The 115,343-nt window shown below is 36.8% G+C and carries 117 protein-coding genes and 2 tRNA genes (2 of these 119 cut by a window edge); 59 read left to right on the top strand and 60 right to left on the bottom strand.

Features of this window, described 5'->3' with window-relative positions; translation table 11 throughout:
- On the top strand, nt 1–1,489 hold the end of the coding sequence (locus GFO_RS16335; protein WP_011711301.1) for a hypothetical protein. Its footprint begins 2,123 nt before the window's first position; 1,489 of the gene's 3,612 nt are visible here — the last part of the coding sequence; the start codon falls outside the window, past its left edge; its stop codon occupies nt 1,487–1,489.
- Nucleotides 1,490–1,562: 73 nt separating this feature from the next.
- Here GFO_RS16335 and GFO_RS16330 read toward each other — a convergent pair whose 3' ends face one another.
- Both GFO_RS16330 and GFO_RS16325 read right to left on the bottom strand, forming a co-directional pair.
- Complete coding sequence (locus GFO_RS16330; RefSeq protein WP_011711300.1) at nt 1,563–2,234, bottom strand: haloacid dehalogenase type II; 672 nt, start codon at nt 2,232–2,234, stop codon at nt 1,563–1,565.
- A gap of 160 nt (nt 2,235–2,394) precedes the next feature.
- On the bottom strand, nt 2,395–2,604 hold the full coding sequence (locus GFO_RS16325) for a hypothetical protein (RefSeq protein WP_011711299.1): 210 nt from the start codon (nt 2,602–2,604) through the stop codon (nt 2,395–2,397).
- Nucleotides 2,605–2,987: 383 nt separating this feature from the next.
- On the opposite strand from GFO_RS16325, the gene GFO_RS16320 reads away from it, so the two are divergent.
- The 4 genes from GFO_RS16320 (at nt 2,988) to GFO_RS16305 (ending at nt 6,418) form a co-directional block, all read left to right on the top strand.
- The gene (locus GFO_RS16320) at nt 2,988–3,728 is read left to right on the top strand and encodes a hypothetical protein (RefSeq protein ID WP_011711298.1); all 741 of its coding nucleotides are present in this window, start codon (nt 2,988–2,990) and stop codon (nt 3,726–3,728) included.
- Nucleotides 3,729–3,915: 187 nt separating this feature from the next.
- Entirely contained in the window at nt 3,916–4,848 is a 933-nt protein-coding gene (locus GFO_RS16315; RefSeq protein ID WP_232501934.1) for a sensor histidine kinase, read from the top strand.
- Nucleotides 4,835–5,617, top strand: coding sequence for a LytR/AlgR family response regulator transcription factor (locus tag GFO_RS16310; RefSeq protein ID WP_011711296.1), 783 nt, complete (start codon nt 4,835–4,837; stop codon nt 5,615–5,617). The genes GFO_RS16315 and GFO_RS16310 overlap by 14 nt, the downstream gene beginning before the upstream one ends.
- Nucleotides 5,618–5,842: 225 nt before the next feature.
- Nucleotides 5,843–6,418 (top strand): phosphatase PAP2 family protein, encoded by a 576-nt coding sequence (locus tag GFO_RS16305; RefSeq protein ID WP_011711295.1) that lies wholly within the window; start codon nt 5,843–5,845, stop codon nt 6,416–6,418.
- A gap of 39 nt (nt 6,419–6,457) precedes the next feature.
- On the opposite strand, the gene GFO_RS16300 is transcribed toward GFO_RS16305, so the two are convergent.
- Nucleotides 6,458–6,529 (bottom strand) — tRNA-Arg (locus tag GFO_RS16300).
- A gap of 107 nt (nt 6,530–6,636) precedes the next feature.
- Between GFO_RS16300 and GFO_RS16295 the strand changes: the two genes are divergently transcribed.
- From GFO_RS16295 to GFO_RS16275, 5 genes are all read left to right on the top strand, one after another.
- Nucleotides 6,637–6,936, top strand: coding sequence for a hypothetical protein (locus GFO_RS16295; RefSeq protein ID WP_011711294.1), 300 nt, complete (start codon nt 6,637–6,639; stop codon nt 6,934–6,936).
- A 66-nt stretch (nt 6,937–7,002) separates the two neighbouring features.
- Nucleotides 7,003–7,692 carry a DUF2490 domain-containing protein gene (locus GFO_RS16290; RefSeq protein ID WP_011711293.1) on the top strand — a complete coding sequence of 230 codons (690 nt, stop codon included), beginning with the start codon at nt 7,003–7,005 and terminating at the stop codon, nt 7,690–7,692.
- A gap of 47 nt (nt 7,693–7,739) precedes the next feature.
- A complete protein-coding gene (locus GFO_RS16285) occupies nt 7,740–8,726 on the top strand; it encodes a DUF1028 domain-containing protein (protein ID WP_011711292.1) in 987 nt (328 codons plus the stop codon).
- 33 nt (nt 8,727–8,759) lie between these two features.
- Entirely contained in the window at nt 8,760–9,125 is a 366-nt protein-coding gene (locus GFO_RS16280) for a hypothetical protein (RefSeq protein WP_011711291.1), read from the top strand.
- A gap of 58 nt (nt 9,126–9,183) precedes the next feature.
- The gene (locus tag GFO_RS16275; protein ID WP_011711290.1) at nt 9,184–10,335 is read left to right on the top strand and encodes a DUF3095 family protein; all 1,152 of its coding nucleotides are present in this window, start codon (nt 9,184–9,186) and stop codon (nt 10,333–10,335) included.
- 14 nt (nt 10,336–10,349) lie between these two features.
- On the opposite strand, the gene GFO_RS16270 is transcribed toward GFO_RS16275, so the two are convergent.
- Both GFO_RS16270 and GFO_RS16265 read right to left on the bottom strand, forming a co-directional pair.
- Nucleotides 10,350–11,903 carry a M20/M25/M40 family metallo-hydrolase gene (locus GFO_RS16270; protein ID WP_011711289.1) on the bottom strand — a complete coding sequence of 518 codons (1,554 nt, stop codon included), beginning with the start codon at nt 11,901–11,903 and terminating at the stop codon, nt 10,350–10,352.
- Nucleotides 11,904–12,174: 271 nt separating this feature from the next.
- Entirely contained in the window at nt 12,175–13,005 is an 831-nt protein-coding gene (locus tag GFO_RS16265) for a DUF5602 domain-containing protein (protein WP_011711288.1), read from the bottom strand.
- A 181-nt stretch (nt 13,006–13,186) separates the two neighbouring features.
- On the opposite strand from GFO_RS16265, the gene GFO_RS16260 reads away from it, so the two are divergent.
- Entirely contained in the window at nt 13,187–15,562 is a 2,376-nt protein-coding gene (locus tag GFO_RS16260; RefSeq protein WP_011711287.1) for a S9 family peptidase, read from the top strand.
- On the top strand, nt 15,559–16,815 hold the full coding sequence (locus GFO_RS16255; RefSeq protein ID WP_011711286.1) for a cysteine desulfurase-like protein: 1,257 nt from the start codon (nt 15,559–15,561) through the stop codon (nt 16,813–16,815). The genes GFO_RS16260 and GFO_RS16255 overlap by 4 nt, the downstream gene beginning before the upstream one ends.
- 28 nt (nt 16,816–16,843) lie before the next feature.
- On the opposite strand, the gene GFO_RS16250 is transcribed toward GFO_RS16255, so the two are convergent.
- Nucleotides 16,844–18,985: a glycoside hydrolase family 97 protein gene (locus GFO_RS16250; protein ID WP_011711285.1), complete on the bottom strand. Its 2,142-nt coding sequence runs from the start codon at nt 18,983–18,985 to the stop codon at nt 16,844–16,846.
- Between the two features lie 166 nt (nt 18,986–19,151).
- Nucleotides 19,152–20,294, bottom strand: a complete 1,143-nt coding sequence (locus GFO_RS16245; protein ID WP_011711284.1) for a cystathionine gamma-synthase — start codon at nt 20,292–20,294, stop codon at nt 19,152–19,154.
- Between the two features lie 138 nt (nt 20,295–20,432).
- On the opposite strand from GFO_RS16245, the gene GFO_RS16240 reads away from it, so the two are divergent.
- The 3 genes from GFO_RS16240 to GFO_RS16230 are packed head-to-tail and all read left to right on the top strand — an operon-like array spanning nt 20,433 to nt 22,520.
- On the top strand, nt 20,433–21,221 hold the full coding sequence (locus GFO_RS16240; RefSeq protein WP_011711283.1) for a DUF3298 and DUF4163 domain-containing protein: 789 nt from the start codon (nt 20,433–20,435) through the stop codon (nt 21,219–21,221).
- 50 nt (nt 21,222–21,271) lie between these two features.
- Nucleotides 21,272–21,625, top strand: coding sequence for an arsenate reductase family protein (locus GFO_RS16235; RefSeq protein WP_011711282.1), 354 nt, complete (start codon nt 21,272–21,274; stop codon nt 21,623–21,625).
- The gene (locus GFO_RS16230; protein WP_011711281.1) at nt 21,618–22,520 is read left to right on the top strand and encodes a DMT family transporter; all 903 of its coding nucleotides are present in this window, start codon (nt 21,618–21,620) and stop codon (nt 22,518–22,520) included. Before GFO_RS16235 ends, GFO_RS16230 begins: the two co-directional genes overlap by 8 nt.
- 12 nt (nt 22,521–22,532) lie before the next feature.
- On the opposite strand, the gene GFO_RS16225 is transcribed toward GFO_RS16230, so the two are convergent.
- The 5 genes from GFO_RS16225 to GFO_RS16205 form a co-directional block, all read right to left on the bottom strand.
- Nucleotides 22,533–22,880, bottom strand: coding sequence for a hypothetical protein (locus GFO_RS16225; RefSeq protein WP_011711280.1), 348 nt, complete (start codon nt 22,878–22,880; stop codon nt 22,533–22,535).
- A gap of 208 nt (nt 22,881–23,088) precedes the next feature.
- Entirely contained in the window at nt 23,089–23,355 is a 267-nt protein-coding gene (locus GFO_RS16220; RefSeq protein WP_011711279.1) for a hypothetical protein, read from the bottom strand.
- 163 nt (nt 23,356–23,518) lie between these two features.
- Nucleotides 23,519–23,968 carry a hypothetical protein gene (locus tag GFO_RS16215; protein ID WP_011711278.1) on the bottom strand — a complete coding sequence of 150 codons (450 nt, stop codon included), beginning with the start codon at nt 23,966–23,968 and terminating at the stop codon, nt 23,519–23,521.
- A 32-nt stretch (nt 23,969–24,000) separates the two neighbouring features.
- Nucleotides 24,001–24,642: a hypothetical protein gene (locus GFO_RS16210; protein WP_011711277.1), complete on the bottom strand. Its 642-nt coding sequence runs from the start codon at nt 24,640–24,642 to the stop codon at nt 24,001–24,003.
- Between the two features lie 6 nt (nt 24,643–24,648).
- The gene (locus tag GFO_RS16205) at nt 24,649–25,146 is read right to left on the bottom strand and encodes an acyl-CoA thioesterase (protein ID WP_041250172.1); all 498 of its coding nucleotides are present in this window, start codon (nt 25,144–25,146) and stop codon (nt 24,649–24,651) included.
- An 84-nt stretch (nt 25,147–25,230) separates the two neighbouring features.
- Here GFO_RS16205 and GFO_RS16200 point away from each other — a divergent pair, with 84 nt between their 5' ends.
- The 4 genes from GFO_RS16200 to nadD all read left to right on the top strand — a co-directional run bounded on the left by GFO_RS16200 (nt 25,231) and on the right by nadD (nt 28,312).
- Nucleotides 25,231–26,193: a YheT family hydrolase gene (locus tag GFO_RS16200; RefSeq protein ID WP_011711275.1), complete on the top strand. Its 963-nt coding sequence runs from the start codon at nt 25,231–25,233 to the stop codon at nt 26,191–26,193.
- Between the two features lie 92 nt (nt 26,194–26,285).
- Nucleotides 26,286–27,143 (top strand): YicC/YloC family endoribonuclease, encoded by an 858-nt coding sequence (locus GFO_RS16195; RefSeq protein WP_011711274.1) that lies wholly within the window; start codon nt 26,286–26,288, stop codon nt 27,141–27,143.
- Nucleotides 27,144–27,731, top strand: coding sequence for a guanylate kinase (gene gmk / locus GFO_RS16190; protein WP_011711273.1), 588 nt, complete (start codon nt 27,144–27,146; stop codon nt 27,729–27,731).
- On the top strand, nt 27,728–28,312 hold the full coding sequence (gene nadD / locus GFO_RS16185) for a nicotinate (nicotinamide) nucleotide adenylyltransferase (RefSeq protein ID WP_011711272.1): 585 nt from the start codon (nt 27,728–27,730) through the stop codon (nt 28,310–28,312). The genes gmk and nadD overlap by 4 nt, the downstream gene beginning before the upstream one ends.
- A 145-nt stretch (nt 28,313–28,457) precedes the next feature.
- On the opposite strand, the gene lysM is transcribed toward nadD, so the two are convergent.
- Complete coding sequence (gene lysM / locus GFO_RS16180) at nt 28,458–28,946, bottom strand: peptidoglycan-binding protein LysM (protein ID WP_011711271.1); 489 nt, start codon at nt 28,944–28,946, stop codon at nt 28,458–28,460.
- 348 nt (nt 28,947–29,294) lie between these two features.
- On the opposite strand from lysM, the gene GFO_RS16175 reads away from it, so the two are divergent.
- From GFO_RS16175 to GFO_RS16165, 3 genes are all read left to right on the top strand, one after another.
- The gene (locus tag GFO_RS16175) at nt 29,295–30,290 is read left to right on the top strand and encodes an NAD(P)H-dependent glycerol-3-phosphate dehydrogenase (protein WP_011711270.1); all 996 of its coding nucleotides are present in this window, start codon (nt 29,295–29,297) and stop codon (nt 30,288–30,290) included.
- 127 nt (nt 30,291–30,417) lie between these two features.
- Complete coding sequence (locus tag GFO_RS16170) at nt 30,418–31,044, top strand: hypothetical protein (protein ID WP_011711269.1); 627 nt, start codon at nt 30,418–30,420, stop codon at nt 31,042–31,044.
- A 183-nt stretch (nt 31,045–31,227) separates the two neighbouring features.
- Nucleotides 31,228–32,880, top strand: a complete 1,653-nt coding sequence (locus tag GFO_RS16165) for an LVIVD repeat-containing protein (RefSeq protein ID WP_011711268.1) — start codon at nt 31,228–31,230, stop codon at nt 32,878–32,880.
- Nucleotides 32,881–32,956: 76 nt separating this feature from the next.
- Here GFO_RS16165 and GFO_RS16160 read toward each other — a convergent pair whose 3' ends face one another.
- From GFO_RS16160 to GFO_RS16145, 4 genes are all read right to left on the bottom strand, one after another.
- The gene (locus tag GFO_RS16160; protein ID WP_011711267.1) at nt 32,957–33,352 is read right to left on the bottom strand and encodes a hypothetical protein; all 396 of its coding nucleotides are present in this window, start codon (nt 33,350–33,352) and stop codon (nt 32,957–32,959) included.
- 172 nt (nt 33,353–33,524) lie between these two features.
- Nucleotides 33,525–34,544: a phenylalanine--tRNA ligase subunit alpha gene (gene pheS, locus GFO_RS16155; RefSeq protein ID WP_011711265.1), complete on the bottom strand. Its 1,020-nt coding sequence runs from the start codon at nt 34,542–34,544 to the stop codon at nt 33,525–33,527.
- A gap of 78 nt (nt 34,545–34,622) precedes the next feature.
- Nucleotides 34,623–35,318 carry a hypothetical protein gene (locus GFO_RS16150; protein WP_011711264.1) on the bottom strand — a complete coding sequence of 232 codons (696 nt, stop codon included), beginning with the start codon at nt 35,316–35,318 and terminating at the stop codon, nt 34,623–34,625.
- Entirely contained in the window at nt 35,319–35,675 is a 357-nt protein-coding gene (locus GFO_RS16145; RefSeq protein WP_011711263.1) for a hypothetical protein, read from the bottom strand. It lies immediately after the preceding gene.
- A gap of 523 nt (nt 35,676–36,198) precedes the next feature.
- Between GFO_RS16145 and GFO_RS16140 the strand changes: the two genes are divergently transcribed.
- Complete coding sequence (locus GFO_RS16140) at nt 36,199–36,729, top strand: CvpA family protein (RefSeq protein ID WP_011711262.1); 531 nt, start codon at nt 36,199–36,201, stop codon at nt 36,727–36,729.
- 77 nt (nt 36,730–36,806) lie between these two features.
- Here the strand turns inward: GFO_RS16140 and GFO_RS16135 are convergent, their stop codons facing one another.
- The 12 genes from GFO_RS16135 to GFO_RS16080 all read right to left on the bottom strand — a co-directional run bounded on the left by GFO_RS16135 (nt 36,807) and on the right by GFO_RS16080 (nt 49,658).
- Nucleotides 36,807–37,430 (bottom strand): carbonic anhydrase family protein, encoded by a 624-nt coding sequence (locus GFO_RS16135; protein WP_011711261.1) that lies wholly within the window; start codon nt 37,428–37,430, stop codon nt 36,807–36,809.
- A gap of 55 nt (nt 37,431–37,485) precedes the next feature.
- A complete protein-coding gene (locus GFO_RS16130) occupies nt 37,486–39,063 on the bottom strand; it encodes a SulP family inorganic anion transporter (protein ID WP_011711260.1) in 1,578 nt (525 codons plus the stop codon).
- A gap of 122 nt (nt 39,064–39,185) precedes the next feature.
- Entirely contained in the window at nt 39,186–39,407 is a 222-nt protein-coding gene (locus tag GFO_RS16125) for a hypothetical protein (protein ID WP_041250171.1), read from the bottom strand.
- Between the two features lie 147 nt (nt 39,408–39,554).
- On the bottom strand, nt 39,555–40,304 hold the full coding sequence (locus tag GFO_RS16120) for an SH3 domain-containing protein (protein WP_011711258.1): 750 nt from the start codon (nt 40,302–40,304) through the stop codon (nt 39,555–39,557).
- A gap of 2 nt (nt 40,305–40,306) precedes the next feature.
- Nucleotides 40,307–42,064, bottom strand: coding sequence for a BatD family protein (locus tag GFO_RS16115; protein WP_011711257.1), 1,758 nt, complete (start codon nt 42,062–42,064; stop codon nt 40,307–40,309).
- 49 nt (nt 42,065–42,113) lie between these two features.
- Nucleotides 42,114–43,007, bottom strand: a complete 894-nt coding sequence (locus GFO_RS16110; RefSeq protein ID WP_011711256.1) for a tetratricopeptide repeat protein — start codon at nt 43,005–43,007, stop codon at nt 42,114–42,116.
- Nucleotides 42,967–44,031 (bottom strand): vWA domain-containing protein, encoded by a 1,065-nt coding sequence (locus GFO_RS16105; protein WP_011711255.1) that lies wholly within the window; start codon nt 44,029–44,031, stop codon nt 42,967–42,969. Before GFO_RS16105 ends, GFO_RS16110 begins: the two co-directional genes overlap by 41 nt.
- A 1-nt stretch (nt 44,032) precedes the next feature.
- The gene (locus GFO_RS16100; RefSeq protein WP_011711254.1) at nt 44,033–45,040 is read right to left on the bottom strand and encodes a vWA domain-containing protein; all 1,008 of its coding nucleotides are present in this window, start codon (nt 45,038–45,040) and stop codon (nt 44,033–44,035) included.
- Nucleotides 45,040–46,689: a BatD family protein gene (locus GFO_RS16095; RefSeq protein ID WP_011711253.1), complete on the bottom strand. Its 1,650-nt coding sequence runs from the start codon at nt 46,687–46,689 to the stop codon at nt 45,040–45,042. The genes GFO_RS16100 and GFO_RS16095 overlap by 1 nt, the downstream gene beginning before the upstream one ends.
- A 7-nt stretch (nt 46,690–46,696) precedes the next feature.
- Nucleotides 46,697–47,563, bottom strand: coding sequence for a DUF58 domain-containing protein (locus GFO_RS16090; RefSeq protein WP_011711252.1), 867 nt, complete (start codon nt 47,561–47,563; stop codon nt 46,697–46,699).
- A 96-nt stretch (nt 47,564–47,659) separates the two neighbouring features.
- The gene (locus GFO_RS16085; RefSeq protein WP_011711251.1) at nt 47,660–48,664 is read right to left on the bottom strand and encodes an AAA family ATPase; all 1,005 of its coding nucleotides are present in this window, start codon (nt 48,662–48,664) and stop codon (nt 47,660–47,662) included.
- A 151-nt stretch (nt 48,665–48,815) separates the two neighbouring features.
- Nucleotides 48,816–49,658: a DUF4382 domain-containing protein gene (locus tag GFO_RS16080; RefSeq protein ID WP_011711250.1), complete on the bottom strand. Its 843-nt coding sequence runs from the start codon at nt 49,656–49,658 to the stop codon at nt 48,816–48,818.
- Between the two features lie 160 nt (nt 49,659–49,818).
- Here GFO_RS16080 and GFO_RS16075 point away from each other — a divergent pair, with 160 nt between their 5' ends.
- The 5 genes from GFO_RS16075 to GFO_RS16055 all read left to right on the top strand — a co-directional run bounded on the left by GFO_RS16075 (nt 49,819) and on the right by GFO_RS16055 (nt 54,266).
- Nucleotides 49,819–50,571, top strand: coding sequence for an SDR family NAD(P)-dependent oxidoreductase (locus GFO_RS16075; RefSeq protein ID WP_011711249.1), 753 nt, complete (start codon nt 49,819–49,821; stop codon nt 50,569–50,571).
- A 26-nt stretch (nt 50,572–50,597) separates the two neighbouring features.
- Nucleotides 50,598–51,734 carry an ATP-binding protein gene (locus GFO_RS16070; protein ID WP_011711248.1) on the top strand — a complete coding sequence of 379 codons (1,137 nt, stop codon included), beginning with the start codon at nt 50,598–50,600 and terminating at the stop codon, nt 51,732–51,734.
- 2 nt (nt 51,735–51,736) lie between these two features.
- On the top strand, nt 51,737–52,465 hold the full coding sequence (locus GFO_RS16065) for a metallophosphoesterase family protein (protein WP_011711247.1): 729 nt from the start codon (nt 51,737–51,739) through the stop codon (nt 52,463–52,465).
- A 174-nt stretch (nt 52,466–52,639) separates the two neighbouring features.
- Nucleotides 52,640–53,644: an acyl-ACP desaturase gene (locus GFO_RS16060; RefSeq protein ID WP_011711245.1), complete on the top strand. Its 1,005-nt coding sequence runs from the start codon at nt 52,640–52,642 to the stop codon at nt 53,642–53,644.
- 67 nt (nt 53,645–53,711) lie between these two features.
- The gene (locus GFO_RS16055; RefSeq protein ID WP_011711244.1) at nt 53,712–54,266 is read left to right on the top strand and encodes an autotransporter outer membrane beta-barrel domain-containing protein; all 555 of its coding nucleotides are present in this window, start codon (nt 53,712–53,714) and stop codon (nt 54,264–54,266) included.
- Nucleotides 54,267–54,339: 73 nt separating this feature from the next.
- Here the strand turns inward: GFO_RS16055 and GFO_RS16050 are convergent, their stop codons facing one another.
- From GFO_RS16050 to GFO_RS16040, 3 genes are all read right to left on the bottom strand, one after another.
- The gene (locus GFO_RS16050) at nt 54,340–54,744 is read right to left on the bottom strand and encodes a YkvA family protein (RefSeq protein WP_011711243.1); all 405 of its coding nucleotides are present in this window, start codon (nt 54,742–54,744) and stop codon (nt 54,340–54,342) included.
- 184 nt (nt 54,745–54,928) lie between these two features.
- The gene (gene amaB / locus GFO_RS16045; RefSeq protein WP_011711242.1) at nt 54,929–56,482 is read right to left on the bottom strand and encodes an L-piperidine-6-carboxylate dehydrogenase; all 1,554 of its coding nucleotides are present in this window, start codon (nt 56,480–56,482) and stop codon (nt 54,929–54,931) included.
- Nucleotides 56,483–56,541: 59 nt separating this feature from the next.
- Nucleotides 56,542–57,084, bottom strand: a complete 543-nt coding sequence (locus GFO_RS16040) for a 3-hydroxyanthranilate 3,4-dioxygenase (RefSeq protein ID WP_011711241.1) — start codon at nt 57,082–57,084, stop codon at nt 56,542–56,544.
- A 124-nt stretch (nt 57,085–57,208) separates the two neighbouring features.
- Here GFO_RS16040 and GFO_RS16035 point away from each other — a divergent pair, with 124 nt between their 5' ends.
- The 7 genes from GFO_RS16035 to trxA all read left to right on the top strand — a co-directional run bounded on the left by GFO_RS16035 (nt 57,209) and on the right by trxA (nt 65,908).
- A complete protein-coding gene (locus tag GFO_RS16035; protein ID WP_041250417.1) occupies nt 57,209–58,273 on the top strand; it encodes an isoaspartyl peptidase/L-asparaginase family protein in 1,065 nt (354 codons plus the stop codon).
- Between the two features lie 146 nt (nt 58,274–58,419).
- A complete protein-coding gene (locus GFO_RS16030; protein WP_011711239.1) occupies nt 58,420–58,902 on the top strand; it encodes a GbsR/MarR family transcriptional regulator in 483 nt (160 codons plus the stop codon).
- 28 nt (nt 58,903–58,930) lie between these two features.
- Nucleotides 58,931–60,061, top strand: a complete 1,131-nt coding sequence (locus GFO_RS16025; RefSeq protein WP_011711238.1) for an efflux RND transporter periplasmic adaptor subunit — start codon at nt 58,931–58,933, stop codon at nt 60,059–60,061.
- A 22-nt stretch (nt 60,062–60,083) separates the two neighbouring features.
- Complete coding sequence (locus GFO_RS16020; RefSeq protein ID WP_011711237.1) at nt 60,084–63,215, top strand: efflux RND transporter permease subunit; 3,132 nt, start codon at nt 60,084–60,086, stop codon at nt 63,213–63,215.
- A 21-nt stretch (nt 63,216–63,236) separates the two neighbouring features.
- Nucleotides 63,237–64,634 carry an efflux transporter outer membrane subunit gene (locus GFO_RS16015; RefSeq protein WP_011711236.1) on the top strand — a complete coding sequence of 466 codons (1,398 nt, stop codon included), beginning with the start codon at nt 63,237–63,239 and terminating at the stop codon, nt 64,632–64,634.
- Between the two features lie 68 nt (nt 64,635–64,702).
- Nucleotides 64,703–65,551, top strand: a complete 849-nt coding sequence (locus GFO_RS16010) for a phosphatase PAP2 family protein (protein WP_011711235.1) — start codon at nt 64,703–64,705, stop codon at nt 65,549–65,551.
- A 60-nt stretch (nt 65,552–65,611) separates the two neighbouring features.
- Nucleotides 65,612–65,908 carry a thioredoxin gene (gene trxA, locus GFO_RS16005; protein ID WP_011711234.1) on the top strand — a complete coding sequence of 99 codons (297 nt, stop codon included), beginning with the start codon at nt 65,612–65,614 and terminating at the stop codon, nt 65,906–65,908.
- On the opposite strand, the gene GFO_RS16000 is transcribed toward trxA, so the two are convergent.
- The 4 genes from GFO_RS16000 to GFO_RS15985 are packed head-to-tail and all read right to left on the bottom strand — an operon-like array spanning nt 65,905 to nt 68,480.
- The gene (locus tag GFO_RS16000; RefSeq protein WP_011711233.1) at nt 65,905–66,834 is read right to left on the bottom strand and encodes a DUF5996 family protein; all 930 of its coding nucleotides are present in this window, start codon (nt 66,832–66,834) and stop codon (nt 65,905–65,907) included. The genes trxA and GFO_RS16000 overlap by 4 nt on opposite strands.
- Nucleotides 66,835–66,838: 4 nt before the next feature.
- Nucleotides 66,839–67,339, bottom strand: coding sequence for a YciI family protein (locus tag GFO_RS15995; RefSeq protein ID WP_011711232.1), 501 nt, complete (start codon nt 67,337–67,339; stop codon nt 66,839–66,841).
- Nucleotides 67,339–67,809 carry a CYTH domain-containing protein gene (locus GFO_RS15990; protein WP_011711231.1) on the bottom strand — a complete coding sequence of 157 codons (471 nt, stop codon included), beginning with the start codon at nt 67,807–67,809 and terminating at the stop codon, nt 67,339–67,341. Before GFO_RS15990 ends, GFO_RS15995 begins: the two co-directional genes overlap by 1 nt.
- Nucleotides 67,810–67,814: 5 nt before the next feature.
- Complete coding sequence (locus GFO_RS15985) at nt 67,815–68,480, bottom strand: NAD(P)H-binding protein (protein ID WP_011711230.1); 666 nt, start codon at nt 68,478–68,480, stop codon at nt 67,815–67,817.
- A gap of 555 nt (nt 68,481–69,035) precedes the next feature.
- Between GFO_RS15985 and dinB the strand changes: the two genes are divergently transcribed.
- Together dinB and GFO_RS15975 are read left to right on the top strand one after the other, a co-directional pair.
- Nucleotides 69,036–70,127 (top strand): DNA polymerase IV, encoded by a 1,092-nt coding sequence (dinB, locus tag GFO_RS15980; protein ID WP_011711229.1) that lies wholly within the window; start codon nt 69,036–69,038, stop codon nt 70,125–70,127.
- A gap of 5 nt (nt 70,128–70,132) precedes the next feature.
- Nucleotides 70,133–70,642 (top strand): lipocalin-like domain-containing protein, encoded by a 510-nt coding sequence (locus GFO_RS15975; protein WP_011711228.1) that lies wholly within the window; start codon nt 70,133–70,135, stop codon nt 70,640–70,642.
- A 57-nt stretch (nt 70,643–70,699) separates the two neighbouring features.
- Here GFO_RS15975 and pyk read toward each other — a convergent pair whose 3' ends face one another.
- The 5 genes from pyk to GFO_RS15950 form a co-directional block, all read right to left on the bottom strand.
- Complete coding sequence (gene pyk, locus GFO_RS15970) at nt 70,700–72,130, bottom strand: pyruvate kinase (protein WP_011711227.1); 1,431 nt, start codon at nt 72,128–72,130, stop codon at nt 70,700–70,702.
- On the bottom strand, nt 72,130–72,615 hold the full coding sequence (locus GFO_RS15965) for an IPExxxVDY family protein (RefSeq protein ID WP_011711226.1): 486 nt from the start codon (nt 72,613–72,615) through the stop codon (nt 72,130–72,132). The genes pyk and GFO_RS15965 overlap by 1 nt, the downstream gene beginning before the upstream one ends.
- Before the next feature lie 114 nt (nt 72,616–72,729).
- On the bottom strand, nt 72,730–73,461 hold the full coding sequence (rnc, locus tag GFO_RS15960; RefSeq protein ID WP_011711225.1) for a ribonuclease III: 732 nt from the start codon (nt 73,459–73,461) through the stop codon (nt 72,730–72,732).
- Nucleotides 73,462–73,464: 3 nt separating this feature from the next.
- The gene (gene fabF, locus GFO_RS15955) at nt 73,465–74,718 is read right to left on the bottom strand and encodes a beta-ketoacyl-ACP synthase II (RefSeq protein ID WP_011711224.1); all 1,254 of its coding nucleotides are present in this window, start codon (nt 74,716–74,718) and stop codon (nt 73,465–73,467) included.
- A 13-nt stretch (nt 74,719–74,731) separates the two neighbouring features.
- Entirely contained in the window at nt 74,732–74,968 is a 237-nt protein-coding gene (locus GFO_RS15950) for an acyl carrier protein (protein WP_011711223.1), read from the bottom strand.
- 147 nt (nt 74,969–75,115) lie between these two features.
- Between GFO_RS15950 and purN the strand changes: the two genes are divergently transcribed.
- The 4 genes from purN to GFO_RS15930 all read left to right on the top strand — a co-directional run bounded on the left by purN (nt 75,116) and on the right by GFO_RS15930 (nt 79,144).
- Entirely contained in the window at nt 75,116–75,712 is a 597-nt protein-coding gene (gene purN / locus GFO_RS15945) for a phosphoribosylglycinamide formyltransferase (protein ID WP_011711222.1), read from the top strand.
- Nucleotides 75,712–76,176: a ribonuclease HI gene (rnhA, locus tag GFO_RS15940; protein WP_011711221.1), complete on the top strand. Its 465-nt coding sequence runs from the start codon at nt 75,712–75,714 to the stop codon at nt 76,174–76,176. The genes purN and rnhA overlap by 1 nt, the downstream gene beginning before the upstream one ends.
- Before the next feature lie 73 nt (nt 76,177–76,249).
- The gene (locus tag GFO_RS15935) at nt 76,250–77,173 is read left to right on the top strand and encodes a PfkB family carbohydrate kinase (protein ID WP_041250170.1); all 924 of its coding nucleotides are present in this window, start codon (nt 76,250–76,252) and stop codon (nt 77,171–77,173) included.
- A 72-nt stretch (nt 77,174–77,245) separates the two neighbouring features.
- Complete coding sequence (locus tag GFO_RS15930; protein WP_011711219.1) at nt 77,246–79,144, top strand: amidophosphoribosyltransferase; 1,899 nt, start codon at nt 77,246–77,248, stop codon at nt 79,142–79,144.
- Nucleotides 79,145–79,809: 665 nt separating this feature from the next.
- Here GFO_RS15930 and GFO_RS15925 read toward each other — a convergent pair.
- Entirely contained in the window at nt 79,810–80,418 is a 609-nt protein-coding gene (locus GFO_RS15925; protein ID WP_011711218.1) for a superoxide dismutase, read from the bottom strand.
- 175 nt (nt 80,419–80,593) lie between these two features.
- Between GFO_RS15925 and GFO_RS15920 the strand changes: the two genes are divergently transcribed.
- The 5 genes from GFO_RS15920 (at nt 80,594) to GFO_RS15900 (ending at nt 90,285) form a co-directional block, all read left to right on the top strand.
- Nucleotides 80,594–83,701 carry a UvrD-helicase domain-containing protein gene (locus GFO_RS15920; RefSeq protein ID WP_011711217.1) on the top strand — a complete coding sequence of 1,036 codons (3,108 nt, stop codon included), beginning with the start codon at nt 80,594–80,596 and terminating at the stop codon, nt 83,699–83,701.
- 84 nt (nt 83,702–83,785) lie between these two features.
- On the top strand, nt 83,786–84,979 hold the full coding sequence (gene kbl, locus GFO_RS15915; protein WP_011711216.1) for a glycine C-acetyltransferase: 1,194 nt from the start codon (nt 83,786–83,788) through the stop codon (nt 84,977–84,979).
- 184 nt (nt 84,980–85,163) lie between these two features.
- Nucleotides 85,164–86,582 carry an OmpA family protein gene (locus GFO_RS15910; protein WP_011711215.1) on the top strand — a complete coding sequence of 473 codons (1,419 nt, stop codon included), beginning with the start codon at nt 85,164–85,166 and terminating at the stop codon, nt 86,580–86,582.
- 63 nt (nt 86,583–86,645) lie between these two features.
- Nucleotides 86,646–89,402, top strand: a complete 2,757-nt coding sequence (locus tag GFO_RS15905) for a PD-(D/E)XK nuclease family protein (RefSeq protein ID WP_041250416.1) — start codon at nt 86,646–86,648, stop codon at nt 89,400–89,402.
- On the top strand, nt 89,389–90,285 hold the full coding sequence (locus GFO_RS15900; RefSeq protein ID WP_011711213.1) for an alpha/beta hydrolase family protein: 897 nt from the start codon (nt 89,389–89,391) through the stop codon (nt 90,283–90,285). The genes GFO_RS15905 and GFO_RS15900 overlap by 14 nt, the downstream gene beginning before the upstream one ends.
- A gap of 37 nt (nt 90,286–90,322) precedes the next feature.
- Here GFO_RS15900 and GFO_RS15895 read toward each other — a convergent pair.
- Nucleotides 90,323–90,396: transfer RNA gene (locus tag GFO_RS15895), tRNA-Ala, on the bottom strand.
- A gap of 61 nt (nt 90,397–90,457) precedes the next feature.
- Here GFO_RS15895 and GFO_RS15890 point away from each other — a divergent pair.
- The 5 genes from GFO_RS15890 (at nt 90,458) to GFO_RS15875 (ending at nt 93,503) form a co-directional block, all read left to right on the top strand.
- Nucleotides 90,458–90,958 (top strand): GNAT family N-acetyltransferase, encoded by a 501-nt coding sequence (locus GFO_RS15890; RefSeq protein WP_011711212.1) that lies wholly within the window; start codon nt 90,458–90,460, stop codon nt 90,956–90,958.
- Between the two features lie 39 nt (nt 90,959–90,997).
- Entirely contained in the window at nt 90,998–92,326 is a 1,329-nt protein-coding gene (locus tag GFO_RS15885) for an MATE family efflux transporter (protein ID WP_011711211.1), read from the top strand.
- Nucleotides 92,327–92,389: 63 nt separating this feature from the next.
- Nucleotides 92,390–93,157: an enoyl-CoA hydratase/isomerase family protein gene (locus GFO_RS15880; RefSeq protein ID WP_011711210.1), complete on the top strand. Its 768-nt coding sequence runs from the start codon at nt 92,390–92,392 to the stop codon at nt 93,155–93,157.
- Nucleotides 93,158–93,180: 23 nt separating this feature from the next.
- Nucleotides 93,181–93,324 carry a hypothetical protein gene (locus tag GFO_RS17785; protein WP_158308634.1) on the top strand — a complete coding sequence of 48 codons (144 nt, stop codon included), beginning with the start codon at nt 93,181–93,183 and terminating at the stop codon, nt 93,322–93,324.
- Entirely contained in the window at nt 93,321–93,503 is a 183-nt protein-coding gene (locus GFO_RS15875; RefSeq protein ID WP_011711208.1) for a hypothetical protein, read from the top strand. Before GFO_RS17785 ends, GFO_RS15875 begins: the two co-directional genes overlap by 4 nt.
- Nucleotides 93,504–93,613: 110 nt before the next feature.
- Here GFO_RS15875 and GFO_RS15870 read toward each other — a convergent pair whose 3' ends face one another.
- On the bottom strand, nt 93,614–94,267 hold the full coding sequence (locus tag GFO_RS15870; protein ID WP_011711206.1) for a 2OG-Fe(II) oxygenase: 654 nt from the start codon (nt 94,265–94,267) through the stop codon (nt 93,614–93,616).
- A 98-nt stretch (nt 94,268–94,365) separates the two neighbouring features.
- On the opposite strand from GFO_RS15870, the gene GFO_RS15865 reads away from it, so the two are divergent.
- Nucleotides 94,366–94,818: a 6-pyruvoyl trahydropterin synthase family protein gene (locus tag GFO_RS15865; RefSeq protein WP_011711205.1), complete on the top strand. Its 453-nt coding sequence runs from the start codon at nt 94,366–94,368 to the stop codon at nt 94,816–94,818.
- 279 nt (nt 94,819–95,097) lie between these two features.
- Nucleotides 95,098–95,850, top strand: a complete 753-nt coding sequence (locus tag GFO_RS15860; RefSeq protein ID WP_011711204.1) for a UDP-2,3-diacylglucosamine diphosphatase — start codon at nt 95,098–95,100, stop codon at nt 95,848–95,850.
- A gap of 28 nt (nt 95,851–95,878) precedes the next feature.
- Here the strand turns inward: GFO_RS15860 and GFO_RS15855 are convergent, their stop codons facing one another.
- From GFO_RS15855 to GFO_RS15830, 7 genes are all read right to left on the bottom strand, one after another.
- Nucleotides 95,879–96,121: a type II toxin-antitoxin system Phd/YefM family antitoxin gene (locus tag GFO_RS15855; RefSeq protein WP_011711203.1), complete on the bottom strand. Its 243-nt coding sequence runs from the start codon at nt 96,119–96,121 to the stop codon at nt 95,879–95,881.
- Between the two features lie 67 nt (nt 96,122–96,188).
- Nucleotides 96,189–96,326, bottom strand: coding sequence for a hypothetical protein (locus GFO_RS17780; RefSeq protein WP_158308633.1), 138 nt, complete (start codon nt 96,324–96,326; stop codon nt 96,189–96,191).
- A gap of 63 nt (nt 96,327–96,389) precedes the next feature.
- Entirely contained in the window at nt 96,390–98,084 is a 1,695-nt protein-coding gene (gene recJ, locus GFO_RS15850; RefSeq protein ID WP_011711201.1) for a single-stranded-DNA-specific exonuclease RecJ, read from the bottom strand.
- Between the two features lie 48 nt (nt 98,085–98,132).
- On the bottom strand, nt 98,133–99,326 hold the full coding sequence (locus GFO_RS15845; protein WP_011711200.1) for an ATP-binding protein: 1,194 nt from the start codon (nt 99,324–99,326) through the stop codon (nt 98,133–98,135).
- Nucleotides 99,327–99,413: 87 nt separating this feature from the next.
- Complete coding sequence (locus GFO_RS15840; RefSeq protein WP_011711199.1) at nt 99,414–99,980, bottom strand: uracil-DNA glycosylase family protein; 567 nt, start codon at nt 99,978–99,980, stop codon at nt 99,414–99,416.
- A gap of 4 nt (nt 99,981–99,984) precedes the next feature.
- Nucleotides 99,985–100,656: a 16S rRNA (cytidine(1402)-2'-O)-methyltransferase gene (rsmI, locus tag GFO_RS15835; RefSeq protein WP_011711198.1), complete on the bottom strand. Its 672-nt coding sequence runs from the start codon at nt 100,654–100,656 to the stop codon at nt 99,985–99,987.
- Nucleotides 100,657–100,669: 13 nt separating this feature from the next.
- Nucleotides 100,670–101,407, bottom strand: a complete 738-nt coding sequence (locus GFO_RS15830; RefSeq protein WP_011711197.1) for a hypothetical protein — start codon at nt 101,405–101,407, stop codon at nt 100,670–100,672.
- 191 nt (nt 101,408–101,598) lie between these two features.
- Here GFO_RS15830 and GFO_RS15825 point away from each other — a divergent pair, with 191 nt between their 5' ends.
- The 6 genes from GFO_RS15825 (at nt 101,599) to GFO_RS15800 (ending at nt 108,307) form a co-directional block, all read left to right on the top strand.
- A complete protein-coding gene (locus GFO_RS15825) occupies nt 101,599–102,246 on the top strand; it encodes a thymidine kinase (protein WP_011711196.1) in 648 nt (215 codons plus the stop codon).
- On the top strand, nt 102,239–103,348 hold the full coding sequence (alr, locus tag GFO_RS15820) for an alanine racemase (RefSeq protein WP_011711195.1): 1,110 nt from the start codon (nt 102,239–102,241) through the stop codon (nt 103,346–103,348). Before GFO_RS15825 ends, alr begins: the two co-directional genes overlap by 8 nt.
- A gap of 52 nt (nt 103,349–103,400) precedes the next feature.
- A complete protein-coding gene (mscL, locus tag GFO_RS15815; protein ID WP_011711194.1) occupies nt 103,401–103,829 on the top strand; it encodes a large conductance mechanosensitive channel protein MscL in 429 nt (142 codons plus the stop codon).
- 191 nt (nt 103,830–104,020) lie between these two features.
- On the top strand, nt 104,021–105,010 hold the full coding sequence (locus GFO_RS15810) for an aspartate-semialdehyde dehydrogenase (protein WP_011711193.1): 990 nt from the start codon (nt 104,021–104,023) through the stop codon (nt 105,008–105,010).
- A gap of 93 nt (nt 105,011–105,103) precedes the next feature.
- Entirely contained in the window at nt 105,104–107,263 is a 2,160-nt protein-coding gene (locus GFO_RS15805) for a prolyl oligopeptidase family serine peptidase (RefSeq protein WP_011711192.1), read from the top strand.
- Between the two features lie 75 nt (nt 107,264–107,338).
- Nucleotides 107,339–108,307 (top strand): ABC transporter ATP-binding protein, encoded by a 969-nt coding sequence (locus GFO_RS15800; protein ID WP_011711191.1) that lies wholly within the window; start codon nt 107,339–107,341, stop codon nt 108,305–108,307.
- On the opposite strand, the gene GFO_RS15795 is transcribed toward GFO_RS15800, so the two are convergent.
- The 9 genes from GFO_RS15795 to pdxA form a co-directional block, all read right to left on the bottom strand.
- Nucleotides 108,300–108,755: a transcription elongation factor gene (locus tag GFO_RS15795; RefSeq protein WP_011711190.1), complete on the bottom strand. Its 456-nt coding sequence runs from the start codon at nt 108,753–108,755 to the stop codon at nt 108,300–108,302. The two genes, GFO_RS15800 and GFO_RS15795, sit on opposite strands and share 8 nt — an antisense overlap.
- Entirely contained in the window at nt 108,755–109,426 is a 672-nt protein-coding gene (gene mtgA / locus GFO_RS15790) for a monofunctional biosynthetic peptidoglycan transglycosylase (protein WP_011711189.1), read from the bottom strand. The genes GFO_RS15795 and mtgA overlap by 1 nt, the downstream gene beginning before the upstream one ends.
- The gene (locus GFO_RS15785; RefSeq protein WP_011711188.1) at nt 109,423–110,544 is read right to left on the bottom strand and encodes an NAD(P)/FAD-dependent oxidoreductase; all 1,122 of its coding nucleotides are present in this window, start codon (nt 110,542–110,544) and stop codon (nt 109,423–109,425) included. The genes mtgA and GFO_RS15785 overlap by 4 nt, the downstream gene beginning before the upstream one ends.
- Nucleotides 110,545–110,633: 89 nt before the next feature.
- Nucleotides 110,634–111,989, bottom strand: coding sequence for an acetyl-CoA carboxylase biotin carboxylase subunit (gene accC / locus GFO_RS15780; protein WP_011711187.1), 1,356 nt, complete (start codon nt 111,987–111,989; stop codon nt 110,634–110,636).
- A gap of 65 nt (nt 111,990–112,054) precedes the next feature.
- Nucleotides 112,055–112,561 carry an acetyl-CoA carboxylase biotin carboxyl carrier protein gene (gene accB, locus GFO_RS15775; protein WP_011711186.1) on the bottom strand — a complete coding sequence of 169 codons (507 nt, stop codon included), beginning with the start codon at nt 112,559–112,561 and terminating at the stop codon, nt 112,055–112,057.
- Between the two features lie 18 nt (nt 112,562–112,579).
- Nucleotides 112,580–113,578, bottom strand: coding sequence for a beta-ketoacyl-ACP synthase III (locus tag GFO_RS15770; RefSeq protein ID WP_011711185.1), 999 nt, complete (start codon nt 113,576–113,578; stop codon nt 112,580–112,582).
- A gap of 179 nt (nt 113,579–113,757) precedes the next feature.
- Nucleotides 113,758–113,955: a 50S ribosomal protein L32 gene (rpmF, locus tag GFO_RS15765; RefSeq protein WP_011711183.1), complete on the bottom strand. Its 198-nt coding sequence runs from the start codon at nt 113,953–113,955 to the stop codon at nt 113,758–113,760.
- Nucleotides 113,956–113,968: 13 nt separating this feature from the next.
- Entirely contained in the window at nt 113,969–114,502 is a 534-nt protein-coding gene (locus GFO_RS15760; RefSeq protein WP_011711182.1) for a YceD family protein, read from the bottom strand.
- A 95-nt stretch (nt 114,503–114,597) separates the two neighbouring features.
- Nucleotides 114,598–115,343, bottom strand: partial view of a 4-hydroxythreonine-4-phosphate dehydrogenase PdxA gene (gene pdxA / locus GFO_RS15755; RefSeq protein ID WP_011711181.1) — the 3' portion only. It continues 301 nt past the right edge of the window; the window shows 746 of its 1,047 coding nt (coding positions 302–1,047); its start codon lies off the right edge, out of view; the stop codon is at nt 114,598–114,600.

The following is a 115,343-nucleotide window of genomic DNA, read 5'->3' as shown; positions in this document are numbered from 1 at the left end:
AGCTCGTAGAGCAAATCTAGATGAGATCGCCAGGGATTATTACCAACATCTCACCGAATTTGATATGTTCACAGGTACTGAGGAGGACGATAAATTTCTTATTACCAGGAAGCCAAATGGGATCACTACTGTTGAATTAAAGAATGAAGACGGAGAGATCACAGCTAAAAAATCTTATGATTCTAAAATGACCAGGGAGGTCTGGATCTATGGTCTTGATGGAGATGATGAATTCCAAATCGTAGGAGAAGGTTCTGGCCTCGTACCATTGAAGATCATTGGAGGAGAAGAAAATGATATTTATGATTTTCAGAATAAAAAACGTGCTAAACTCTACGATTATAGAAGCAAGGAGAATACCATTAAAACTCCCGGAGCACGTAAAATGTTGGTAGACTCTTATGACATTAATAACTATGACCCTAAAAAGAAAAAAATAAGACAATATACATTTTTGCCAAATGCTGATTTTAATTCAGATCAGGGGTTTAGCCTTGGAGTAAATAATACTTACACCACAAACGGACTTGTAAGAAATCCTTTTACCGCTAAGCATAATTTAACTGCTAATTATTTTTTTACTACCAAGGGCTTTGATGTTGGGTACTCCGGGGAGTTCGCCCATATTTTTCATAATTGGAATTTTGGCCTGGATGCTTATTATTCCAGCCCGAACTATGTGATTAACTATTTCGGAACTGGGAATGATACTGAGTATGATCCTGACGATATAGACAAAGATTACAATAGGGTTAAAATTGAACAATGGAGTTTTGCTCCCTCTTTAATTTACAGAAAGAATAAAAAAGTAAGTTTTTATATCAAACCACTCATTGAATCTATGGAAATAGCTTATGATGAAGGTAGGTTTGTAGCAGATACTTTTGATCAAAGCAATGACATATTTGAAAGCCAGATGTATGCCGGTGGTGAATTGAATTATAATTATTTCAATAAAGACAGGGTCGCTTTTCCTTCAAGAGGTATGGAATTAGATGTCACCGCAGGTTATAAAACCAATATCGATGAATACGATAATAGGTTTGCGTACATAAAACCGATGCTATCATTAAACTATCCGCTGCACGAAAGTGGTTTTGCCGCACTTGCAACAAAAATTGGTGGTGAAGCCATCATTGGAGATAATTATGAGTTCTATCATGGTGCTACTTTAGGAGGTGGAAATATGAACAGTCTTCGCGGATATAGAAATGAACGTTTTAATGGGAAATATGCTTTTTACCAGAATATTGATTTAAGAAGTGGTATTACACAATTTAGAACCAATTTTGTCCCGCTTAGACTTGGAGCCAGTTTAGGTTTTGATTATGGTAGAGTTTGGGTTGATGATGACAACAGTAGCGACTGGCACACTAATTATGGTGGATCTATTTTCATAAATGCTTTCAAAGCATTTACAGGAAATATAGGATACTATGTTGGAGATGAAGGAGGTCGAGTTAATTTTACTTTTAATTTCGATTTCTAGGAATCTATCTATAGAGTATAAAAAAACCACGCTGATTATTTACCAGCGTGGTTTTTTAGTTAAAGTAATTCGCTTAACATCCCAATTCCAGGGCTAAAGTTAGAATATCACTGGTTTCTATAGTTGGTTTTTGAGAGAGTGGAAATATAAACTTTCCCGGACGTTGAATAAAAGCGGTTCTTAAGCCTGCCCTCATAGCTCCGGTTATATCCCAACCATGTGCTGCTACCATCATGGAATTTTCTTTTTTAGTACCGGCTTCTTTCAATACAAATTCATAGGTTTCAGGATGTGGTTTATATTTTTTAACCGGATCTACACTTAGAATTTTATCAAAATATTTCGAAAGACCGGCAAATTCCAATTGTTCTTTTAATACAGAAGGTTTTCCGTTACTAAAAGCGATTAATTGGAGGTCAGTTTTCTGTAATTTTTCCAGTCCTTCCACAACATCGGCATAGGCTTCTAATTGACTTATTGGTTTTAAAATGTCTTTTATTTCTTCTTCGGAAAACTCTTTATCATATTTTTTGGCATTCATTTTTAAAATTGCCGCTGCAATCTCGCTAAAATCATGATATGTATTCGTCACACTTTCCACCAAAGAATATTGGAGCAGTTCTGCAAACCAGACATCTGTAGCCTGATTATTTCCTAGTGCTTCATTTATACTAGTCTTTAAGGGATCCAGATCCAATAAGGTTTCATTTACGTCAAAAATCAGAGTTTTAATATTCTTCAGCATATTCTACTAATTTAAAAAATCTGGCAGGAATAGCTCTAAAAAATCTGCTAGCTTCCGAATTATAATAGAGGTGCGGGGGAATAATGGAATTTACACCTCTGATTAAAAGCTAATCTATTTGCACAAGGGTAGTAATACGCAAAAATTCTATACGTATTTTTTAGTAAGGTGCAGGCGGATTGGTTTTTAGCATTTCTGGTAATGATCTTTTATTATCATTGAAAGATGCCGGTGTATACGTTTGAGCCGTGAGAAAAAATACCAGTAACGCAATTCCCGTTATTAAAATGAATTTAAACAGAAGGCTGATAATAGTAGTATCGGCATCTGTCTGTTCGATCAATTTGATTTGGTGCAAAAAAAATCTCATATAGTCTGATTTATCAGTAAAATAATTACTGTAGGTTTCGAATTCAGCTATTATAAGTAGGGTATAGTTGGGGTATTTGCAATTTACGAAGACATTAGCCTTAAATTTTTGAGCACTTTAAATAGTTTTCAACCAAGCTATTAACAATTTTTGAGTGGTAATTTAAATCGATCTATGTTTTCTCATAAAAATTGAAACTTATCAAAGACCAATAAAAGTGAGCGGTCTATTGCAAATAAGAGAGTGCTGTGCTAAAATCGTTTAATCTGTTTTTTCCTTTATTCATTCGATATTTTCCTGCACTCATTACTTCTACTTTGTCGTGTTTTTTTTATAGCGCTAGTATTGCTTCAAATAATTAAACACTCAAAAAAATAAATACAATGAAAAATATCAATCGAGAATTAGTGGTCTTAAGAACGTTTGCAATATGCACAGTAGCAGTTATAACTGCAATGCTATTATTTGCTTTTAAAACGAAAGAAAATCAAAAATTTGGAACTATTGATGTTGAGCGCATCAATATTGTAGAATCTGATGGCACCGTTAAAATGATAATTACTAATGTAGAACAATTTCCAAATGGATCGGCTACAGTAAATGGTAGAGAAGTCACTAAAAACAGAAAAAAGCGCTCTGGAATGCTATATTTTAATGAAGATGGGATTGAATGTGGCGGATTTATATATGATGGTGCTAAGGATGAAAATGGCCATAGCTCCGGGCTTTCATTAACCTATGATCAATATGATGGTGATCAAGTGATGCAACTGAGAAATATTGATTTTAAAAAAGGAGAGGAAAGAATGGTGAGTAGTTCATTAGTTTTTAATGACCGCACGGCCAATTTAACCCAGCAAGAAGTCACTAAAGTCATGGAAGAACTTGAGCTTATCGAAGATAAAAAAATAAGAAGACAAAAATATAAAGAATATGCAGATCAAGGACTTATTGGTGCAACTCCAAGAATAGTCTTAGGAAAAACGGGAAGTCAGAATAATGGATTGTTTCTATTTGGAGAAAATGGGGAGACAAAAGCTATGTTTTATGTTGATAAAGGCAATAATGTAAAGCTGGAAGTATATGATGATGAAGGAAAAGTAACGAATTCATGGCCAGAATAGTTACCCCTTAATTTCAAACTTCCTTGAAACCAGACAACTATGTTTTTAAGGAAGTTTCTTAATTTGCCTCTCCATGAAAAAACTATTGAATTTTTTACAGATTGACAAGTATTTCATACTATTCATCTTTCTCTTAAGCTATGTCCTAGTCGTAAATAATAGAATCGTAGTAGGTCAAAAATTGAAAATGGCATTTCTGCCAGATGGACCCGTTGGACAATTTTTAGCAGCTTTTACTATTTTTATTTTAATCAAAGTTATTGTCAATTATTTAGGCAGAAAGGATACACAAGAAGTAGTCAATCTAAAAACATATTTGAAATACTTTGGCATCGCCTTCGTATTATACCTTTGCGCTTCAAATTTATTGAATATCATAATAGCGCTAATATTCGATACGGTGTCCAGAAATTTCAATACTCAAACCTTATTAAGTGTAAATATGAGTCGAATTGTTGAATTCATATTATTTGGAAGCCTATATCTAGCTTATTTGTATTCAAAAGAGAACAATTCTTATAGAATTGCCATTAATGAATATGATAAAGCAATTGCATCAAGTAAAATTCAGCAACTAAAAGCTCAACTCAATCCACATTTTTTATTTAACAATCTCAATACACTTGACCAACTTATTGAAGAAGATAAAGATAAAGCGAGCAGTTTTCTACATCATTTTTCAGAATTATACCGCTATTCTTTAATTACCTCAGAAAAAAAACTGGTGCCTTTACAGGAAGAAATTGAGTTTACCAGAAATTACTTTAAGCTAATGGAAGAAAAATATTTGGGTTATTATTCTTTAAATTTTAATCAAAAAAATATAAAGCCAAAGACAATGGTTCCGCCTTTTTGTTTACAAATATTAGTAGAAAATGCCATAGAGCATAATTTAGGTACCATCGAAAATCCTGTGCATATTAATGTCTCTATAGGGGAAAACATCCAGGTATCAAATAATAAAATTATAAAGCAACAAAAAAAAATTGATGGTGGAAGGGCACTTAAAAACCTTTCTATTCAGTTTCGTTTATTAGGAAGTACTAATATCGCCATCGAAGAAAACGATACTCACTTTAAAGTGACATTGCCATTTATAAATAAGAATGCAGATGTATAAAATACTTATAATTGAGGATGAGGCCCCCGCCAGAAAAAAACTTCAAAGATATATTGCGCAGGCTTGTAATTCGTTCAAAATTGTGAAGGAAATAGAAACAGTCTCAGATCTAAAAGTGCTTTTATCAAAAACGCAGGATTTTGATCTTATATTTTCAGACATAGAATTAAGAGATGGTAATGTTTTTGAAGTTTATAAAGACGTTATCTTACATTGCCCGATTATTTTTGCTACTGCCTATAATGAGTTCTTCATAAATGCATTTGAAGCTAACGGGATAGCTTATCTTTTAAAGCCATATTCATTCGAACAATTTTCAAACGCCTGGAATAAATTCATTAGGTTAAAAGGCGATTCTGCTCCTAATTACAATGAATTGATTGGCACAATAAACAATTTCATTAAAGAAGGTCAAGAAAACAATGTTGAATATAAAGATCAATTCGCTATAAAATCTGCTAAAGGTATTTATTTCCTAAAGGTGGATTCTATAGTTTGTTTTCAAGCAGATCAAGGAATTATTTTTGCTTTTGATGAAACGAACAAGAGACACACAATGCCTCAAAAAGTATTTAATGAAATAGAACTGCTCTTAGATCCCAAAAAGTTTTTTAAAATCAATCGAAGCGAAATCGTACACCGAAAGTTTATTGATAAGCTTGAAAGATATAACAAGAATATTCTATCTGTATTTTTAAATTCTGATAGAAAAATACTAAAGACAAGTCAAAATAAGACTAGTGATTTTAACTCATGGTTAGGAATATAATCTGAAACCACGAATCCTATTTTGAATATTCTCTCTATAAACGCTAACACTTTAAGGGTGAGTCCTATAATCTATATCGATCTGTTGCTTTCTATCGTGAAAATTAATCTATTATCATAAATATGAAATGTTCCTTTAGATTGATTTCCCTTTTTCATATACATTTATGGCAAACTGCAACGAATATTTAATCAATCATTAGCACAAGATTCAACAGCCTACTATATGCAAAACTTTAAGTCTCCAAAAGTGGCAGCCATTATTGTTTTTTGCCTGCTATTCTTTCAACTTTCAATAGCTCAGGATACAAGTGAAACACTTCCGGAAGTTGGTACCACTCAAAAGATCGGAGATGTTATTCTAATAGCACTCCCTGCTGCAAGCCTTGGAACCAGCTTTATTATCGGGGACTATGACGGCGCCTGGCAATTTACTAAAGGTCTTATACTCACAGGAGCGGTAACCTACGGTTTAAAATTTGGTATAAATAAACAAAGACCAGATATGAGTAATGACAACTCCTTTCCCTCAGGTCACACTTCTACCGTTTTCCATAGTGCAGGATTTGTGCATAGAAGATATGGTTTTAAATATAGTATTCCCGCCTATGCACTTGCTGGTTTTACAGCCGCAAGTAGAATTGATTCTAAAAAACATGATATTCTGGATGTTATTGCAGGAGCTGCAATAGGATTAGGGAGTAACCTGCTTTTTACAACAGAATATCAACAAGAGCATATGCAGCTCACATTCTCCAGTGGAGATGGGAACTACCTATTGGGATATACTTATAGTTTTTAGAACACAGAAATTTCTTTAGTATTGATAAACCCCTAAAAGTAGCCTCACCAGGAATCGAACCTGGATCTAAAGTTTAGGAAACTTCTATTCTATCCATTGAACTATGAGGCCGTTTGCTTAGCAAAAATAAGCGGATTCTATTAAAAAATAAAGAGCTTTCTGAAAACTTCAATTTTTCCAATTTCAAATCAATTATTATATACTTCTAAAGGTTAGCTATGAAATTATTTTACCTGGCAAGTTTTTTATTTTTTCTACTAATACAAACTGGTTGTAGTTCAGGAAATATAGATGACAAATCACTGTATACTGGTATTATCCAATCTACGGATATTACCAGTTATCAATATGGAACTCACAGCCTCGAAACCGAAGATGATTTCTATGCGCTAAAAAGTAACACTATAGATTTAAATAAATATGTAGATCAAAAAGTGAAAATCGAAGCAACTCAAATCCAGGGATACCCGGTTGATGGTGGCCCAATATATCTTCTGGTAACAAAAGTTAATAAATAACCAGTTACGTACTAAAGCTTGTATTTACCGCCGCACGATTTTATATTTGCGGAAAAAATTTAAGTTTTGAAAAAAATATTTAGTCTACTTCTGCTTACGCTATTTTTTAATGTTAACACCAATGCCCAGGTCAATGAAGATCAAACTGGTGGATGGTATATGTATTTCTGGAATACAGAGTTCGGTGAATCAAAATTCGGGCTTCAGGGAGATGTTCAATACCGAAACTGGGATGTAATTGGTGATTTAGAGCAATTGCTGCTAAGGGCCGGAGTAACTTATAGCCCGAATGAAAATGTAAAATTGACTTTGGGGTATGGAAATATAACTTCCGGAACTTTTGGCGATTCAAATGATACCTCTACAGAAAGCAGGATCTATCAGGAAGCCTTACTTCCCCATAAAATTTCTTCAAGAATATATCTAAAACATAGATTTAGATATGAACAAAGATGGGTAGAAGGTCAGGATTTCAGAACCAGATATCGTTATAACCTCTTTTTAAACATTCCGCTAAATCAGGCTACCCTCAACAAAAATGCTCTCTATCTGGCATTTTACAATGAGGTGTTTATTAATGGCCAGAAAGATATAGGAGATGGAAGGCGAGTGGAGATTTTTGACCGCAACCGGCTTTATGGCGCCCTGGGATATGCCATCAAAGATAACCTAAAAGTCCAGGCAGGATATATGGAGCAGACATTAAATAACCATAGTAAAGGCCAGATTCAACTAAGCCTGCATCATAGCTTCTAATATCTTTTGGCTTTTAGTACCTTTAGAAATTAATATATAATCATCTTATGAAAAAGATCATACTTCTGTTTTGCCTGTTTGGCAGTCTTCCTTTAATATCTCAAAACATTGAAGGTGTTACTAAAGATGCCTTTGCACACACCTTTTCAATAGTCGCCAGAGATACAATTACCGGCGAAATGGCTGTAGGAGTTCAAAGTCACTGGTTTTCGGTGGGCTCTATAGTCTCGTGGGGAAAGGCAGGAGTTGGCGTGGTCGCCACCCAGTCTTTTGTAAATCCTGCTTATGGTCCCGAAGGTCTGGAACTTATGGCTAACGGTGTTCCGGCAGAACAAGCTTTGACTGAATTAGTAGAAAAAGATAACGGAAGAGACTTCAGGCAGGTTGCCTTTCTTGACGCAAATGGAAATGTTTCCGCTTTTACAGGAGAGAAATGTGTAGAAGCTGCGGAAGATCTTCAGGGAAGAAACTTTTCAGTACAGGCGAATATGATGCTGAATGACAAAGTGGTTCCCGCTATGGCCGAAGCTTTTGTAAGATATGCAGACTATCCGCTTGCGGAAAGAGTTGTAGAAGCACTTAAGGCCGCTCAGGAAGCCGGTGGTGATATTCGAGGAAAACAATCTGCTGCTTTAGTGGTGGTAGGTCCAGAACGTACTGAAAATGCCTGGGAAGAAAAAAAGATCGATCTAAGAGTGGATGATCACGAAAATCCAATTCAGGAATTATCCAGACTATTGAAAGTAAACCGTGCGTATGACCATATGAATAAAGGAGATCTTGCTGTAGAAGCTGGTAATATGGAAAAAGCCCTGGAAGAATATGGAACCGCAGAAAAAATGTTCCCGGAAAACCTGGAGATGAAATTCTGGAAAGCGGTTGCTCTTGCCAATAGCGGCAGAATAAATGAAGCAAAACCGATATTTCAAGAAGTATTTAAAGCCGATAAAAACTGGAAAGAAATGATCACAAGACTCCCTGCTTCAGGAATTCTAACTATTTCTGAAGCCGAGCTAAAAGAAATTACCGAATAATTTAAATACCTTTATAATATTAAATCACTAGTTATGAAAAGTTTAAAGATTACCTCCCTGATATTGATTTGCTTCCTTTCTGTACTCACATTCTCATGCAAGGACGAAGAAAAAGCAACTGAGAAAGAAGAAGTAACTGCAGAGAACCCTTCTTCAGAAGAAATGAAAGATAATATGGCGAAAAGTGGAGATACCAAATACAATCCTGCACATGGGGTTGAAGGCCATAGATGTGATCTTCCGGTTGGAGCTCCATTAGACAAGGCCAATGCTTCTGCTACTCCTCAAGAGATGACCAACTCTCCGGTAAGATTACAGAGTGCCGCTCCTACGATAAATCCACCTCATGGTGAACCGGGACATGACTGCTCAGTTCCTGTTGGCGGCGAATTGAATTAATGATTGTATTTGTTCTGTATCATAGAAATTCTTACGCTGTTTTCACGACCTAAAGTTTATGAAAAGCACTACTAGTTTCTATTCAGATCTTCCTGTGAACGATTCATCTATAAGCAAGCTTATAGGAGATAAGACCAAATTCTCAAATCTACCGGCAGATTGGCATATTTTGGTTGCCGATATTCGTAATTCTACGGCGGCAGTTCAAAATGGGAATCATAATCACGTTAATCTTGTGGCGACCGGTTGCGTAATTGCCATATTGAATCTGGCTGAAGCTCACGGCATTGCTGTTCCCTTCTTTTTTGGAGGGGACGGTGCCAGTTTTCTTATTCCTGAAAAAATCAGGGAACAATCACTTTCAGTACTTGAAAAACATAATAGAAATACGAAGAAAAACTTTGGTTTTAGTCTCGCCATAGGTTCTGCAAACGTAGCAGATATTTACAATGAAAATATTGAACTGAAGATTGCCAGGGTTAATGTAAATAAAACCCTCAATATCCCTGTAATTCTGGGAAACGGACTTCATTTTGCTGAAAATAAAATTAAAACAGAAAATTCTCCGAAAGAAATAACTCCAGACGATACCCGACTGAACCTAACCGGAATGGAATGCAAATGGGATCGAATTAAACCACCTAAAAAAGATCAGGAAGTAATTAGCCTAATCATCGCTGGTTGTGGAGAAACAGATTTTTCAAAAGTCTATTCAGAAATAATGGGGTCTATAGATAAAATTTTCGGCTCTATTCGACGAAGAAAGCCAGTATCTGTTAGAAGGCTAAAAATAAAAGCAGGCTTACAAAGAATTAAAGATGAGATGAAGATCAAACTTGGTAAGTGGAGCTTTACCCAATTTGTAAAAAGTATTATGGTTGCTAATTTCGGGGAATTCTATCTTCGAAATACAACTTCAGGTAAAAATTATCTTCAAAAACTAGTAGAACTTTCAGATAATCTTACGCTGGATGGCCGCATAAATACAGTGATTACGGGAACCAGTGATCAACGTAAAAGAATCATCGCCTACCTTGATAAACTTGAAAACCTGAACTTAATAAAATATGGGTATCACGTAAGTGAAGAAAGTATTATGTCCTGCTACGTAAAAGATATGAGCACAGACCAGCATATTCATTTTATAGATGGCGGTAATGGTGGATATACAAAGGCAGCTAATCAACTAAAATTGAAATTTCAGGATTAACTGCCTTGTTATATTTAATTTTCTATCATTCCCTTTCTCTCAGCATCCCTTGGTTCTGGCCAGGTCATTTGCTCTCCGCTCCTTCTACTCATTGGTAATTTGATCTTTTCCCTGGAAGTCTTTTCAGAATCTTCACTTGCCATATAAGCCAATACCGCAGTAAGAATTACATTATTTCTTACATCATCAAAAACGATCTTATCGTAGGTATCCCTGTTGGTATGCCAGGTATAATTCCAGTAATCCCAGCTTAATGAACTCAGATTAAATGCCGGAGCTCCTGCAGCTACAAAAGATGCATAATCTGAACCTCCTCTTCCCGGGGTTCCAGGAAAATTAGTTTCAATATGCTCGGTAACATTTTCTGGAACTTCATACAACCAGCTACCCAGGTAATCATAGGCATTCAAGAATCCGTTTCCGGAGATATTCACTACTCTACCGGTACCATTATCCTGGTTGAAAAGCACCTGCATATTTTCAACAATTTCAGGATTATCTTTTACAAAAGCTCGTGAACCATTTAAACCCTGCTCCTCACTTCCCCAATGGCCTACAAGAATTGTTCTTTTTGGATTTGGATAAAGCTTTTTCAGAATTCTCATAGCTTCCATCATTACAATAGTTCCTGTACCATTATCAGTTGCTCCGGTCGCACCATCCCAACTATCAAAATGCGCAGACAGGATTATATATTCTTCAGGCTTTTCACTTCCTTTAATTTCAGCAATTGTATTAAAAGTTGGTACCTCGCCCAATTCTTTAGATTCTGCTACCACTCTTATTTCCGGCTTATCGCCATATTCAGCTAAACGGTATAGTAAACCATAATCTTCAAGAGAAAGATCAAGGGTTGGGATCTCTTCTGTAGATGCTGAAAATACTTTATTTACTCCAAATCCTCTGGACCAGTAAGAACTTATAATACCTTCCGCACCTGCCTCCTCCAGCGCCTTTGGCAATTCTCTTCGAGAAAGTCCGGTTTTACCAATTCGCTCATCCCATAGATCACTAAGAGAGTCACGCTCTGCCTTCATTTTCTCAAATGATTCTTTGGTAGCCCATTCTTCCCAGTTATCATCTGGTCTACCCGTTGGCTGCGGCATGGAGATCATTACGAATTTACCTTTTACCGATTTAATTTTTTCAAGAAAATCAATTGAATCTTTTGCTTCAGGGATAATCACTACCTCAGCAGTTATCGGTTTTTTTCCGGTAGAAGGGCTCCAGGCAAGTTGTCTTCCTTCCAGACTTTGAATTCTGGGAGAAACCATATCTATATGCGTAATTCCTCGTTCCCAGCCTTTCCATTTCCCATACTCTTCATTGCGAGCTGAAATATCCCAGTTTGAGTACTTATTTACCGCCCAATCATGAGCATTTTTCATTTGAGGTGTTCCAACTAATCTGGGGCCAACAACATCAAGAAGCTCATGAGCCAGTTTTTCTAATTGAGAATTGTTCTCAGCTTCCTTGACGATCTTCTCCACCATTTCCTGCTGAGATTGCGCAGAAACCAGTGAAACTGTAAGAAAAAGTAAGCTTAAAAAGGTAAATTTTTTGATCATAGGTTCAATTTTTTTATATCCGTTTTTTGTTTTATAGTTATTTCGTCACCCTGAATTTATTTCGGGATCCCAGGTTATTGCCCGGATTATTTGTTTTCTGATATTCTGAAAAACTTCAGAATGACATCTTTTATCAATTTAGGGCAATTTACGGATACGCGATTTTAATTTTAATTAAAAGCCTAAGATATATTTTTTCAGAATAACTTCTAATCATTAAAAAAGCCACTTTGATAAGAAGTGGCTTGTTTTTTTGATTCCTGAGAAAGGATTATAGTCCGTCTTCCCAGAACATATCGGTCAATTCAACTCTATATTGTTTTTTGACCTCATCATACATAATTTTATAAGAATTAGAATAATATCCCGGTTTTTCATAGGCACCTAAAGGAGTTATCACATAAGAATCTTCAAAATCCTTTGCTTGAAGATATTCGGTGGTAATCATAGGTTCATAGAACGTAAATTGAGAATTATAAGAACCATAAATAAAGGTTTCGTCAAAAGTATCAGAATGAATTTGCTCTTCCGAGATCCAATGCCTGCCCATTTCCGGGATCGTTGCCGGCTCATACTCATAATTAGATGGCCAGGTGGAAGAATGAGGAAGATCCAGTGCTTCACCATCATCCACCATAAAAGGAATACTCAATTTTTCTTCTACACTAATCCAGTAAAAATGAATGTCAAAATGTTCCTGCATAAAAACCGGTCCGGGATGTCCCATTGGATTATACCCAAAATCGATATGATTAACGATAAGTCCCCGAGCTTTAGAATGGAGTTCCAGAGTGAGGTTTAACGCTTCATTCCCCAGATTTTCCAGGGCTTTTTCTGAAAACAGAACGCCTATAGAAACCGGTTCTCCCTCATGGTTAATTGATACATAGCTTCTGGCAACACCATTTCCTATAGGTTGTGCTGATCCATAAAAATCATTGACTTTTTCTACCGGCTTACTTCGTTCAGCTTTTAGGTTTGAAGTGTTGATCTCAAGGTCTTGAGTTGGAATGTTTTCCTGTTCACAGGAAGTGAAGCTAATAATAATAAAAGAAAAGAGTGCGATTTGGAGCGTAACGTGAAAACTTGATTTTTTCATCATAACGCTAATTTTTGGTTTAGCTCAAAATTACAAATTATTACTTAAGTTACTGAATTTCAGTAGGTAATAAATTCCTACATATTAATTTAAGTAAGTTTTAAAAATCCAAAATTTGCCTAACTTGTCAACGTCCGGTAAAAATCGGATTTTTATCACTGATTAATTTCAATTTAAGTCCTTTATGAAATCTAATTTTGCCAATTACCTATTATTTTTTTTCAGTTTAACCCCTCTGTTTATTTCAGCCCAAACTTCCGATCTCAGCATAGAAAAAGTTATGCAAGATCCAGACTGGATGGGAACTTTTCCAAATTCGGTGCGTTGGGGAATACATGGTGAGAATATTTATTTCAATTACAATCCTGAAAAAAATCCAGCCGATTCCCTCTACAGAATTTCTATCAATAATCCGAAAAAGATACTAAAGGTTACGGTAAAAGAACAACAGGAATTAATTCCTGAAAGTGGTAATTTCAATGATTCCAGATCCTTGAAGATCTTTACTGAAAAGGGGGATCTTGTTTTATATGATATGAAATCCAGGAAGAAAAAGGAACTTCTTGATCTGCCTTTTTCTATTAATGACCCCGAATTTCTAAACGATAATGAGCGTATAGCTTTTAAAGCTGAAGACAATGCTTTTATCTATGATCTTGAAAAAGGGAGCATTCAGCAGCTTACCTCTATAAAATCTGGTTTTAAATCGGATAATGCTGATAAAGAATCATCTGATAAGGATGAATGGGTGAAAAATGAGAATCTTGAATTGCTTGAAGTGGTAAAGCAGCGAAAAGAAAAGGAAGACAATTCTAAAGCCTATAGAGAGTCGATTAAGGAAAAGGAAGATTTCATTTTCTACTTAGAAGATCGTGATCTTAGAAATCTTGAGGTTTCCCCAAATGGTAAATATGCCGGTTTCAGCATTATAGACCGGGAAAGTGGAGAGAATACTATTGTTCCCAATTATGTAGATGAGAGTGGGTATACAAAAGACATCTCTACGAGAAGTAAAGTGGGAGAGATGGATTATTCGGCAGAACTGGCGCTCTATAATTTTGAAAAGGACACCGTATTTATAGTAGATGTTTCGGGACTTCCGGGAATCGCTAAACTTCCCGATTATACTTCAGATTATCCAGACAAAGAGTGGAAAGAAGAGCCAAGAGGGGTAATCCCATCGAACATTCATTTTTCAGAAAATGGAGAAAAAGCAGTGGTGAACCTAAGATCTACCGATAATAAGGATAGATGGATCGCACTTCTCGATCTTGAAAAAGGAACCTTGAAATCTATTGAGCACCAACGTGATGAAGCCTGGCTTGCAGGCCCCGGAATTGGATATACCTACTACGGATATGAGGAATTAGGCTGGTTGCCAGATAATAAGCACATTTATTTCCAGAGTGAAGAGACTGGATATTCTCATTTATATATTCTGAATGTTGAAAATGGTAAGAAAAAAGATCTTACTTCAGGAGATTATGAAGTCTTTGATCCTTCACTTTCTAATGATAAAAAACACTGGTATTTCACCTCTTCAAAAATGCATGCAGGAGAGCGGCATTTTTATAAAATGCCGGTAATGGGCGGTAAAATGGAACAGCTTACTTCTATGACGGGTAAAAACGATGTAAAGCATTCTCCAAATGAAGAATATATGGCGATCACTTATTCTTATATGAATAAACCTGAAGAACTATATTTAAAAAAGCCAGGATCAAAATCTGAACCTCAACAGCTCACCAGCGGACAATCTGAAGAATTTTCTTCCTACGACTGGAGAGAACCGGAGTTAATAAAATTTAAAGCCAGCGATGGTGCTATGGTTCCCGCCAGGCTATATGTACCCGAAGAAGCTGCTAAAAATGATGCAGCAGTTGTATTTGTACATGGTGCGGGATATCTTCAGAATGCCCATAAATGGTGGTCCAGTTATTTTAGAGAATACATGTTCCATAATTTGCTAACTGACCTTGGTTATACAGTTATAGATATTGATTACCGAGGCAGCGCAGGTTATGGACGAGACTGGAGAACAGGAATTTATCGCCATATGGGAGGTAAAGACCTCAGCGATCAGGTAGATGGTGTTAAATATCTTCTTGAAAATCATAATATTGATCCTGAAAAAGTTGGTATTTATGGAGGAAGTTATGGAGGTTTTATTACCCTTATGGCTATGTTCACTGAAGCCGATACATTTAAGGCCGGAGCAGCTTTGAGATCTGTTACAGATTGGGCACATTATAACCATGGGTATACTTCCAATATTTTAAATGAACCTTCTAAAGATCCTATCGCTTATCGCAAATCTTCACCAATTTATTTTGCTGAAGGTCTGGAAGGAGATCTTTTGATCGCTCACGGAATGGTAGATGTAAATGTCCATTTTCAGGATGTGGTAAGGTTGTCGCAGCGACTTATAGAATTAGGTAAGGAAGACTGGGAAATGGCTCTTTATCCTGTAGAAGATCATGGTTTTGTGGAGCCAAGTAGCTGGACAGATGAATACAGAAGAATTCTGGAATTATTTAATGAAAGTTTATTAGCTAAATGATAGATATTGAATTTGTAAGAAAACAATTTCCTGCGCTGGAGAGAGATTTTATTTTTATGGATAATGCCGGTGGCTCCCAGGTTTTAAGCAAAGTCGCCGAAAGGATTAGTGGCTATCTACTGCATCACAACGTGCAGTTGGGAGCTTCTTATAAAGTTTCCCAGGAAGCGGGTGAAAAATTGAAATATGCCACCTCCAGAATTGCAGAATTGGTAAATGCTTCCAGAGATGAAGAGGTAATTATAGGTTCTTCTACCACTATGCTTTTGCGAATTCTAAGTTTGAGTATTAGCAAACAATGGAAAAAGGGGGATGAAGTAATCGTAACAGATACAGATCACGAAGCCAATGTCTCTCCCTGGATGGATCTTAAGGAAAAAGGCATAGAAGTAAGAATATGGAAAGTTAATCCTGAAACTTTGGAACTTGATCTTTCAGACCTGAGAAAGCTGATGAATTCCCGTACAAAACTGGTTGCGGTTACTCATGCTTCCAATGTCCTGGGTACGATAAATCCCATAAAAAAGATTGCGAAAGAAGTTCATAAGGCTGGAGCACTTATTTGCGTTGATGGTGTTGCTTACGCACCGCATAGAAAAGTAGATGTACAGGATCTGGACGCCGACTTCTATACTTTTAGCTGGTATAAAACCTACGGACCTCATCTTGCAGTGATGTATGGAAAGCATCAGAAACTGCTGAAACTGGACAGTTTAAACCACTATTTTATAGGAAAGAAAGATGTTCCCTATAAATTACAACCCGGAAACTTCAATTTTGAGCTAACATATAGCACGCTGGGAATTATTGAATATTACGAAGATTTATATAAGCATCATTTTAATGCCAAACCAATTAGTTTTTCTGAAAAACTAACCAAAACCTTTGAGATGATTTCCTCTCATGAGGAAAAGCTCGCAAGGCTTCTACTAAATTATTTAAATGAAGTTTCGGAAATAAAGATTATTGGTAGCACTAAAACTGATGCTTCAGTGCGTGTTCCTACGATCTCTTTTGTCCATTCAAACCTAAAAAGTAATGAAATTATTGAAAAAGTAGATGACCATAGAATTGGGATTCGCTTTGGAGATTTTTACGCTAAGAAACTCATAAAGGTTTTAGATCTGGAGAAAAAGAATGGAGTGGTTAGGGTAAGTCTTGTTCATTATAACACCCTTCAGGAGGTGAACAAACTCATTAGAGTTTTTAAGGAAATTTTTTTAAACAAAAAACCCTTCAAAATTAAATTCTGAAGGGTTCTTCTAAATGTCCTAAAACTGACTATAGTTTTTTCAGATCTTTCATTTCAGATTTCTCAGCTTCCATAATACTGATGGCATAACCACCGCCGGGAACAGACTTCTGTGAAAGTTTAGATTTACTGTTTACTCTGTATTTTTTGATCTCATAAGCCTGAGGATTGGTTTTATAGTGCGCATCTGGAGCATCTGAATAAACTGTCGCTACATAATTTTTCCCTTTCTCAAGGAAATCAAATTCAATTTTAGAAGTTCTGGCCTCATTTCCATTTACATTTCCAACGAACCAGTTACTACTCCCCTTTTCTTTTCTGGCCACCGTAATATAATCTCCCGGTTCTGCTTCCAGATATTTGCTCTCATCCCAGTCTAAAGCTACATCCTTAATAAACTGAAAGGCATCCGGAAATTTCATATAATTCTCTGGAAGATCTGCCGCCATTTGCAACGGACTATACATCGTCACATACAATGCCAACTGATTTGCAATGGTACTATTTACATGAGAATCATTGTCTGGATTCAGTTTACTTATATCCATTTCAAAAATTCCAGGGGTATAATCCATAGGCCCACCTATCAACCTAGTAAAAGGAAGAATTGTCACATGATTTGGTTTGGAACCACCAAACGCCTGGAATTCGGTTCCTCTGGCAGATTCATTCCCTATAAGATTAGGATAGGTTCTTCTTAAGCCTGTAGGACGAACCGCTTCATGTGCATTGACCATTACTTTGTAATCTGCCGCTTTTTTAACGGCAAATAAATAATGATTTATAGCCCATTGCCCATAATGATGTTCTCCCCTCGGAATAATATTTCCAACATAACCACTTTTCACAGCAGGATAATCATACTTATTCATAAACTGATAAGCAGTATCCAAATGACGCTCATAATTTCTGATGGCACCTGAAGTTTCATGATGCATCATCATTTTCACGCCTTTACTCTTCGCATACTCATGAATTCCTTCTACATCAAAATCTGGATACGGAGTTACAAAATCAAATACATAATCTTTAGACTGCCCAAACCAGTCTTCCCAGCCCTGGTTCCAACCTTCCACTAAGACCGCATCAAAACCATGCTCGGCAGCAAAATCTATATACTCTTTTACATGTTCTGTATTTGCTGCATGTTTTCCGTTAGGTTCGGTTTTAGAATAATCTGTTTCTCCTAATTTTATGGAAGCCAGCTCATCTGTATATGCCCATGAACTTTTTCCGGTGATCATTTCCCACCAAACTCCAATGTATTTAACCGGTTTGATCCATGAAGTGTTTTCAATTTTATTCGGTTCATTAAGATTCAGGTTCATATTAGAAGCCAGAATATCACGGGCATCGTCGCTTACCATAATCGTTCTCCATGGAGAAACCGCAGGAGTTTGTAAATACCCCTTATTTTCAACTGCGTCTGGAGTTAACCAGGATTCAAAGATCATATTCTCATCATCCAGGTTTAAATTCATCAATGAATAATCAACTAAAGCTGCTTCATGAAGATTTATATATATACCGTCTTCAGTTTTCATCATCAGGGAAGTTTGCACCCCGGTTTTAGAAAATTGTTCCTGGGAAGCATTGGGTTGAACCGCTCCATCAAATTTTTCCCTAATCTCCGAAAGTTTAGATTCGGTATAATCATATTCCTGTGAATCATAGTCCCCCGGAATCCAGAAAGCAGTATGATCTCCCGTCATAGCAAATTGCGTACGCTCCTCTTCAATCACAAAATAAACCAGATCTTTTTGCTCCGGAAATTCATACCTAAAACCAAGACCTTCATTAAAAAGTCTGAAACGAACGATTAATTTTCTCCCTGTTTCTTTCTGAACCAGGTTTACTTCAAGCTCGTTATAATGGTTTCTTATCTCTTTTGACTCTCCCCAAACCGGAGTCCAGGTATTATCAAAACTGGATTCTTCAGTGCTCTCTACACTGAAATTCGCCAGTAGATCTTCTTCCTCTTTAAGTTGAAGGCCAAGTTTACTGGTTTTCACCACATCGTTTCCTTTAAAGGTGAGATTATAAACCGGGGTTCCATCTTCCTGCAAAGAAAAATTCATTTGCAGATCACCATTTGGTGATTGGAAACTTTGGGCTTTAGAGAAATTTATTCCAGCGAAAAACAGGAGGGAAAAGATTACTATTTTTTTCATAATTGATATTTTATATAGAAGCTATTTTAAATTTGGAAACGTCATCCTGAATTTATCTCAGGATCTCAACTGCTATAAACCAACAAATATAAGTTGATATGAGTTCAGCTTAACACAAAGTATTTTTAAAGGACAACTCCTGAAATTTTTATTACTATTTAATTGACTATCCTATAGCCTGACTAAGATCGGCAATAAGATCTTCTTCATCTTCAATTCCAACACTTAATCTAATTAATGAATCTACCACGCCAGTCTTTTCTCTATCTACTTTTGGAATTGAAGCATGCGTCATACTTGCCGGATGTCCCGCCAAAGATTCAACTCCTCCAAGAGATTCAGCAAGAGTAAATATTTTAAGTTTTTCAACAATTTTAGTGGCGCTCTCTAAGGTGTTTGCTTTTGTCGTAAAAGAGATCATTCCGCCAAAACCAGACATTTGTTTTCTGGCAATATCATGATTTGGATGATCTTCAAATCCTGGCCAGTATACTTTATCTACTTTTGGATTTGATCTAAGAAATTTCGCAACCGCTGCTCCATTTTCACAATGACGTTGCATTCTAATATGAAGGGTTTTAATTCCGCGAAGCACTAGGAAGCTATCCTGTGGCCCACATATAGCACCGCTTGCATTTTGTATAAAATAAAGTTTATCTGCCAGTTCTTTATCATTAACCACCAGGCCTCCCATCACCACATCACTATGGCCTCCAAGGTATTTGGTGGCACTGTGCATAATGATATCGGCTCCTAAACCTAAAGGCTGCTGAAGATAGGGTGTCGCGAACGTATTGTCTACTGCTAACAACAAATCGTGTTTTTTAGCAATTTTTGAAACTTCTGCAATATCTATGATATTCATCATAGGGTTTGTTGGTGTTTCTACCCAGATAAGCTTTGTATTCTCATTGATATACTCTTCTATCCCTTCAGCATCCTGCATTCCTACAAAATGAAACTTGATCCCAAGACCTTCAAAAATTCGGGTGAATAACCTATAAGAACCTCCATAAAGATCGTTCGTAGAAATAATTTCATCTCCGGGTTTAAAAAGCTTCAATACGGCATCTATCGCGGCAAGCCCAGATCCAAACGCAAGACCAAAATTGCCATTTTCAAGACTGGCCAGGGATTTCTCTAAATTTGCCCTTGTTGGATTACCACTTCTGGAATATTCAAATCCTTTATGCCCCCCGGGAGTGCTTTGTGAATATGTAGTAGTTTGATAAATTGGAGGCATTACAGATCCATATGCCGGATCTACATTCTCCTGACCTCCGTGTATCGTCTTCGTGTTAAATTTCATAATAGAAATAAGACTTTTCCATTAGTTGTCCCTTACGAACTTTCCAAATGGAAAAAAGTGAAAAACAAATGTAGTGCGCCTGTTGGGCAATCACAAAATTGCCTTTACCTTTATCCTATTATTTAACACCCAGGTATCGTGAAAAGAATTTTGTTACCGCTGCTAATGGCCTTAGTAGCTATAGGCTGTGCAGATGAGAAAAAAGAATCTCAAAATGAAGTTAAAAAAGGGCTTAGTTTTTCATCAAAAACCATTGAAAAAAGACTTGATAACTGCAAGCCTGAACAAGGGGAGTGTACTTTTATAAGCATGACTTTTCCAGTTGCTGAAAATGGCACGGGAGAATCGCAGAACATCAATAAACATATAGAGCACTTTCTTATAAACACCATAGATTATCAGGATGAAGGCGGAGTAGAAAAACCTGAAGAGCTAGCTGTAAATTTTATTAAGAATTATAAAGAGACTGCCCAGGAATTTCCTGAATATGAATTGCCCTGGGAAGCTACGATCAATGGTAAAGTGGCATATAAAGATGCTAATCTGATTTCGCTGAAATTCAATACAGATATTTTTACCGGTGGGGCTCATGGTTACCGCAGTACAAGATATATGAATTTTAATGCTGAAAATGGGGTCATCCTTGAATCTAAAGACTTATTTACTTCAGAGTTTATGGAGTACGTAGAAAAGGATTTTAGAAAAAAACAGAAAATTGCTATGGCTGAAAATATTAATAGCACCGGAATGTTTTTTGAAAATGATGAATTTCATCTTCCTATAAATATTGGCGTTACAGCAGAGAGTATAATACTGCATTATAATGCCTATGAAATTGCACCTTACTCAGCAGGAAATTTTATCATGACCTACCCAAGGACTGAAATTGAGGAATTTTTAAAATTAAGTAAGAAGCCAAAAGCATAGCGGAATTTTTCGATTGAAAATTGCGTTCTTTACTTCTAAAATATCTGGTTATGAAAAAAGTATATTATTTGTCTACCTGTGATACCTGTAAGAGAATTTTAAATGAACTTGAAGTACCAGATTCATTCATTAAGCAGGACATCAAGTCTGAAAAAATCACTGAAGAACAATTAGATGAGATGGAGCAGCTTTCGGGAAGCTATGAATCTCTTTTCAGTAAAAGAGCGAAGCTTTACAAGGAAAAAGATCTGAAAAACGAAGATCTTGATGAAGGCCGTTTCAAAAACCTCATTCTGGAACATCATACTTTTCTCAAAAGACCGGTAATCATCAATAACGATAAAATATTTATAGGTAATTCTAAAAAAACCGTAGCCGAAGCTAAAGAATCTATTCATGGATAATAGCCGTCTTTTGGCTATTCTGGCCGCCTTTGCCGCAAGTGCTATTTATGGCGTAAACCATACGTTAGCAAAAGGTTTGATGCCACTGTATATTGAGCCCTTCGGGTTTATTTTATTAAGAGTTAGCGGAGCCGCAATTCTATTCTGGATAATAAGTTTGTTTGCTCCCAAAGAAAAGATCGCAACTTCAGACTGGCCCAGAATACTTGGATGTGCAATTTTTGGAATGGTCATCAATATGCTTTTCTTCTTTAAAGGCTTAAGCCTGTCTACCCCAATTAACTCTTCAGTAATAATTACATTATCTCCGGTAATGGTACTTATTCTTGCTTCCATCCTCATTAAAGAAAGAATTACCTTATTAAAAACCTTAGGGATCATCATTGGGATGGCCGGAGCACTGGTTCTGGTACTTTTTAGTTCGGGAGAAAATTTTAATGCCCCCAATGTTCCTTTAGGAAATGTGCTTTTTATTGTGAATGCCTTTTCTTATGGACTTTATCTAATTTTAGTAAAACCACTCACTAAAAAATATCACGCGATCACCCTGATGAAATGGCTATTCTTCATCGCTATTTTCATCAATCTTCCGGTAACTTATAATGAATTCGTTGCAGTTGAATGGGCAAGTTTACCATTTGATGCTATTTGGAAAATGGGATTTGTAGTTCTGGGAACCACTTTTATGACCTATTTACTAAATATTTATGCCCTGAAACAATTATCTGCATCTACCATAAGCGCATTTATATATCTTCAGCCACTAATCGCGATTACCTTTGCAATTTCTGTGGGTGCCGATAAATTAACCTGGACAAAAGGAGTGGCCGCAGCTTTAGTATTTATTGGAGTTTATATGGTAAGTATTAAAAAGACAAAAATAAAGACGAACTAGATCGCAAAAAAATTAAGCCGACCTATAATTTGTAAGCAACCAGGTAAGGAAGACTGCCACGGCAAAACCTATATAAAAATTTCTTGCCAGGCCCCCTTCTTCCGCACCAAGATAAAATGCCAGGCCAACCAAAGCAAATGAAACTATAAGTTCTATAACTCCGTGAAGCTTAAACGAAATTAGTTTTATTACTCCAAATTCAAAAGATGTAAGAACAGTGAGTAACAGGTGAACCCCAGCTAAAATATAGGCGAAAGTAGCAGCTAATTCCGGTAAACCGAAAATCGTTGGCGAAAGCACCAAAAATACGACTACAAGATAATCGATGATTCCATGAAAGCGGGAATTTATAACTTTCATAAGGCGATGGTTTTTAAAAATTTATATCCGATTTTTGTCCTATTGTTGTTTTGTCACCCTGAATTTATTTCAGGGTCTCAAGTTACCTTATTGATTCTTAGTCTTATGAGATTCTGAAACAATCCCGATAGTTATCGGGACAGAATGACGCTATTTATGATTTTATGATACTTTGCGGATATACAAAACTATTTAAGCTACTTTTAAATTATTCAAACTTATATAGTAGCAACTTATTCTGAAAATTCATGGGCAGGGCTAAAATTTTTCTTTCAGGAATATATAGAATACCACCAACACTTTTTTCAGCTTCCATTATAATTTCAACTTCTCCTGCTTTGGATATTTTATAAATAATTCCCGAATCCCATGCAGATACAAGAAAAGAGGTCTCGTCATACTTTTGAATGCCATCAAGGTTACCAAGTTCACTAGTAATATTTTTAATTGGACCATTCGCTTTGGGCATTTTCATAAATCCACCTTTTGGATCATCAGAATGTTTTGTAGCATCACTTGCCCATCCGGCTATATAAAGATCGCCGTTTTCAAAAAGAAGGTTCTAAGCATAGTTTAAAATTTCAAGTTTCTGATAATAAATGTATAAAAATAAAAACCAAGAGGCTACTTCAAATATGCTAATCTAATCCACCCCAGCTTGAAAAGAAGATAATTCCTCCGGCAACGGCCAAAACGGTTAAGGCAGAAAGAACCGAAATTCCTATATTCACTATAGTGGATACCGGTTTATTCTTTGGATAGATCTCATTGATTTCTAATGAATCAATAATATAATTTCGTAGTTGTCCGTGCTTTTCAAAATCAAATCCATTTTTCTCCAAGTATTTTATCGTTTGGCGTTTTTTGGTCACTCCAATAAAATTTTCCTCTGTTTCAAGTAATCTTTTAAATTTGAGTTTTTCACCATCTTTAGTTACAACAACCGCTTTAGTTTCCTCTTGGATCGCATTGTTAATATCTACACTGGAACCTCTGTAAACCGTGCAATTTTGAAATAAGAATAGGGCGATGATTAGAATAGACATCCTAAACATCCATTTTAACGCATAACTTTTTCCCTTAAGCATGGACGGAGTTTAAATATCTAAGATAATAAAAATCAGTTTGAGAATTTCAAAATCTCTTTAAGTTGATCTTTGATGTCTAAATCTCTTATCCCTTCCTTTTTACTGAAATACTCAATTATTTCAGCTTCATCCAGATGATAAATTTCATTTAATCCTTTAATAATGGTAGTTAAATAAGCTTCGTGCGGTGGATTAATCTCATCCCTCAAATAATTTTCGCTGGTAAAACTCACCACAGGTTTACCATCGATCTCTCCCAGATAAAGCAATAATCCATAGCGCCCATCTGTCATACAATTATAAGATCCCTGTTTAACAAGCTCTTCAAAATCTATAACTATTTCGCCTTCAAATTTCAGTTCCTGTCTTACCAGATCTATAAACTGGCTGGAATTAATGAGGTAAGTCCGCCCCAGGGTATTCGCTGCAGGATCTTTTTCTGGTTTCAAAAAACAAATCCCTCCACCATTCCAGGTTGGAGATTTCATGGCAAAATACATTTCATGATCTATGGTAATGGTTCTACTATCTTTTGGTTCAGATTTATCTGAGCAACCGGTAAAATTTCGTAAAGCTCCTGGCGGAGTACCTCCATTTATATAACACATGAAACGCTCTTTCCGAATATTAGAACCATAACATGCATACCAGATTTCATTGATTTCATTCTCCATAAAACTCTACAGGTTTTTTACTTCGTCCGCAGATAGATCATGCGGTCGTTTTCCATATTTTCGGGTATCTTCCTTAGTAAGCGTTCTAAAATCTTCGGTTTTGGGAGTATTATTTAATTGCTGAAAAAGTTTATCTGGCAAAGTGGTAAGTTTTCTTTCTTCAAGATCTATCCAGGAACCCATCATCTCACAGGTAGCACAATTCCTACCCTTATGATCATAAATTTTATGAATAAATTCAAAATACATTCCGTCTTCAGAAAGTGCACTGAGTTCCAGGGTAACTGTTACCGGTTCTCCGGCAAATATTTCCTTGAAATAGTATATATGCTCATAAAAAACTATAGGCCCTAAATTATAATGCGAGAGTTGTTTCTGGCCAAAGCCGTTTTCCATTAGAAAACCCATACGGGTATGGCTCATAAAATTTATAAATGCTGAATTTGCCAAATGCCTGTTAGCATCCAGATCACTCCATCTTATTTCAAATTTCTTGCTATACATAATCTTCAGTTTCTTCAAAACTACCAATAAATAGTATGCATGCATAGCTTATTTTACCTAAGTTTATATTAAAATTAAAAATGAATGCCGCTTATTACAGGAAATTATATTCCTCCGGGAATATTTAAAAATGCTGATGCCTCTACCATCTATTCGGCCACGTTAAGAAAGGTAGAAATTCCTGTTTATGAACGGGAACGTATAGAATTGAGCGATGGTGACTTTATAGATCTGGACTGGAGTTATTCCAGTGACAGGAAATCTGATAAATTAGTGATCCTTCTACATGGCCTGGCTGGAAACACAGAGCGACCCTACATGAAAGGAATGGCCCGGATTTTCAATGATAATAACTGGAGTGCTGTTGCGATGAATTTCAGGGGTTGTAGTGGAGAGCTAAACCGACTTTTTAGAAGCTATCATGCGGGAGCGAGTGATGATCTGGCTGAAGTACTCACTCATATACTTAGCCTTGGAAAATATTCAAAAATTGCCCTGGTAGGTTTTAGTCTTGGTGGAAATATGCTCATGAAATATTTGGGTGAAAATAGAAGTTTGCCAGACGAAATTATTGGAAGCGTGGGGGTTTCTGTGCCATGTGATCTTTCAGGTTCCCTGGGAGCCATTAATCGTATGCGGAACTTTGTTTATTCTAAACGATTTGAACTGAATTTAAAACAACATCTATTAGAACGTGCTGAAAAATTCCCAGATCATATTCAGAAAAAACAAATTTCTGCTTGTAAGTCGTTAAGGGATATTGATGACCTTTATACTTCTAAAGCCCATGGATACAACGATGCTTCAGACTACTACAAAAAAACCAGCGCATTGGGCTATCTTCAGAAGATTCAAAAACCGACACTGATTCTAAGTGCAGCCAATGACAGTTTCCTTTCCCCAGAATGTTATCCCTATGAAATAGCTGAAAAATCCGTAAAAATATATTTGGAAGTGCCTACCTATGGTGGCCATGTTGGATTTGTAACCAGATCTAACATCTATTATCACGAAAAACGAGCTTTGGAGTTTGTAGAATCACTTTAGAGATTTAATGGATTCCCGGTTTTATGAAATACGTATTCAATTGGAGATGCTATAGAATTGATTATCTTTGCGCAAGCATTTAAAATTCAGGCATGATTCAATCTATGACAGGCTTTGGGAAAAGCCTTATTCAAATTCCTAACAAAAAAATCACTGTAGAGCTAAAGTCTTTAAACAGTAAAAATTTTGACCTGAATGCACGCATTCCATCTCAATATAGAGAAAAGGAACTGGATCTTCGGAATATTATCTCTAACAGTTTAGGCCGTGGTAAAGTAGATCTTTCAATTTATGTAGAGTACACCGGTGAGCAAACTTCCACTAATGTGAATACTGAAGTAGTTAAGAACTACATGGATCAGCTAAGAGGCCTTGTAAATGCCAGCGAAATCGAATTATTGAAAATGGCCATTAAAATGCCCGATTCTCTTAAAACCGAAAGGGATGAGATAGATGATGAAGAATTCAAAGATATTGAAAAAGCGGTTAAAGAAGCACTTAAAGACATTAACAGTTTCAGAAATGATGAAGGTAAAGCGCTGGAGAAAGATCTAAAATTAAGAATTACGAATATTCAGAATTTACTTGAAGAAGTAATTAAAATAGATCCAGACAGAGTAGATGCTGTACGTGAGCGACTTCGCAAAGGGATCGCAGAGATCAAGGAGCAGGCAGATGAAAACAGATTTGAACAGGAAATCGTCTATTATATTGAAAAGTTTGATATTACTGAAGAAAAGGTAAGGCTTGACAATCACCTTGATTATTTTCAGAAAACCCTCAACGCTAAAGATTCTAACGGCAGAAAACTGGCGTTCATTTCTCAGGAGATCGGACGTGAAATTAATACTATAGGCAGTAAATCCAATTATGCCCCTATGCAGCAATTAGTGGTGCAGATGAAAGATGAATTGGAAAAAATAAAAGAACAAATTCTAAACGTACTCTAAATGAGCGAAGGAAAACTTATCGTATTTTCTGCTCCTTCGGGATCTGGAAAAACTACGATAGTACGTCACTTATTAAAGCACCAGGAATTAAAACTGGATTTTTCAATTTCAGCAACTTCACGGGAACCGAGAGGCAATGAAGTGCATGGAAAGGATTATTACTTTCTATCGCTGCATGATTTTAAGCAGAAGATCAAAAATGATGAATTTTTGGAATGGGAAGAAGTTTACAGGGATAATTTCTACGGAACCTTAAAAAGTGAAGTAGAACGTATCTGGAAGAAAGGAAAACATGTCATCTTTGATATTGATGTGGTTGGAGGCCTGGATATTAAAAATATCTATCCCGAAAAGACACTGGCTGTATTTGTAAAGCCCCCAAGTATTGAAGAGTTAAAGATTCGTTTGAAAAAACGGAAAACAGAAAGTGACGATAAGATCAATATGAGAGTGGCCAAGGCTTCTATAGAATTAGCCACAGCTCCACAGTTTGATTTTATAATTGAAAACAACCACCTTGGTACCGCACTTATAGAAGCTCACAATCTTGTTTCCAACTATGTGGGTGCTGAAAAACCGGAGGAATGAATAGAAAGGTAGGCTTGTTCTTTGGAACTTTTAATCCTATTCACACCGGTCATTTGATTATTGCAAATCATATGGCTGAATATTCAGATCTGGAAGAGATCTGGCTGGTGGTTACGCCTCACAATCCACACAAGAAAAAGAGTAGCTTGCTGGATAATCATCATCGGCTGGAAATGGTTTACAGGGCTTGCGAAGGCTATGGAAAACTAAAGCCGAGTAATATTGAATTCGATCTTCCTCAACCTAATTACACCGTAAATACGCTAGCTCATATTCAGGAAAAATTTCCTACTAACGATTTTTGCCTTATTATGGGAGAGGATAATTTAAAGAGTTTCCATAAATGGAAAAATTCAGAGGTTATCATAGAAAATCACGAAATCTATGTATATCCTAGGATCGCTCCGGGTAAAGTTGCAGATGAATTTAAAACTCACGCGAAAATTACCAGAGTAGCTGCTCCAATCATAGAAATTTCTTCGACATTTATTAGAAAATCAATTAAAGAATCTAAGAATATTGGACCTCTTCTGGATGAAAAGGTTTGGAAGTATATTGATGAAATGAATTTTTATAAATAGGTAAAAGACTGTTTAAAAACCTATTTTGAATCTTCATTTTAGCTGATTGATCCTACTTTTTTCATCGTGGAACTACAAGCTTTAGAACGTCGACTGCTCTCAGTGTAACATTCTCAAAATTTCTAAACAGTCTTTTAATTTTATTTTATCTGTTTGCTTCCATTGGCGGTATTCTTAATACCTGTCCTGGATAAATTTTATCAGGATCCTGAAGCATTGGCTTATTAGCTTCAAATATTAATGGGTATTGATTTGGATCCCCGTAATGCTCTTTTGATATTTTACTTAAGGTATCTCCTCTTTCTACCGTGTGAAATACAGCTTCAGGCTCGGTATTTTCTACATCCATTTTATCATCAACCTGTGCAATACCTTCAGAGTTTCCTACAACCAATATAATTTTTTCCCTGGTTGCCTGGTCCAATGCCCGTCCGGAAACTACGGCCATATCATTTTCAATATGGATTTTCAAATTTTCGGCTTTCAGATTTAAATCCTTAATAGTTTGCTCTAATTTTCTCGCTGCTTTTTCATTCTTCTTTAAGTCATCGTCTGTTCCAGCCTCTGTAGACTTAGGTTTATCGATTCCAAAAATCTTTTTACCTGCGTCTTTAATAAATGAAAATATACCCATTTTAATGATTTATAGTTAGTTAACTAAATGTACAAAAGTGAAACAAGTTTGGAGCTTTGATCAATCCTAAAGTTTTCAAAAAAATTGTCTTATAACTAAAAAGACCGCTTCTAACGAAACGGTCTTTTCAACTAAATAACCAACCAAAAAAACTAATAATGTTCATCATAATAAGATGAACAGGTTTATAACGGAGTGACTTTAGCTAGATTGTATAAAAAGGAGCTTTGAATTGTTAAAGTTCTAAATCTGTCCTATTGAAACATTCTCAATAATTTGTAGGAATAAAAGCGAAAAACTTTAAATACTTCCAAATTTCACTATTTTTGGAAAAGAGAATGTAATTATATGGATAAAGCTCCTAGTTTTGGTGTTATTGGAGGTGGTAGTTGGGCCACTGCAATTGTAAAGATGTTATGTGAAAACCTGGAACAGGTTAATTGGTATATGCGCAGTGTTTATGCCATTGAGCATATTAAAAAACAGGATCATAACCCAAATTATTTGAGTTCGGTTGAATTTGATGTGAATCAGCTTAATCTTAGTAATGATATCAATGAAACCGTGCAGGCTTCAGATTATATCATTTTTGCAATTCCTTCAGCATTCCTGAAACGTGAATTAGATGCTCTTAATGTTTCACTAAAAGATAAAATTGTCTTTTCGGCTATTAAAGGTATTGTTCCGGAAACCAGCCTCATCGTGGGAGAGCATTTTAATGAATATTTTGATGTGCCTTTTGAGAATATAGGAATTCTAACCGGACCATGTCATGCTGAAGAAGTAGCTTTAGAAAGACTCTCTTATTTAACCGTGGCCTGCCAGGATGAGAAAAAAGCTGAAATTGTTGCGGGATATCTGGGAAGTGACTATATCACCTGTAAAATTAGCGATGACGTTATTGGCACCGAATACGCTGCCGTATTAAAAAATATTTATGCGATCGCTGCCGGAATTGCTCACGGATTGGGCTATGGGGATAACTTTCAGAGTGTTCTTATGAGTAATGCGATTCGTGAGATGAAGACATTCATCAAAAAGGTGCATAAGATGAAGCGTAATATTAATGATTCTGCTTATTTAGGTGACCTTCTGGTAACAGGATATTCCGTTTTTAGCCGTAACCGCATGTTTGGGAATATGATAGGAAAGGGTTATACCGTTAAAAGCGCTCAAATGGAAATGAGTATGGTGGCAGAAGGTTATTATGCCAGTGAAAGCGCCTATAAAATTAATAAGGCCAAAAAGTCTAAAACCCCGATTATCAATGCGGTTTATGCGATTCTCTACGAGGGTAAAAATCCTAAAAAGGTGTTTAATAAACTTGTAGATAAGCTGGATTAATGTTTAAGAATTTTCTTACCCAAATGGGCTAACTCCCTGAAATTTATACATTTCAACGATTATTAAGGATACTATAGCTAAATTTGTAGTACATTTACTTTTCCAAATCACTAATAATCAATTTATCATGAACACAAAATTCGCAAGCTTCTGCTTTATTGCAGCCTTAGCCTTTACATCCTGTCAATCTGATGTTTCTTCTGAAAGTCCTCAGGAAGTAAACGAGGTTCAAAATTCTTTAAAAGAGAAAAAACATGACGTAAATAAATGGCACGACGGACCTTATTATTTTGAAAACGGTTCGGGAAAGAATTTACATGAACCTGGAGCTTTTGAGGGAGCCTTAGCTAACTGTGACACTTATGCCCACTATGAGGGAGCGAAAGAACTTTTAGCAGTTTATGATGCGCCAGAATCTTATCATGGTGAAATTGAGGTGAATAATATCGTAGTTAGCGATCAACTGAATATCTGTGGAACATTAAGCGTCCAGGATGAGGTAAAAGTTAACCATGCAGGTACCTTTAACCTTGGTGGTGATATGACTACTGAAGGAGATGTAAAAGTTAATTATGGAGGTCACCTTGTTATAGAAGGAAAAGTAGTTATAAAAGGAGATCTTGTTCTACATAATAACGCTATTCTTAAATTTCTTGGAAGTGATAGTACTATAGAAGTTCTTGGAAAAACAAAAATTTCTAAAAAAGCCATTATTGAAGGAGATTTCAATGATGTTTCTCAAAAGATCAAATAATTTTTACTTCATACTAATTAGGAAAGGCTGGTTGCGAAACCGGCCTTTTTTATTAGAAAGAATTTTCTTATCGGGTTTTTCTCACACTTTATCGAAAAGTGTTGTAGTTCATAGAGTTTCTATTTCTTTTCTCAGCTTAATTACTATTTTTAACTGCCCAAATACATAGAAATACTGATTCTTATGAAGAAAAACCTACTTGGAATATGCCTTCTCTCGGCCTTATTTTTAATTTCCTGTCAAACAGAAGAAACAACATCTGAAACGCAACCGCAACAATCCCATTTTAATGTAGCCACCGATGCTTCAGAATTACAAACTGCCATTAACTTTAATGAGACTGGTGTAATTGGTATCGAACGTATCAATACGACAAGAAATCAGGAATCTGAATGGATATTCGGTATAGAACAAATTGCTTCCCTGGAGCCACCAAAATTAAATGGTGAAGAACTTCGAGCTACTCATGTGGACGTTAAAGGGAACTATGCGTATGTTTCCTACAACAAAGAAGGTTCTATATACCTTGGTGCTATTGATATTGTAGATGTTAGTGACAAATACAATCCCGTACTTGTAAGTAGAATGAAGACTGATATCGCAGATATTAATTCATTATATATAGACAATAATAATAACATTGTGTTTACGGGGGCTTCCATTAATGGTGAAGGTGCAAATCATACCCTGCTTGGATATGTTTCAACGCAAAATGGCCAGTTTTCTTCAGATTTTAATCTGGATTATGGCCTTGCGGGTCACACGGGAGTGCATGTATTGGATTTCGAAGGCAAAACAATTTTAATTAGTGGAAATTCTGGCATTGTTGGAAGTTATAATTTCCCGGGAAACAATAGCGCTTTTAATGCTGAAGCTGAAATTGGCCTGGGTGATCTTAGATCTGCAGCCTTTAGTAATGATAAACTGGCAGTGTTAAGCGGAGATGAAGGTCTTTTGGACTTCAGTCTAAACAATGAATTTATAGAAAACACTTCTCTTGAAACAGCTGCGCTTACACCTGAATCAAAAAGGACTATCGCATGGTATGGCAACAATATATTGGTTTCTGAAGGTACTGCCGGTGCAGGAATATATAATTTTGAAGCCGGTGATAAAACTATGTCTTTACCTTTAAGAGTTCATCCAGATGCTTCTAGTATTAGTGCCGAAAATAAGGTGACTAATGCCGTTTCTACCGATGGGAATTTTATCTATATGGCTAATGGAGGAGCGGGACTTGATATCGTTAAATTAAACGACCAACTCACTCTGGTAGCAGAAGGAATCGCAGAAATTACCGGAAGCGCCAACTTTGTTCAGGCTAAAGGTGATTATATCTACCTGGCAGCAGGAACAGGATTAAAAATTTTGAGAATAATCGCTCCTCAAAGCGATGTGGTAACCGGAGATTTCCTTGCCTGCTCAGAATTTGATCCATATACTGGTCATAAAAATCTTACAATTCCTTCTAGTACCGAAGAATCATACAGCGGAATCATGAACCTTAAGCACCTTAATGTTAATGGTTCTTTAAACTTCTGTGGAGATATGCTTATAGAGAAAAGCGCTAATCTAAGTAGCGCCTCTACGCTAAATATGTCTGGAAACTTTAGGCTTGGGAACAAAAAATCTTCAGAAAATCTTGTTATCAACTCTAATAGTACTTTTAAAGTAGAAGGATTGGTAGAAATTCACGGTGACCTACAGATCAATAGCGGTGGAACCTTAGAGTTTGTGGGAGATGACTCGAAAATCTTTGTATCTGGCAAGGTAAAGATCAATAGCGGTGGAGAAATTATTGGTGACTTTGAAGACCTTAACAATAAATTCAATTAGTTTAGGTTAAAACCAAGTTGAATAGAAAAGCCCAGGAAATATTTCCGGGGCTTTTTGTTTTATAAGCAAGTTCTATTTATTTAGCCAGGATCCCTTTTTCGGGAATTACAGGTATTTTTAAGGCAACACTTTCTTTAATCGTATGTGGTTTGAACAAGAAGATCTTTTCCATCATTTTCGTCCCGGCAAAATAAGTCACTTTAAATTCGTTGTTCAGTTTAAGAACCTCCTCCTGCAGGTACTCTACTTTAGCAAAATTCTTAGCAGGCAAAATTTCAATCTTATGTCTCATTAGGGAAGTTTCCCTTTTCTTATCAAAGCCTTTAGAAACGATGAGAACCATTTCTATAGCTTCATTTGTATTGTTGATCAAATATACATTCCATTCATAGGCCTCAAATTCTTCATTGAAGACTTTTACTGCAGCCACATGAACATCTTTAACTTTAGGTATATCAATATCCTTTCTCAAAACTTTTCTTCTGCTTTCTTTTTAATTTTTAGCCAGAGTATCCATAAAAGAACTGCTGCTACGGCCAGTAAAATAAGTCCTAATGTAATTTTAATCAAGGCAATAACAAACGTGACATAAATTATGATACCTATGATCACAATTGCCAAAATCAGGAAGCCGTATTTTTTCATTATAATGCAGATTTAAATTGTTCCAGAAAACGCAGATCGTTCTCGTAGAACATTCTAATATCTTCTATTTGGTAAAGTAGCATCGCTATTCTTTCTATTCCCATTCCAAACGCGAAACCTGAATATTCCTTAGGATCTATATTGCAATTTCTAAGCACATTAGGGTCTACCATTCCGCAGCCCATAATTTCAAGCCATCCTGTTCCTTTAGTGATCCTGTAATCGGTTTCCGTTTCCAGTCCCCAATATACGTCCACCTCGGCACTAGGTTCAGTAAACGGAAAATAGGAAGGTCTTAACCTGATCTTAGATTTTCCGAATAGCTGTTCGGTAAAATATAAGATGGTTTGTTTCATATCTGCAAACGAAACATCCTTATCTATATATAATCCTTCCACCTGGTGAAAGATACAATGCGATCTTGCTGAAATTGCCTCATTTCTGAATACTCTTCCCGGAGAAATTGTTCTTATTGGCGGCTTGTTTTCTTCCATATATCTCACCTGAACCGATGACGTATGGGTTCTAAGTAAAATATCGGGATCTGTTTGGATAAAGAACGTATCCTGCATATCTCTGGCAGGATGGTATTCCGGAAGATTCAAAGCAGTAAAATTATGCCAGTCATCTTCCATCTCAGGTCCTTCAGAAACATTGAAACCTATATTTGAAAAAATCTCGGTAATCTGGTTTTTTACTATAGAGATTGGATGACGAGCTCCTATTTCAACAGGTTCTGCCGGTCTTGAAAGATCCCCGTAAACACCCTTTTCTTCCTGATTATTTTCCAAATCTTCCTTTAAAGCATTTACTTTAACCTGAGCTGCAGTTTTCAGCTCATTTATAACCTGACCAAACTCCTTCTTTTGTTCGTTAGGAACATTCTTGAATTCAGCAAAAAAATCATTCAGTATTCCCTTTTTTCCAAGATATTTAATGCGGAAAGCTTCGATTTCATCCTTTGTCTTAGCATTAAAGCTTTCAACATCAGCGATATGTCCTTTAATTTTATCGATCATAGGTGATTACGTTTCGGAAGCGCAAATTTAATAAAATTTAAACCTAAAACTTCTCCTTTTAAAAGCTTATTCCGTTTTCTATTTCTTAGTAGAAACCGGGAGGGGAGTTAATTTCTCTTTATAGATATACTTCATCAGAAAAAATACAGATAAAGACCCGAAAGTGTGCCATAACCAATGGGTTCCCATAGGTAGAATATGGACAAAATTATCCAGAATTCTAAAACTAATTGCAGCCCCAAAACTTAAGAAGGCAAATAAAATAAATTCCCAATGATGGCTCTTTGTAGTATAGAAGTAAGTGATGATTGGCAGAAGCAAGCCTAAAGCTGTAGCAATATATCCCACTGAGGTATTTAAATGTTGTGGCAATGGTAATAATTGAACGCCAAAAACAAGAAATAATACCAACAAGATAAGTAATAGCCTTTTTTGCCAGGTTACCCTCAACTTAATTGTATAGTATATGGAAACCGACAGGCACAGGATAACAATAGGCAACCAGTCCATATACATCCAAATATCATGACTACGGGTAGCGTGATAAATCGTTCCCCCAATGAAACCCATAAACAACACCGGAAGGCTCCATGCTAAAAAGCGATGGTTATGATAATCTCTATAAACCCGCAATGAGAAATAGATAATTATAATCAAAAAGAAAATATTACTATAGGTATTAAAAGGCTCTACAGGTAACCTTCCTGCCAAAGTTTCCTGATAAATAGGACCGCTATCATGCGGAAAAGAGGTTAAAAAATTCCCGGGGTTCATTTAGGAAATATACTCTTTTTCCATAAAATATTGCACGATCGCTTCTTTCATTAAAACCGTTTGTTCACCGGCCTTTAGGGTAGGTAATTCTTCCTTTATCTTAAAATGAGGCCATCCATCATCATCATAAAAATCGAATTCGTAATATCCATAAGGTTCCAACAAAGTACAAATGGCTATATGCATTAAATCTATCTTATGATCTTTCTTATATCTTTTATGGGGTTTGCCCAACTCCTGTACTCCAATTAGGTAGATAATAGCATCCAGCTCCATTAGTTCACCGTCTGCAAACTGATCTGAAAGTTTCTTTTGAACTCCTGCCCATCTTTCTTTTAATTGTTCATCTCTTGCCATGCCGTAAAGATACCATCTAGATTTTATAATTATTATATTTGATCTGGATATCCGTTTTTATGATACTAATTATTTTGTCACCCCGAGACCTGAGATAAAAATTTTTATCTAGTGTAGGGAATTGACGTATTTTTTAAGATGCTTGTTCATTTTTTCCATTGATGAAAAAACGAACCAAAAAAATCTAGGCTTACGAAAGTTTATCTAAATTTATTGTTTAGCACCTAAATTTTAGGAACTCTATAGTGATTCATCTTTACTGAAGAATATGTTTAGCTCAAACAGCCTAAAATTTCACAGTGCTTTCACTGCAAATTTTAAGTTGAATTTTCGATAGGCCGGGAATTGGAAGCATTTACAATTAAATATTTAGCCTCATAATTACCAATTTTTAAAATTTGTCAATGGTAATTTATTTCAGGGTCTTAGATTTATGATAACGATTTAAATAAGATTCTGAAACAGGTTCAAAATGATGTACTTTTTTGATTTATAGACTTTACGGATAATTGATATTTGATTTATGAATACTGTAGATATTATTTTAAGCCTGGTACTTCTATACGGATTAGTACGTGGTTTCTTTAGAGGATTACTTGCTGAACTTGCCTCGCTTATAGGAATCGTTGCCGGGATCTATGGCGCTATTCATTTTTCGCATTATGTAGGAAATGTGCTTTCAAATTATGTTGAATGGGAAGTTCAATATATTAACCTCATTAGCTTCGCTATTACTTTTATTCTTATTGTATTCCTGATTTCCTTAGCCGGAAAAATGCTGACTAAGATTGCCGGCTTTGCTGCCCTCGGAATCGTTAATAAATTGCTGGGAGGTGTCTTTGGATTTATAAAATCGGCTTTTGTGGCCAGTGTGATCATTATGTTCTTTAAAGCGACCAATGAACGAATTGAAATCATTGAAGATAAAACTCTGGAAGAATCAATTCTTTATGAGCCTGTAGAAAGTATTGCACCTATTATTTTACCCTCTATCATTAAACAGGTTCAGGAAAGAGACTTGTTGAATGATGAAGATGACCTGGCCAGACTTTAATGCAATAAAAAATCCGAAACACACAATGCTCCGGATTTTTCTTCTTTTTTATAGCCTATTCAGGCCGGTTAAAGGAATTACAATAAAGTAACTTTTCCGTTAGAAATTGAGTAAACTCCTCCAACGATCTTTATCTCTCCATTTTCTTCCATCTCCTTAAGAATAGGACTCTTTTCACGGATTCTGTCTATTGTAAGCTTTACGTTATTTTCCACAACACCAGCAACGAAAGAGTCATTCTTTGAACTTCTCTCACCATCGGTTTTCGTCGTTTCAACTGCCGGCTTAATATTGCTTAATAAATGCGTGATATTTCCGAGTTCAACATGATCACAAGCTGCTTTTACAGCTCCACATGCTTCATGACCCAATACCATTACCAACTTGCTTCCCGCAACTTTACAGGAATATTCCATACTTCCTAGAATATCGGTATTTTCAAAATTACCTGCTACCCTGGCAGTGAATATATCTCCTACACCCTGATCAAAAACTGTTTCAACCGGCACACGAGAATCTATACAACCAAGGACTACTGCTTGAGGCCACTGCCCTCCGCTGGTCTTTTCAATTTGAGAAGAATAATTTCTCTCGTACATTTTATTTTCTGTAAATCTCTTATTTCCATCCATAAGATCGTTTAAAACTGCATCAGGACTTAATTGAGATTGCTTTTCTTTATTTATTATTTCAGTAATCATAATTTTATCTTTTTTAATTTTAAGGTTCAATTTTCTTAAGCTTATGAACCTAAATTTAAGCTGGTTTTTTATCTAATTCAAAAAATTGCTGGTAACTATCCGGATTTTCTACCGTTCCTCTTTCAGAAATTATTTTGATATTTATGTTTCTTTCTTCAGCCTTGATTTTAAAATCATCCAGAATTTCAACAATATCGTTATCTAAATATCTTGTTTTAGAAACATCCATAATGAGGTAAGAATCTTTTTCAAGCTTATTTAACTCTTTAAGAATCGCTCCTTTATTAATAAAAGTAACCTCTTCAGCTAATCTCATTTTTACGGTTTTATTTCCGTTTTCCACATTTTCAATATGCAGGAAATAAGAGTTCTGGTAACTTTTGATAAGGATCACAAATATTCCAACGATCAATCCTAAACTAATACCAATCAAAAGATCTCCAAATACAATCCCTACGATGGTTACAACAAAAGGTACAAACTGCTTCCATCCTGCTTTATACATTTTAATAAAAAGTGCCGGTTTGGCAAGTTTATAACCTACCAGAAATAAAACAGCTGCGAGAACAGAAAGTGGAATTAGATTTAAAACATTTGGAATGATTATTACAGAAATCAGTAATAAGAATCCGTGGATAATAGCAGACATTTTTGTCTGTCCTCCAGATTGCACGTTCGCTGAACTTCTTACAATAACCTGGGTTACTGGAAGTCCACCAATAAGACCGGAAACCATATTCCCTGTACCCTGTGCAAAAAGCTCTCTGTTAGTAGGAGTGGTTCTTTTATGCGGATCTAATTTATCTATGGCCTCCACAGATAATAAAGTTTCTAAACTTGCCACCAGTGCGATGGTAAAAGCAGTGATCCAAATTTGTGGGTTACCAATCATACTAAATGAAGGAAGTGTAAATTGCCCAATAAAGCTATCAAAACTATCGGGTACAGGCACAGTTACCAGGTGATCATTTGATATCGCCAGAGAAGTATCCTTTGTTAATATAAAAAATACTATTCCTACTACTACTGCGACTAACGGTCCCTGTACTAATTTGAAAATTTTTCCTTTTTTAGATAGTACAGCTTCCCATAGGATAAGAATTGACATCCCAATAATAGCAATAAGCGTTGCGCCAGGGCTAATATTATTTACAATATTAAATAACTCGGAAAAAGTATTTTCTCCATTTGCCTGGAAGAATGCCCAGTCTCCCTGTGGATCTGCATCATACCCAAAAAAGTGAGGGATTTGCTTTAAAACAATGATAATCCCTATTCCCGTAAGCATTCCTTTAATTACTGAAGACGGAAAATAATATCCAATAATTCCTGCTTTCAGAACCCCAAAAACAATTTGCATAGCTCCTGCAATTACTACCGCTAAAAGAAAGTTTTCATAACCTCCCAGACTGGAAATAGCTACCAAAACGATGGCTGCTAAACCTGCAGCGGGTCCACTAACTCCAAGGTTGGCACCACTCATGGCTCCAACCACAATACCACCAACTATCCCTGCGATTAGCCCGGAAAATAATGGTGCTCCACTAGCAAGTGCAATTCCTAAACAAAGAGGTAGTGCAACAAAAAATACGACAACACTTGCCGGAAAATCTTTATTAAGATGTTTAAACATAATACATGTATTTGTACAGGTTTAAAAAACCTGTAACCTGTTTTTTAAAAAAATAAGTGTACTAGGAAACTATAAAGCTTCCCTGGGTAACCGAATGGCTACCTGAAAATTAAGACTATGTATTATGCAATCTTTGGTGGCGGAGAAGAAATAGAGAGAAAAACCTTATAGCCATTCTCTTTGTAGTAATGACCATCCAGCTTCCTTATCTGAAGAAAATGAATACTATCGTAATTAGAAAGTGTTTCTTCAAGCTTGTATTCTAAATTGATATTATTCTTAGAAGAACTTTCTTCTTCATTAACATTATAAGCAATAGAAATATCTACGTTTCTATCTATCAACGATATTACCGTTGGAGCAAATAGAAACGTTATAAATATAAATCCTAATATGTATGAGAATAGCTTCACGGCGGCAAAAGTAGGGGATTTTTGACAAATAGTAGCATGATTAACTATACCGAAAAGTTAAACTATTATCAAAAATTTTTATAGTCTTTTAATTTCATCTGAAATTACCCAACCCTGTGCACCATTAGAAAGCTCTATTCGAGACCACTCCTGGAAATCTTCCAGTACTTTTGCCTTAGTGCCTTCATGAAGTTCAAAACTAGCCTCTCCCCGAAGGTTTGGCTCGTCGCGAACCTCAACTTCTTCTTCAAAAATAATCGCGTACTGGTTGTCTTGTAAATAAGATTGTTGCTGAAATGCAAATATTACTGAGACAAGGCTGAGTATAAAAAAAACAACGGCTCCAGTAAAAAGAAGTCTTTTATTTAAAGACCTGTAGGAAAAATAATAAAATAGGAATAAACTAACAAAAAGTACTGAACATATAATGGCGAAAACAGCCCAGGTGGTATATGAAAATGACGAAATAAAATTATTGAACCAAACCGAAAAACCAGTTTCCTCTACCTCTTCTATATCATCTATTGCCATATTGCGGGCAAATGCAATATTATTTTTAATATCCTCATCGGTAGGGTCCAGTTGAAGCGCCTTTTCATAATAATAGATACTTGGCGCTACATGATTCATTTTGTAATGAGCATTTCCTAGGTTGAAATATACTTCAGCTGAAGTTTCATTATTAGCAAGAATCGCTTCATATTTTGAAACAGCCACCTCATAGTCTCCGCTCTGGTACGCTGAGTTTGCTTCTTCAAAGAGGTCTTCACTTTGAGAAAACCCAATAAAGCTTAACATTAAAAAACTAAACAATATTAACTTTCTCATCACTATAATTGTTTATCCAGCGTTGAAATTACCTGAACCGCTTTTTCATAATCCTGTTGCATCGCATCTGAAGATGCAGGTGTATATCGTGCAAACTCACAACTTTCCAGCAAGGATATAAAATCTGAATTGGTTTGGTCGTTCACGCCTTTTTCGCGTAGCAAACCTGAAATTCGTTCTTTACTCATTTCTCCAGTTTGGATATTAAGTTTTGCTTTCAGATAATTATGCATGGAGCGCTCCAATGCCTGATAGAACTCCTTTTGATCCCCTAAGCTTTTCCTGGCTTCTGAAAGATATTTTCTGGCAAGTTTATCTGCTCTTCGAATCCTGTTTCCTTTTACATCATTTGCTCGTTGTTCTCTCTTCTTTCCGAATAGAATAAAAAGCGGAATCGCTGCAAGAGGAAGTACCAGCGCTCCCCAGAAACCTATAGAACCAAAGAAGCTCTCACTATTTATGGGTTTCAAATTTGTGTTGAGTTTGATAAACCTAAATTGGTTTCCTTCAATCGCAACGGCTTGCTTATTTACTCCTGAAAGACCCGAAGGTTCATTTCCAGCCAGTGGGCCTTTATCCACATTGATCAAAAGTTCCTCTGAGCTTTCGGTTTTATAAGTTTCAGAAGAAGGGTCAAAATATGAAAATGACAGGGCTGGGATGGGATATTTCCCTTGTCTGGTAGGAACAACGGTATAGGTTTCAGAAATACTTCCCTGCATTCCGTTTAGATTTGTATTTACATTTTCCCTTCTTTCCGGATCATACATTTCCAGCGAAGAAGGAGCGGTAAGGTTAGGAAGGTCAAAAAGTTTAAGATTTCCATTCCCACGAACCTCCACTTTCGCCTGTAGACTTTCTCCGGCATTTAATTCATTTTTACTCGCAGTAACATTAAAATTGAATTTTCCAACGGCTCCCGTGAAATTAGCAGGTTTCCCGGCTGGAAGCGATTTTACCTTGATCTTCTTATTATCTGCCGCTACCGTTTTATTTACCGTTTTATAAATTCGGCTACCAAAAATATCCCTGCGCTCACTCGGTACATCTACCGCAATAGAAAGCGTTAAAGGCTCTATATTAAGTTCTCCCGTTTTCTGGGGATAAAGGATTGTTTTTCTAAGTACTACATAACGATATGGCTCTCCTCTATATTCACCATTTTCAACCCTTAATTGCTGAATATCGATACTCTGGCTCCAGAAATCATTGTATTTGGGACTATCCAGTACTCTCCAGTTACTTACACTCACCCGCGGACTCACATAAAGCTTATAAACAACAGTAAATGCTTCGTTTAGATAAGGACTGCCCTTGGAAACCTCAGCTACCAGATGTAGATTATCTTCTGCGATCATTTCACTACTGTTACCATCGGTAGGTTGATCTACCGCAGCGGTAATATTTACAGCAAGTGGCGAAGTTTTATAGATTTTATCGTCAATAATGATCTCTGCCTGCCCAATGTTTAAATTTCCTCTTTTCTTTGGCTGCAAATAAAAGCTGTACGTCTTTGAATAAGCCATTTTCCCATTAAGGATACTGGTACTAATTTTCTGGTTGGGCCCACCCACAACGGTAAAACCTTCAAATGATGGTGGTTTAAAATTATCCCCATCTTCATTCATTTCAAAATCTACTCTAAGCCGTTCATTAATTCCCAGCTTTTCCTTACTTACTTTCGCCTCAAATCTAACCTGAGCCTGAATAAGCCCGGAAGCAAACAATAAAAAACTTAAAATTAAATACCTCAATTTCATCTTTTCCTCCTATATAGTCATCTTTTTTGTCGAGTGACAAGCCTGAATGTTACCAATCTTTTTCAGATTTTATTTTTACTCCTTTTGCCTTTTCAGCATTTATTTTATCCTGAACCTTTTTCTCTTCATTATTCATCGCCTCCAAAAGGTTTTTTATTTGCTGAGGGGAAAGCTGACCCTGGGTAGGTTTTGGTTGCTGTTGCTTTTCCTTATCACCTTGCCCATCATCCTTCTTCTGCTCATCTCCCTTATCTTTCTGCTTATCTTCGTTCTCATCGCCTTCCTTCTTATCCTTCTCATTCTCTCCTTCGTCTTTAGGCTTTTGATCCTGATCTTCATCTTCGTCACCTTCTCCGTCTTTCTGGTCCTTATTCTGCTGATCTTTATTTTCGTCTTTCTTCTCGTCGTCCTGCTTATTCTGTTCTTTATTTTGATCCTGATTTTGCTGTTCCTTTTCCAGCATCTTTTTTGCTAAAGCCAGATTATACCTTGTTTCTTCATCTGTTGGATCGTTACGAAGTGCTTCTTTAAAGGCGTTTACCGCTTCCTGATAATTCTTTTGTTGCATAAAAGAATTTCCAAGATTATGATAAATATGATGCTTTTCATCTTTTGTTGCATCCATCTCTGCGGCTTCTTTTAAACGCTGTTCGGCATTTAAAGATTTTTCTTTCGCATAATAGAGGTTCCCCATATTATACTTGGCATTAAGATTTGAAGGATCTTTAGAAATAGCTTTTCTATACGAAGCCTCGGCACTCGCAAAGTTATTTTCAGACAGCGCTTCCTGAGCTTCAGCAATAAATTTATTTGCTTCTTTTTGAAGTTTTTCAGGCTTTTCCTGAGCGAAAATAGTCGTTATTCCAAAAAGAAAAACTCCCGTAAATACTATATGTTGTTTTTTAATCTTCATCTGCTTTACCTCCTTTCTTCTTACTTTCATTGAAAAGATTCAATCTTTTTAACCAGGCGGTACTTCGCTCCAGTATAAAGATATCAAGAAATAATAGTGCCAAACCTAATCCCAGAAACCATTGAAAATGAGATTTAAAGTCGGCGAACTGTTTTGCCTCGAATTCGGTCTTTTCGATATTCTGTAATTTTTCGGTAACATTATCTACTACCTCGCTGGTTACATTTCCTTCAATATAACTACCATCGGTAGCATTCGCTATTTCCTGAAGTGTCGCCGGATTCAGTTTGGTTATCACCGTTTCTCCCTGCCTGTCTTTCTTATAATTCTGAACAACACCATTTCTTTTAATCGGAATAGGACCTCCTTTTTCGGTTCCTACTCCTATGGTGAAAATACGAATTCCCTTCTCTGCAGCCTGTTCAGCAATATCCTCCACATTTCCTTCGTGATCTTCCCCATCACTGATTATAAATAAGACTCTATTGGTTTGCTGATCATCGTCATAATAAGTCGTCGCCAGTTCTATTGCATCGCTTATTGCGGTTCCCTGAGACGAGATCATATCGGTATTCAACGCCTGAAGAAACATTTTAGCTGCTGAAAAATCGGTAGTAATCGGTAATTGCGGATAAGCCCCTCCGGCATAAGCAATAATCCCAACTCGGTCGCTTCCCAAAGAGCTTAAAATCTGACTAACCAATTGCTTGGATTTCTCTAGGCGATTAGGCGCAATATCTTCAGCATCCATACTTTTTGAAACGTCTATCGCGAAGACAATATCTACTCCTTCACGTTTTACCGTTTCCATTTTTGTCCCCATTTTCGGGTTTACCAATGCAATTACCAAACTAGCTAACGCCAGAAGAATTAGCACTAGTTTTATCACCGGTTTAGAACGTGATCTGTTTGGAGCGAGAAGTTTTAGCAGTGTAGAATCAGCGAATTTTTTTCGTGTTCTGTTCTGCCAGAAAATAAAGATAAGAAACAGCAGGATGATTACCGGGATCACCAGCAATAACCAAAACCATATTTTTTCTTCGAGTACAAACATTTTATATAAATCCTCTAAAAATTGTTAGCCTTAATAGAATTTCAAAAAGTAACAGCCCTCCGGCCAGTAAAACTAATGGTCGGTATTTTTCATCATAATTATAGTATTTGAATTCTTCTATTTCAGTCTTTTCCAATGAATCAATTTCAGCATAGATCTCCTCCAGTTTTTCGTTGTTGGTCGCTCTAAAGTATTTTCCTCCGGTAGCCGCAGCAATTTCTTTTAAAAGATCTTCATCTATCTCAACCTGCACATTTCCAAATCGGAGCCTACCATTTGCAGGGTTAACTCCAACAGGAGAAAGCGCCATTCCATTGCTTCCCACCCCAATGGTATAAACTTTAATTCCGAATTCTACTGCCAGTTCACTCGCAGTACTTGGATCTATAAATCCTGCATTGTTCACCCCGTCTGTAAGCAGAATTATCACTTTACTTTCAGCATCACTATCTTTAATTCTGTTCACTGCGGTTGCCAGACCTGAACCTATTGCTGTACCATTTTCAAGTACATTATTATACTCTATATCTTCCAGAGCATCTAAAACTATCGCCTTATCACTGGTAATTGGTGTTTTTGTAAAACTTTCTCCGGCGTAAACCACTAAACCAATACGATCTCCGGGGCGATCCTGGATAAATTCTTCTGCTACATTTTTGGTTGCATCCAGACGATTTGGCTGAAGATCCCTGGCCAGCATACTTGCTGAAACATCTATTGCCATCACAATGTCTATTCCCTGCGTACTGCTGGTTTGTGTGGAAACATCTACGCTTCGTGGTCTTGCCATCGCCATAATAATCGCCGATAGTGCTAACAATCTTAAAAGGAATAGTACAGGTTTTAATTTTGGCAGAATACCTGATGTTGCTTTAAAACCTTTGGTGCTGGAAATTTTTAATTCTGGGGTCTGCTTGTTTCGTTTCCAAAAATACCAGCCTATTGCCAGCGGAAGCAGCAAAAATAACCAGAAGAATTCCGGATTCTCAAAATTGAAATTAGCAAACATTATTCTTTCAAATTATTTATTTCTACCGAGTTGATGATCCTTTCTGAAATCTCCCTGGCGTACTGATCGTTTTCATTAAATACAACGATGATCTGTTCAAAACCTCCTTTTTCAGCAAAATTCAGGATTACATATTCATTGGGGATAGATTCACCTGTCACAGGATTTTCAGCATCCAGGGTTCCAAAAACTTTTAATCCTTTAGCTCCATTCAAGGTGGTGAAATCTTCCTGTTTCATTACTATATTTCTCGCACCCTGCGCTTCAAGATTGGTATAAATACCATCTACCGCTTTCTTTAGATCAAATTTCACCTCACCTTTAAACTTGATCGTACTTAAGGTTGTATAATAATTACTTAAAAGGCTGCCGTAGATAAAAGTTTCAGAACCTACCATCATTTGCTGTACTTCCTGGGGCATTTCAATTTCTCCACGTACCAAAACCCTTGGTGTTGTAACCGCAACCGACGGATTTCCATATTCACTTCTAATCCATTCTCCCTCCAATAATTCTTTCGTAGGATGCCCCAGGTACGTGTCTTTTACATAGGTGTAACCCTGCGTAGCGATAAGTGCAGTAACTCCAAGAATAATTATAACCACTCCTGCTACCACACCTATAATGATGCGACGTTTCTTTCGTTTTCTTGCCTGCTCCTGAAGAAAAGCTTCATCTTTAAGTAATTCCTCCTGAGTAGGCTCTGGAACCGAAGCCCGAAGATCATCGATGATATGTTGTGTTTTTGAACGATCTTCTTTTGCGGTAATTACATCGGGCTTAGATCTGGCAAATTTTGCAAGATCTGAACGCTGAAGGATTTTTTCAAAATCACTGATGGTGCCATCAGAAAGTTTCAATTTACCCGCATCTTTTTGAGCTCGCAAATAAATGATTAATTCGTTGGTGGTTCTTTCCAGGCCGTGATCGTAAATTTTTCTATCCAGATATTTACGCACCGCAAAACTAAGCTGGGAATAATATTCTTTGATCTCCCTGTTTTCCAGCAAATGAGAGTTATCCAGTTTTTGAAGTTCGGCCATTGCCTCTTCATAAGGTGGCAATTCATACTCCTCTGAATCTTTTTTCTTCTTTCTGATAATTAAAAAAGCCACCAGTCCGGCAATTAGAAAGATTCCCAGTAACCACCACGCCCAGGTAGGAATACTAAAACCCGGATCAACTTCTACGGAAGGCTTTATCGGGTAAAGTTTCTGTTTGGTGGTATCTACCACTACATCATTCACCTCAACAGCGATAGAATCTGTATAATAAGAATTGTTTTTAATAAGTACTTTCTGACTTGGGATCACATATTTTCCTGAATCAAATTGCGTTAGAAAATATTCCTTTAACAACCTGTAATTGCCATTTTCATTGATGGTGTCTATCTCCAGAGATTCCACCAATTCCAGCGGAGAAAAAGTCTCACCTTCAGGAAAAACCACCAGATCTTCAGGGTTTGTTTCCACTTCGATCTTATACGTTATCTGCTCTCCTATTTTTATGGTAGTAGAATCTACGGAAGCAGATATACTGGTTTGTGCAGAAATTTCTGAAAAAGAAAATAGTAGACTTATAAAAAACAGAAATCCCAGACCTCCTGAGAGGTTGAATTTCAAATATGTATTATAGTAATTTCTAAACATTTCTTTTTTAAGCTCTTCTTTTAAAATAGCCCAGTAATTTTTTCACATAGCTTTCATCTGTACGGTTATTTATAACCCCCGCACCGCTTAATGAAAAACTTTGGTGAAAATAATTTAATCTTTCCTCGTAATATTTTGAATACGATCTACGCACTGCCTTAGATCCTGTATTCACAGTTACATACTCACCGGTTTCTTCGTCCAGCATTTGCACCATCCCAAGATTTGGAATTGTTTCTTCCATCTTATCAAAAACTCTGATTCCGGTCACATCATGTTTTCCCGAAATAATTTTCAAGCTATGCTGGTAATCATCAGCCATAAAATCTGAAAGTAAAAAAATGATCGCTTTCTTTTTCATAACATTGGTAAGATACTTTAAGGCTCCTTTGATATCGGTACTCTTACCCACAGGTTTAAATTCCAGTAATTCCCTGATGATTCTAAGCACATGGGATCTTCCTTTTTTTGGCGGAATATAAAGCTCTATTTGATCTGTAAAAAGCATCAAACCAATCTTATCATTATTTTTTGTTGCTGAAAATGCCAGGGTAGCCGCAATTTCAGTAATTACATCTTTTTTAAATTGCTGTTGGGTACCAAACATTTCAGAACCGGAAACATCTACCATCAACATCATGGTGAGTTCCCGCTCTTCTTCGAACACCTTAATAAAAGGTTCATTATAACGGGCCGTAACATTCCAGTCTATACTCCTTACATCATCCCCAAACTGATAAGCTCGTACCTCGCTAAAGGTCATCCCGCGTCCTTTAAAAGTAGAATGATATTCCCCGCCAAAGACATGATCACTCAGTCTTCGGGTCTTAATTTCTATCTTTCGTACTTTTTTAAGGAGTTCTTTTGTATCCATCTCTTTCAGTAGATAGTTTTCAGTCTCAGTGAGCAGTCTAATTTTTCAGTAGACAGTTTTTTTACTGTTAACTGCCACTAAATACTGCGAACTGATTTAAGGTACTTCAATCTCGTTTACGATCTTATTGATAAGATCTTCTGAAGTGATATTTTCAGCTTCGGCCTCGTAGGTAATCCCAATTCTATGACGCAATACATCATGTACAACGGCTCGAACATCTTCAGGCACCACATATCCGCGACGTTTTATAAAAGCATAGCATTTCGAGGCAACCGCAAGATTGATACTTCCCCTTGGGGAGGCACCAAAACTGATTAATGGTTTAATATCTTCGAGATTATATTTTTCAGGGGTACGCGTGGCAAATACAATATCAAGAATATACTTTTCTATCTTCTCGTCCATGTAGACTTCTCGTGCCGCACTTTGCGCTCTTTTAATCTGTTCAAGATCCACAACCGGATTCACTTTTTCAAAACCACCTTTTAAGTTTGCTCTAATGATTAGTTGCTCCTCAGCCATTTGAGGATATTTAATAACTGTTTTCAACATAAAACGGTCAACCTGTGCTTCTGGTAACGGATAAGTTCCTTCCTGCTCCACCGGGTTTTGCGTGGCCATTACCAAGAATGGTCGGTCTAACTTAAAGGTTTCGTCCCCAATAGTCACCTGCTTTTCCTGCATAGCTTCTAACAAGGCAGATTGAACCTTGGCCGGAGCACGGTTAATCTCATCTGCTAAGACGAAATTGGCAAAAATAGGACCCTTCTTTATACTGAAATCACTGACCTTCATATTATAAATAAGCGTACCCACCACATCTGCAGGTAAAAGGTCTGGCGTAAACTGTATTCTACTAAAACTACCGTGAACGGCTTGTGAAAGTGTATTAATTGCAAGTGTTTTCGCTAGTCCCGGCACACCTTCCAGTAAGATATGACCCTGACCCAACAAACCTATAAGCAAACGTTCTATCATGTGTTTTTGACCAACAATCACCTTATTCATTTCGCGGGTGAGTAAGTCTACAAAAGCACTTTCTTTTTCAATTTTTTCGTTGATACTGGCAATATCAACAGATGAATCGTTTTCCATCATAATTTTCGGATTTTGATGTCGTGAATATACGTACTTGTAGTAAGCGTCGCAAATTGAAGATTTATTGGATTTAGGGTAGTTAAAATTAGGTTAAAATAAAAAGGCAGTGCTTTTAAACACTGCCTTTTAAATAAATATTTTATTTAATCCCTTAGAGTTCCAACTCACCAAGATCTTTGGTTTCATTCGGTTTAACTTCAATATCACTTACTGCAAAAACAGTAAGACCCGATGAAACTTCAGGAATAATCTCTAAATCATAAGTTCCGGCAGGAACTCCGTTTAAAGCAAAATTTCCTTCAGCATCTGTGTAAGCAGAGATCGTTGCGCTAGAATTACTAAGCTTTACAAGAGTCTGAACATTTGTTTCTATAGCTGCTGGAATTACAGCTTTCCCGATTACAATTCCGGCATCAGCATCAGCGCTTAATCTAATCACAGGTTTAAGACTAAAACCACCATTCCCCTGAGCTACAATAGATTCTTCTACATCAAAATCAAGCAGAAAAGCATAGTTTTCACCTTCTTCCAGCTCCTGGTTCAGTTGAAGTTTCAACCCTGATTGTTGAGCACTCGGAGTATTTAATGGTTTTGATTCCCCATTTACTACTACAGTATTCTCAGTTCCCAACACCAATCTCATCTGGCTAACATAACCAGCAGGCACCTCAGAATCTGCCAAAATTTGAGAAATTCCACCTGTTAATTCCAGTAGATCATAAACTCCGGTTTCAACTTCATCAAGACTTACCCAACCATCACTATCAATATCTGCTTCAGTTTCTGCATCAGCTTCCACTTTAATCTGTACGTCCTGAACATCGATATTAACTTCATCATAATCTCCGGGTGCATCGGTCATTCTAACCGTCATATTTGCGGTTCCACCTGTAGTTGCTTCACTTGAATCATCATCGCTACAACTTGCTAATCCCAACGATATAAAAGTTGCGATCATTAAACTTTTCAAAGTTCCATTTTTCAAATATCTCATAAGTAGATTTTATTAGTTCTGGGAGGAGAACGGCAACCTTTATGCAAGATTTTAAAGAAGCTTCAGATTTAACTCTTTTTAACGGAACTTAACCATGCTTTAATAGCTTAATAGTGTTTGCTAAATAATACTTTCTTACATTAGAAAATAAATTTTGAATATGAAAACAGCCTTGATTACTGGCGCTACGAGTGGTATTGGGAAATCTACGGCGATTCGCTTTGCAGTGGAAGGATTTAACTTAATTCTCTGCGGAAGACGCTCAGATCGTCTGGAACAACTAAAAGATGAGTTATCTGTGGAAACTTCGGTACACATCCTCAATTTTGATGTGAGGAAGAGGGATGAAGTATTTGAAAAAATAGCTTCCTTGCCGGAAGAGTTCAGTAAAATAGATGTTCTGGTAAACAATGCCGGAAACGCGCATGGTCTTGACCCCATACAAAACGGAAGCATGGATGATTGGGATGCGATGCTTGATATTAATGTTAAGGGACTTCTTTATGTAAGTAAAGCAATTATTCCCGGAATGTTAGAAAGACAATCAGGACATATTATTAACATTGGTTCTACTGCCGGGAAAGAAGTTTATCCCAACGGAAACGTTTATTGTGCCAGTAAACATGCGGTAGATGCCATAAACCAAGGGATGAGAATTGACCTGAATGGTAATGGAATTCGAGTGGGAGCGGTGAATCCTGGACTCACCCAAACAGAATTCAGTGATGTAAGATTTAAAGGCGATATTGATAAAGCTGAAAAAGTATATCAGGGATTTAAGGCTTTACAGCCGGAAGACATTGCAGATATTATTCATTTTGTGGTTACCAGACCTTATCATGTTAATATCGCTGACCTTACAGTTATGCCTACAGCGCAGGCTTCGAGTACCATATTAGATAAAAAAGCATAAAGCTTTAAGCTGACAGCTATAAAACCATGATCAACAAACGCCTTCTTATTAAAAATCTGCTTGCTCATAATGATGAGAACAGTTTTTATGACAAAAAGCGCCAGTTGAATATTGGTGAAAAAGAGGGGAAAGCAAAATTCTTAAAACATATCTGTGCCCTTTCTAACTCAAATCCCGAGAATAATTCGTACATCGTTATTGGTGTGGAAGATGAGGATAGTAAAATAGTGGGAATCGACTTTTTTGATGATAGTAAGATTCAAAATCTCATAAATGCTTATCTCAGTAATCCGCCTATTATTTCTTATGAAAACATTCCTTTTCCTCATTTACCAGATCATTTAGTGGTTGGGTTGGTGACTATTCGTCCAAATAATGGCAAAATATGCTCTTTTAGAAAAAATATCTGGAAATATTATGGTGGCTCTGTTTTTCTGAGGGACGGCAGTATTAGTATGCCGAAGGTTTTTGACATTGAAATAAAGGACGTGAATTCAGAGTTAGTGGCTTCCATTGAAAACCACTCACATAACAACATTGAATATACACTTGATGGTGTTTTTGACTTTATGAAAAAGAGACGGGACTATAAACCTACCTATAAAGTCTTTAAGGAGTATTTTGTGGTTTGCTGGGCAGGTAAGGAAAAAAAGATAAAAGGGGAAACATATTTCTCTAGAGTAGATATTGAACTTATCAATGAACAGGTGAAGTTATTTTATTCAGATTTGGATGAAGTAAGCATTGTACAGGATCATAATAATTTTAGGATTACAGAATATGTACACCTTGGTTTTCATGACCAGTTTCAATATTATCCACTGGAAGAGGTAACCATTAGTTTTCGAGACAATGGAAATTATGATATAGACAGTAAATTATTATTTGAACCCCCAAGATTTGATAAAAAAACCCTGTACCATATATACAATACCAACCAGGCAGTGATTATGAAATTAAAGAAAGGCTATGATCTCAATGCTGGCGATAAGCGAGACCTTAAAAACTTACCTTCTACATATTTATTATGCTATTTAAATAATTTTAGCGAGGCTTTAACCAAACTCGAAGAAGCCAAACCTTATCTTAAGGCCTATAATGAGGAAGTATACCATTCATATAAAGAAAGTATGCGGATTTTAAGAAAGGTAAAATACAATTAAATATGTCGAGAAAACTTGCTATTGGAGATTTACATGGAGGCTTAAAGGCTTTAATCCAGTTGCTTGAAAGAATAAATCTTTCTCCAAAAGATCAACTCATTTTTTTAGGAGATTATGTAGATGGTTGGAGCGATTCTGCAAATACCGTGACCTATCTTATAGAGTTGGCAAAACAGAATTCCTGTGTTTTTATAAGGGGAAATCATGACGATCTTGCGCATAGATGGCTGGAAAAAGACGAAAAGAATGAAAAATGGTTGGAACATGGCGGACAATCCAGCATTGATGCATATAGAAATTTCAGTGAGGATGAGAAGAAAGCACATATAAACTTCTTCAGGGAAATGTTCAATTTTTATAAGGATGATGAAGATCGCTTATATGTTCATGCGGGATTCACAAACCTTCACGGTCCCGATTTTGAATATCATGAAACGAGCTTTTATTGGGATCGCACACTGTGGGAAATGGCACTCTCTATGAAAGATAATTTAAACCCCGAAGACCAATTCTACCCGAAAAGACTTCAGCATTTTAAAGAAATCTATATAGGACACACCCCGGTTACCCGAATTGGGGAAAGCGAGCCTGTAAAAAAAGCAAATATCTGGAATGTAGATACAGGAGCGGCTTTTAAGGGAGCTATCTCGGCAATCGATGTAAATTCCAAAGAAATTTATCAAAGTGACCCTGTTTTTACCCTATATCCAGATGAACAGGGAAGAAATTAGGCTTTTTTTATTATAGCTTCTAAGCGCATATTCATATCTTTGAAGTTCAATCCTTTCCATTTTTAAAATCATTTGATTTTATGGAATTGTAAAAACTGCATGCTTATTGCAGATATTATAAGGAAAAGGCCCTAAATATAATGGCTTATAATTGTTTTAGTAAAGATTTAAAAAATGGCATTAGATAATATACGTTTAGAAGTAATGCAAACGGTCGAAAAATCTGTTCAGGGTTTTATCGATGAATACCTTATCCCCGTTAATGAGATCTGGCAACCTACAGATATGCTTCCAAATCTTCAGGATGACAAAGGATTTGAAGAAGTGCATCAAATTAGAGAAGAAGCTAAGGAATTAGGATATGATTTCTGGGTTGTTCTTGTTGCAGATATGGTTACTGAAGAAGCTTTACCTACTTACGAATCCTGGTTAATGGATATGGAAGGTGTACAACAGCACGGTGCCAGTCGCGGAGAACAGAATGTTTGGGCAAAATGGGTGAGACACTGGACCGGTGAGGAAAATCGTCATGGTGATACTCTCAATAAATATTTATATCTCTCAGGAAGGGTAGATATGAAAGAAGTAGAGAAAACTACCCAGCACCTAATCAATGACGGATTTGACATCGGTACCGGAAGAGATCCCTACAGAAATTTTGTTTATACGAGTTTTCAGGAATTGGCGACCAATATTTCCCATAAACGGGTAGGACAACTTGCTAAGAAAAAGGGTAATAAAATGCTCGGGAAAATGTGTAATATCATTGCCGGAGATGAGATGAGACATTATATGGCTTATCGCGAGTTCGTAAAGACAATTTTTGAGCACGATCCTAGTGAAATGATGCTAGCTTTTCAGGATATGATGAAGAAAAAAATCGTGATGCCTGCTCAATTCATTAGAGAATCTGGACAGGGAATTGCTGAAGCTTTTGAAAACTTCTCCAATGCAGCACAAAGACTCGGGGTTTATACAACCTACGATTATATCGATATTCTGAAGAAACTGAATGGATACTGGGAAATAGATAAGATGCGTTCTTTAACAGATGATGCTGAAAAAGCAAGGGATTATCTAATGGCACTGCCAGATAGAATGACCAGAATTGCAGATAGAATTGCTGTTCCTCAGGATCAGCATAAATTTAAATGGGTTGAATCTAACGGAATGGTTTAGACCTGATAATGAATATTAGTAAAACCCGCTTTCATTAGAGCGGGTTTTTTATAACCTATACCCACCTATGAGAAAAATACTATTTGTTTTACCGATCATTTTATTCCAGTTTGGATTTTTACAATCACAGGAGAAATTTAATGAAGTGAAATTCAATATTGCGAATACTATTGCTATTGCTTCAGTAGAATTAGGCTATGAACGCTTTATTGATGATCACCAATCACTGGAAGGAGTTCTTTTGATCAATGACCGAATTAATTATCATTCAGAAAAAGGATCCAGAGAATTTAGTACCCAGAGTTATAAATTAGGCTACAACTATTATTTTGGGGAAGACTCTCCCGCTTCTGGTTTATATGCGAATCCATTTTTAAAATATAGAACCGGAGAATTTAGTGAGGACGCGCCGGATGCTTTGGAACCTGAATTCAGCGGGGACATTATTACAGATATGAACACTTTTATGATTGGTCTTGGTGGTGGTTACAAATGGAATTTCAACAATACTTTTGTATTAGGGCCTTTTATAAATATCGCCAGAAATTTTAGTGAAGAAGTAAAAGACAGGTTCTCTGCTATTGAGTTTAACGCTGGCTTTAATGTTGGATATAGATTTTAAATTACTTTATTACTGAAATAAAAAAACCGCTTCCTTTAGAGCGGTTTTTTTATTCTTCAACTTATATAATTAACTAATTGAGCTTTTTGAGCATCTGATTTTTCCAGGCCTTATAAGTTGCAAGGTCTTTCTCCATGAGATTCAGGCAAAATGCGATTACCGCAGCATCATCCAGATAACCAAGCACCGGAATAAAATCGGGGATTAAATCTATTGGCGATAACACATAAAGTAATGCTGCACCTGCAGCCGCAACAATATTGAAAGGGATTTCACGATATTCTCCGCTTGCATAATCCCGAACCAGCGAAAATAAGATTTTTGCATCATCCATATAACGCTTCAATTTCCCCTTATTTTCGAACTTATCAAGGATTTTTGCTTCCTCATCAATTACTTTCTCAACATCCTCCTTTTCAAACTCCTCGGTTCTTTTAGAATGCTCTTCTGCTGCCTTTTCTCTGGAAAATCCGCTCATAAAATATCAAATTTAATAGATATCGAAAATAAAGATTATTCGTTTCGAAGACAAAATTAGCTCTCTATTTATGTTTGATTTAACTACGAATTATGATCAATTTTTGACCAATCCCTTAAAAACCAAATAACAAAAAAGCCCGCTAAAATTTATAGCGGGCTTGGATAACACTTAAAAAACTAAACTATAGATCGAATTTTATCCCCTGTGCAAGAGGTAATTCGGTGGTATAATTAATTGTATTTGTTTGTCTTCTCATATAAATCTTCCAGGCATCAGATCCAGATTCACGACCTCCACCGGTTTCTTTTTCACCTCCAAAGGCTCCACCAATTTCAGCGCCTGAAGTTCCAATATTCACATTGGCAATTCCACAATCTGATCCTTCCGTAGAAAGGAATCTTTCGGCTTCTCTTAAATTATTGGTCATAATTGCTGAAGAAAGTCCTTGTTTCACTCCATTCTGAAGTTTAAGCGCATCACTTACATCCCCTTTATACTTCATTAGATAAAGTACCGGACCAAAAGTTTCATGCTGTACGATTTCAAAATGATTTTCAGCTTCAGCAATTGCAGGTTTTACATAGCATCCGCTTTCATAACCTTCACCTTCTAAAACTCCACCTTCAACCAAAATCTTACCACCTTCATCAACTACTTTCTTTAAAGCAGTTTGATAATTCTTAACCGCATCTTTATCGATAAGCGGCCCTACATGATTATTCTCATCAAGTGGATTTCCAATCTTGATCTGTTTGTAAGCTTTTACTACGGCATCTTTCACTTTATCGTACACATCTTCATGAACAATAAGTCTTCTTGTAGAAGTACAACGCTGCCCACAAGTTCCTACAGCTCCAAACACAGCACCTATTACAGTATTCTTGATATTGGCATCTGGAGTAACAATAATAGCATTATTACCACCTAATTCTAAAAGGGACTTTCCAAGTCTGGCTGCTACTGCCTGCGCAACAATTTTACCCATTTTGATTGATCCGGTAGCCGAAATTAATGGTACTCGGTCATCTTTGGTCATCATCTCACCAACCGTATAATCGCCGGTAATCAAACTTGAAATTCCTGCAGGCACCTTATTCTCTTCAAATACTTTTGCAGCGATATTCTGGCAGGCTACTGAAGTTAATGGCGTCTTTTCTGAACCTTTCCAGATGCAGGCGTCTCCGCAAACCCATGCCAGCGCCGTATTCCAGGCCCAAACTGCCACAGGAAAATTAAAAGCAGAAATAATTCCTACTATTCCAAGTGGATGGTATTGCTCGTACATTCTATGTCCTGGACGCTCACTATGCATAGTTAAACCGTGAAGCTGACGTGAAAGACCTACCGCGAAATCACAGATATCTATCATTTCCTGTACCTCACCTAGACCTTCCTGGTAAGATTTTCCCATTTCATAGGAAACCAGTTTTCCAAGAGGTTCTTTCAATCTTCTTAATTCATCATTGAATTGGCGAACCACCTCACCACGTTGTGGCGCAGGCCAGGTTCTCCACTCTTTAAAGCCTTTTTCAGCGGTAGTAACCACTTTTTCATAATCTTCCTTAGTTGTGGCTTTTACTTTTCCTATAAGTGCTCCATCAACAGGAGAATAAGATTCTATGATATCTCCGTTACTAAACCAGTCGTTTCCGGTTGAGGTTCCGTTATTGATGTCTTTTAAACCTAAATCTTTCAGGGCTTGTTTAATCCCGAATTCTTCAGCGATTTTGCTCATTAATTTATGTTTTTATCGATTAATTTGTGTAGTGTTGCGAAAATAGTAAAAATAAACCGCTATTCCTCAACTGCTGTGAATCGTTCATCTGCCGGCATCACTTCTCCGCAATTATCACAGGTTCTAAGCTCCTTACTACTGTAGAAATTTCTAAAATGCTTTAAAAAATCTGTTTCTATATCCTGCAGCGGAAAGTAAACTTCGTGCAATTTGTTATTACAATTATCACAGTACCAGATAAGTCCGTCTTTACCGTCTTCATTAAATCTTTTACGCTCCACAACGAGGCCAATAGATCCTTCGTGTCGTATTGGTGAATGCGGAACCTTTGCCGGATGCAGGTACATATCCCCGGGACCCAGTTTCATGGTTTTCTTCTTACCATCCTCCTGAATATTAATTTCAATATTACCCTCTAGCTGGTAAAAAAGCTCTTCGGTTTCATTATAATGATAATCCTTCCTGGCATTTGGACCCGCAACGATCATCACGATATAATCTCCCGATTCTTTATAAAGATTTCTATTTCCAACAGGCGGTTTTAGACTTTCCCTATTCTGTTCTATCCATTTATTTAAGTTGAATGGCCCTTCTACTGACATAACAATTATTTTATCTAAAATTACTGAATATGCACCAAACAAGGGAGTCTTCAGATTATTAATTTTGGAGTTCGTTTTTTATAGCCATGTATATTTTGATTAACTTTCGATACAAATGAATTATATGAAAAATTTACTCTTGCTTTTTAGCCTAATCTGTTTGATGTCCTGTAATGATTCAAATCAGCGTAAACAGGAAACTGTTAAATCTACTTCTAAAGAAAATAAGGAAAATGATAGCGTTCAGAACTTCGGAATTGTAATTCACGGAGGTGCCGGAACTATTTTAAAGGAAAATATGAGCGATTCGTTGGAACAAGCCTATAAAAATAAGCTGGAAGAAGCTATTAGAACCGGACACGAAATTCTGGCAAATGGAGGGACAGCGATGGAAGCCGTTCAACGAACAATAAATGTGATGGAGGATAGTCCTCTTTTCAATTCAGCAAAAGGAGCGGTTTTCACGAATGAAGGAAAAAATGAACTGGATGCTTCTATAATGGATGGTAAAACCTTAAATGCCGGAGCCATTGCGGGAGTGACCAACGTGAAGAATCCCATAAACCTGGCTTATGAGGTAATGACGAATTCAGAACATGTATTACTTTCAGGAAAAGGAGCCGAGCAGTTTGCGAAAGAACAGGGCCTTGAAATTGTTGATCCTGAATATTTCTATACCGAAAATCGTTTTAAGGCGATGGAAAGAGCCCGGAAACGAGATCAGGAAAAAAGTAATAAAACCGCTTTCTACGATCCATTTATAAAAGATGAAAAATTTGGAACCGTAGGTTGCGCAGCTTTGGATAAGAATGGCAATCTCGCTGCCGGAACCTCTACCGGGGGAATGAGTAATAAAAAATATAACCGAATTGGTGATGCTCCTATTATTGGTGCAGGCACATATGCTAACAACGAAACCTGCGCAGTTTCAAGTACAGGATGGGGAGAATATTTTATAAGAGGTGTGGTTGCCTATGATATTTCGGCGATGATGGAATATAAAGGTTTGAGCCTGCAGGAAGCGGCTTCAGAAGTTATTCAGAAAAAGCAGCCCGAATTAGGGGGCAATGGTGGAATTATAGCTATTGATCACGCTGGAAATGTTTCTATGGAATTTAATACTGCAGGAATGTACAGAGCAACTATGAACACCCAGGGTGACCTGGAAATAGGGATTTTCGAAGACTAAAAAATTCTTTATAAATGATACTATGACCCGGGCATACGCTCCGGGTTTTTTATTGGCAAATTTATTTAACGAACATTTAAGTTTGTTTAGTTCGGATATCACCGAACCAATCTTATTTTTGCAAACTAATTTATGATATTTTAAATATGGATTGTTGTTCTCCGGAAAAAAAGAAGTTGATAGAAGAGATTGGGGTGCATTTTGAAAAGGCACATAACCTGGCTCCCCTGGCTGCACGAATTTACGTGATCATGATTCTCTCTCCTAATGACGGTCATACGTTTGAGGAAATTATTGAAATTACCAGGGCTAGTAAAAGTTCCGTTTCCACCCAATTAAATTTTCTACTCCAAACAAAAAAAGTGGAGTATTTTACAAAATCCGGGGATAGAAAAAGGTACTTCCGCGCCAGTAAAACCTACTTGAAAAATACACTGAAAGAAAAGCTGGATGAAATTAAGGAAGACATCAGATTAATTGAAAAAATACATGAATTCAATTCAACACATAATAAAGAAAAGTTTGAAACCACCGGTGGTGTTGGCAGGCTATATAAAAAATACCTGATCGCTCAAAAGGAAAATCTTGAGCAAACCATTCTGAAAATGAACGAAGAAATAGTTAAGTAATTCCCTCGAAAGTAGATATCTAAAAATTATGAAAAGAAATATCCAATATATAGCACTTCTTGCAACAACGCTATTGATGATGAGTTGTGGTAAAGATGGTAAATCACAGGCGCAGGCAGCACCTGCCCAACAGGCGATGCCCTACCCTGTTACAGAGGTTCCTACTAAAACCGTTACCGGCTACACTTCTTACCCGGTAAGTATAGAAGGTATTATAAATAGTGAGGTTAGAGCTAAAGTTTCTGGTTACATCACCAATGTACTTGTAGATGAAGGACAGAAGGTTAAAAAAGGTCAAATCCTTTTTAAACTGGAAACACAGTCTCTTAATCAGGATGCCGCCGCAGCAAAAGCAAATGTAAATGCAGCACAAGTGGAAGTTGATAAATTGAAACCGTTGGTAGAAAAAAATATCATTAGTGAAGTTCAGTTGGAAACTGCAAAGGCTAAACTTCAGCAGGCAAAAAGCGGCTACAATAGTATCGCTGCCAATATAGGATATGCAAATATTAAGAGTCCGGTAGATGGCTATGTTGGTTCTATTAAATTAAGGGAAGGCGCACTGGTAAGCCCAAGTAGTCAGCAGCCACTTACTACTGTAAGTGATATTAGTAAAGTATATGCATACTTTTCAATGAGTGAAACAGAATACCTCGATTTTTTACAGGAAAAAGATGGTACCACTATTCAGGATAAGATTGAAAATATGCCAAAAGTTCAATTGAAACTTGTTAACGGAAGTACATACAGTGAAGAAGGTACTATTGAAACCATCAATTCCCAGGTGAATGAAAACACCGGTTCTATCTCCTTTAGAGCTGTTTTTAATAATCCGTCAAGAATACTTACCAACGGAAATAGTGGTCGCATATTGATTCCAAAAATTTATGAAAATGCCATCGTTATACCTCAGGAATCTACCTACGAGCAGCAGGGAAATATTCTTATATACAAATTAGGTGCAGGTAATAAGGTGAACTCTTCCATAATCAAGGTTATAGCCAGTGTAGATAATTTATACGTCGTAGAATCTGGCGTTCAGAAAGGAGATAGCATTGTAGCCAAAGGCCTGGCCAAACTACGTCCCGATACCGAAATCAAACCTCAGCCTACACCGTTTGACAGCATTGCGAAACCCATAGAAAAAGTATTCAGATAAGCTTTACTGAAAAAGAAAATTTATGCTAAAGACATTTATAGAAAGACCCGTACTCTCTACGGTGATCTCCATCATTATAGTAATTCTTGGGGTTTTGGGATTATCCAATCTCCCTATTACCCAATATCCAGATATTGCTCCACCAACTGTATCTGTAAGCACCTCCTATCCAGGTGCGAATGCCGAAACGGTGCTGGAAAGTGTTATAATCCCTATTGAAGAACAGCTGAACGGAGTGGAGGGAATGACTTATTTATCCTCAACCGCCACAAATAATGGTACTGCTGAAATTACAGTATTTTTTGACCAGGACGTTGATCCGGATATCGCTGCGGTGAACGTGCAAAACCGTGTAGCAAGGGCTAATCCATTGCTACCTGCCGAGGTTAAACAAACCGGGGTTACTACTCAGAAGCAACAAACCAGTGCCTTAATGTTCTTTTCTGTTTTCAGTAATAATGAGGATTACGATGACACTTTTATACAAAACTACCTAAAAATCAATGTTATTCCTGAAATCCAAAGGGTAAATGGGGTTGGAAATGTTCAGGTTTTTGGAGGCAAGGATTATGCGATGCGTATCTGGCTTCAACCCGATAAACTGGCTGCATACAACCTGGTACCTTCTGATGTAATTGGAGCGTTGAATGAACAAAGTCTCGAGGCCGCTGCAGGATCTTTAGGGGAGAATAATGGCGAAGCCTTTTCTTATACTATCAAATATAGCGGTAGATACAATTCTGAAGAGCAGTACAGTGATATTGTTATTAAAGCGATGGGTAATGGAGAGTTTCTTAGACTTAAAGATGTCGCGAAAATAGAACTGGATGCCCAATCCTATAGCGGAGGTTCCAAAACCAGAGGCCTGCCCGCTGTAAACATGGGGGTATTCCAGACCAAGGGTTCCAATGCGCGAGATATTATCCTGGAAATTGAAGACCGACTTGCGGAAATTGAAAAAGATCTACCCGCAGGTATGGAATTATATGTTCCTTACAACACCAATGAATTTCTAAACGCTTCTATAAATAAAGTGACTACTACGCTTATTGAAGCCTTTATCCTGGTATTTTTAGTAGTATTTGTCTTTTTACAGGACTTCAGGTCTACGCTTATTCCGGCGATTGCGGTTCCGGTATCTATAATTGGTACTTTCTTTTTTCTGAACCTGTTCGGATATTCCATAAACCTGTTAACCCTTTTTGCACTGGTGCTTGCCATTGGTATTGTGGTAGATGATGCGATTGTAGTGGTAGAGGCAGTGCACTCTAAACTGGATGAAGGTGCTAAAAGTGCCAAAAAGGCAACTATAGATGCGATGCATGAAATTTCAGGAGCTATTGTATCAATTACCCTGGTAATGGCAGCGGTATTTATTCCTGTGACGTTTATAAAAGGACCTACCGGTGTATTCTACGAGCAATTTGGTATTACCCTAATTGTAGCCATTTTTATTTCGGCGGTTAATGCACTTACACTAAGTCCGGCCTTATGTGCTCTTTTCCTGAAAACTCACGATGAAAAAGAGAAATCCAAGAAATCTTTCCTGCAGAGATTCTATGATGCATTTAATAAAGGCTTTAATGCGACCATAGAAAGATATGGCCGTTCCCTGAGTTTCCTTTATAAAAATAAATGGATCACCGCATTAATTCTAATAGTAGCCGTAGGAGGAATTTGGTGGGCATCTTCCTCCACGCCGTCAGGATTTGTTCCTGATGAGGACAGAGGATTGATCTTTGTAAATATTGAACTTCCCGCCGGAGCTTCCATAGACAGAACTCAAGAAGTAAACGATCTTTTATATAATAAGGTAAAAGATATGGATGGAATTGAAGGGGTTTCTATCATTTCGGGTAGAAGTTTGATCAATGGAGCGGGAAGTAATTACGGGCTTGGCTTCATAAAACTCGATAATTGGGATAGTAGGGATACCGATGAGTTATCTATAGAATCGCTTACTGGAAAATTATTTGGCATTGCAGCAACAATTCCAGAGGCCAATATCATATTCTTCTCTCCACCGAGTATTCCCGGTTTTGGTAACTCCTCTGGATTTGAAGTAAACCTGCTGGATCGTTCAGGCTCGAGTTTTGATGAGCTGGATGCTGCTAATCAGGAATTTATTCAGAAATTATCTCAAAGACCGGAAATTCAATACGCACAATCATCATTTAATACCAATTATCCTCAATATGAACTGGAGCTGAATGTTCCACTTGCCAAGGAAAAAGGTGTTACAGTGAACGAGATCTTTTCAACCTTACAGGGTTATATAGGTGGAGTTTACGCCGCCGATTTTTCCAAATTTGGTAAACAATATCGTGTATATGTCCAGGCGTTGCCTGAAGATCGTGCAGAAAAAAGTGATCTTAACAAACTATATGTTAGAACTTCCACAGGTGAAATGACACCCATAACCCAGTTTGTTAATCTGAAGAGGGTTTATGGCCCGCAATCTGTAACAAGATTTAACCTGTTCAATTCCACCAAACTTTCAGGAGCTACAAATCCCGGGTATAGCTCGGGAGATGCGATTGCTGCAATTGAAGAAGTTGCCTCTACCTTACCTGAAAATTATACTACAGCCTATTCCGGTTTAACAAGGGAAGAGGTAAATGCCGGTAACCAGACAACTACGATATTCTTACTTTCTATCGTGTTTGTTTATTTTCTTCTGGCTGCGCAGTATGAGAGCTATTTATTGCCATTCTCGGTATTGCTCTCACTACCACTGGGAGTTTTCGGAGCTTACATCACCACAAAGTTCGCAGGATTACAGAATAATATTTATTTCCAGATCGCATTGATCATGTTAATTGGTTTGCTGGCTAAGAATGCGATTCTAATCGTGGAATTTGCCATCCAGAGACGACGAAATGGAGAGTCCATCGCAGATGCGGCAATACATGGAGCAAAAGCCAGACTCCGCCCCATCTTAATGACCTCATTTGCCTTTATACTAGGACTTCTTCCTCTGGTTCTCGCCACAGGTGTTGGAGCAGAAGGAAATCGCTCCATTGGTACCGGTGCTGCCGGAGGTTTGTTAATAGGAACGGTTACTGGTGTATTTGTAATTCCAATCCTGTTCATACTATTCCAATGGCTTCAGGAGAAAATTGGAAAGAAACCGGAAGCAATAGAAAACCATTAATTCAGAAAAGTATTATTTAAGATGAAACGAATAATAAATTATAAGTTCCTTATTGCCGGAATTGGTCTTCTAAACCTTCAATCCTGTTTCGTGGCAAAAGATTATGATCAGCCGGAAGTAGTAAAAGAAGACTATTATAGAACCGATAATATCGAACAGGATAGCCTGAATATGGCAACTATATCCTGGACCGAAATGTTTACAGATCCTATTCTTCAGGATTATATTGAGCAGGGTCTTCAGAATAATATCGATATCAGGATCGCTCTTCAGCAAATAATTGCAGCTGAAGCCTACGTAAAACAGGGTAAAGCTGGCTATCTACCTACTATAAATGGAAATGCCTCGTACACTCATCAGAAATTATCTGAAAACAGCCAGTTTGGTAATCAGTTTAGTTCTTTAGATCAGTATCAGTTAAGTGCAGACCTTTCCTGGGAAGCCGATATCTGGGGTAAGATAAGAAGCCAGAAGCGTGCTTTTGATGCGAGCTATTTACAGAGTATTGCAGCTCATCAGGCTGTAAAAACAAGGTTGATAGCGAATATTGCTTCTACTTATTACCAATTATTGTCTCTGGATGAGCAGATAAAAATTACCGAAGAAACGATTGATAACCGTGAAAATAGTCTGGAGACAACACAAGCGCTAAAAGAGGCTGGAAACCTTACAGAGGTTGGGGTTAAGCAAACCGAAGCTCAACTGTATACGGCACAGGGCATATTAATTGATCTTAAAAATCAGGAAAGATTACTAGAAAATACATTGTCAATTTTACTTGGAGTAGCTCCTATTCAAATTGAAAGATCAGAACTTGAAGAGCAGGAGATCACTACAGATTTGAACATAGGTGTCCCTGTACAATTATTAAGAAACCGCCCCGATGTGATAGCTGCAGAATATGATTTAGTAAATGCCTTTGAACTTACAAATCTCGCGAAAAGCAATTTTTATCCTTCGCTTAGACTCACCGCGACCGGAGGTTTACAGGCACTTGAATCTGGAGATCTATTTAATGCCAGTTCGCTTTTTGCTACAGTAATGGGCGGACTCGCTCAACCAATTTTAAACGGAAGACGAATTAGAACGGAATATGAAGTTTCAGTAGCTCAGCAGGAACAGGCAAGATTAGAATTTAGAAGAGCTATTTTAACCGCCAGCAAAGAAGTATCTGATGCTCTTTATTCTTATGAGGCAGCGACAAATAAAATTGAAGTGAAGCAAAAAGAATATAATGCTTATGATCTCGCTACAGAATATTCAGAAGAATTATTAAATAACGGACTTGCAAATTATCTGGAGGTACTTACCGCCAGAGAGAATGCGCTTAATTCCAGTTTAGATCTTTCCAATGCAAAATATAATCAGTTAAAAGCGGTAGTAGATCTTTATGAAGCCCTGGGTGGTGGATGGAAATAATTAAATCTTAGTTGTTAGTTGAATGTGACCTTATACTTAAGAATTTGAGGTCCCTATTTTGAAATTATATGAAAAAAATTATACAAATATCTATCAGTTTTATTCTTGTGTTTATATCCCTAAACAAGGTTGATGCTCAGGAGGTAAAGTCTAAGGACACTCTAAGCAGAACCTGGGATTTGATGAAATATGATGGACAAAGTGCATTTGGTGGAATCAAAAAAGCCTATACTGCTCCCCTAAAGTGGCAAAAAGATGATTTTATTACTGCAGGAGCAGTGGTTGCCGGAACGGCTGCTCTATACATTTTTGATGAAGAAACAAACGAATATTTTGTTAAGCAGGGAGAAGACGCTCCAACTCTGGTTAAGGATATTGGATGGTACTTTGGTAGTCCGCAAAATAATTATGGCCTTACAGGAGCAGTTTATCTGGTTGGATTGTTTACGAAGAACGAAAAAATAAGGAAAACAGGAGTGCTAATGATTTCTGCAGCGACAGCTTCGGGAATCATTCAGTCTATTTCAAAAACTGCAGTAGGACGTGCCAGACCATCGGCTGAGGAAGGTAAAAACAGCTTTGATCCATTCAGTAGTGAAGGGAAGTACCATTCATTCCCGTCTGGACACACCATATTATCTTTTACTACTATGTATGCACTTTCCAAGCAATTTAAAAATCCATTTGTAAAAGCGGGACTTATGGGTGTTGGGCTTATTTCACCTGTATCACGATTATGGTCGGGTGCACACTGGCTTACTGACGTGGGGCTTAGTCTAGCCATCAGTGTAGCTGTGGTAGATAGCATAGATAAATACCTAAATTTTGAAAGGGACTATGGCGTTCAAAAGGAAAAAGTGATTTCGTGGAAAATGCATCTTGGTCTTGGACGAGTGGGACTGGTAGGCACTTTTTAACCTCTTCTTAAATAAAAGCTTCATTCCTAATCCTTATCTTTATTTTTCAAATTTCAGTTTATGAAAAGTAGTTTTAATGATATCATCAAAAGTGAAACTCCGGTTTTAATCGATTTTTATGCAGACTGGTGTGGCCCCTGTAAATCCCTGGCTCCAATTCTGAAGCAGGTGAAGAAAGAACTTGGCGATAAGGTGAAAATTGTAAAAATTGATGTGGATAAAAATCAACCGTTAGCTGCAAAATATCAGGTGCGGGGCGTTCCTACCATGATCATTTTTAAAAATGGAGAACAAATGTGGCGACAGTCGGGGGTATTGCCTAAAGAAGAAATTAAAAATAAGATTACTTCAATCTAGAGATCTTTCAAAGTAGGTACTTCAAAAGTTTTAACATCCCAGCCGGCTAATTTAGCTCCAGCCTGATAGGCCGACTCCATGAAATCAAGCAATACATTTCGAGGATTATTCTCTTTTTTAAGGTCGGCATACGTTAAGATTGCCATATAAGAGCCATTATTCAGCACCCAGTTGGCTGTTTTGGGATTAAGTTCTTGTAAATTCATATTCTCCGGTCCCGGATACGTATAAGAATAAAAGGCTGGTTCCTGAACATTTTTATCTCCGGCCCAGAATCCAAAGCTTATACATTCATGGGTATAAGCATCCCTATCAGAAATTCTTGCTTCTTTAGCCATTTCGGGTGCTTTTTTTCCGGAAAAACGAGTTACCGCCAAATCCATCGAATGCCAGTACAAATGAATAGGACAGGTTTTTCCATAAAATCGTCCACTAAATTCTTTAAAAGCTGAATCTACCCATTGAAAGGTTTTCCAAAAGGAAGTACTATACTCCTTGTCATAATTATGAATATCGGTTATTTCTGAAAACTCTTTATCAATATTTAAATCATATGGTTTCTCTTTTATTTCAACCTGAATTTCAAGATCTTCTAGAAAATTAATAACATTATTATAAAACGTAGCAACGCTTAGTCCTTTGTATAAATCAAATTCCTTGGTTTCCCCGCTGCTCTTAGTGATCTCAAGTCTGCTTTGAAGTATGTTCAAATTAAGCGAAAAAGTGTCAAAACCGTTATTTATAGATATTGGTCCCGTTGTGAAGCCCTTTTCATAAACATATAAGGTGATATACCACCAATGATTTTTTCTAGAAGCAAAGCACATTCTAATCTTTCCTAAAATCTGAAAGAATAAATGCAGTGTAAGCTTTTTTTCTTCATTGCCTACATAGTTAAGTTCAGGTAATTTATTAGATGGTTTCATAATATCATTTAAGTTTGCCCCCTTTGGCCACCCACCATGGGCGAACTTCCACGACCAGTCTTCCTGCTTCCACCATTGGGTCTAAATTTGCCAGACTATCGGCTTCCTTTTGAGTGGCGGTATTGAAAACTACGATCCCGCGTAAATCCCCGTCATCTCCCATTGGTCCGGTTAAGCTGGTATAACCTTCTTCATCAAGCCTGGCTAGATGCGCTAAGTGCTGCTTCTGAAGTTCAGCTGCTTTTGTAGAATCCTGATTACGTTTAGGACCGGATTTCAAAAATACCATATAGTATTGTTGCATTAAATAGGTGGTGTCCCCCGCTTTATAACTAAAAGTCTGATAACCGTCTTTTTTTAATTGCTTTTCTATTGAAGCGATATCTGGAGTTACTACGGAATCTTTTTTAACTTCTATCTCCTTATTTTCTGAAGCTTCATTATTTGGTACATCCATGCACCCAACTAAAAGACCAATGACAAGAAAATATAAAATTCTATTCATTATTTCCAGTTTTTAAATGGTTTTGCTATTAAACTTGAATTATAATAATCAAGGTTGCCGGTCACCTCTTTTCCCAGCCAATCGGGTTTTTTAAACTTTTCATCCTCACTTTGCAGTTCAACTTCAGCTATGACAAGCCCATTATTATTCTCCAAGAATTCATCTACTTCATAAGTATGATCCCCAAAAGGGATGAGATGCCTGTATTTCTCAATTTTCCCAGGCTCACATAATTTCAACAATTCTTTCGCTTCACCTAACGGAATTTTCTTCTCCCATTCAAATCTTGACAAGCCATTTTCAGAAGACTTCCCTTTAATTGTCATAAATGCATTATCGCCGCTAATTCTTATTCTTATAGTTCTCTCAGGATGTGTATTTAAATAAGCCTGAATAAAAAGTGTCTTTTTTGAAGCCTGTTCTTTAAATTTATCTGAAGTGACTAAAAATTTTCGTTCTATTTCCTGCATTTCAATTATCTCTTTTCAGCAATATTTTTAATTTCATCTGAAGGTATGGTGCCACTTCTATAATCATTATTGGCCAGATATATCATGGCATCAGCAATAATTTCTGGATGAATGGTTCTGTATTTTTTAAGACTTCCCACGAGTAAATTATCACCAATACTCATTATTTTTTTCCAGATAAATTCAAAAGGACGGCTCTCCTTCCTATTTCCTCCAATTAAAGAAGGTTGCAGTATATAGGTATTTGAAATCTGTTGTTCCAGCACCGCTCCTTCCATTTCGCCCTTTATCCGATTATAAAAAAACCTGCTTTTCTCATCGGCACCCATCGCTGATATCACCTGAAAAGTATTTATCTTATTTCTACTACTGAGTTTTGCTGCCGTGGCCGGAATTCCAAAATCAACCATCCTGTATGTATCATTATCGGGGGTTTTCTTTTGGGTACTACCAACACAACAATAAACCTCATCTGCAGTGAATAGATCAGCTACTTTTTCAAGTTCAAATAAGTCGATCAAATATTCTTCAATTTTCTCATGTTTTTGCTGAACATGATTTCTGGCAAATACCTTGATCTTTCGATAACGATCATCATTTAGGAGCTTTTTCAGCAAAATACTTCCGGTTAAGCCGGTAGCACCTAAAATTATTGCAGTTTTTTGTTTCATCTTTTTATCTCGTACCCTATCAAAGATAAGTTTTATGTTTTAGAATTGAATATTTGATTTATAATTGACCGGCACTTTTATCTTTCAGAAATAAAGAAGCAAGTCAGTACGGTTTAAATAGAAAGATTCCTCCTTCGTCGGAATGACAAACCCAGGTCATTTTGATACACAGTGCAACGGAGTGAGAAATATTTTGAGTATAATTTCAATTCCGAAAGAATTAATTGTCATTCAGCGCGGAACGTATTGAAGAGAAGAATCTTTTATTATTAATATTCCTGGAAACTGGAGTTTCCTCCTTTCGTCGGAATGACATTCCTACATTTTTCAAAATAAACTGACAGCGTATTGAAAAGGTTTATTATTCATAATCATAAAATCACTCATGCATCGGGATAAGTGAAACTAATCATTATCGGTGCGCCTTTGGCTTCGGAAATGAAGTAGAAATTCAAACCTATCATTCATAAGATCCCTCTTGCATCGGGATAAGTGAAACTAATCATTTCCGGTGCGCCTTTGGCTTCGGAAATGAAGTTTCACTAAATTTGTCAGGTGGAAAGACTTCGCAAAATTATCCATATAGATATGGATGCTTTTTATGCTTCAGTAGAACAACTGGACAATCCCGAACTTCGTGGGAAAGCCGTGGCAGTTGGCGGAAGTTCTCAAAGAGGTGTGGTAAGTGCCGCCAGCTACGAAGCTCGAAAATTTGGTGTGCGTAGTGCTATGAGTAGTGTAATCGCCAAGCGAAATTGTCCCGACCTGATTTTCGTGAAACCAAGATTTGAAAGATATAAAGAGATTTCAGGCCAGATTAGGGAGATCTTTTTTGAGTATACAGACCTGGTAGAACCCCTCTCATTAGATGAAGCCTATCTGGATGTTACTGAAAACAAAAAAGGAAATCCCAGTGCAACTTTAATCGCAAAACAGATAAGAGACCGAATTAAGGAAAAAACGGGACTGAATGCTTCCGCCGGAATTTCCATCAATAAATTCATTGCGAAAATAGCCAGCGACGTTAATAAACCTAATGGACAGAAGACCGTTCAGCCGGAAGAAGTCATAGCGTTTTTGGAAGAACTCGATATTAGAAAGTTCTATGGGGTTGGAAAAGTAACTGCCGAAAAAATGTATCGTTTAGGGATTTTTACCGGAAAAGATTTAAAATTGAAATCTGAAGAATATCTCACTGAACATTTTGGAAAAAGCGGAACTCACTTTTATAATGTGGTTCGAGGTATTCATTTAAGCGAAGTTAAACCTCATAGAATTAGAAAATCGCTGGGAGCTGAAAGAACTTTTAATGAAAATATTTCTTCTGAAATTTTTATGCTGGAACGGCTGGAAAATATTGCAGAAGAGATAGAACGCCGACTTACAAAAAGCAAAGTTGCCGGAAAAACGATTACGCTAAAGATTAAATACAGTGATTTTACCCAGCAAACACGAAGCAGAACTATTAACTTCTATATCGCCAATAAAGACCTGATCCTGGAAATAGCTAAAGAGCTTTTATATCAGGAGAAAATGAAGAATTCTGTACGTCTTCTTGGAATAAGTTTATCTAATCTCAATACTGAAAAAGGAGATAAAAAAGAGGAACAAAAAGAGATCTTTGTCCAGTTAAAATTTAAATTTTAGAATTCATGAAAAATCATTTCCTGTTAATTTTCATTAGTTCAATATTTTTTCTATCCTCTTGTAGCGAGGATAATAGGCCCTACAATTTACCTGAAAATGCTTCAAATTTAATTTATGGAGACAGCCTGAAAACCTGGAAGATAGCACGTCGCTATAACGATGATATTCGAATGAATATGAACCCATGTTTTTTGGCGTATCGTCAGACATTCAAAGCAGATCAAACCGTATTTGATAATAATGAAGAAAATAGGGACTGCGGACCTAGTCTTTCTGGAGAATGGCAGTTTAAAAAAGGACCAAACGACCATTATTATGTGAAAATAAGCAGTCCAGATCTACCTAAATTACTGAACACTGACAAAGACTATAAATATTTCAAAATCCTGAAATTAACCAAAGACACATTAAAAGTGTCTTTTAAGCATAAGCAATACGGTAACAAGTTAAGGACGATCACAGATGTGTTGGTTCGGGAAGATCTTAATATTGGAGACCGGTATTTTCACCATTAAAAAACCGGAAATATATCCTTAGATAAATTCCCGGTTATATAATTTAGTTTCAGAAAACTATTCTATTTCAGAAACTCTTAAAGTATTTACCATTCCTTTCGCAGTAATAGGCATTGCCGCAAGGTTAATTGTAAAATCTCCCGTTTCAACAAATTTTGTTCGCTTTGCTATTACGCTAATATCATCTATAGTCTCATCTGTACTTACAAATTTATCATAGAAGAATGCCTTCACGCCCCAAAGTAAACTCAACTGATTAAGAATCCTTCTGTTAGAAGTGAAAACCAGAATATGAGCTTCCGGTCTCCAGGCAGAGATTTGAAAAGCGGTATATCCACTATTGGTAAGCGTACAAATAGCCTTAGCCTTAATTTCATTGGCCATATGCGCCGCATGATAACAAACTGCCTTTGTAATATATCTTTTTGTTCTTACATGAGGGGGTTCATGAGGAACTTTGATTAATGGTGAATTCTCCACACTTTGAAGAATCTGAGCCATTTTCTGGATTACCTGAACCGGATATTGTCCAACTGAAGTCTCACCACTAAGCATTACCGCATCTGCACCATCCATTACAGAGTTTGCAACGTCATTCACCTCTGCTCTGGTTGGAGTAAGGCTTGTGATCATTGTTTCCATCATTTGGGTAGCGATAATAACCGGAATTCTGGCTTTTTTTGCTGTAAGCACCAATTTCTTCTGAATAAGCGGAACTTCCTGTGCTGGAATTTCAACACCAAGATCTCCACGAGCAACCATAAGTCCGTCACAATAAGCTACGATCTTATCTATATTAGCAACTCCTTCAGGCTTTTCGATTTTCGCCACGATAGGAATTTTATATTTAGAATGTTGTTTAATTATATTCTGAAGCTCTATAAGATCTTCAGCATGTCTTACAAAAGAGAGTGCCATCCAGTCAACCCCCATTTCACAAGCGAAGATCGCATCTTTCACATCTTTTTCGGTAAGAGCCGGCAATGAAATATTAGTGTTTGGAAGATTTACTCCTTTTTTAGATTTTAAAGGCCCTCCCTGGATAACTTTAGTTTTTACTTCATCTTTTTTATTGGTTTTCACCACTTCAAAGATAAGTTTACCATCGTCCAACAAAATTCTTTCTCCTGCTTTTACATCCTTTGGAAAAGAGTCATAGTTCATATAAACTCTTTCGGCGGTACCTTTAAATTCTTTTCCCGTTGCAAAAACAATATGATCGCCTTCATTCACCACTACCTCTTCCTTCATTACACCCACTCTTAATTTGGGTCCCTGAAGATCTCCTAAAATAGCAGCGTTAAAACCATCTTCCTCATTCAACTCCCTAATCATTTTGATTCTTTCTCTTACATCATCATAATTAGCATGAGAGAAATTAATACGAAAAACATTCACACCTTCCTGCAGCATTTTTTTTAATATATCCTTGCTACTAGTTGCAGGACCGAGTGTAGCGACAATTTTTGTTTTTTTATTGGTAGGCATTATTCGAATATTAGATTTTGTTTGGATTTTAAATTTTCAATTTCAATCGCATAAGCACCCTGAACTCCAGGAATCTGTCCTATTTTGTTAAGAATCCTGTTAAATTCTTTTGGTTGAATCTCTTCACTAATTTTTAGAAAATAATCAACCTTATTATATTCAGGGATCAGATTTACTTCCTGCGGACTCAATTCCTCTTCTTCAAATAGCGATCCCGAACTTAGAATTTTTTTGGTTTTACCCTTAAATTTGTTAGCAACAAGATCTAAACTATAATAGGAATTTGGGTCTTTATGAGAAAACAGCGCATATAACGCATTATATTCCGCGTGATTGAAATCAATATCTATTCGCTCTCTTTCAAGTCGAACTTTGAGATACTTATTTAAAAAATACGCCATTTTATATCCTTCAAGTGAGGAATAAATGGCGATTAAATTAAAATGCTCATCTTCAACTTCCAGAAGCATTTTATGCGATTGCATAAATTTATACTTTAAGGTTAAAGATACTATATGATTAACAAAATGAAGATGCTAAGGCCCTAAAATTCCTAATTTTTTACGAAAACGTTTTAGTATACGCTAAATCTTCGAAAATCAGTCGATCTTCGCCTGAAGTGCATAATAAGCTCTCTTTGAAGCTTTTTCTTCTGCCTTTTTCTTCGACGTTGCTCTTGCCTTAGCCACTACACGCCCACCTATACGCAATTTCACAGCGAAGTGTTTAAGTTCATCATTTCCCGTATCTTCATATACGTTAAAATCAAATTCTTTCTTCTCCTTCTGACACCATTCAATCACCAGGCTTTTATAACTTATCACTTTCCCTTCTAATTGCTCAATATCAACATAAGGGTTTATCACGCGCTCATAGATAAAGCGTTTACAATGTTTGTAGCCACGGTCTAAATAGATCGCTCCAACCAGCGCTTCAAATAAATTTCCATGAATATTTACACCAAATTGATCTTTTGGTATATTGGTTTGCACATGTTCTATTAGACCCAAATCTTTCCCTAGTTCATTTAAATGCTTCCGGCTAACCACTTTAGATCTCATTTTGGTTAGATAACCTTCATTTCCTCCGGGAACGGCTTTAAACAAATGAGAAGCAACCACAGCGCTTAGCATGGCATCGCCTAAAAACTCCATACGTTCAAAATTGATGGCGTTTCCATCTTCATCCCTTCGGTTTAAAGAACGATGAGTAAAGGCTTTTTTATAATGTAAAATGGATTTAGGTTTAAATCCGAGAATTTGAGTAAGTATATTAAAAAAATTCCCGCCTTTAGAAGAACGGGAATTTAATATGTTACGAATAACGCTCATTGTCTATTCGTCAAGTTTCTTAAACACTACACAGGCATTATGCCCGCCAAACCCAAATGTATTACTCATTACTACATTAACTTCTCTCTTCTGAGCCTTATTTAACGTAAGGTTTAGTTCAGGATCGATATTCTCGTCAATATTTTCATGATTAATAGTTGGAGGTATAATTCCATATTTCATGGATAGAATTGCCGCAATAGCTTCAATTGCTCCAGCTGCTCCCAGTAAATGCCCGGTCATAGACTTGGTAGAATTGATATTGATTTTTTTAGCATGATCTCCAAAAACCTTGGTTATTGCTTTAAGTTCAGCAACATCACCAAGTGGTGTTGAAGTTCCATGCGTATTAATCGCATCTACGTCTTCCGGTTTTAGTCCGGCATTTTTCAGGCAATTTTTCATTACCGCAACTACTCCGTCACCCTCAGGATGCGGTGCAGTCATATGATAAGCATCTGAGGATAAACCTCCGCCCATTACTTCAGCATATATCTTGGCACCTCTGGCTTTCGCATGCTCATACTCTTCTAATATAAGCGCACCACCACCTTCACCAAGTACAAATCCATCCCTGGTAGCATCAAAAGGTCTTGACGCTGTTTCAGGACTATCATTTCTAGTAGAAAGGGCATGCATTGCGTTAAATCCGCCCATTCCTGCTAAAGTAACTGCTGCTTCAGATCCTCCTGAAACGATTATATCACTGTGACCTAAACGAATATTGTTTAGCGCATCTATCATAGCATTTGCTGAAGATGCACAAGCCGACACAGTAGTATAATTCGCTCCCATAAACCCGTGTTTGATGGAGATATTACCAGGGGCAATATCTGCAATCATTTTCGGGATAAAGAAAGGATTGAATCTTGGAGAGCCATCGCCCTCTGCAAAATTAATAACTTCATTCTGGAAAGTCTCAAGGCCTCCTATTCCCGCTCCCCAAATTACGCCAACGCGATATTTGTCTACGGTATTAAGGTCTATCCCGGAATCCTGAATAGCTTCATCTGCCGATACCATGGCATATTGAGCAAACCTATCAAGCTTTCTTGCTTCCTTCCGATCAAAATGATCTAGCGGATTGAAGTTTTTGAGTTCGCAAGCGAATTTAGTCTTGAACTTTTCGGCATTAAAATAAGTGATAGGCGCACTACCACTTTTACCGTTTATAAGTCCCTCCCAATATTCCTCTAAATTGTTACCAATTGGGGTTAAGGCACCAAGGCCTGTAACTACTACTCGCTTTAACTCCATATGGTGTGTTGATTTATTTTTTAGCGTCTTCGATATATGAAACTGCCTGACCTACAGTAGCAATGTTCTCTGCCTGATCGTCTGGGATCTGGATGTCAAATTCCTTTTCGAATTCCATGATCAATTCTACTGTGTCTAGTGAATCAGCACCCAAGTCGTTGGTGAAGCTGGCTTCGTTTACAACTTCATTTTCGTCAACTCCCAATTTGTCAACGATGATAGCTTTTACTCTTGATGCAATGTCTGACATAATTTTATTCTTTTAATTTTGATTAGGTGGCAAAAATAAAAAACTTTATTTTAAAACCGATTTTTCCTCTAAAAATGTGGTGGTAATTTACATAAATTCATTGAAAGCAATTAATTTTACATCCTAATAAATGTTAACAAGCTTATTTTGAGTGATAAAGAAAGTACGAACACAAAAAAGATTGTAATTTTTGCTTCCGGTTCCGGTACCAATGCCGAAAATATCATAAAATACTTCCAGAAATCCAAAAATATTGAGGTTGTTGCGGTTCTTTCCAACCGCAGATCTGCAGGAGTTTTAAAACGTGCGCATGATCTTAATGTAAAAGCGCTTTTATTTGATAAAGAAGCCCTGTACCATACAAATGATGTGCTAAACATCTTAAAAGATATTGATCCGGATCTTATTGTTCTCGCAGGATTTTTATGGTTATTCCCATCAAATATCATAGAGGAATTTCCAGATAAAATAATAAATATTCATCCAGCATTATTGCCTAAATACGGCGGAAAAGGGATGTACGGCAATAAAGTACATGAAACGATCATTGCTGAAAAAGAAACTGAAAGCGGTATTACCATTCATTTTGTAAATGAAAAATATGATGAAGGAAATACTATTTTTCAGGCAACAACTAGCATAGAAAATCATGATACAGCTGAAAGTCTCGCAGGAAAAATTCACGAATTAGAGTATAAGCACTTCCCGGAAGTAATTCAGCAAATATTAGAAGATAATAACTAATGCAAACTCCCAAAGTTCATATATACACCGATGGCGCTGCAAGAGGTAATCCAGGTCCCGGAGGTTTTGGAGTGGTCATGGAATGGGTTGGCAAACCCTATAAAAAGGAATATGCCCAGGGCTTTAAGCTTACTACAAACAACCGCATGGAATTAATGGCTGTAATTGTCGCCATCAGTAAACTCAAAAACCCGGGGACTCCGGCAAAAGTCTTTACAGATTCGAAATATGTGGCAGATGCAGTAAATAAAGGCTGGGTGTTTAATTGGGAAAAGAAGAATTTTGTAAATCGAAAAAATACTGATCTATGGAAAGCATTTTTAAAAGTTTTCCGAAGACATGAAGTTCAATTTCAATGGATCAAAGGCCATAATGATCATCCTCAGAATGAACGTTGCGATGCTTTAGCCGTGATGGCATCTAAAGGGAAAGACCTCTTAGAAGACACCGGTTACAAAGCTTAACATATTGAACTAATTTGAGGTTTATACCTTGAAAAACAAACTGTATATTTGCAGCGTCAATTTAAAACCCGTTATGAGTAAATTACTTATTGTTGGAACCGTTGCGTTCGATGCTATTGAAACTCCTTTTGGAAAAACCGATAAAATCTTAGGTGGTGCAGCCACTTACATTGGACTTTCCGCTTCAAATTTTGATATTAACAGCGCTGTAGTCTCAGTAGTTGGAGAAGATTTCCCTGATGAATATTTAGATCTTCTTAAAAAGAACAATATAGATATAGAAGGTATTGAAATTGTAAAAGGTGGTAAAACATTCTTTTGGAGTGGTAAATATCATAATGACCTTAATACCAGAGATACACTGGACACGCAACTTAATGTGCTTGCAGATTTCAACCCCGTTGTACCGGAGTCGCATAAAGACGCAGAGTTTGTAATGTTAGGAAATTTACATCCTTTAGTTCAGCTAAGCGTTCTGGAGCAGGTAGAAAATCCAAAACTTACAGTTTTAGATACCATGAATTTCTGGATGGACAATGCCCTGGAAGACTTGATGAAAGTAATCGAGAAAGTAGATGTAATTACTATTAATGATGAGGAAGCAAGACAGCTTTCAGGTGAATATTCATTAGTGAAGGCTGCCAGAAAGATCGAAGAAATGGGCCCAAAATATGTAGTCATTAAAAAAGGGGAGCATGGCGCTTTACTTTTCCATAAAGATCAGATATTCTTTGCTCCAGCGCTTCCATTAGAAGAAGTTTTTGATCCAACGGGCGCAGGTGACACTTTCGCTGGCGGATTTATAGGATATCTTGCCAGAACCGGAGATATTTCTTTTGAAAATATGAAAAGTGCCATTATATATGGTTCTAATCTCGCTTCTTTCTGCGTTGAAAAATTTGGAACAGAAAGGATGCAATCCCTAACAGGTGAGCAGGTGGATAAAAGGCTGGACAAGTTCAGGAAATTAACACAATTTGAAACACAACTAGATTAACATAACGCCCTGTAATTTCAGGGCTTTTTTTGTGACCAACACAACAAACTTATTCCTAAAGGAAACTACGATATGAGTGATGCTTTAAAACACGAATGCGGAATTGCACATATAAGGCTTTTAAAACCTCTTGATTATTATAAGGAAAAATATGGTACAGCATTTTATGGTGTAAATAAGATGTACCTGATGATGGAAAAGCAACATAACCGCGGGCAGGATGGTGCTGGTTTTGCAAGCATCAAACTCAATACAATACCCGGAGAACGCTATATAAGCAGGGTTCGTTCTAATCAGGCGCAACCTATACAGGATATTTTTGCGCAGATCAATGAAAGGATCAATGATGAAATAAAAGCCAATCCCGAATATGCGGATGACACAGAGCTTCAAAAAAGATATATTCCCTACCTGGGAGAGGTCTTTTTAGGCCATGTGAGATACGGGACTTTTGGGAAAAACAGCATAGAAAGCGTACATCCATTTCTTAGACAGAACAACTGGATGCATCGTAATCTTATTGTGGCCGGGAATTTTAATATGACTAATGTGAATAAGCTTTTCAATAATCTTGTGGAGCTTGGTCAGCATCCTAAAGAAAGAGCCGATACGGTTACCGTGATGGAAAAGATTGGTCACTTTCTGGATGATGAAGTTCGTAAGTTATATAAGAAGCTAAAAAAGCAAGGGTATTCAAAGGTTACAGCATCACCGGTAATAGCAGAAAAACTAAATGTTGCCAAGATCCTCAGAAAATCCTCCAAAGATTGGGACGGTGGTTATGCAATGGCCGGTTTGATTGGACATGGAGATTCATTCGTACTTAGAGATCCCGCCGGCATTAGGCCTGCATATTATTACAAAGATGATGAAGTGGTGGTGGTAGCTTCAGAAAGACCGGTAATACAGACGGTTTTTAATGTAGATTTTAAAGATGTACATGAACTGCCTCCCGGAAATGCCATTATCACCAAGAAAAATGGTGATGTTTCTATCAAAGAAATTTTAGAACCACTGGAAAGAAAAGCATGTTCTTTTGAACGAATTTATTTTTCCAGAGGTAGTGATGCTGAGATCTATGAAGAACGAAAAATGCTGGGTAGACTTCTAATGCCAGACGTTTTAAAATCTATAAATCACGATACCCTTAAAACTGTTTTTTCCTTTATCCCTAATACAGCTGAAACATCTTTCTACGGAATGGTGGAAGCTGCACAGGATGAATTAAATAAGCAAAAAAATGAAGCTATCCTGGAGGAGAAGGAAACCTTGACCGATGCAAGACTTCAGGAAATACTTTCTCACCGATTGAGGACAGAGAAGATTGCCATCAAAGACGTAAAGCTTAGAACTTTTATTACTGAAGACAGCAGTCGTGATGATTTGGTTGCACATGTTTATGATGTTACTTATGGTGTGGTAAAACCAGAAGACAATCTGGTAATTATAGACGATAGTATTGTTAGGGGAACTACTTTAAAGAAGAGTATCATTAAAATGATGGATAGGTTAAAACCTAAAAAGATCGTAGTAGTTTCTTCTGCACCACAAATTAGATATCCAGATTGTTACGGAATAGACATGGCCAGATTAGAAGGTCTGGTAGCTTTTAGAGCGGCTCTTGAACTTTTAAAGGATAATAACCAATACGACATTGTAGAAAAAGTTTACAATAAATGTAAAGAACAGGTAGACCTGGACGATAAGGATGTTCAAAATTTTGTAAAGGAAATTTATGATCCTTTTACCGATGAAGAAATTTCTGATAAAATTTCAGAATTGTTATGTGATGAAGATGTGAATGCAGAGGTAAAAGTTATTTATCAAACGGTAGATAATCTACATTTGGCCTGTCCCAAAAACCTCGGTGATTGGTATTTTACCGGAAACTATCCCACTGCAGGAGGTAACCGGGTTGTAAATAGAGCATTTATGAACTTTTTCGAAGGGAAAGAGGGACGAGCTTATTAAAATTATACCTTTTAACTAATATAACTGCACTTGGTCTAATATTCTTTGTGCGTTGTTCATTTCTATATACTTTAGTGATACCATAACATAAGTAGGTTAAGTTCATGGTAGATTTGGGGCAAAAAAAGGTGGAATTTATTCCGCCTTTTTTTATTTCTACTCAACTCCAAATTTGTAGCAAAATATCCCTTAATTATTTTTCACTTTTTTGAATTTCAGTATTTTAACTAATTTACAGGCACTTCATCTAAAAAAACAAAATCGAAGATAGATTCTTATTATCTTTAATATACCATAGCATAAGTAGGTTAAGTTCATGGTAGATTTGGGGCAAAAAAAGGTGGAATTTTAATTCCGCCTTTTTTTATGACATAAAATGAAGTATCAACTAGTTATAACCAGAAAATTAATCGATCAAACACTCAAAAAACTAAAAAACAGCTATTTAACTAATATCTGGGTATTTCGTCTAAAAATTAAATTTCAGAAGATAATTCGATATATATTTATTGTACCATAGCATAAGTAGGTTAAGTTCATGGTAGATTTGGGGCAAAGAAAGGTGGAATTTATTCCGCCTTTTTTTATGGCGTTAACTCAGATAAGTGCATAAAAAAAGCCGCATCTGCGGCCTTTTCTATGCTATATAAATAGTTTTAATAATATTATTTTGCCTTAGCATATCTACTTGAAACTTCTTTCCAGTCTATTACATTAAAGAAGGCATCAATATATTCTGGACGCTTATTTTGATAATTTAAATAATAAGCATGTTCCCAAACATCAAGTCCTAAAATTGGAGCTCCACCACAACCTACTTCTGGCATAAGTGGATTATCCTGATTTGGAGTTGAGCAAACTTCTACTTTACCTCCGTTATGTACACAAAGCCAAGCCCATCCAGAACCAAACTGTCCTGCCGCAGCTTTTGAAAATTCTTCCTTAAAAGCTTCAAAAGAACCGTAAGCAGCATCTATCGCGCTTGCAAGTTCACCTTCTGGCTTTCCACCTCCATCAGGAGACATAATTTCCCAGAATAAACTGTGATTGTAAAATCCACCACCGTTGTTACGAACTGCTTTATTAGACTTATCAAGATTTTTCAAAATGTTCTCGATATTTTTTCCATCCATATCGGTTCCTTCGATTGCGGCATTTAGTTTCTTAGTATAACCCGCATGGTGCTTACCATGGTGAATTTCCATAGTTTTCGCATCTATATGTGGCTCCAATGCATCAAAAGCATATTTTAATTTTGGTAATTCAAAAGACATAATTATCTGATTTTTTAGTGATTAGTACTTAAACTCACCCAAATTTAGCTATTCAGGTATTTAATGGAAATTATTTAGTGTTATAAAATACTTAAAAGCATCTACACATTAAAAGTCATTTTTATTTTAAATTTAAAGTTTCACAATTGTAGTTAATTTAGATAATAATATTTCTTTGAAAAACTCTTTTACTATTTATAATGCCTCTGCTGGCTCGGGCAAGACCTTTACCCTCGTAAAGGAATATCTCATCATACTATATTCTTCTAAAAAAAGAGATCGATATAAAAATATTCTGGCGATAACTTTTACGAATAAAGCTGTGGGAGAGATGAAAACCAGGATCATAGAAAGTCTTTCTGAATTCTCGAAAGCAGAAGTTTCTTCAGAAAATAATCCGCTTTTAAAAGCAATTATTGAAGAAACTGGGTATTCAACAGAGTGCATCAGAACTAAATCTGCTGAAATTTTAAAGAGTATTATCCATAACTATGCTGCTTTTGAAATTTCAACTATCGATGGTTTTACACACAGGGTTTTGAGAACCTTTGCACGAGATCTTGGCATCCCGATGAATTTTGAGGTAGAACTTAGTGCCGATGAAATTTTACTGGAAGCAGTAGATAGTTTGATTAGTCGTGCAGGTTCAGATAAAAAACTCACAAAAGTTCTTGTAGACTATACGCTATCTAAAACCGATGACGATAAAAGCTGGGATATTAGTCGGGATCTTTTTAGTATTTCGAAACTCTTAATTAATGAGAACCACCAAAAACCTATTGAACAACTAAGGAATAAAAGCTTAGAGGATTTTGAGAAATTTGGTAAGAAGTTGCGATCTGACATTAAAATTGCCGGAGAAACATTAAAACTTACTGCAGATTCATTTTTTGAACTTATACAGAATAATGACATCCAGGAAACAGATTTTAGCGGGCAATATGTGCCCAAACATTTCAGAAAACTTCAATCTGGAAATACATCTGTAAATTTTAATGCTAAATGGGCAGAAAAAATTGGAGACCAGCCATTATATCCGAAGAAAGCAAGTGAAGTCGCTAAAATTGCTCTCGATTCTATTCAAAGTGATATAGCCGAAATATTTAATGCTTCCAGGCAAGCTTTTTTCCAAATTGAATTTCTCAATGAAATAAGGAAAAACCTGGTACAATTGTCTTTATTAAATGAAATAAACCGTGAAGTCCAAGAGATTAAAAAAGATAGAAATCTAGTCCTTATCTCAGAATTCAATCCAAAAATTAGTGAGCAGGTAAAAGATCAACCGGTGCCTTTTATATATGAACGGCTTGGTGAACGGTATCAACATTATTTTATAGACGAATTTCAGGATACTTCTACTATGCAATGGGAAAATTTAATTCCTTTAATTGGCAACAAGTTAGATTCTGCCGAAGCTGCGGGACTTACGCTCGTTGGTGATGCCAAACAAAGTATTTACAGGTGGCGTGGCGGAAGAGCTGAGCAATTATTAGACCTTAGCAACCTAAAGATAACACCTTTTCAAACGGAACAAAAGGTGGTAAATCTCCCCGACAATTTTAGAAGTGGTTCTGAAATTGTGAATTTCAATAACAGTTTTTTTCAGTTTGCTGCATCTATAATTAGTTTTCCAGAATATGCTGAGCTTTTTCAAGCGTCTGCTCAAAAACCTAAAAAAGGAGATTTCGGTTATGTGAATATTGAATTTGTAGAAGCCGATAACCGGGAGGAAGAATTTGAAATCTATCCTAAAAAGATCCTGGAAATCATAAAGAACCTGGATTTAAAAGGCCTTAACAGAAGAGACATTTGCATTTTAACCAGAAAAAAGAGTGAAGGTGTAGCCATTGCCGAATTTCTAAACGAGCATTCAATTTCAGTAATTTCGTCTGAAACCTTGCTTCTTTCCCAATCGAAAAAAGTCCAGTTTATAGTAAATCTCCTTGCATTCTCTGTGAATTCTGAGGATGACCAATTAAAACTCCAGGTTTTTGATTATTTAGCTGAAACTTATGTAGCTCCTGAAGAAACTCATCAAATCCTTTTGCAAAATTTACCAAAAAATGGAGCAGAATTCTTCGATTGGCTTTCAGATTATAATGTTCAGTTTGAAATGGAGCAGCTTAAAAGACTCTCCTTATATGAATCTATTGAGTATATCATTAAAAGTTTTCATTTAGTTGAAAAATCTGATGCTTACATTCAATTCTTTCTGGATTTTGTTTTTGAAACCTCTCAAAAAACTTCGAACAGTCTGAATGATTTTCTTGAAAAATGGGATCAGAAAAAAGATAAACTCAGCATTGTGGTTCCCGAAACAGACAATGCGGTGCAGATCATGACCATTCATAAATCTAAAGGATTGGAGTTCCCGGTGGTGATATATCCATTTGCAAATTCAGACCTTCAGGATACCAGAAATGATAATTTATGGTTAAATATAAATGATGAAAACATCCCTGTCGCTTATGTAAGCGCATCTCAGAAAATGCTCAACTGGAACGAGAATGCGGCAGCAAAATATAATGACCTGATCTACAAAAATGAACTGGATACGTTAAATGTACTGTATGTTGCATCAACCAGGGCTGCCCAACAATTATATATTCTTTCCAATTATCACGATAAAGCCAAGAATTCTCCCAATATTCCTGATCTACTTATCAATTATCTCAGATCTACTGGTAAATGGAATGATAGCTTGAAATATGAATTTGGGGATTCAGAAAAATTAATTGAATCAAAAAAAGCCGGAAATTTTAGTATTTCCAATAAGCATTACTACTCATCCTCCACTCAAAATAAAGCCGTGCATATTGTTACAAGATCTGGCTCGCTATGGGATTCTAAACAACAGGAAGCCATTGAGAAAGGGGAGATTGCTCATGAGATCCTGGCACAAATCAATACTTCTGCAGATCTTGACAAAGCAGTTATCTGGGCAATAAATTCAGGAATGATCACTAAAGCATCTAAAAGAGAAATTACAGATCTTATTTCAGGAATTATAAATCATCCAGAATTACATCAATATTATACCGGCGGAACAAAAAATCTTAATGAAAAAGAGATTATCACCACAGAAGGTAAACGCTTAAGGCCAGACAGGATAAATATCGACGGAAAGAATATTACTATTATCGACTATAAAACCGGAGGATTTGTAGATACTCATACAAAGCAAATTTCAAATTATTCGGATGCTTTGAGTGAAATGGGGTATAATGTAGATAAATGCTTGTTGGTCTATACCAATAATCCTATTCTTATCAAGAATGTATAAAAGAAGTTTAAATTTGTGAATTGAGTCGGTATATAATTTTATGTTGACTATGTTGCAAAATAATTAGAAGAAAAATAAACGAATATGTACGGAAAAATAAAAGAACATTTAGAAAAGGAAATTGAAGAAATCAAAGATGACGGACTTTATAAAAGGGAACGGATTATTACCGGGCCTCAGGATGCCGTTATAAAAATAGCATCAGGCCAGGAAGTGATTAACTTCTGTGCTAATAATTACCTGGGATTGTCTTCACATCCTGAAGTAATTCAAGCCGCAAAAGATACTATGGATACCCACGGATTTGGAATGTCCAGCGTACGTTTTATTTGCGGAACTCAGGATATTCACAAGGAACTGGAACAAAAGATTTCCGATTTCTACGGAACTGAAGACACGATACTTTATGCTGCCTGTTTTGATGCGAACGGAGGGATTTTTGAACCGCTATTAACAAAAGAAGATGCCATAATTTCTGATTCTCTCAATCATGCTTCAATTATTGACGGCGTTAGACTGTGCAAAGCTGCCAGATACCGTTACGAAAACGGGAATATGGAAGACCTGGAAAAACAATTGATAGATGCGAATGAGAAAGGAGCCAGATTCAAATTAATTGTTACCGACGGTGTGTTTTCTATGGATGGATTAGTAGCTCCTTTGGATAAAATATGTGACCTCGCAGATAAATATGATGCGATGGTAATGATAGATGAATGTCATGCTACCGGTTTTATAGGAGAGAAGGGAATTGGAACTCCTGAAGAAAAAGGGGTTTTAGACCGGGTAGATATTATTACCGGAACATTAGGTAAAGCACTCGGTGGTGCAATGGGCGGTTATACAACTGCCAAAAAAGAGATCATTGAGATCTTAAGACAAAGATCCAGACCCTATTTGTTTTCAAATTCTTTGGCACCCTCTATTGTAGGGGCTTCGATCAAAGTATTTGATATGCTCAAAAATGATGATAGTCTGCGTAAAAAGTTAAAGGAAAACACAGCTTATTTCAAAAAAGAAATTAAAGAAGCTGGTTTTGAAATTATAGATGGAGAGGCAGCTATCGTTCCAGTAATGCTTCACGATGCTAAATTATCTCAGGACATGGCTGATAAATTACTGGAAGAAGGAATTTATGTGATTGGATTCTTTTATCCCGTAGTTCCTAAGGGAAAAGCTAGAATTAGAGTGCAACTTTCTGCCGCTCACAATAAAGAACATTTAGACAAAGCTATTGCGGCTTTTAAGAAAGTAGGAAAAGAATTAAAGGTTATTTAATTTTTTTTCACATTAAAATTTTTCTAATTCATCGCCAAAACGGTTGATAATCAGTTAATAAAAACCTTATAAATCCTTTGGAAGGGCGCTGTAATTAAGAAAACTTTATTATTTTTACTTTTGTTAATATGCATTAAGCATATACTTTTGCTTACAATTAACACTTAAAACTAAACTATTAAATATGAAACATCTTAGCAAAATTGTACTGGCCTCACTACTGTTTTTGGGCTTTACTTCGGTTCAGGCACAGGATGCCGACAACCCATGGGCAATTGGTATAGGTACCAATGCAGTTGACTTCTACCCAACTGGTGAAGACGCACCTCTTGGCGGTATGTTCGACGAATACTTCAATACTGGAGATCACTGGAATATTCTACCAGCGGTTTCTAAATTATCTGTATCCAGATATATTGGAGCTGGATTTGTTGGTGAAATAAGTGGTTCTATCAACCAAATTGATAAGTATGGAGATAGATCTGTTGGAGATTTATCATACTATGCTGTTGATCTTAGTGCAGATTATAGCCTTAGAGCTTTACTTAACGATGGGTGGATTGATCCCGTTCTTGGTATTGGTGGTGGTTATACCTGGATTGGTGATCAAGACGGATCTGACCTTGAGAATTTTAGCAACCCTACCTTAAACGGTAAGGCTGGAGTTAACTTTTGGTTTTCAGACAACATTGCATTAACACTTGAATCTAAATACAAGCATACATTTGATACTGATGGAGCTCAACATTTCCAACATGCTGCTGGAATCAAATTTATGTTCGGAGGAACTGATTCTGACGGTGACGGAATTTATGATAAAGATGATGAATGTCCAGAACAACCAGGTCTAGAAGAATTCAACGGTTGTCCTGATACTGACGGTGATGGAATCGAAGATCGTCAGGATGCTTGTCCTAATGAAGCTGGTCTTGCTGAATTTGACGGATGTCCTGATTCTGATGGTGACGGTGTAGCTGATCCTGATGATGATTGTCCAGAAGTTGCTGGTCTTGCTGAAATGAACGGTTGTCCAGATGCTGATGGTGATGGTGTAAGAGATGATGAAGATAACTGTCCAGACGAAGCTGGTCCTGCTGAAAACGACGGATGTCCTTGGGCTGATACTGACGGTGACGGAGTTCTTGATAAAGATGACGATTGTCCAGAAGAAGCTGGTCCTGCTGCATCTAACGGATGTCCAGAACCAACTGCTGAAGTAATTTCTGAATTGAATGAGTATTCTAAGACTGTACTTTTCGACTTGAACAAAGCGACTATCAGACCAGAATCTGAAGAAGCACTTCAATCAATCCATGATATCATGCATGAGTATTCTACTACTATCTTCCACATTGAGGGACATACAGATAGTTCTGGTAGTGATTCTTATAACATGAAACTTTCTAAAGAGCGTGCTGCATCTGTAGCTACTTGGTTAGAGCAAAACGGTATTCCTGCAAAAAGATTAACTTCTGAAGGTTACGGTGAAACTCAACCTATTGCTACTAACAGTACTGCAAAAGGAAGACAGGATAACAGACGTGTTGAAATTTCTCTTGACAAAGACAAAGAGATGAAAGATAAGTCTAAAGACAAAAAATAATCTTTCTGAATAAATCATAACAGAAAACGCCCCGCATTGCGGGGCGTTTTTTATTTTAGGCGTATGGAATCATTTATACGCGAAGTTCTACAGAAACTTAAAAATTCAGGCACTCCTTTATCTGAAGTTACCTTTATACTTCCCAGTAAAAGAGCTGGATCCTATCTTATCAAAGAGCTCTCTTCCATCTCAGATAAAAACCTGTTTTCTCCTACTATTTATAGCATTGAAGAATTTACTGAAGTCGTCTCGGGTCTGGAATCTATAGATAATACTTCCAGTCTTTTCGAATTTTATGATGTATATGAAGATCTAACTGAAGAAAATAGCCTGGAAGACTTTGAAACCTTTATAACCTGGGCTCAAAACCTTATCCATGACTTTAATGAAATTGATCGTTACCTCATTGATTATAAACCATTTTTTAACTACTTAGCCGGAATTCAGGATATAAATCACTGGTATTTGAAAGATGAAAAAACCGACCTAATTAAGAGATACTTGAAATTCTGGAAAAATCTACCTGGTTTTTACGAGGCACTGTCCAGGAAATTACTTTCTAAAAACCAGGGATATCAAGGCCTTATTTACAGAAAGGCTGCAGAAAACATCACCGACTATGCGGCAACTCACAAGCAAAAACATGTATTTATAGGTTTTAATGCCTTGAACGCTTCCGAACAATTAATTATTCAAAATTTACTAGAAACCAAATTAGCTGAAATTTACTGGGATTTGGATAAAACTTTCTACAAAGATCCAGCTCATGGAGCCTCTATTTTCATTAGAGATTATTTTAAGAACTGGAAATATTACCAGGATAATGAACCAAATGAATTATCAGAGAACTTTGGAAAAGAAAAACAATTTGAACTAATAGGAGTTCCTAAAAATATTGGCCAGGCAAAATACCTTGGAGAAATATTGACTAATCTTAACTCCGCCCAACTGGAAAATACCGCCATTGTTCTTGGTGAAGAGGAGTTACTTTTACCTGTCTTAAATTCATTACCGGAGGAAATACAGGATTTGAATATCACTATGGGGTTTCCGGTGAAAAATGCCCCTATAAATTCACTTTTCGAAAGTCTTTTCCAAATTCATATTAATAAGACGGATACCTATTATTATAAGGATGTAATTTCAATCATTAACCATCCATCTTTTAATCCTATTCTGAAAAATTATGCTGAAGAGTTAATAATCAAAATAAATTCAGAAAACCTGATCTATTTAGAACCCAAAAAGATTATTTCCTCTTTTCCAACCGAAATAAAAGAACTGATTACTGCCTGCTTCAACCCAAAAAATGACGCTGTTTCAATATTCATTTCAGATGTTCAGCAGATAATTCAGAATCTAAAAACCCATTTAAAAAAGGAAGAAGACAAAATCGCTCTGGAGTTTCTATACCATTTCCATATTCTTTTTAATAAACTGCAAAACCTTAATGAAACCTATCCCCATCTTAAAACAATAAAATCGCTTTATGGATTTTATAGAGAGATGGTAGGCACCGAAACCCTGGATTTTCAGGGAAGACCATTTCAGGGTCTTCAATTAATGGGAATGCTGGAATCCCGGGCATTAGATTTTGAAACGGTAATTATCACTTCATTGAATGAAGGAGTTTTGCCCGCGGGAAAATCTGATAATTCTTTTATTCCTTATGATCTTAAACAGGAATACAAACTCCCTACTTACCGGGAAAAAGACGCTGTATATACCTATCATTTCTACAGATTGCTACAAAGGGCTAAAAATGTGTATTTGCTTTATAACACGGAGGCAGATGGTTTAAATTCCGGTGAAAAGAGCAGGTTCATAACCCAACTGGAAATTGAAAATCTTAAAACTCATACTCTTAGAAAACTACTCATTAGTCCCGAAGTACCAGGAATTAACAAGAATCTGAAAGAGGTAAGGAAAACTCCTGAAATCATGGACAAATTGAAGTCCCTGGCAAATTCCGGGTTTTCCCCTTCGGCACTTACTACTTATATCAGGAATCCGCTTGATTTCTATCATCAATATGTTCTGGGAGTCAGGGATCAGGAAGAAGTTGAGGAAACAGTAGCTTTCAATACTTTAGGTACGGTAGTTCATGATGCTCTGGAAAATCTCTATAAACCTTATGAAGGAAAATTAATTACTGAAGAGATTATTCAGGGTTTTATAAAAATTGCAGATCGTGAAATCGCAAATGAATTCTCTAAAACCTACAGCAAAATACCACTGGAGAAGGGAAAAAACCTTTTAATTTTTGAAGTCGCCAAACGCTATCTGCACAATTTCCTGAGATTCGAATTAAAAAGATTAAAACAAGGAGAAGAGATTCAAATAATTCAAATCGAAAAAGACCTCAAAGTAAAACTTCCTATCGAAAAATTGCCTTTTTCGGTTTATCTTCGCGGAAAAGTAGACCGCTTTGAAAATTCTAAATCTACCCCCAGAATTATAGATTATAAGACCGGAAAAGTGGAGTCTAGAAATCTGAATGTCACTGATTGGGGGGAAATAACAAAAGATTATGACAATTACTCAAAAAGTTTTCAGGTTTTAACTTACGCCTCCTTGATTGCGCTCGAGAAAGGTCTTAAATTCCCCGCCGAAGCAGGGATTGTTTCCTTTAAAAATTTAAAGTCAGGATTTTTAAAGTTTGAAAAAAGAGAAGCTGGAACACGACAAAAAGACTCTTTAATTACTGGGGAAACTTTAGAAATGTTCCAAAATGAATTAAAGAATTTAATTATGGAAATCTGTAATCCGGAGATTCCATTTATAGAAAAGGAAATAAAAAAGAAATATGGAAGTTTCTAGAGAAAAGAATATTGTCATAGATGGCAAACACAATAAACCTATAGCAGCCGATATTATTTTTAAGGACGATGGTAAACCAAAACCAATCGTTATTTTTTGTCATGGCTACAAAGGTTTTAAAGACTGGGGTGCATGGGATAAAATGGGTGAGCAAATTGCTGACGAAGGCTTTTTCTTCCTTAAATTCAATTTTAGCCATAACGGTACTGATGCAGAGAACCCTACAAAATTTCTAAATATTGAAGCCTTTGGTGATAATAATTATGTTATTGAATTAGATGATCTGCAATCTGTAATAGATTGGACACTTCTACCCGACTTTAAGTTCGCTAAACAAATTAAGCCAGATAATATTAATCTTATTGGCCATTCAAGAGGGGGAGGTATTGTTGTTCTAAAGGCTGCTGAAGATAAAAGGATTACAAAAGTTATTACGCTCGCTTCTGTTTCAGACTTTGCTTCCCGTTTTCCCGAAACTAAGGAACTTGAAGCATGGGAGAAAAAAGGTGTACGGTATATTAAAAACACAAGAACAGGTCAGCAATTACCTCATCATTACCAGTTTTATAAGAACTTTAAAGAAAACAAAGAGCGTCTAAATATAAAAAAGGCGGCAAAGAAACTTCAAATTCCGCATTTAATCGCTCACGGAAGTAGTGATACCAGCGTTTCTATTGGAGAAGCAGGAAATTTATTTGAATGGAGCCCGGCACCAAAGCTATTACTAGTTGAAAATGCCGATCATGTTTTTGGAACTGAACATCCATGGGAAGAACAAGAACTTCCGAAGGAATTTAAACACGTGATCAAAAAGAGTATTGATTTCCTAAAGACTGATTCCAAATCTTTATGGGATGAATATGGAGAATCTGATGACGATTAGAAATAAAAAAACCACTGCAGAAACAGTGGTTTTTTTGTGGAGAATATCGGAGTCGAACCGATGACCTTTTGGCTGCCAGCCAAACGCTCTAGCCAACTGAGCTAATCCCCCGACTAGGGGCAAATGTAACAATTTTTCCCAAATATAGAAATGTTTATTTTTTCTCTTTAAAATGATCAAAAAGGCCAATATTACGAATCTTCCAGAGGTGAAAAAGCTAACCGAAGCCTGTGCAAAGGCCATGATAAAGAAAGATATCTTTCAATGGAACGAACATTATCCTTCCATTGAAAAGCTTCGCAATGATATTTTGAAAGAGGAGCTTTACGTTCTGGAGAAGAATAAAAATATCTTAGGAATTATTGTAATTACCAAAGTCCGGGATGAAGAATACATTCCTATTAAATGGCTGAGCGAAACTGATAATAACATCTATATACACCGCCTGGCAACACATCCAGATTTCTGGGGGCAAGGTTTCGCGCAAAAACTCATGGATTTTGCTGAAAACTATGCTCGGAAACATCATTTTGAATCGGTAAGACTAGATACTTTCAGTCAGAATAAGCGAAATCAAAAATTTTACGAGACCCGAGGATATCAGCGCCTGGGTGATATCTATTTTCCGAAGCAAAGCGCACATCCTTTTTATTGTTACGAATTGCTTATTTAATTCAGGGGATTTTATATTTACCTTTCAGTTTAAGCATTCTTGGATAATTCAGTCAGTTTTAAAAGTATCAATAAGATCGCGATTCCCGCTATCATTGCAGGAATTGCCGAGCCGCTCATTTCCTTAACCGATATCGCTGTTATCGGAAATGTAGACGAGAACTCTATTGAAGCGCTTGCTGCCGCTGGAATCGTGGGTTCCTTTCTCTCTGCGATCATCTGGATCGTAGCCCAGACAAAAACAGCAATTTCAGCCATTGTTTCCCAACACCTGGGGGCAAATAGACTACATGCGGTAAAAACACTCGTTCCGCAGGCGATCTTTTTCAATTTTCTATTTAGCTTACTTATTTACGGCCTCACCGCATTTTTTGCTGAAGCTATTTTCAGTGCTTACAATGCAGACGGACTGATTTTACAGTATTCTGAAGATTATTATCAAATTCGAGCTTTAGGCTATCCTTTAACGCTGGTTACTTTTGCCATCTTTGGAGTGTTTAGAGGATTGCAAAATACACTTTGGGCTATGAAGTGTAGTCTCGCTGGAGCTGCAGTAAATGTTGCACTGGATTTTTTGCTGGTTTATGGAGTGGATGGACTAATTCCTCCAATGCACCTTAAAGGAGCTGCATACGCCAGTCTTGCCGCCCAGGGAACCATGTTAATTATGGCGCTATGGTTTTTCTTCAAAAAGACACCGTTTCATTTAAAACTGAGTTTTAATATTAATCCACGAATGAAAGGTCTCCTGCTTATGGCCGCAAATCTTTTTGTTCGCACCGCCGCTTTAAATTTTGCGATCTACCTGGCTAACGCATATGCTACAGATTACGGTAAAAATTATATTGCTGCACAAAGTATCTTAATGAATATCTGGCTCTTCTTCAGTTTTTTTATTGATGGGTATGCGAATGCGGGAAATGCGATTGGCGGAAAACTCTTGGGAGCATTAGATTATAAGAATCTATGGGAGTTGAGCAAAAAAATTAGCAAATATGCCGTTTTTATAGCCCTTATTCTAATGGGAATTTGCGCTTTGTTTTATGATGAAATTGGACTTTTATTTAATAAAGAAACCAGTGTCCTGGCATTATTCTCTTCTGTATTCTGGATTGTTCTTCTTATGCAACCAATCAATGCGATTGCCTTTATGTTCGACGGAATATTTAAAGGCCTCGGAGAAGCGAAATACTTACGAAATGTACTTTTAGTAGCAACTTTTCTGGGGTTTACACCTGCCCTGCTTATTTCAGATTATTTCGGATTGAAATTATACGGAATCTGGATCGCTTTTTTCGTCTGGATGCTTATAAGAAGTAGTACGCTGGTTATTTATTTCCGAAGGAAATATCTACAGAAGGAAGTTTAGATTCTGTTAAGGAGTCTTTCGCTTTACTTCAATATCCTTAACTTTGATAAAAACTGACTATTTATGACTACCAGCCGCGAAAACGGAAGCTTATATACCAATATTGAAAATAAGATCGCTACTGTAGAATTTGGCCATCCCGCAAGTAATTCTTTTCCTTCAGTGCTTTTAGACAGGTTGGAGAAAGAGATCAACCAACTTTCAGAAAATGAGGAAGTGAATGTGATCCTGCTTAAATCTGAAGGAGAAAAAGCCTTTTGTGCCGGCGCTTCCTTTAATGAATTGATTGAAATTGAAGATCTGGAAACCGGAAAGCAATTTTTCTCCGGCTTTGCCAATGTGATCAATGCTATGAGGAAGTGTAAAAAACTCATCGTGGGTCGTGTTCAGGGAAAAACAGTTGGTGGAGGCGTAGGTCTGGTTGCCGCCTGTGACTATGCCATGGCTACAGATGCGGCAGCTATAAAACTTTCTGAATTAAGTATAGGAATAGGACCTTTTGTCATCGCTCCCGCTGTTGAAAGAAAAATGGGTGTAGATGCTTTAGCTGAATTAAGCCTTGCAGCACATGAATGGAAAAATGCCTATTGGGCGAAAGAAAAAGGGCTATATGCTAAGGTCTTTGAATCTGCTAAAGATCTGGATAATGAGATATCGATTTTTACTGAAAAATTAGCCTCTTACAATCCACAAGCGCTTTTAGAAATGAAGAAGATCTTTTGGAAAAACACTGATCATTGGTCAGAACTTTTAAACGAAAGGGCTGCAGTTTCCGGAGAATTAGTACTTTCAGACTTTACAAAGAAAGCGTTGGCTAAATTTAAAAAGTAAAGATGTTATTAAATAGCTTGGTTTTGCAGTCACAAGGAGATAAAGCCTATCAATTCGGATACGATATTGGCAGTTTTGTAGGAGATAATATATATCTAATAGCAGGCTTACTAATTGGATTGATCGTTGCCATTGTTATGAGAAAAAATTTAAAGGTTAAACCATGATACAGGAACATTTACCAAAAGATAAAGATCCTAATGAAGTACAGGAATGGGGATGGACTATTCAAGAGTTCATAACAGAAAACTTCTGGTATTTGCTGGGAATTATTGTGCTTCTGGCTCTGTTCTTTTTTGCCCGCTATCGATGGAATGTTAGAAATTCACGAAAATATAAGAACTGATGGATCAGGATACCTGGGAGTTTTTAAGCTTTTTAAGCGGAATGGGATTTTGGCTAATTTTAGCCCTCGTTCTTATTGGAGTATTTGTTTATAAGAAATTCCGAAAATAATTATCGGGTTTTAAGCCAGCCTGTAATACTCAAACGTGGGACTTTTACAGGTTTTACCTCATGTTCCAGTTCCTGACTTTCAAAGATCACCACTCTTCCCGGAAAAGGATAGATCTTTATTTCTTCTTCCCGAGCTCCTTCATTCGTGTAAATACTTAGTTCTCCGCCATTTTCCGGCTTCCAGTCTTCATTGTTTAGATAACAAACCATGGAAAGTTTTCTTCTTCCGTCATTCTGAAAGGTATCCAGATGCCGCTTATAAAAAGTTCCTTCAGGATAGACTGCATAATGAAATTCCTTAGTTAGAATCCCCATAAAACAGGTTCGATTTAGATAATCTACCAGAGAATTTATCTTGTTAAAATAGATTTTTTCGGCTGTTCCCGCATCGGCCTCATTGATCCAGAGAATAAAATCCCCACGAATAGAACGTGCAATAACTTCACTGGTTTTATTCCCTATCGCCGCTTTCTTGAAATTATCTTCTTCATATTTTTCAAGTAAATGCGCTCTAAGAATATCAACCTCAGCCGAATCAAAGAAACCATCAACAATACTGTATTTCTTTTCCAGAATATCCTGAATAATCTGCTCATATAGCGGATTTTCTTTGAATTCCATTTGTTCAAAAAGCTCTGTTCCTGTTTGCAACATAACATGTATTATTTGACAAATATAGGCTAGAAAAGAAATTGAAACTGTTAAAATAAAGGCTTGAAAAATCACTTATCTTTGCACCAAAACATGCTGAAATGAGCAAAATTAGAATCACCAAACAATTTTCATTCGAAACCGGTCACGCCCTTTACGGCTACGACGGAAAATGTCGCAATGTGCATGGTCACAGCTATAAGTTAAGTGTTACGGTAATTGGTACCCCTATTACCGATAGCGAACATGTGAAATTCGGGATGGTGATAGATTTCGGAGACCTCAAAAAGATCGTGAAATCTGAAATTGTAGACCAGTTTGATCATGCTACTGTTTTCAATAAAAACACTCCTCACGTGGAACTTGCAAACGAATTGAAAGATCGAGGGCATGACGTGATCCTGGTAGAATATCAGCCTACGAGCGAAAATATGGTAATAGATTTCGCTGAAAAGATTAAAAAACACCTTCCTACACATATTAATTTACATTCCCTAAAATTGCAGGAAACTGAAACCTCTTTTGCAGAGTGGTATGCGAGTGATAATACTTAGTGCGCAACCCTTACGGGTCGGGCTATTCGCTCATAGTCCCGCGAAAAGCGGGAGCTAACCGCTGCTATCCCTTGCGCAATGCTCTTTAGAGTCATTGCGAGTGCAGCGAAGCAATCTCAATTTACCAAATGTCAATTCGACGAGCTTAGCGAATGAGAAATCTCATGCACAATTCTGACTCAAAAGAGATCTCTCCCTTGGGTCGAGATGATATATTATTCAGGTTGACATTCTGCAAATATTGATATTTCCATATCTTTACCCCCGAACAAAGCATTTATGAATATCCTGCCAGGCAAAAAAATATACTTTTCAAGCGATAATCATCTTGGCGCACCCACTATGGAAGAAAGCCGAAGAAGGGAAGCTGTATTTGTGAAATGGCTGGATGAGATAAAAAAAGATGCTGCGGCTATTTTTTTATTAGGAGATCTTTTTGATTTCTGGTTTGAATATAAACATGTGGTTCCCAAAGGTTTTGTTAGAACGCTTGGGAAACTGGCAGAAATAAAAGACAGCGGAATTCCTATCTATTTCTTTGTGGGAAATCATGACTTGTGGATGAACGATTATTTTAAAACAGAATTAAATATTCCTGTTTATCATCAGCCTAAAGAATTTGAATTCAATAATAAAACTTTTTTAGTAGGCCATGGTGACGGCCTGGGGCCCGGAGATAAAGGCTACAAAAGAATGAAAAAGGTCTTTACCAATCCGCTTTCCAAATGGCTTTACAGGTGGTTGCATCCAGATCTTGGTGTTCCCCTCGCACAATACTTTTCAGTAAAAAATAAAATGATCTCGGGAGATGAAGATCAGAAGTTTTTAGGAGAAGATAAGGAATGGCTAATCCAATACTGCAGAAGAAAACTTGAAAAAAAGCATTACGATTACTTTTTATTTGGTCACCGGCATTTACCATTAGAAATAGACCTTAACGAAAAATCCAAATATATCAACACCGGCGACTGGATAAGTCATTATACCTATGCGGTTTTTGATGGGAAAATAACAAGCTTACAGAAATTATAAGTTAAAGCTCTATTTTCCATAATGATATCTACAGGCGGCTATTATCAGACTTTCTTCTTTCCAATTCATTAATAGAATTCAATAAAACTTCCCTGTTTTTACCACTTAATAAATAAGTAGTTTCCTTTAATGAATTATATTCATCTAAGGATATCAAAACAAGATCCTTTCCTCCTTTACGTTTGATAATTAATTCATTAACATCATCCACAACCTTATCAAACCAATATTTAAGGTTTGAACGAAAATTACTAAAATTGACGATTTTCATATTACAAATTTAATAATAAGCACTCAAAAAGGCACTTTAATTGTATCTCTCGAAATCTGATAAGGATTTAGTCATTACACTCATCGGTTTCTTCATCTTCAAAAAAATCAGGAATCAATTTTTCAGGCTGACCGCTGGTTTCAATTTCCTTCTTGATCATTTCTTCCCATCCTTCCCTCAACTTATTCTCTGCATTCGATTCCATTTTCTAATTTTTATAAATTTGAAACAATGTTATAACAATTACAAAAATTTGTGCTGATTAATCCTAAACACTTTCCCTAATATCCTTTAGTTTCAACTGAATTTTGGTATTCCCATTCCAGGTATTTTCATCCAGACTATAAACCGCATCAAACTTTTTACCATCTTTTATTAAGTCCAATTTTTCTCCCAGGTTAAAACCAATAACATCAAATGTTGCTTTTGAACCTTCTTGTTTTACCTGACATTTTAAATGGGTTTTATCTTCTCCCACACATTTCCCATAACCAGTATCTGTCAATCCCCTACTAATAAACACCGGAGACATATTCCCTGGGCCAAAAGGGGCAAATTGTTTTAAAATTCGGTAAAATTTAGGGGTTATATCTTTTAGATCTAATTCCGCATCAATACCAATTTCAGGTGTTAAAAGGTTTCTGTCTATAGTTTCAGAAACTACTTCTTCAAATTTCTTTTTGAAGTTTAAGTATTCAGATTCTAAAAGCGTGAGTCCGGCGGCATACTTATGCCCACCAAATTGCTCAATATGTTCTTTACAGCCTTCCAAAGCTTCATACACATCATATCCCTTGACAGATCTTGCTGAAGCGGCCAGCCTTTCTCCACTTTTGGTAAAAACCAGTGTCGGCCTATACCAGGTTTCTGTTAGTCTTGAAGCTACAATCCCAATAACGCCTTTATGCCAATTCTCGTCATAAACAACGGTGGTAATGCGATCTTCTTCCTTAGAGTTGATGATCTGTTGTTTTGCTTCTTCAGTAATGGTTTTATCGGCACTTCGTCTATCAGTATTATAAATTTCAATTTCTTCAGCATATTTCTTTGAAATAGCTTCATCCTCCTCGCTTAACAAGTTTACGGCATGAAGACCATGTTTCATTCTTCCCGCAGCATTAATTCGCGGCGCTACAATAAACACCACATCAGTAATACTAACATTCTTGCGGTCGCCAAGAAGACTTTTAATTCCTTTTCGAGGAGCAACGTTGATCACATGAAGCCCATGATAGGCCAGGATCCTATTCTCACCCGTAATAGGTACAATATCGGCACCAATGGCGGTGGCCACCAGGTCCAGATATGGCAATAAAACTTCTTCTGGCTCATTATTCTTTTGAGTGATTGCCTGAATCAGCTTAAAGCCTACTCCACAACCACAAAGTTCATCATAAGGATAACTACAATCTTCCCGTTTTGGATCTAATACGGCAATGGCATTCGGAATTTCACTACCGGGACGGTGGTGGTCACAAATCACGAAATCTATTCCTTTTTCTTTTGCATAAGCAACTTTTTCTATAGCCTTGATTCCGCAATCCAAAGCAATAATGAGGCTGATGTCATTATCTGCAGCGTAATCTATTCCTTTATAAGAAACTCCATATCCTTCTTCATAACGATCTGGGATATAAGTGGTCACATTTGGATATCGGAATTTCAGGAATGAGGACATAAGCGCAACGCTTGTAGTGCCATCTACATCATAATCGCCATATACCATGATATTTTCCTCATTTTCTATGGCTTTTTCAATACGATCTACCGCCTTATCCATATCCTTCATCAAAAATGGATCATGGAGATCTTTTAGATCCGGACGAAAGAATTTTTTAGCTTCTTTAAAGCTTGAAATGCCTCGTTGAACAAGCAGTTTTGCAACCGGAATTCCAATTCCTAACTTCTCTGCCAATGAATTTACAGTTATAGGGTCAGGTTTGGGTTTTAAGGTCCAGCGCATATAGTTTGAAAATTTATAATTTTAGTTCTACAAAAAAATTAAACGAGTTTAATACAAAAAACCAAACAACCATAGCGGGATCGTGTTCATGACACCCACTTCAATATCATCCCTAACTACGAACGAATTAGGTATATTCTGGATTTGTTTATTATTTTTACTTTTCCCTCCAACTTCAAAGATAAATTTTTCATCGATCAAAAAATCACCCTTTTCAGCCAGATTTACCTGATGAAAATTTCTTATTTGATTGGCAAAAAAAGTTTCCCTTAAGGTACCTTTTTCGGCTTTAGTTTCTCCAAGTGCAACCACCAGATTAGGATTGTTAAGGTATAATTTTTCAGGTTTTGTAAATGTTCCTATCCCCTTTCCCGGTTTAAAAAACTGCATTATCAAATGTGCACTTTCCAATAATCGGATAGCCTGAATAAGAAATTTACGGTTCATGCCCAAACGCTCGCTGAGTTTACTAATATTTGGAGTAAAAGGCGCGCTTTGTGCAATAGCAACCAGTAATTTTTTTATTTTGAGACTATCTTCATATACGATACCCTCTACTACATTCATATCTGTTTCAATAATAAGACTGGCTGTACGCAATAATTTTCCCAAATATACTTCGCGACCTTCCTGAAAATAAGGATAACAGCCATATTGCAGATACTCTTGAAAATATTTAACCGGACTATCCAGTTTTTGAATTATTTCTCTGGAGATATTTTGATGATGATCGAGAATTTCCTCCAGCTGGAAGACCGGTAATTCTATATCATAACCAAATTCCAAAAACTCCCGAAAGGAAAGTTCATTAAGTTCATAAGTAACTGCCCGTCTGCTTAAATCTGACTCTCCTTTATATATTTCAAGCATAGAGGATGAAGTGAATACAATATTCAATTTAGGATAGCGATCGTATATTAATTTTAATTCCCGGGACCAGTAGGGATATTTATGGACTTCATCCAAAAATAAATGGGTACCCCCGTTTAAAGTGAATTCCTTTGCTAGATCTATAAGACTGCTTTTCAGAAAATAAAGATCATCTAAAGTAGCATATAACATTTCGCTGTTATTAGAAGACTGCCTACCAAGTCTTTGTAAAAGCAGGGTTGTTTTCCCTGTTCCCCTAGCACCTTTTATAGCGATAAGCCTATTAGACCAATCTATTTTATCTAAAAGATATCTAGTCTTATTGGAAATACCTTCGAGTAATATTTGTTGAAATAATAAAAGCTCTTCCATTTTGTTCTTATTGATAACAAATATAATTTATTTTGTTATCAATAAGAACAAAAATTGTAAAATAATGTTCCTGTAAAGAACATTATTTCATTTTAAAATTTCAGCAATTTTATCCTGAAGTTTAGGAACAACGCCCTCTTCAAACCATGGGTTTTTCATTCGCCAAAATCTATTTACCGGTGAAGGATGAGGGAGTGTCCAGAATTCAGGGAGAAATCGTTTATAATCCTGAACTTTCTCAGTAAGATTCTGCTCTTTTCCCAGATAATAATTTGCGGCATACGAACCGATAATGATTTTTAGCTGTACATTCTTGAACTCACTCCATACAACATCATGCCATAATGGGGCACATTCTTTTCGTGGGGGCAGATCGCCGGTTTTAGCTTTTCCGGGATAGCAGAAGCCCATAGGGAGCACCGCAAAGTTATCTACCTTATAAAAAATATTTTCGTTTACACCCAGCCATTCTCTTAGTTTTTTACCGCTTTGATCGTTCCAGGCAATACCAGATTCGTGAACAATCCTACCGGGTGCCTGACTAATCAATACAATTTTTGAGTTTTTAGCAGCTTCAATGATGGGTCTCGCACCCATCGGAAGATGATTTTTACAAACCTTACAGTCTCTAATAGTACACAAAAGATCTTCCAAAATATCAGGATTTTCCTTCTACTACGATCACAATTTCACCTTTTGGTGGATTATCTGTATAATGCTGAAGTACTTCCAAAGCTGTCCCACGAATAGTCTCTTCATGCATTTTTGTGATTTCCCTGGAAACTGAAACCCGTCTATCTTCACCAAAATATTCGGTAAAATGGCCTAAAGTTTTAATTAATTTATGCGGAGATTCATAAAAAACGATTGTTCTGGTTTCCTCGGCCAGAATCTTTAAACGAGTTTGTCTTCCCTTTTTTACAGGAAGAAAACCTTCAAATACAAATTTATCGTTTGGAAGTCCGCTGTTTACAAGTGCGGGAACAAATGCGGTGGCCCCGGGTAGACAATCTACCTCAACACCGGCTTCTACACATGCCCTGGTTAACAAAAATCCTGGATCTGAAATAGCCGGAGTTCCCGCATCGCTTATTAAAGCGATCGTTTCTCCAGCCTGGATTCTTGAAACGATTCCTTCTACTGTTTTATGCTCATTATGCATATGATGGCTGTGCATTTGAGTCTGGATCTCAAAATGCTTTAATAACTTCCCACTGTTACGCGTATCTTCAGCTAAAATTAGATCGGCTTCCTTTAAAACTCTTATCGCTCTAAAAGTAATATCTTCCAGGTTCCCTATTGGGGTTGGTACGAGAAACAATTTTCCCATAAATCCTTTTATCCTAATTGCTGAATTTATTCTCTATATGAGACATAAAACGCTCCTCATATTCCTCTTTCCCTTCCCAGTGATTATAATCTGGTTTTACCACCTTTTCAATAAATTTTCTGGATTCCTCAAGACTAGTGAAAGTATTTAACTGGGAAAGTACACGGTTATAGTCGGCTGTATCACCACCAAAAAGATGTTTAATATATGAAAGGCGTTGATTAAGACCTATATTAATACCTTTTTTAAGTCGGTCGTTTAAAGATCTCGGTTTGTTGGGTTTTTCTACATGATTCACCGGTTCAAAATCCGGAAGGTTATCATAATCTACACCAATATTTCTAAAATCCCTTTTCTCCTGTCCTGTTTCAGCTGATTTTGGTGGTTCTGGAGCGGTATTTATCTGACTCATCATGGAATCTACTTTCTCAGTTTCCGGAGGCATTTGCGCTACAATATCCTTTATTTTTTCAGTATTTGGCTCCGTAATAGCATCAGAATCTTTATTATATTCAGTTCCGTCAGGATAAAACTCATCATAAGAGACTTTTTTAGCTTTTTTCTGAACAGGCTTTTCTACTGCTACTTCGCTATTATCTTCCTCTAGATGTTTTTCAATAAAAGCCAAAACAGTAAGTTTCTCATAAAGATTCTTCGCTTTTTCTTTCAGTACATTCGCATCTAATTTGCCTTTATTCTGAATGATATTTTCAGCAATTCGAATGAGATCTGCTTCAATTTTCTTTTTCATCTGTTTATTTTATTTGTTCTTTATCGGTCAGATGCGATTCGCAAATATTAATTCTAGTTTAAGTCAAACTTTGCGTATGGCCCATTTCATAACTTTAAAGATTCGCCCCTTAACCGGGTTGTATTTTTAATAAATTTGTTCCACCTTTATACGAAAGAGGTATTTCCCCGTTTCGATTTGAAAAATACAAAATGTTTCTCGAAAATACAGTAAATCACGAAGAGCAATTTGGCTGGATTGAGGTAATTTGCGGCTCGATGTTTTCCGGAAAAACGGAAGAACTCATCCGTAGACTCAAGCGTGCGAAATTTGCTAAACAGAATGTAGAGATCTTTAAACCTGCTATAGATACTCGTTATGACGAGGAAATGGTGGTGTCTCACGATTCTAATGAAATACGTTCCACCCCGGTTCCTTCAGCTTCAAATATCAGATTATTAGCAGATGGATGTGACGTAGTAGGAATTGATGAAGCCCAGTTTTTTGATGATGAGATAGTCACGGTATGTAATGATCTTGCCAATAGGGGCGTTCGGGTTATTGTAGCAGGACTTGACATGGATTTTAAAGGAAATCCCTTCGGGCCGATGCCAAATTTAATGGCCACTGCAGAGTATGTTACCAAAGTGCACGCGGTATGTACCCGAACCGGGAATCTTGCTCAGTTCAGCTATAGGAAAGCTATAAACGACGATCTGGTATTTCTAGGAGAGAATGAAGAATATGAACCGCTAAGTCGGGCGGCCTATTATAAAGCTATGCTTAGAGAAAGGGTTAGGAAACTGGATGTAAACGATGCGGAAGAATTGAATCAAAAAGCCAAAGAGGAAAATGCCTGAAGCTAAAGAAACTGTTCTGGAGATCAATCTGGGAAACCTGGCGCATAACTACCGTTTTTTAAGATCAAAAACAGATAAGGAAGCAAAGTTTCTTTCTGTAGTTAAAGCGCATGCTTATGGAAGTGATTCCGTAGAGATCGCTAAAAAACTGGAAGAACTGGGGACCGATTATTTTGCGGTTGCTTATGTTGAAGAAGGTATAAGACTAAGGGAAAATGGGATTTCAAAACCAATTCTTGTATTGCATCCCCAACCTTCACATTTTGAAGAAATCATAGAACACTGCCTGGAACCTAATCTTTATAGCCAAAAAACGCTAGAATCTTTTGTTTCCCTTGCGGAAAGATTAAATCAGAAGAATTATCCGGTTCATATAAAACTTAATACCGGACTTAATCGTCTTGGTTTTGATCAATCTGAAATTCCCAGGGTTTTTGAAACGATTAAAAATACAAACAGTATAAAGATTGCTTCTGTTTTCTCCCATCTTGCTGCAAGTGAAGACTGGCAGGAAAGGGAATTTACGTTAAGCCAGATAGATCTTTTCAGAAAAATGACCTGGCAACTCATCGAGAATCTTGATTATGAGCCCTTACTTCATATTTGTAATACTTCAGGAGTTATCAATTATCCGAAAGCCGCTTTTAGCATGGTTAGAACCGGAATTGGATTATATGGCTATAGCAATGACAAAACTATAGATCCACATTTAAAACCGGTTGGGAAACTAAAAACCATCATCTCTCAAATAAGAAAACTAGATCCTGGAGCTAGCGTAGGTTATAATCGTGCTTTTAAAACAGAAAAAGAATCCAAGATCGCAACTTTACCCATTGGACATGCAGATGGTATCAACCGCATTTATGGAAAACAAAAAGCCGGAGTATTTGTAAACGGTAAATACGCTCCTATTGTTGGAAATGTCTGTATGGATATTATTATGATCGATGTTACAGGGATAGACTGTGAAGAAGGTGATGAAGTGATCATTTTTGGCGGACCTCAACATCCTGTAGATTTCGCTCGGGCCGGAGGAACAATTTCCTACGAACTTATTACAGGAATTCAACGCAGGGTTACCCGGAAAATCATTCCTGAATAGGAATTAGATTTTTTGCATAAATTAGCCCAACCTAATAACTAATCAATTTTTTATGGCTTTTTTCAAAGATTTTAAAACCTTCCTTTTCAAAAAAGATATTATCATGCTGGCAACAGCGGTGGTAATTGGCGCAGCATTCAATAAGATCGTATCTTCAGTAGTAGACGACATTATTATGCCCATTATAGGTATTATAACCGGTGGGGTCGATTTTTCACAGAAATACATCGCTCTGGATGGCCGTCAATATGAAAACCTGGAGGCTGCAAAAGCAGCTGAAGCCGCTGTATTAACCTACGGAAATTTGATTCAGGCTATTATTTATTTTATTATTATTGGCTTATTTATATTCCTGGTACTAAGGGCATATGAAAAAACTAAACAAAAAGAGGATGTAGAAGGTGCAGATGCGCCAAAAGGACCTACACAAGAACAAATACTCTTAGAAATAAGAGATGAGCTTAAAAAGCAAAATTCATAAAGAAGTACGCTTACCGCTACACTACGTATATTTAACTATAAACCCCGATGAGAATCGGGGTCCTTTTTTTAACAATATTAATAAATGCGTACAAATTTTTATATCTGAAACAATTTTTTAGCTTTTAACTTATTAGGTTTATATACAACTAATACCTTTGCAATCAAATTTTTAATAAAGTACCCGTAATTATGAAAGTAGCTGTTGTTGGAGCCACCGGAATGGTAGGAAGCGTAATGCTAAAAGTCCTCGAAGAAAGAAATTTTCCATTAACTGAACTTATTCCTGTAGCTTCAGAAAGATCTGTTGGTAAAAAGGTGAAGTTCGCAGATAAAGAATTTGAAGTTGTTGGACTGGAAACCGCTGTTTCTATGAAACCAGAGATCGCTATTTTTTCAGCAGGCGGTGATACTTCACTTGAATGGGCTCCTAAATTTGCAGAAGTGGGAACTACAGTGATCGACAATTCTTCAGCCTGGAGAATGAATCCCGATAATAAACTCGTAATTCCTGAAATTAATGCAAATCTTTTAACCAGGACAGATAAAGTTATTGCCAATCCAAACTGCTCTACCATTCAGCTTTTGATGGCGCTAAAACCTTTGCATGATGCCTTCGGAATAAAAAGAGTGGTTGTTTCAACCTATCAATCTATTACCGGAACCGGGGTAAAAGCAGTACAGCAACTGGAAAATGAATATGCTGGTGAAAATGGTGAAATGGCGTATCCTTATCCAATTCATAAAAATGCATTACCACATTGTGATGTTTTTCAGGAGAACGGCTACACTAAAGAAGAGATGAAGCTTAGCAATGAAACCAAAAAAATTCTTGGAGATGATTCAGTAAATGTGACAGCTACCGCTATAAGAATTCCTGTGGTAGGGGGACATTCAGAATCTGTAAATATCGAGTTCAATAAAGATTTTGACGAAGCTGATGTAAGAAAAATACTTAGCGATTTTCCAGGAATTACTGTTCAGGATAATCCGGCAGTGAACACCTATCCGATGCCTATCTATGCTGAAGGAAAAGATGATGTATTTGTAGGAAGGATAAGAAGGGATTACTCTCAGCCAAACACTATTAATATGTGGATCGTTGCTGATAATCTTAGAAAAGGAGCTGCGACCAATGCAGTTCAAATTGCGGAATATTTATTAGAAAACAAGCTTTTATAAAGGTTTAAATAATTCAATATCTTAAGGGCCTGAAGGAATGTAACTTTCAGGCCTTTTTTTATACTAATTTTGTACATTAATTAAACCCATAACATGAAAAAAATCCTTACCATGGTCATTGCTGCAGGAATATTAATCGCCTGTAATGATGATGATAAAAAAACTGAAGCTACTGCCTTGAATTATCCAGAAACTAAAAAAGTAGATACTATTACCGATTATTTCGGAACTAAAGTAAAAGATCCCTATCGCTGGTTGGAAGACGACCGCAGCGAAGAAACCGAGAATTGGGTAGAAGCTGAAAACAAAGTGACGTTTAATTATCTCGATAATATTCCTTACCGGGATAAACTCAAAAAAAGGCTTACCAAACTTTGGGACTATGAAAAACTGAGTGCGCCATTTACCGAGGGGGATTATATCTATTTTTTCAAGAATGATGGTTTACAGAACCAAAGCGTGATGTATCGCAAAAAGGGTGAAGATGGAGATGCTGAAATTTTCCTCGATCCTAATAAATTTAGTGAAGATGGAACAACTTCTCTTGGAGGTCTAAGCTTTTCTAAAGACGGTACAAAATTCGCTTATGCAATTTCAGAAGGAGGAAGTGACTGGAGAAAAGTAATTGTGATGAATGCTGAAAACAACGAAATTCTTGGAGACACTATCAAAGACGTTAAATTCAGTGGGATGTCCTGGAAAGGCAACGATGGATTTTACTACTCCAGTTATGATAAACCTGATGGGAGTGAGCTTTCCGCTAAAACCGATCAGCATAAATTATACTATCATAAATTAGGGACCGCACAATCTGAAGACAAAGTGATCTTTGGGGAAAGTGCAGACCAAAAACACAGATATGTTGGCGGTGGTGTTACCGAAGATGATCGTTATCTTACGATTTCTGCTAGAAACTCCACTTCGGGTGGAAAGCTGTTTTTAATGGATCTCACCAAAAAGAATCCTGAATTAGTAACAATTCTGGACAACGAAGACACTGATACCTATGTACTAAAAAACGAAGGAAGCAAGCTATTTATAGTAACAAATCTTGATGCTCCTAATAAAAGAGTAGTGAGCGTAGATGCATCAAATCCTACTCCTGATAACTGGGAAGATTTTATTCCGGAAACAGAAAATGTACTAAGCCCTTCAACTGGTGGTGGTTATTTCTTTGCTGAATATATGGTAGATGCCATTTCTAAAGTAAAGCAATATGATGCTCAAGGAAAAATGATTCGTGAAGTTGAATTACCAGGAATTGGTTCAGCCGGAGGTTTTGGAGCTAAAGAAGAGGAAGAGGTTTTATATTATTCATTTACAAATTATGTAACTCCTGGAACGATCTATAAATACGACATTAAAGAAGGAACTTCTGAAGTTTACAACAAACCGAATATCGATTTTAATCCTGAAAATTACGAAAGCAAGCAGGTTTTCTATAACTCCAAGGACGGCACAAAAGTTCCAATGATCATTACTTATAAAAAGGGAACAGAATTAAATGGTAAGAACCCAACAATCTTATACGGTTACGGCGGATTCAACATTAGCTTAACCCCTGGATTCAGTACTGCCATGAGCGTTTGGCTGGAACAGGGCGGCGTATATGCGGTTCCTAACCTTCGAGGTGGTGGAGAATATGGGAAAAAATGGCATGACGCAGGAACAAAGCTGAAAAAACAGAATGTGTTTGATGACTTTATTGCTGCTGCAGAATATTTAATTGAAAATAATTATACTTCTAGTGACTACTTAGCCATTAGAGGTGGATCTAACGGTGGTTTATTAGTTGGAGCAACCATGACGCAACGTCCAGATCTAATGAAGGTAGCATTACCCGCTGTAGGAGTTATGGACATGCTAAGATATCATACGTTTACTGCTGGGGCAGGGTGGGCTTATGATTATGGAACTGCTGAAGACAACAAGGAAATGTTTAATTACCTTTTTGAATATTCTCCTGTTCACAACGTAAAAGAAGGAGTGGAATATCCTGCAACTATGGTTACCACCGGAGATCATGATGATCGTGTAGTACCAGCACATTCCTTTAAATTTGCTGCTGAATTACAGGAAAAACATGCCGGAAACGAGCCTGTTTTAATTAGAATTGAAACAAAAGCAGGGCATGGAGCCGGGAAACCTACCAGTATGATCATTGATGAATATGCAGATATTTTTGGTTTCACCCTTTATAATATGGGTTTTGAGACTCTACCTAGTGAAGCAAATAAAAAAGTGAAAGGATAAAACAGCTATTATCACTTTAAAAGTTAAAGCGCGGATTATGTTCTGCGCTTTTTTTATTTTAACTTATAAATACTTATGCTGAAACTTGAAAATGTATCCTTCGCTTACGACAAAGATCCCGTTTTAAAGAATATTAGCTTTACACTGGAAAAAGGTGAGAATGTTTCTATTATTGGCCAGAGTGGCTGTGGAAAAAGCACTTTATTAAAGCTAATTTACGGTCTTTTACATACAGAAGGGGAAATTTATTGGGGAAACAAAGAACTGCTAGGACCAAATTTCAACCTCGTTCCCGGAGAACCCTTTATCAAATATCTGGCACAGGATTTTGATCTAATGCTCCCATTAACCGCAGCAGAGAATGTGGGAAAGCACCTTAGCAACTTCTACCCTATTAAAAAGAAACGTAGAATTAAGGAATTGCTTGAGGTTGTGGAAATGGAAGATCTTGCCGATAAAAAAGCGAAATTATTAAGCGGCGGCCAACAGCAACGCATCGCTTTGGCAAGAGCATTGGCAAAAGAGCCGGAAATAATCTTGTTAGATGAGCCTTTTAGCCATATAGATCACTTCAGAAAAAATAATTTAAGAAGACGACTATTTTCATATCTAAAAGAAAAGAATATTACCTGTATGATCGCTACGCACGATAGTACCGATGCGCTATCGTTTGCCGACAGGACCTTTGTTTTAAAAAACACCCGCATTTATGCTGATGGGACTCCGGAAGAATTATATCAAAATCCGCCCAATAAATATGTGGCTTCGCTCTTCGGGGATGTGAACCATGTAATGCTGAAAAACCTTCGGAAGAAAGAATCCAGCCGAAAACGAGTAATTCTATATCCTCATGAAATAAAGATCACAGGCTCTTCAGAAATTGAAGCCGAAGTGATAAAGACCTATTTCAAAGGAGAGAATTATCTGATAGAAGCAGGTTTAAATGGAGAGAAAATTCTTGTGGATCATAAAAAAGAGATAACTCCCGGAAAGAAAATAAAACTCAAGATTTCAGAAGATCTAATTCAAAAACGACTTAAATAATATCCAGGATTCTGAAATCCTTTCCATTTATTGTGAATTGATCTCCTTCTTCTTTTCCAAGAAGTTGCTGTGAAATAGGAGCTTTAACCCCTACCGCATAACATTTTTGATTTGCTGCCTTAATTTCTCCCGCCGGGATGGAGATAAAATAGTTCGCCGCATTTGTCATTACTACACTTCCTAAAACCACTTTATCTGTAGGTTTATGATCTTCGATCCTTTTTAGAATTTGCGACAAACGCTCATATTCGTTCATCTGAACAGTCAATTTATTCCATTCAATATTGATCATTTCCCTGCCGGTTTCATATTTATCACCGGCACTGCTTTTAGACTCATTTTCCAGGTCTTCCTTAAGGCCATTCATAGCTTTTTGAACAACAGCAATTCGTTTGTTCAGATATTCCCGGCAATCCTGAATTAGTTCAATACGGGTTAAGTCTTCCATTAATCAAGTATAAATTTACCATAATTCTGCATCTGCCTCACGATCCAGTTTTTCCTTCCCTGAATAAAACTTGAAGCAGGATTAGCTCTATATTGTCTTGGATTTGGTAATACTGCCGCAATCGCCGCCGCTTCGTAGGGATTAAGAGTTTCAGCATCTTTTTTAAACCAGTGCTGAGCGGCCGCCTGGGCTCCATAAACCCCTTTCCCCATTTCTATACTATTTAAATAAACCTCCAATATTCTTTCTTTGGTCCAAATGATCTCGATTAAAAATGTGAAATATGCTTCCATCCCTTTCCTAAACCATGTTCGGCTAGGCCAGAGAAACACATTTTTTGCAGTTTGTTGAGAAATTGTGGAGGCTCCTCGAATCTTTCTCCCAGAGCGATTGTCCTCCATTGCTTTTTCTATAGCCTTAAAATCGAAACCACTATGATTGGCAAAATTTTGATCTTCACTGGCAATTACGGCAAGTTGAAGATGTCTGGAAATATCTTCCATATGCACCCAGTCGTGTTCAACCGACTCTTCAGGATTCTCAAAGTACCTTATTGCCATTAAAGGTGTAAATGGAACGGGCACCCATTTATACACTACGACGATAAAAACGCTAAAAAGAAAAAGCCCCAATAAGACCTTGAAAATGAATCTGAATATTTTTTTTATCATGATTTTAATGCTAGATCTGCTAATTCTTTCCCTACCATACTTCCAATGGCAATTCCCATTCCGCCAAGGCGTACACCGCAGTATATATTATTTGAAATTTCCCTGATAATTGGTTTTTTTTGATCTCCAACCCCCATAATTCCGCTCCAGGATTGCTGGATCTCAAAATCTATTTCAGGTAACACACAGGTTTTTAAGAGCTCTTTAAGTCTATTCTGAATAATACCTGTTAGACCGGATTTATCGGTTTCTTCGGTCTCAAAATCCAGGTTTCTACCACCACCAAACAATACTCTATTCCCAATATTACGGAAATAATAATAGCCTTTATCTAAATGAAAAGTCCCTTTGAATGGAATATCTTTAATCGGTTTTGTAACTAAAACCTGAGCTCTGGCCGGTTTGACCTGCTCTATTCCCAATCTGGAAGCAAAACCATTGGTAGCAATAATGAGCTTTTTTGATTGAAAATTGAATTTATTGGTTGTTATGGAAATTCTACTACCAATTTCTTCAAATGATTCAACTTCTACTCCATTAAGAATACGAATCTCTTTAGTAATGGCCTTTTTCACTAAGGCGGTCATCATCTTTCCAGTATCAATCTGTCCTTCGAATTTATTGAAAATAAGATCTTGTTGAATCTTTTTAAAACCAAACTTATTCCTCGATTTCTCAAATACCTCCTTATCAAAAACTGGTTTTAAAATTTCATTTACTTCAGGAATTCTTTCAAGGCATTGTTTATAAAGCTCCTCGTCTGCCTCTGTAAACAATTCGTAACCTCCATTTTGTTGATAATCTATGATCTCATCCCCTAAATTATTCCGAAGCAATTCAAGACCTTTTTTGCGCTTTTCAACTAATCTTACAACCTCATGCTTAGAATGTGTGTTAAGATCGTCCAGAATCTCTGAAATACTTCCGAAACAGGCGAATCCGGCATTTTTAGTACTAGCTCCTTCCGGCAGCATCCCTTTTTCGAGCATGATCACTTTTGAATTGGGTTGCTGTTGCTTTATTCTTAGTGCACAATTAAGCCCGGTAATTCCACTGCCAACAATACAATAATCAATATCCGAAAACCAGGAATCTGTTTCCCAGAAGGAAAAATTCATAAGCGATAATTTTTTCAAAATCTGAATGTACAAAAAAACCTCGCAGGTTTTAAAAGCCTGCGAGGTTTGAATTTTATCTTAAAGCTCCTTTAAGAATCTTCTTCCAGAGGTTTCATCTTGAAATCCTCCATGAATTTTGTAGTATAATTTCCTTCTACATAATCTGGATGATCCATCAACTGACGATGAAAAGGAATGGTGGTTTTAACTCCTTCAATCACAAATTCGTCCAATGCACGCTTCATCTTACTGATCGCTTCTTCTCTTGTTTGAGCAGTAGTGATTAGTTTAGCGATCATAGAATCATAGTTTGGCGGAATTATATAACCGCTATACACATGAGTGTCTATACGAACTCCGTGTCCTCCAGGTGCATGAAGATTCGTGATCTTCCCTGGGGAAGGACGGAAATTATGAAAAGGATCTTCCGCATTAATTCTACATTCTATGGAATGTAACTGCGGAAAATAATTTTTTCCTGAAATTGGCACCCCAGAAGCAACCAGAATTTGCTCTCTAATTAGATCGTAATCTATCACCTGTTCGGTAATAGGGTGTTCCACCTGGATACGGGTATTCATTTCCATGAAATAGAAATTTCTATGTTTATCTACAAGAAATTCTACCGTTCCGGCACCTTCATATTTAATATATTCAGCTGCTTTTACAGCCGCATCTCCCATCTTTTTACGGAGGGTATCCGTCATGAATGGAGAGGGTGTTTCTTCGGTTAATTTTTGGTGACGGCGTTGTACAGAACAATCCCTTTCAGAAAGGTGACATGCTTTTCCACTGCTGTCTCCAACGATCTGGATTTCGATATGGCGAGGCTCTTCAATAAGCTTTTCCATGTACATCCCATCATTCCCGAAAGAAGCATCCGCTTCTTTTCTTGCAGATTCCCAGGCTGGTTCAAGTTCTTCTTCTTTCCAAACAGCACGCATTCCTTTACCTCCACCACCGGCGGTAGCTTTGAGCATAACAGGATAACCTACCTCTTTTGCCAGTTTTTGGCATTCCTTAAAATCTTTTATAATTCCTTCAGATCCCGGAACACAAGGTACACCTGCAGCTCTCATTGTAGCTTTGGCAGTTGCCTTATCTCCCATTTTCGCGATCATATCTGGGGAAGCACCGATGAATTTAATCTCGTGCTCTTCACATATTTTTGAAAATTTGGCATTTTCAGACAGGAATCCATATCCCGGATGTATTGCGTCTGCATTAGTAATTTCTGCAGCAGCAATGATATTCGATATTTTGAGGTAAGAAAGGTTACTTGGTGCGGGACCTATACAAACGGCTTCATCAGCAAATCTTACGTGCAGACTTTCAGCGTCGGCAGTAGAATATACCGCAACCGTTTTAATCCCCATTTCTTTACAGGTACGAATCACGCGTAATGCGATTTCCCCTCTGTTGGCAATCAATATTTTTTTAAACATACCTAGTTGCTTTTAAAGTTCTGAAGCCCAGAAAAGGGCTTGCAGTTGTTAAAACGGGCAGTAATTTATGACGGATCTACTAAGAATAAAGGTTGATCAAATTCTACCGGAGAAGAATCTTCAACAAGTACTTTTACGATCTTTCCTGAAACTTCACTTTCAATCTCGTTGAAAAGTTTCATCGCTTCAATGATACAAAGTACATCCCCCTCTTTAATGGTATCCCCAACTTCAGCAAAAGTAGGTTTGTCTGGAGAAGGTTTTCTATAGAAAGTACCAATAATTGGAGACTTTACCGTAATATATTTTGAGTTGTCTTCAGCTGCAGCGTCTTTTGAATCCTGCTGAGGAGCACTTTCCTGCTGTGCAGGAGCCTGTTGTTGTGGCTGCTGAGCCGGCATTTGAGGCATTTGTTGTTGTCCTCCTACCGGAACCTGCTGTACTATGGTAGTTTCCTTTTCGTCTGAACCTGTTCTAATGGTAATTTTAACATCTCCTGTTTCCAGTTTTACCTCACTTGCGCCAGATTTGGCTACAAATTTTATCAGATTCTGAATTTCCTTTAAATCCATAATAATTGGTGTTGGTTTTTATGAGTTATAAGCCCATTTAAGGTAAGTAGCTCCCCATGTGAAGCCACCCCCAAAAGAGGCAAATATTAAATTATCTCCTTTTTTAAATTTCTTTTCGTAATCACTTAATAATAAAGGCAGGGTTGCGGCAGTGGTGTTTCCATACCTCTGGATATTCATCAATACTTTATCTTCATCAGTAAGGTTCATTCTATTGGCGGTGGCATCTATAATACGCTTATTTGCCTGATGAGCTACCAGCCAGTTTACATCCTCATTCGTAAGATTATTCTTTTTCATGATCTCTTCGCTGACGTCTGCCATGTTGGAAACCGCAAATTTGAATACAGTTTTCCCGTCCTGTCTAACGTAATGAAGTTTTTGCTCTATTGTTTCTTTAGTTGGTGGTATAAGGGATCCTCCGGCAGCGATTTTGAGAGAATTTCTACCAATAGAATCGCAACGTAAAATTTCATCCTGAAGACCTAAACCTTCTTCATTTGGTTCCATAAGAACTGCTCCTGCTCCATCTCCGAAAATAATACAGGTGGTACGATCTGTATAATCAATGATAGATGACATCTTATCGGCACCAATTACAAGAACTTTTTTGTAGCGCCCAGATTCAATATAAGCTGCGCCGGTAGACATTCCATATAAAAAACTGGAACACGCTGCCTGCAAATCATAAGAAAATGCGTTAGTTGCGCCAATCTCGGTTGCGACATGAACCCCAGTAGCAGCTACTGGCATATCGGGAGAGACTGTCCCCAGGATAATAAGATCTATTTCTTTGGGATCCAGATCTGTTTTTCGAAGAATTTCTTTTGCAGCCTGAATTGCTAAATATGAAGTCCCTTTGTCAGGATCTTTGAGAATACGTCTTTCTTTAATTCCTGTTCTGCTAAAGATCCACTCATCTGTTGTATCAACCATCTTTTCCAACATTTCGTTGGTCAAAACATCTTCAGGCACATAGCCACCTACAGCTGTGATTGCTGCTGTGATTTTATTCATAAAATTGGATTTAATTCACCCTTTGCCGATCCATAAATGCGTCTAATCTTCATAGAAAAGTACTAAATTTAATTATAACCGGCGTGCAAATTAAGGTCTTTTTAGGACTTATTCAACTAAAAACAAAAAACTCCCACCATGTGAGAGTTTCTGTGATTTTTGAAGCTCTTAATCCTTGACTATGCTTCTACTTCTTCAGTATTATCAATTAATACCTGACCTCGGTAATATAGTTTACCTTCGTGCCAGTGAGCTCTGTGATACAAGTGTGCTTCACCTGTTACAGCATCTACAGCCACTTTTGGAGCTGAAGCTTTATAATGTGTTCTTCTCTTATCTCTTCTGGTTTTCGAGATTTTTCTCTTTGGATGTGCCATGGCTTCCTGTTAATTATTCGTTTAATAAATTTTTTAATTTGTCCCAGCGAGGATCTATATCATCCTCTTTCTTCTTTTTCTGATTTTTCAAACTAAGCTCTTCTAGCTTATCAAGTACTTCAGATTCCAGTGTTCCATCTTCAACTCCCGGATGAATTCTCTTAGGTGGTACAGAAAGTACTACCAATTCATACACATATTGTTGAATATTAACCTCATAATCACCATGCGGCAATATGAGCAAATCTTCATCTTCGTTGTTGAACTCGTCACCAAATTTAATCACCAGAAATAATTCACTATCTATTGGCTGATCGTATGGCTCATTAGTAAGATCACAATTGACATTCACTGTTCCAGTTGCTCGAAAAGTTAGCTCCATCATAGTGCTTTTCTTCTCAAACAATAGATCGATCTTTACATCTGCACTATTGAATTCCTCGTACTCAAAATGTTCAAAGAACCTGTTATCTAACTCATACTCAAACTGGTGTTTCCCAAGTTTTAATCCCTTGAAAGGAATAGTAAACTCCGCTAAATTCCTCATCTCTCCTCAGTTTTGAGTGCCCAACGTTTCCGTAAAGGCGGGTGCAAAGATATAAAAATTAATCAATTATGTACTTTTTATAAACAAATTTTTGTTTATATCTTCTTGCCTTGTTTCTTCAACGGATTTTCGGTCAAAACTTTATATTCTTCCCGAGCCTTATATATCTCGATTCCTTTAAATACAGCTTCCTTAAATGAATTGATATTAGCTTCATTCTTTCCGGCGATCTCAAAAGCGGTACCATGGTCTGGCGACGTTCTCACCTTTGTTAGTCCCGCAGTAAAATTAACTCCCATCCCAAAAGAAAGGGTTTTAAACGGTATTAATCCCTGGTCGTGATAAGAGGCGACTACGGCATCAAAATTCTTGTAGTTCTTGGATCCAAAAAAGCTATCTGCTGAATATGGCCCAAAGACAAGGTCTCCTTTATCCCGTATCTTTTGAATAGTAGGTTTTAATATTTCCTCATCCTCCTTACCTATTACCCCGTTATCTCCACTATGTGGATTAATTCCTAAAACAGCAATTTTTGGTTTCTGAACTCTAAAATCCTGCTTTAAGGTTTTCTGAATAGTTTTAATTTTCTTTTCAATCAATTCAGGAGTAATCACCGAAGCTATATCTTTAAGTGCAACATGATCTGTTAATAAACCAATTTTCAGGTTATCTGTGATCATAAACATGAGACTTTCTCCACCCAGCTCTTGTGCAAGGTAATCTGTATGACCTGGAAATTTGAATTTATCAGATTGTATCGTTGCTTTATTAATTGGAGCTGTCACCAATACATCGATTTCATCTTTTTTTAGAGCAATAGTAGCTGCTTCCAGAGAGCGGA

Origin of the sequence: Christiangramia forsetii KT0803, assembly GCF_000060345.1 — a bacterium.
Taxonomy (GTDB): domain Bacteria; phylum Bacteroidota; class Bacteroidia; order Flavobacteriales; family Flavobacteriaceae; genus Christiangramia; species Christiangramia forsetii.
Note: the sequence above shows the minus strand (reverse complement) of the source record. Positions and strands in the feature narration are given on the sequence as shown.

Excerpts from the sequence above, each read along its gene's own strand:
- GFO_RS16330 (WP_011711300.1), bottom strand. The coding sequence starts at position 2,234 with ATGCTGAAGAATATTAAAACTCTGATTTTTGACGTAAATGAAACCTTA.
- GFO_RS16325 (WP_011711299.1), bottom strand. The coding sequence starts at position 2,604 with ATGAGATTTTTTTTGCACCAAATCAAATTGATCGAACAGACAGATGCC.
- GFO_RS16320 (WP_011711298.1), top strand. The coding sequence starts at position 2,988 with ATGAAAAATATCAATCGAGAATTAGTGGTCTTAAGAACGTTTGCAATA.
- GFO_RS16315 (WP_232501934.1), top strand. The coding sequence starts at position 3,916 with ATGGCATTTCTGCCAGATGGACCCGTTGGACAATTTTTAGCAGCTTTT.
- GFO_RS16310 (WP_011711296.1), top strand. The coding sequence starts at position 4,835 with ATGCAGATGTATAAAATACTTATAATTGAGGATGAGGCCCCCGCCAGA.
- GFO_RS16305 (WP_011711295.1), top strand. The coding sequence starts at position 5,843 with ATGCAAAACTTTAAGTCTCCAAAAGTGGCAGCCATTATTGTTTTTTGC.
- GFO_RS16295 (WP_011711294.1), top strand. The coding sequence starts at position 6,637 with ATGAAATTATTTTACCTGGCAAGTTTTTTATTTTTTCTACTAATACAA.
- GFO_RS16285 (WP_011711292.1), top strand. The coding sequence starts at position 7,740 with ATGAAAAAGATCATACTTCTGTTTTGCCTGTTTGGCAGTCTTCCTTTA.
- GFO_RS16280 (WP_011711291.1), top strand. The coding sequence starts at position 8,760 with ATGAAAAGTTTAAAGATTACCTCCCTGATATTGATTTGCTTCCTTTCT.
- GFO_RS16275 (WP_011711290.1), top strand. The coding sequence starts at position 9,184 with ATGAAAAGCACTACTAGTTTCTATTCAGATCTTCCTGTGAACGATTCA.
- GFO_RS16270 (WP_011711289.1), bottom strand. The coding sequence starts at position 11,903 with ATGATCAAAAAATTTACCTTTTTAAGCTTACTTTTTCTTACAGTTTCA.
- GFO_RS16265 (WP_011711288.1), bottom strand. The coding sequence starts at position 13,005 with ATGATGAAAAAATCAAGTTTTCACGTTACGCTCCAAATCGCACTCTTT.
- GFO_RS16260 (WP_011711287.1), top strand. The coding sequence starts at position 13,187 with ATGAAATCTAATTTTGCCAATTACCTATTATTTTTTTTCAGTTTAACC.
- GFO_RS16255 (WP_011711286.1), top strand. The coding sequence starts at position 15,559 with ATGATAGATATTGAATTTGTAAGAAAACAATTTCCTGCGCTGGAGAGA.
- GFO_RS16250 (WP_011711285.1), bottom strand. The coding sequence starts at position 18,985 with ATGAAAAAAATAGTAATCTTTTCCCTCCTGTTTTTCGCTGGAATAAAT.
- GFO_RS16245 (WP_011711284.1), bottom strand. The coding sequence starts at position 20,294 with ATGAAATTTAACACGAAGACGATACACGGAGGTCAGGAGAATGTAGAT.
- GFO_RS16235 (WP_011711282.1), top strand. The coding sequence starts at position 21,272 with ATGAAAAAAGTATATTATTTGTCTACCTGTGATACCTGTAAGAGAATT.
- GFO_RS16230 (WP_011711281.1), top strand. The coding sequence starts at position 21,618 with ATGGATAATAGCCGTCTTTTGGCTATTCTGGCCGCCTTTGCCGCAAGT.
- GFO_RS16225 (WP_011711280.1), bottom strand. The coding sequence starts at position 22,880 with ATGAAAGTTATAAATTCCCGCTTTCATGGAATCATCGATTATCTTGTA.
- GFO_RS16220 (WP_011711279.1), bottom strand. The coding sequence starts at position 23,355 with ATGAAAATGCCCAAAGCGAATGGTCCAATTAAAAATATTACTAGTGAA.
- GFO_RS16215 (WP_011711278.1), bottom strand. The coding sequence starts at position 23,968 with ATGCTTAAGGGAAAAAGTTATGCGTTAAAATGGATGTTTAGGATGTCT.
- GFO_RS16210 (WP_011711277.1), bottom strand. The coding sequence starts at position 24,642 with ATGGAGAATGAAATCAATGAAATCTGGTATGCATGTTATGGTTCTAAT.
- GFO_RS16205 (WP_041250172.1), bottom strand. The coding sequence starts at position 25,146 with ATGTATAGCAAGAAATTTGAAATAAGATGGAGTGATCTGGATGCTAAC.
- GFO_RS16200 (WP_011711275.1), top strand. The coding sequence starts at position 25,231 with ATGCCGCTTATTACAGGAAATTATATTCCTCCGGGAATATTTAAAAAT.
- GFO_RS16195 (WP_011711274.1), top strand. The coding sequence starts at position 26,286 with ATGATTCAATCTATGACAGGCTTTGGGAAAAGCCTTATTCAAATTCCT.
- gmk (WP_011711273.1), top strand. The coding sequence starts at position 27,144 with ATGAGCGAAGGAAAACTTATCGTATTTTCTGCTCCTTCGGGATCTGGA.
- nadD (WP_011711272.1), top strand. The coding sequence starts at position 27,728 with ATGAATAGAAAGGTAGGCTTGTTCTTTGGAACTTTTAATCCTATTCAC.
- lysM (WP_011711271.1), bottom strand. The coding sequence starts at position 28,946 with ATGGGTATATTTTCATTTATTAAAGACGCAGGTAAAAAGATTTTTGGA.
- GFO_RS16175 (WP_011711270.1), top strand. The coding sequence starts at position 29,295 with ATGGATAAAGCTCCTAGTTTTGGTGTTATTGGAGGTGGTAGTTGGGCC.
- GFO_RS16170 (WP_011711269.1), top strand. The coding sequence starts at position 30,418 with ATGAACACAAAATTCGCAAGCTTCTGCTTTATTGCAGCCTTAGCCTTT.
- GFO_RS16165 (WP_011711268.1), top strand. The coding sequence starts at position 31,228 with ATGAAGAAAAACCTACTTGGAATATGCCTTCTCTCGGCCTTATTTTTA.
- pheS (WP_011711265.1), bottom strand. The coding sequence starts at position 34,544 with ATGATCGATAAAATTAAAGGACATATCGCTGATGTTGAAAGCTTTAAT.
- GFO_RS16150 (WP_011711264.1), bottom strand. The coding sequence starts at position 35,318 with ATGAACCCCGGGAATTTTTTAACCTCTTTTCCGCATGATAGCGGTCCT.
- GFO_RS16145 (WP_011711263.1), bottom strand. The coding sequence starts at position 35,675 with ATGGCAAGAGATGAACAATTAAAAGAAAGATGGGCAGGAGTTCAAAAG.
- GFO_RS16140 (WP_011711262.1), top strand. The coding sequence starts at position 36,199 with ATGAATACTGTAGATATTATTTTAAGCCTGGTACTTCTATACGGATTA.
- GFO_RS16135 (WP_011711261.1), bottom strand. The coding sequence starts at position 37,430 with ATGATTACTGAAATAATAAATAAAGAAAAGCAATCTCAATTAAGTCCT.
- GFO_RS16130 (WP_011711260.1), bottom strand. The coding sequence starts at position 39,063 with ATGTTTAAACATCTTAATAAAGATTTTCCGGCAAGTGTTGTCGTATTT.
- GFO_RS16120 (WP_011711258.1), bottom strand. The coding sequence starts at position 40,304 with ATGAGAAAGTTAATATTGTTTAGTTTTTTAATGTTAAGCTTTATTGGG.
- GFO_RS16115 (WP_011711257.1), bottom strand. The coding sequence starts at position 42,064 with ATGAAATTGAGGTATTTAATTTTAAGTTTTTTATTGTTTGCTTCCGGG.
- GFO_RS16110 (WP_011711256.1), bottom strand. The coding sequence starts at position 43,007 with ATGAAAGTAAGAAGAAAGGAGGTAAAGCAGATGAAGATTAAAAAACAA.
- GFO_RS16105 (WP_011711255.1), bottom strand. The coding sequence starts at position 44,031 with ATGTTTGTACTCGAAGAAAAAATATGGTTTTGGTTATTGCTGGTGATC.
- GFO_RS16100 (WP_011711254.1), bottom strand. The coding sequence starts at position 45,040 with ATGTTTGCTAATTTCAATTTTGAGAATCCGGAATTCTTCTGGTTATTT.
- GFO_RS16095 (WP_011711253.1), bottom strand. The coding sequence starts at position 46,689 with ATGTTTAGAAATTACTATAATACATATTTGAAATTCAACCTCTCAGGA.
- GFO_RS16090 (WP_011711252.1), bottom strand. The coding sequence starts at position 47,563 with ATGGATACAAAAGAACTCCTTAAAAAAGTACGAAAGATAGAAATTAAG.
- GFO_RS16085 (WP_011711251.1), bottom strand. The coding sequence starts at position 48,664 with ATGATGGAAAACGATTCATCTGTTGATATTGCCAGTATCAACGAAAAA.
- GFO_RS16080 (WP_011711250.1), bottom strand. The coding sequence starts at position 49,658 with ATGAGATATTTGAAAAATGGAACTTTGAAAAGTTTAATGATCGCAACT.
- GFO_RS16075 (WP_011711249.1), top strand. The coding sequence starts at position 49,819 with ATGAAAACAGCCTTGATTACTGGCGCTACGAGTGGTATTGGGAAATCT.
- GFO_RS16070 (WP_011711248.1), top strand. The coding sequence starts at position 50,598 with ATGATCAACAAACGCCTTCTTATTAAAAATCTGCTTGCTCATAATGAT.
- GFO_RS16065 (WP_011711247.1), top strand. The coding sequence starts at position 51,737 with ATGTCGAGAAAACTTGCTATTGGAGATTTACATGGAGGCTTAAAGGCT.
- GFO_RS16060 (WP_011711245.1), top strand. The coding sequence starts at position 52,640 with ATGGCATTAGATAATATACGTTTAGAAGTAATGCAAACGGTCGAAAAA.
- GFO_RS16055 (WP_011711244.1), top strand. The coding sequence starts at position 53,712 with ATGAGAAAAATACTATTTGTTTTACCGATCATTTTATTCCAGTTTGGA.
- GFO_RS16050 (WP_011711243.1), bottom strand. The coding sequence starts at position 54,744 with ATGAGCGGATTTTCCAGAGAAAAGGCAGCAGAAGAGCATTCTAAAAGA.
- amaB (WP_011711242.1), bottom strand. The coding sequence starts at position 56,482 with ATGAGCAAAATCGCTGAAGAATTCGGGATTAAACAAGCCCTGAAAGAT.
- GFO_RS16040 (WP_011711241.1), bottom strand. The coding sequence starts at position 57,084 with ATGTCAGTAGAAGGGCCATTCAACTTAAATAAATGGATAGAACAGAAT.
- GFO_RS16035 (WP_041250417.1), top strand. The coding sequence starts at position 57,209 with ATGAAAAATTTACTCTTGCTTTTTAGCCTAATCTGTTTGATGTCCTGT.
- GFO_RS16030 (WP_011711239.1), top strand. The coding sequence starts at position 58,420 with ATGGATTGTTGTTCTCCGGAAAAAAAGAAGTTGATAGAAGAGATTGGG.
- GFO_RS16025 (WP_011711238.1), top strand. The coding sequence starts at position 58,931 with ATGAAAAGAAATATCCAATATATAGCACTTCTTGCAACAACGCTATTG.
- GFO_RS16020 (WP_011711237.1), top strand. The coding sequence starts at position 60,084 with ATGCTAAAGACATTTATAGAAAGACCCGTACTCTCTACGGTGATCTCC.
- GFO_RS16015 (WP_011711236.1), top strand. The coding sequence starts at position 63,237 with ATGAAACGAATAATAAATTATAAGTTCCTTATTGCCGGAATTGGTCTT.
- GFO_RS16010 (WP_011711235.1), top strand. The coding sequence starts at position 64,703 with ATGAAAAAAATTATACAAATATCTATCAGTTTTATTCTTGTGTTTATA.
- trxA (WP_011711234.1), top strand. The coding sequence starts at position 65,612 with ATGAAAAGTAGTTTTAATGATATCATCAAAAGTGAAACTCCGGTTTTA.
- GFO_RS16000 (WP_011711233.1), bottom strand. The coding sequence starts at position 66,834 with ATGAAACCATCTAATAAATTACCTGAACTTAACTATGTAGGCAATGAA.
- GFO_RS15995 (WP_011711232.1), bottom strand. The coding sequence starts at position 67,339 with ATGAATAGAATTTTATATTTTCTTGTCATTGGTCTTTTAGTTGGGTGC.
- GFO_RS15990 (WP_011711231.1), bottom strand. The coding sequence starts at position 67,809 with ATGCAGGAAATAGAACGAAAATTTTTAGTCACTTCAGATAAATTTAAA.
- GFO_RS15985 (WP_011711230.1), bottom strand. The coding sequence starts at position 68,480 with ATGAAACAAAAAACTGCAATAATTTTAGGTGCTACCGGCTTAACCGGA.
- GFO_RS15975 (WP_011711228.1), top strand. The coding sequence starts at position 70,133 with ATGAAAAATCATTTCCTGTTAATTTTCATTAGTTCAATATTTTTTCTA.
- pyk (WP_011711227.1), bottom strand. The coding sequence starts at position 72,130 with ATGCCTACCAATAAAAAAACAAAAATTGTCGCTACACTCGGTCCTGCA.
- GFO_RS15965 (WP_011711226.1), bottom strand. The coding sequence starts at position 72,615 with ATGCAATCGCATAAAATGCTTCTGGAAGTTGAAGATGAGCATTTTAAT.
- rnc (WP_011711225.1), bottom strand. The coding sequence starts at position 73,461 with ATGAGCGTTATTCGTAACATATTAAATTCCCGTTCTTCTAAAGGCGGG.
- fabF (WP_011711224.1), bottom strand. The coding sequence starts at position 74,718 with ATGGAGTTAAAGCGAGTAGTAGTTACAGGCCTTGGTGCCTTAACCCCA.
- GFO_RS15950 (WP_011711223.1), bottom strand. The coding sequence starts at position 74,968 with ATGTCAGACATTGCATCAAGAGTAAAAGCTATCATCGTTGACAAATTG.
- rnhA (WP_011711221.1), top strand. The coding sequence starts at position 75,712 with ATGCAAACTCCCAAAGTTCATATATACACCGATGGCGCTGCAAGAGGT.
- GFO_RS15935 (WP_041250170.1), top strand. The coding sequence starts at position 76,250 with ATGAGTAAATTACTTATTGTTGGAACCGTTGCGTTCGATGCTATTGAA.
- GFO_RS15930 (WP_011711219.1), top strand. The coding sequence starts at position 77,246 with ATGAGTGATGCTTTAAAACACGAATGCGGAATTGCACATATAAGGCTT.
- GFO_RS15925 (WP_011711218.1), bottom strand. The coding sequence starts at position 80,418 with ATGTCTTTTGAATTACCAAAATTAAAATATGCTTTTGATGCATTGGAG.
- kbl (WP_011711216.1), top strand. The coding sequence starts at position 83,786 with ATGTACGGAAAAATAAAAGAACATTTAGAAAAGGAAATTGAAGAAATC.
- GFO_RS15910 (WP_011711215.1), top strand. The coding sequence starts at position 85,164 with ATGAAACATCTTAGCAAAATTGTACTGGCCTCACTACTGTTTTTGGGC.
- GFO_RS15905 (WP_041250416.1), top strand. The coding sequence starts at position 86,646 with ATGGAATCATTTATACGCGAAGTTCTACAGAAACTTAAAAATTCAGGC.
- GFO_RS15900 (WP_011711213.1), top strand. The coding sequence starts at position 89,389 with ATGGAAGTTTCTAGAGAAAAGAATATTGTCATAGATGGCAAACACAAT.
- GFO_RS15890 (WP_011711212.1), top strand. The coding sequence starts at position 90,458 with ATGATCAAAAAGGCCAATATTACGAATCTTCCAGAGGTGAAAAAGCTA.
- GFO_RS15880 (WP_011711210.1), top strand. The coding sequence starts at position 92,390 with ATGACTACCAGCCGCGAAAACGGAAGCTTATATACCAATATTGAAAAT.
- GFO_RS15875 (WP_011711208.1), top strand. The coding sequence starts at position 93,321 with ATGATACAGGAACATTTACCAAAAGATAAAGATCCTAATGAAGTACAG.
- GFO_RS15870 (WP_011711206.1), bottom strand. The coding sequence starts at position 94,267 with ATGTTGCAAACAGGAACAGAGCTTTTTGAACAAATGGAATTCAAAGAA.
- GFO_RS15865 (WP_011711205.1), top strand. The coding sequence starts at position 94,366 with ATGAGCAAAATTAGAATCACCAAACAATTTTCATTCGAAACCGGTCAC.
- GFO_RS15860 (WP_011711204.1), top strand. The coding sequence starts at position 95,098 with ATGAATATCCTGCCAGGCAAAAAAATATACTTTTCAAGCGATAATCAT.
- GFO_RS15855 (WP_011711203.1), bottom strand. The coding sequence starts at position 96,121 with ATGAAAATCGTCAATTTTAGTAATTTTCGTTCAAACCTTAAATATTGG.
- GFO_RS17780 (WP_158308633.1), bottom strand. The coding sequence starts at position 96,326 with ATGGAATCGAATGCAGAGAATAAGTTGAGGGAAGGATGGGAAGAAATG.
- recJ (WP_011711201.1), bottom strand. The coding sequence starts at position 98,084 with ATGCGCTGGACCTTAAAACCCAAACCTGACCCTATAACTGTAAATTCA.
- GFO_RS15845 (WP_011711200.1), bottom strand. The coding sequence starts at position 99,326 with ATGGAAGAGCTTTTATTATTTCAACAAATATTACTCGAAGGTATTTCC.
- rsmI (WP_011711198.1), bottom strand. The coding sequence starts at position 100,656 with ATGGGAAAATTGTTTCTCGTACCAACCCCAATAGGGAACCTGGAAGAT.
- GFO_RS15830 (WP_011711197.1), bottom strand. The coding sequence starts at position 101,407 with ATGAAAAAGAAAATTGAAGCAGATCTCATTCGAATTGCTGAAAATATC.
- GFO_RS15825 (WP_011711196.1), top strand. The coding sequence starts at position 101,599 with ATGTTTCTCGAAAATACAGTAAATCACGAAGAGCAATTTGGCTGGATT.
- alr (WP_011711195.1), top strand. The coding sequence starts at position 102,239 with ATGCCTGAAGCTAAAGAAACTGTTCTGGAGATCAATCTGGGAAACCTG.
- mscL (WP_011711194.1), top strand. The coding sequence starts at position 103,401 with ATGGCTTTTTTCAAAGATTTTAAAACCTTCCTTTTCAAAAAAGATATT.
- GFO_RS15810 (WP_011711193.1), top strand. The coding sequence starts at position 104,021 with ATGAAAGTAGCTGTTGTTGGAGCCACCGGAATGGTAGGAAGCGTAATG.
- GFO_RS15805 (WP_011711192.1), top strand. The coding sequence starts at position 105,104 with ATGAAAAAAATCCTTACCATGGTCATTGCTGCAGGAATATTAATCGCC.
- GFO_RS15800 (WP_011711191.1), top strand. The coding sequence starts at position 107,339 with ATGCTGAAACTTGAAAATGTATCCTTCGCTTACGACAAAGATCCCGTT.
- GFO_RS15795 (WP_011711190.1), bottom strand. The coding sequence starts at position 108,755 with ATGGAAGACTTAACCCGTATTGAACTAATTCAGGATTGCCGGGAATAT.
- mtgA (WP_011711189.1), bottom strand. The coding sequence starts at position 109,426 with ATGATAAAAAAAATATTCAGATTCATTTTCAAGGTCTTATTGGGGCTT.
- GFO_RS15785 (WP_011711188.1), bottom strand. The coding sequence starts at position 110,544 with ATGAATTTTTCCTTCTGGGAAACAGATTCCTGGTTTTCGGATATTGAT.
- accC (WP_011711187.1), bottom strand. The coding sequence starts at position 111,989 with ATGTTTAAAAAAATATTGATTGCCAACAGAGGGGAAATCGCATTACGC.
- accB (WP_011711186.1), bottom strand. The coding sequence starts at position 112,561 with ATGGATTTAAAGGAAATTCAGAATCTGATAAAATTTGTAGCCAAATCT.
- GFO_RS15770 (WP_011711185.1), bottom strand. The coding sequence starts at position 113,578 with ATGAATAAAATCACAGCAGCAATCACAGCTGTAGGTGGCTATGTGCCT.
- rpmF (WP_011711183.1), bottom strand. The coding sequence starts at position 113,955 with ATGGCACATCCAAAGAGAAAAATCTCGAAAACCAGAAGAGATAAGAGA.
- GFO_RS15760 (WP_011711182.1), bottom strand. The coding sequence starts at position 114,502 with ATGAGGAATTTAGCGGAGTTTACTATTCCTTTCAAGGGATTAAAACTT.